Here is a 115,343-nt window from a genome sequence, read left to right as displayed (position 1 = left end):
CGCACGTCATTGGGCTGGACCTCGATCACACTTGGCGGGATCGCCCCCATGTAATCGCGGACCAGCGCGTCGAGCGACGGCTCTTCATCGGGGTTTCGTCGCAACTGTTCGCCACGAATATAGCCGTAACGCTGGGCGGTGAGCGCACGCGCATCGGCGCTCGATCGAACGATCGTCGGACGAATGAAGACCATCAAATTGGTCTTCGTCTTGCTACGCGAACGCGATTTGAACAGTTCGCCAATGATCGGGATATCGCCGAGCAGCGGGATCTTCTCGATCGTGCGGCGCTCGTTCTCGTCGATCAGCCCGCCGATCGCGAGGATTTCACCATCGTCGACGGTCAGCACCGTCTTGAACTCGCGCTTGTTGATGACGAGGTCGCTCGATCGGCTCGAGACCGGCCCGGCAACGCTCGATACCTCCTGGCGCAGGAAAAGCTTGATCGATCCTGACGAATTGACCTGCGGCTTCACGTCGAGCTGGATGCCGACATTCTGTCGCTGGACCGTCCGGAAGGCGTTGTCGAAATTGGTGCTCAGCGCCTCGCCCGTCGTCACCGGAACCTCCTGCCCGACGAGCAGCTTGGCCTCCTGGTTGTCGAGCGTCATGATCGACGGCGTCGACAATATGTTCGACGCGGTGTCCGACTGGACGGCGTTGATGATCGCCCCGAACACCGTATTCTTGCCGATATTGAGGAGTCCGCCGCCGAATCCGCCGGTGGCGTTCAGGACCGATTGAACCGCGGCATCGGTCACGCCCTGGCCGAGCGGGCTGTCATAGGTCGTCGTCGTCGTGCCGTTGTCGTTCACCGTGGTCTGGCGGCCGAGTTCGTAATTGGCGATCGCGCCGCCGACGGTGAAGATGTTGGGCACCGAGTTCGAATAATTGGTTGCGGCAAACGGCGCGTTCTTACCAGCGAGGAGGAACTGGACGCCTAGGCGGCGTGCGGCATCGTCGCCGATCTCGACGATGATCGCTTCGACCAGCACCTGCTCGCGGCGCGTGTCGAGCTGGCGGATGACCTCGCCCAACTGCCGTTGCACGTCGGCATTCGCCGCGACGATGATCGCGTTGGTTCCGGCATAGCGCGTGACGATGGCCGGGCCGCGCCGCGCGATCCCGGTCGATTGCTGGCTGCCGCCACCAGCGCTGATCTGGGCCGCTTGCGGCGCAGGCCCTGCGCCGGTGCCTTCGCCCGACTGGCTGGTGATGAAGGCCGGTGCCGCCGAGCTCTGCGTCGCCGGCTGGCCGAGCAACTGCTGGAGGACCGGTAGCAACTGTTCGGCATCGGCATGCTCGAGCCAGTAGACACGAATATCGGTGCCGTCGGCGGCGCGCTGATCAAGCTCGCGCGCCATCGCCGCGAAGCGACCGACCGCGCCGGGATCGCCGCGCAGCGCGAGTGCATTCGACGAATCGATCGCTGCCACGGTGACGGGGGGCGCTGCCCCGCTGCCGCCTGCTCCCGCCAAGCCCTGCAAAGCGGTCGCGACTTCGCGAGCCCCGGCATTTTTCAGGTAGACGATATCGCTGGTGGCATTGTCGCGGTCGATCCGGCCGATCAGCTGGCGGATGCGCGAGACATTGTCGGCAAAATCGACGACAACGAGCGAATTTGCATTCTTGTTCGCGGTCACTGACCCTTGCGGACTGACCAATGGACGCAAGGTCTCGATCGCGCCGACTGCGTCGATTGCCTTCAGGCGAAAGACCGCTGTGACAAATTGGTTGCGCTGTCCGGTTTCGTTGGTGACCCGGCTGGGCTGGCTCGCTGCGCCGTCGAGCGGCTGGATGCGATAGCCGCCCGGAATCGGGATTGCGACAAGGCCGTTGGCGCGCAACGTCGACAGGAATACCTCGAAATATTCCGATCGGCTGAGCGCGCGTTCGCTCACCACAGAAACTTTGCCCTGAACGCGGCCGTCGACGATCAAGGTCATACCGGTCACACGCGCGGCGTCGTCGACGAAAGCGCGGACATCGGCGTCGCGCATGTTGATCGTGTATTGCGCCAGCGCGACCGAGGGGGTCGCGGTTGCTAGCAGCATGGCCACTATGCCGATAAACTTACGCTTCATGGATTGCCTGACAGATTGAGGGCGACGGGGACGGTTTCGGCACCGCGTTCGACAGTGATCGAGAGGCGCGCTCCGGGAATGATCTGCCCCGAGAGCGCGGCTAGGTCGGCAGGCGATGTAATTCGCCGGCCATTGATTGCGGTGACGATGTCACCCGGGCGAAATCCCGCTGCGGCAAAGATCTTGCCATCGCCCTGCGGCGACAGGGCGAGGCCGGTGACACGCCCGCCCTCGCTACGTGGTGCCAGCGCGATGCCCGCGCGCGCTTCGGCAGCGGAAATCCCGCCGGATGATGCGGCTGGCACATCGCTCGCGGCGTTCGGCCCAGCTGCAGCATCGACGACGACTTCGGCTGGCGTCGACTGGTCGAGGAACAGCTTTTCTTTGCGGCCCCCGCGCTCGATCACGATATAATCGAAGGCTACGGCGGAAAGCCTAACGCCGGGCAAGATCTCTTCGCCGACGCCGATGCTTTTCTGGATTCCATCGGGGCCTGCAATGATTGCCGAGCCAGTCCCGGCGCTGATGTTTTCCCGCACGCCGAACAGAGCGATGTCGAGGTCGGTGACGCTGGTGACCGCGTCATCGGGCGACGCCCCGCGACCGAAGGGATCGAACCCCGCTATCAATGCGGCCTGAGCCGCGGGGGCCATCGCGCGGGCCTGGGCCGGACGCCAGTCGCCAACGGGGCCGAGCGGCGTTGCGATTGCCCAGGCCAGACGCGCGAGCTGGATGGCAATCGCTGCGAGGATAAGCGCCTTCGCCCAGAAATAGACGTCGCGCGGCAGCCATTGCCCGACGCGCGAAAGCCTTTCGATGGTCACAGTCCTCAGCATGTTATTACGAATTGCACCCCCTGGATGCAGCTTCAGTGACAGCGGGTCGTGACGTCGTGTTGACGTTTAAATGACTCAAATATTTCAACTGCCCGGACATGCTTGAGCCAATCCGGGCGAAGGCTTGGGTTACAGCTTTATCGAAGCGCTGAGTGAGACCGTCGTGCCGAGCTTGTAGCGATTGAAATAGATGATGTTGTCACCCGACTGCTGGTATTCTTGGTATTTCTGGCCGGTAATGTTGCGCGCCTCGAACTTGATTTCGAGCTCTCTGCCGAGGACATCGAAACCCTGTCTCGCCACCAAATCGAGCGTCAGGCCCGGCTTCTCCTGGATATCGGGCTGCAACGACGCCCCTCGGCTGGTCACTCGCGGACTGGCGTAGTTGATCAGGAACGTCTGTTGCGACAGGCGGTCCTCGTCCTCCAGGCCGATCTGGATATTGGCAATATGATCGGACTGCCCCGTGAGCGGCGCGCCGTCGCGGAACACGTCGGTGGCCTTGTTCGCCGAGAAAGCGAAGATCGCGAGCGGATCGGTGTCGCGCACGAGCAACTTGGACTTCGTGTAGGTATAGTTTCCGATCAGGACGAGCCGTCGCGCAGCGAACGCGGTCCCGAGCGTCTCGAGCGGAACATATTTCTGCACTTCAAGCTCGACGCCATAGAGGTTGGCGCGCGGCGCATTCGCAAAGCTCGTGATCACGGTGTTGTCGCTGAATGTCGAATAGGTTTCGATCGGATTGTCGAGCCGCTTGTAGAACCCCGCGAGCGAGATGTGCTGATCGCGCGCGAAATAATATTCGTACCGCGCCTCGGCGTTGTAGAGCTGGCTGTCGGTGAGCAGGGGGTTGCCCTGATACTGGCGATTGCTTTCAGGATCGAAGAACGTCTGAAACACGAGTTCGCGGAACTGCGGCCGGGCGATCGTCTTCGAGCCGCTCAGACGCAATTGCATCTTGGGGGCAAATTCCCACGTTACAGTCGCCGCGGGCAACCAATAGGCGCGATCGATCTTGGTGCCTGCCAAAGAGGCGGTCGGCGTATCGAACACTTGGACCGGCGTCACCGACTGGTTTGCGGATTCGTAACGAACACCCGCATTCAGGCTGAGCGCTGGGGTAAACTGGAGGTCGACCTGGCCATAGCCGGCGTTGGTGCGCAGTTTGGACAGGAAGACCGGATTGGCCTCATTGGTGTCGATGAGCGCGACGTTGAATGCGTCGATTACTGCCGGCTCTAGCAACAGGTCGGGGCGGAACAGCGAGACACCGATCGGAAAATCGCTTGGCGCGGTAAACTGGAATTCGCGCACCTCGGTGCGGCGCTGGGTATCCGAATAGGCGTAGCCGATTGTGACCGCCAGAAGGTCGGAGAACCGATAACCGATGTCGCTTCCCGCCGACCACAGATTCTCGTTGAGGTCCGAATAGCTGACTGTCGCGCTGCCATTTTGTCCATTGTTCAGGCGGTTGATGAAATACTGGCCGAGCGGATCGGTGGGGCTGTTGCTGCGATAATATTCGAAACTGAACTCGTTGGGCGCCTCGCGCTGCGAATTGGCATAGCCGCCACGGACGTCGATGCTGACACCTTTGAAATTGAATTCGCCGGTCACCTGCGAATCGATTAGTTGGCGTTCGTACCAGGCGGTATCCTGCTGCATCAGCGTCGCCGTCGGCGAGGTGGTCTGGCGCTGGCCAACGCCGAGCCGCGCCTGTTTGAGCGTGTCGCGGATGTAGAGGTTGGTCAGGCGTATCTTGTTGTCGCCCATCTCGAGACCGAGACCGAGCAGGCCGTTGACGACGATACGATCATCGGTGATGACACGCTGGAAGTTCAATTCGGTCGACGACAAATCGGCCGCGTTCGACGTCTGTTGAAGCGCATCGCGGGTGCGCCATTTGTTGCCGTAACTTGCCGAGGCGATGATTCCCAGGCGCGTGTCTCCACCCAGTTCGAACGACGTCCCGCCCGTAATCGATGCCGACACATTGGGCGGCAAGTGGCTGTTTCGCTGCACTATGACGTTGCGTCCGGTCACCAGTTGGCTGGCGATCGCCTGGCCATCGACGGTGCCCTGGCTGAGGCGCTGTCCACTTGAAAGATAATCGGCGAGCGCGGGTGGTATATCGCGATTGCCGTTATCGAACCCCGTCCAGTCGGTCTTGCTGCCATAATAGGTATAGCCGAGCTGGTTTGTCGTCTCGGAATCGATGCCGATGCCGCCACCCAAGGTAAGAAAGCTTTCCTCGGGCACCGCCTTGGTCGTGAGATTGATGACGCCGCCGCCGAATTCGCCGGGGAAGTTCACCGAATAGCTCTTCTGCACGAGCGAGGAGGCGATGATACTCGCAGGAAAAAGGTCGAGAGGGACGACGCGCTTGAGCGGTTCGGGGCTTGGCAGCGGCGAGCCGTTGAGGAGCGCCAGCGAATAGCGGTCGCCTAGCCCGCGGACATAGACGAAGCCGTTGCCTACGACACTGAGCCCCGGAACACGACCAAGTGCGCCAGCGATATCGCCTTCGCCGGTGCGAGCGATATCGGCGCTCGACAGGACCGAGACCACCTGCGTGGCAACCTGTTCGATATTGCGGCGACGCTCGCCGGTAACGACAATGCCTTGCCCGGTCATGGCACCGGGAATCGAAATGTCGGGCTGGGCATTTTGATCGTCGACTTGCTGAACGTCCGGCGTCGCTTGGTCGCTGACTACCGTCTCTTCGCGTTGGACATTATCAGATGGCGGCATGCTCGGTGCCGTTTGGGCCAGCGCAGCAGCCGGCATCACCAAAGCGGACGATGCGAGCAAAAGGCCGGTCAGCTTCCAGGACTTGGACATTGTATTTCCCTAATATCTGGCATGAAAAGGGGTGCGCCACGTGCGCACCCCCTCAATGGCTTGCGTCGCGGTTCAGTTCGTGGGGAGCGAGGTGCAAAGGCTTCCGCCGGCGCCGAAGTCCGCGGTCGAGCTGTTACAGGTCCAGCCCTGGTACCAGGTATCCGAGGCGTCCTTGACCGCACCGATGTAGCTGGTCTTGTCGAAGAAGCCTGCGCGGGTCACTTCGATCCCGTTGATTACCCGCCCGTTATACGTGCTGGCGTCGAACGGCGTGACGGCGTTCTCGGTTGCACCGTTGATGAACAGGCTCATCAGCGACGGCGTGTAATTGTCGTTGTTGTTGTTCGTGCCGGTGCCGAACAGCGCCGCGACGGCGGCATCGGTAACGCCGCTCGAGCCGATGTATTTCTGCGTGCCGCAGCCGCTGAACACGGTCGAACGGAAGATCGGCGCGCCGACTTCGTCCTTGCTGCTGTCGGCCGTAGTCGTTGCCGTCTGGCTACGGCTTACGCGCAAACAAGGGTTCGTCTGTTTGTTGACCATTACCGTGTTGAGCAGCGAATAATCGGTGCCGCCGCGCAGAAGGATCGATGCCTGGTCCGAATTGTTCGCCGACTGGTCGATGAAGGTCGCATTCGATACCGTGGTATTCTGGCGCGGATTGTCGGCATCGACCGAGTTGTCCGAATCGGCCTCGATCATCGCGTCGCCGATGCCCGGACGCTGGACGACGATGACGTACTGGAAGTTCGCCTTCGTCCCCGTATCGGTGTCGAGATTGTCATCCTCGGCCCCGACCGAAACATAATGCTTCATGTGAACATGGCCGCCGAAAAACTCTGCGCCATCGTCCGAGCTGTTGAACGACATGATGTGGTCAAGTTTCGTGCCGCTGCCGATGCCCTCGGTGGTCAGCGACTGAAGCTCGTTGTTGGACGACAGGACATAACCCGAATAGCGGATCTGGACATAGTCCAGCGTGCCACTGCTATCGGCGTTGTTGACGCCACCGTATACCGCCGGGTCAACCGCACCTTCGGTCTGCCGTTCGCACGCGAGCGTGCCCGCATTTGGTGAGCTGCCGTTCGCCAGGGGCGGGGCACCCGGGGTCGTACAGTCGGTGATCTGCGCGCGGCCCATCAAGACAATTCCGCCCCACTGACCCGATGAATTGTCGGTGTTGAGTCCCAGAACATTGTCGCGGCTGGTAAAGACGATCGGCTGCGTCGCGGTACCGACGGCGTTGATCTTGTTGCCGCGATTGACGGCAAGCCACGATACACCCGCGCCGCCGTAAATGATTACACCGGGATCGATCGTCAGTGTGACGTTCGAATCGGCTGCCGACGCGGCGGGGCCACCGTCGGTGCCGACATCGACGCGGCCGGTAAGCTGATAGAGAAGGCCGGCAATCTTGGGCAACGTAATGCTGCGGTTGATTCGCGCGGGAAGGCTGCAGACACGGTAGGTGCCGGTCGGGCCGGTGATCGTACCGGCGTCGGTCAAACCCTGAGGATCTGCTATTGTCGGGCAGCCGGTCGCCGGCGTGACCTGGGTAGGGGTTGGCGTCGGAGCAGGAGCTGGTGTCGGGGTCGGCGCAGGATAGTTGATCGTCACATTACCGCCGGTGCCGGGCGACGCAATATCGCCGGCCCCACAGGCGCTCAGGACTGTTCCCGCAACGCTCAACATGAATAGGGCACGCATTGTCTTCATCTGGGTCATGATATCTCCGCTCCGGCCGCGCCGGCGTTAGTGGGAACTAGCGATCCGGAAGCAGGGAAACGATATAACGACCATCGCCCCCTGCGCCGGTCTTGAGGGGGCACTAGGGGCGCGACATGACTCGGCGATGCAGGGAGTGAGACAATCCGATGACAGTTTGGTGCCAGCATTGTGACACATTCGTCAGACGGGATCGGGAAAGTCGAAACCCGCGTTCAGGAGAACTCCTCGCGCGTTCCGCCTAAGCCTATAAGCAGGGCTGTTTGCGGGTGGCGACTGCAAGGAAATAGAATTCCTTACGCGGAAGAGCAGATCGGAAACGTCATGGCAGGAAGCCGGGCACTCAAGGGGTTTATTGGAGTCTCGGGGCAACGTTGCGCATGATGGCCTTTTCCGCGCTAACAATCGCCAATATTGCCCTCAAATTCGATTCGCCTCATTTCCGACATGACGCCCATCCCTATCGGATTTTCGACCCTTTCTCGTGCACGTCGCCAGGCAACCTGCGCACCTTCACGGGCGACCATAGGGCACCATGACCGCACTGGGACGAGACAGGTCTGGAACGATCGGTGGCGGAGAGGGTGGGAGACTACCCTTCCAACAAGAAAGGCGCCATTTTTGGGGCAATGGCCATAATCAGGTCACGCATAATGTAGCCCTTTTTGTAGCAGGCGGCGTAGCTATCGCATCCTTTCTCGGCCCAATCAGCTCAGTGCTCAAACCTCCAGCGACAATTGGCATCTGTTATTTCTCTAATCGTCAGAGAAGATCTTCTCTGCTCGCGCTAAAGAACGCCTTCCTCCGAGGCCGAGGGGCAATCTCGGGCCTGGGTCCTTGAGCTGGGCCGACGGCGCGGCCTTGCCTTGTGTTGGGGTTCATCCGAACAGGCTGAGTTAACGCTCGCTCCTCCGTCCACCCCATACGTAACCTGCCGTATAAAATAGATGCCTTGATACCAAGGCGATTAGCCCAAACGACTACTGGCAGTCGTTCGCCGTCATGCTCAATCAATCGCGACCGTGTGGAGTTCCTAATGTTTTCGCTTCTGCTAACCCAGGCACAGTTTTGCTTATAATATCCGTCATCGTTATCAAGTCGGTCGATTTGAAAATCAGAGTTAGGCTTAGGGCCCATATCTTCGAAAAAGCTTTTGAAAACTTGCCAACGACTACAAACTCTGATGCCGCGTGCGCCGTAATTTGCATATGAACTACTTCTAGGGTCGCCACACCTAAGGAGCATCATACGCCAGGTTCCATACTCGCTAGGATACCGGGCCGACAGGCCATCAGCAGTGTGTGCAAGGTGTCCGCAGGATACGGAATTTCCCGTACGCATGTGGCGCCCCATTACTGATCGCTCCACTCCGCATGAGCATCGGCAAATCCACCAAGCTCCACCTAGATTTCTGTTGTCGTCGCGACGCAAAACGACCCACTCCCCCCAAACTTGCCCTGTCATGTCTATTAGTTGAACCATACTCTAAAATGTATGCCATTTACGGTGTTAGGACCAGTGCTTCGTGCTCATGCGAGCGGCGCGGCGCGCTCCGCCGACGAGGACAGGCAACGCCAGCCAGTGGTCGACGTAGAGCGCCTGCTTCCACGGCTTCATCCCAGCGCCCTTGATCTGGGTAATCATCTCCAGTGCGCTCATAAGGGGCACGGGTCCGGAGGACGGGCGACCTTGCATCCCCATGATCGGAGCGTTCTTCTCGCGGACCTTCGAGAAGTCGAGCACGAGCAGTTCGTCGCGGTAGACCTTCTGGTAGGTCATGATCTCCAGCAGTTCGACGGCCTCTGCCCAACCTTCGCGGCTGTCAGGCACCTCGAACCAATGGACCTTGTCGCCCTTGCCGTAGAGGTGCTTGGCGTCGCGCACGCTGGTGTGCCGGGAATTATCGAAATCGGGGTGGGCTTCATCGAGCACGACGCGCAACATCGGCATGTAATCCCAATTCGTCAGCATCATGTCGTCGTCGTAGCAACGATCAACGGATGCGCCGTGCTATAGACATTCTATTTACCGAATTGCCGCGTAAGTCTCGCTAACCGACTTAAGGGCAGCCAGCCAATCGGGCCGATGTGACAGCGCTTTGGCTTCTGCGCGACTAATCTGGTCGGGCAAAAGGATGCAGGCCCAGTTATCGGCTCGGACCGTCTCATCGAGAAATGCGCGCCACTTTGTCGGATTGTCGAAACGGCGATGAATGCGGGTATGGCAGGACCGACAAACCGACTTCAGAGCGAACGGTCGAAAATATAATTCGTTATGGCTGTGCTCTGCTTGACGCGTCTCACATAGAGAGCAGATAGAATGCCTTTCTAGCAATCCCATCCGCCAAGCGATGTTATTTTTCTGCCACACTGCGATCCTTTCAGCTCCCGTGGCACCATTGTACGATCCGGGTACCGGCCAACCCCAACGTGGCAACGGAAAACCATCTATGATGAGAGCTTCGACCTTCCGATCAAGGATTACATCAGCGGGGACTGAACTGTATGGTTCGATCACGGTCGCAGGTCGGTCGAGTTAAGGGCGGCGTGTAGCTTACTGACAGCGCCTTGCAACCAGGTGCAGATTTGGCTCGTGATTTCCCGGCTAACAGTTGCATGTAGGTTGACCGCCGGCCCCTCATTTGGCAGTTCAAAAATGCCCTCGAATTGGCCAGCTGGTGTCGCGAAGTGCCTCGCCTGAACTCTCATGCCCGTTCCGCCGACAACAGGCGGTAAACGGATGCGCGAGACACCTGCAGGCGATTGGCGATCTCCGAAGGAGTGAGGCCCTCTCCAGCAAGCGCACGCATCGCTGGCAATTTGCGGAGGGCCGTCGGTGCCCTGCCTTTATATTTGCCCTCCCGTTTGGCGCGTTCAATTCCTTCACGCTGCCTGACGAGCATCAACTCTCGCTCGAATTGCGCGAGCGCGCCGAACATCGTGATCATGAGGCGGCCCGTAGGTGACTTCGTGTCCATCTCGGCCCCGCCAAAGTCCAGAACACGTAGAGCGACACCCTTAGTCTCAAGAAGGTCGATAATCCGAAGTAGGTCGGTGGTGGAGCGAGCAAGACGGTCGAGCCTGACGACAACGAAGACGTCACCCTCTCTTGCAAAATCCAGTGCCTGATCGAGTTGCTCTCGCTCGCCGACGGAGGAAACCTGCTCTCGAAACAGACGCTCAATGCAACCAACTTGTTCGAGGGCGCTAAGTTGAGCGTCTAACCCGGCAACCTGATCGAATGTCGAAGTTCGTGCGTAGCCAATAAGCAACCGAATTTCCTAGGTTATTTCTCCTAGGTTTAGTCTAGCCGAGTGTGCCGCACGGTCTAGGACATTCAAATACTGTACACAGGTCTCGAAAATAAAATGCGGCTGATACATACTGACCTATAATCTTGTTCATCTGACCTATAATCTTGTTCATAAAAACTAACGCATCTCGGTGTCCAACATGTTCCTAGGAGCATACGAGAAAGCGTCTAATTGGATAAATTGAACCAGTGTGAGCCACATTGAGCGTCCCCGCTCCGTCCAACTAGGGGAAGGTCCCTCAAGAAGCTTCGAGAGCCAGGCAGGGACACATTAATCTCAAGCCATTGGTTTTTCGTCGGGCTTCTGCCAAGCTCCTCAAATATGGTCGAACACACAACTCATTACACGGACGGACATTCCGTCGTAACAGTGGACTTCACGGCGAGGGAGGGTGGCCGCCTCGCTACGTGTCTGCTGCAGGTGGCACCAGTAGATTTATCGCATATACCGGACGATCAGAGCCGCAGTGACGTAGTTACAACGATTGAAGAATTGGTGGGTCGAGAGGGGCATGTGCCAATTCTTGACGATCTCATTCCTCAGCGGCCACCCACACTCATCCTTGCTCCCGAGTATGCGTTGGCATCTGCGGATTGGCACCGAGTGGACCAAGCCGTTCGCCAGTCGCCAAGACCCCTTATACTTATCGCTGGCTTTGGGATGACCGCAGCCTCGGTTGTTGAAGAATGGCTCGGCGTCGACGACGGTGAGACAAAAAGGCTAGCGGCCTGGGATCAAGATGCGCGCCCGGTCACCGGAAATCGTCGGCTGAACGGTGGTTGGTGCTGGATCCACCGTCCTAACGAGGCGCCCATCTGTATCGTTTTTGTCAAAAATCACCTTGAACAATCGCATGAGGCTCTTGGGCAGCCAGATCTTCTAGAGGGAAAGGCGCTCTTAGAGGTTAGACTTTCAGACCTTCGCCTTTTCCCCCTTATTTGCGCGGATATGCTTAGGCCGCGAATGGAAAATGGGAGCATCCAGAGCCGATTAGAACGTTCACTCAGGGACGAACTACTGGACCTTCCTATCCTTGTGACAGCTTCGCTTTTGCAGAGCACCGCCTTCGATCCAAACTGGCAGACCGCCATTGGCGACGTAGCCGCGCAAATAAGTAATCAGGCTGTGGTTATAGCCGTCGCCAATCAAGCATACGGGAAACTTCACCCCGAGGAAGAGCTTGATCGCTGGCGTTCACTAAGTGGCGTCTTTGGGCGACGCACGGATCTTAACAAGGGCCACGAAGCGTTCCCGGCCGGACGCGCCGTACAAACCCCTCACTTTAATGGACTAGTACTGCGTGATAGCGGTCCCTGTGTCGTATGTGGCGATGTAGCTTGGCCACCGTACACACCTATCAGTTCGCTTGTACGTTGGCGCGCGGTTAACTGCTGCCCAATAAATGCAGGTCGGATCGAGACTGACGACACGCTACGAATGTCAACTTGTGATTTTGAATTGCACAGGTTCACGCTGCGCTACCCTCAACAGGCAGATTTCTCATCCAGTCTTGGCTCAGGCCTGCAAAAAATCAGAGCGCATTTGGAAACAGGCAATTATCCTAGCGGATCTTTGATCGCTGGAAGCATCATTTCAGGCGTCGATCGCGATCCGGACATGAACGGTGACGATTTTTTTACCGTGGCGAACGCCCTCTCTGAGGGGCTGAACACTCTCGCCTTTGTGGCAGACCTCGATGGGAGCACTTGGCAACAAGACCCAGCTGAGGCGGGCCAGATGCGGCGAGGGGAAACTAATGTGTTAGTATGGCGCGATCCGCGCCTAAGCGGACGCGCTATCATGAGAACGTTGCAGGACTGGGCTCTCAAGGGCGCTGCACACCCACCGTTGCAGGTGATTGCGCGCGGAAACCCGGACGATGTTGCGCTTGGCCCCGTCATTCCGGATCGAAAATCAGACATTAGCCAACCCCCTACCGAAGAGGGCGACTGGGCTGCAGCCCGATCCATTAGAAAAATTAGGTGCGTACCGCTGGGGACGATTGCCGCGATCTATGCAGACGGGGCTGCCACAATCGAAAATGTTAAGGCCCGTGCTTCGGATGCCCTGCGTTAAGGATAGTTTACGTCATGATTACGCTTCCCCTACACGAGCTAGGTAAACGCTGTGAGACGGTGGGCCTGCGTCGGGCCGAGCCGACGCACGACATGCCTCTACCCGATGGCGCCGCCATGTGGACAAGTAGCTATGCTACATTACTCCTTTGGCCCGTAGCCAGCGTGGAAACTCACGTATTAGAGGAGGCGGAGATTACCGGACAAGATTGGCTGGACGAAAATCTAGCCCTGAAAGAGGGAGGGTCGTTGACAGATGGCTACTTGGTTCTGGCATTGCCCAGTCCACCTTCCGAAATTGGTGTTATTCGTGAGATTGAGCAGTCGACAATGGTTTGCCGAAAGCACGTCATTTGGTTTGAAGAGCTCAATGATCTGAGTTGGAAAGGCGTTGAAAAAATCACCGTCATAGCTCTTCCCCAACCCATTATCGCGTCAGAAGACCTATCTTACCCAGATATGGATGAAGATGCGCTGGGCGTTTGGGAAATTGTACGAAAAAACGGGCCTAACGAAGCTTCAACAATTTTGGAGCTTCTGCGATGACAGCACTGGCCATCGACAAAATCGAAATTCAAGGTTTCCGGGGCCTTGCTAAACCGCTGCCGGTTGATCTGAGATCTCCCCTCACCGTTCTCTACGCTCCTAATGGTACCGGTAAAACGACAATCTGCGACGCCGCTGAGTGGGTAGTCACCGGCAAGGTTGCTCGACTATGCGTTGGACCAAGCTTCGACGAAACAATCCTACGTCCAAAGTTCGACAACTCATTTCGGACCGAGGTTACCGCACATATAAGAATAAATGGATCCGTGCATCGCGTTCGACGACGAATAGGTGAGCTATGCCTGGCTGAGGGTAATGGAAACTGGCACCCTGTAAATCTGTCTGACCTGTTGGAAAAACTTGCCCCCGAAGGAGCAGGAAAGGCTCATTACAAGCGCACAATCCACCAGAGACAAGAGTATATCCGGGGTACCCGCTTTTTATCCTCCGACACGTTAGCCATTCTATTAGACCCTGAAGCCGAGGATCGGAGGCAAGAAATATTTTCTGATTTACTCGGCACTCGACACCTGCTTGAGGCTGAGAACAAACTCGAAAAGTTAAAAACAGCTCTTAAGAAAGAAGAGCGGCGATTAGTTTCGTCGTTTGACAGCATAACCGAAGAGCTCGCCGATTTGGAACGTGCGGGATTGACTGCTCCTGAGGTGCCCGCCCGCGCCTCAATCGAAGCCGCCGAGCGTCTGTTGAATCTTCAATCCTCCGATGCTGCGTTGGAGACAAGAGTGCAGCAGGTTGTTGGCGCTATTGCAGGGCAACGTCAGCAGTACGCCCAGCGCCGCTTAAATATCGCAATGCTGCGAGTGCAAATACCTCAGATTTCCGACCTTCAAAGAAATGCTGCCGAAGCTGAGAATGGGCGCAAGGCTGCCGAGGCAACATCTGCGAAAATCCGACCTCAACTTGTCAAGCTACAGGAGGAGGCCGCCTCTATCGTAGGTCGGCGGCAAGGCCTAAGAGCTCGCGTCACTGACCTCGCTGAAGGCAGAGAGCAGTTGAAAACAGCTAGCTCAAGCGTACTCGTGCATTACGGGCGGCTTGGGGCTGAGCAACCAGGAAAGCTGTCGCTCAGCCAGTCCTTTGCACGAACCAGAGACTGGGAACTATCGGACGATGCGCGGCAGGTTAAACGTGCCGCCGTCCAAGCTCTCTCATTCGGTCTTCCCGAATACCGGAGGCGGAGAGCAGAGCTAGAGATTAAGCAAGGCGAGCTGATCACCTCTACCACCGCGCTGGAAATTGACGCTGAGTTGAAGGCTTCTCGCGGGTCGACGGTCCAGGACCAAGCAAGACTTCGGGAGCTTCGTCGCCGGTTGGAGGTGGAAGCAGAGCCAGTGCAAAGGCTCCAGATGCTTGCTCGGGAATTAGCAGCGCATGAGGCTCATGGAACGGATTGTCCCGCGTGCGGGCACGATTGGGAGACAACCGACTTACTTCGGCGAGCACTGGAGACAATCTCCGAACGTACGCCTGCTTCGTTGGAGGCGATCGAGAGGCAAATTGCTGTGCTCGAGAAAGACCTTTCCGCTCAGAACGCCTTGGAGGTAGAAGCAGCAGCGCGAGAAGAAGCGCACCAAGTGCTCACCGGTGAAATCTCCCGACTTATTTCCTCGTGCGCAGAGTTCGAGCAGAACGCCGCAAGATGGTTAACCACTCCCGTTCCGGATGAAGCTGACCATATCCTACAACGCCTTCTGATAAGTCTCGATCTAGCCGACGCTCTTCGGAGCTTAGATAAAGCGCAAGGCCTTATTGGGCGTTTTGTCAGCTTCGACACCGAGATCCCGCTAGAAGATGCAAGTGCAGCAGCGCTGACCAGCATAAGCAATCTCTTAGCCGCGTCATCTGCTTCTCTTGGCGAGCTAGAGGCATCACATAACGCGATCCTGTATCAAATCCAGGATGCGGAACAACAGATCTCAGCCGCCGACGCCGCAGCACGAGCTTATGAGACGCAAGAGGCACAGGCGCGGAATAGACTGGACGTGCTTACACAGAGCTGGAGCGCCCTAGGGATTTCGGAACCGATAAACAGAGAAACGCTGGAAAAGGTTTCTCTCCAAGATGAGGGCACCGAGGCATCTTTACTGAAAGCAGAAGTCGAAGCTGAGGCGGCGAGAGCTAGCGCGGAACTTGAAGCGAGGCTAGTCGTCGCATCGCGCAAACGTGAGAAAAGGAGCGAAGTATCGTCAGAGCTCGAACGACTGCAGGCGCAGCTACAGTCAACGAGCAACGCCTTATTGGCCTTTAGCGGTCACGCGGCAGTCGAGAGCAAGGCACGAATTTCTGGCCTTACGGCGTCCGTCAATGCTATCTTTTCACGTCTTCATTCCAATAGAGTAATCGACGAAATTAGCTTAGGAGAGGCGACGCTTTACTGGGCAGGAGGATGCGGGGCGGAACGTATCGAACCACCGGAGTTCAGCCACGGTCAACGCCAAGACCTCGCGCTAGCGTTATTTCTCGCGAGAGCTCGCAGCATCGGGGGAAGCTTTATTCTTGACGAACCCATGGCCCATTTGGACGATTTAAATCGGGTGGGTTTAATCGATGTATTTAGATCAATAGCTATCGAACAAGAGGGCTTAACTAATGTGCTCGTCACTACTGCCAGCCGCTCTCTCACTCGGCATCTCGCGGAGAAGTTCGCACGCGTAGGCGACACCTTACGGGCCGAAGGAGGCAGCGCCATGAGAGTCGTCGAGCTGGAAGGCAACACTCGCAGCGGCGTAAATATCGGACAGTAGCTGAAATCTGCAATTTTCCTTCGATGACTATTTTAGCCGTATGAAACAGTGGGTGCCCAAATTCCTAATCTGGTCGTGGCCCAATCGTCGCACGTCGAGCAGTCGTCTGTCTTCGCGGATGAAATACTTAAGGAGCCCAGTACTGGAGCATGCTCTGCAACGCGTTGCAAGGCAGAGCGTCTTCTCTATCGTCAGCTGTTGATCAAGCGCTCGTTCCAGAAGCCGGTGATTGGGGGGAGTTGACCACGAGAGATGTCAATAGCTGCCTAACCTCCGAGCGTTGAAAGCTGCTGCTTAGGCAGCCAATATCAATGCCCCAAATCAAACCAAGGAATGCGCTCGATCTCTGTAAGGGTCGCTTTTGGTGAAGTGTCACCGTAAGCTTCTCCTTCTGTTCGAGGGACGTGACCTTGAATGTAATCCCTGATCTCCGGCACCATGCGGCAGTCGCGGGCAAGCGTTTTAAAGCGATGCCTCCATCCGTGGTTTGGTCTTACTCCGCGATCCGTAACTCCCACCTCGCCACGAACCCATCGCGCAACATGCTCCCCCACCTTCTTCGACTGCCTATTCGCACTCGATCCGCCACGAGCCAGCGCCGGATCATAAAAGATGGGGCCTCGTCGAGCTCGTGTAAGCTCGGGGAAGCCTTGATCAACTAAATGCGGGTGTAGCGCGACCACACGCGCACTTCCATCTTTTGTGCCCCCGGCTTCGGGGGTGATCCGGATGGTCCATATGTCGTCTATCAGTTCTACATCTTCAGCGCGAAGCTGTGCCATTTCATCGACCCTCGATCCGGTATACGCACACAGCCACGGCAGCCATCGTCGCGCTAGTCGTCTTCCGTCGCTCAACGAGGTTCGATGCTCCGCCAGCGTTGCCTTAAGGATCGCTTTGGCTTCGCTATCTGTAAAACCATTGGGACGAAGCTTCGGCGCGCGCTTTTTACCAGCGACAGACACTCCACTTGCCACATTTTCTTGTAGCTGTCCGCTTCCGACACCCGTGGCCAGGGTTGTTTTGATCGCGGATAGATACGTCTCGCGAACGGTCTTCACATTCAGCGGCTTACCGGCTGCACCGCCTTCGGAAAGCAGATGGTCACGCCACAGGGCAACATCGCGCTTTGTCACTCGACGCGCGTCTTCGTGACCGAGGAAAACAATGAACGAACGAACTTTAGCGCGGAATGATTTTACGGTCGCGGGGCTTGGCTTCCGCTCTAACTGATACTCCTCGAACAAGGTCGAGAGTGACACCGGTGGCCCGAACGTGGCGCCGCAGTCGGCCTCTTCTCGTTCGTTACGAAGCAATTCCTCGGGGCCAAATCCACTATCGCAAACAGTTGCAGGGCGACCCTCTAAAAACTGGATCTCACGCTCTGCTACCTCAATCTGCGAGCGCGCTACCATATCGAGCAGAGTGTGCCATTTTTCGCCCTGGTGATCGAGCGACCAGCCAAGCCGGTCGCAGAGAGCCTCGCCCTGCCAGTAAACGTCTAGAGGTGCGCTATCGCTTTCGAGCCCCCGCGAGCCTTGAACCGCGCGGCGAAAGGCCTTCAGGTCTTCAAGCCGGATGCGGGCTGCAGCTATTTGCTTGGGGTCTTGCTTATTTACGCCCCGCAACCGCATTAGCCGATTCTTAAAAGCACTGAGAACTTGGACTTCAATCTCACGCTTGGTAGGCTCGTAGATCGCAGTTGCGATCTTGGCAGGCGCGACCTCTTTTCGAGCGACTGCTACGCGCGTCTCGAACGCCTCATTCGCTTTCTGCAACCGAGTTCGAGCAACTGCCAATTCGCTCGTCTTCAAGGATTTCCAGACCTCGCCACTACCACCGAAGGCGAGCCGAACGTCGTCAGGCACACTCCTACGATAATACAATCTGTCGCCTCTACGAGCGAGATATCGATGCCCCCGAACCCCCTTCATATTCTCCTCTAATGTAGCAAGCTATGTAGCAGACCATGCACCATATGTGGCGGAAAACAAGAATTTCCTAGGCCATGTGTACGATTTAGCAAGTTAGTGGCGGAGAGGGTGGGATTCGAACCCACGTTACGGTCTCCCGTAAACTGCATTTCGAGTGCAGCGCATTCGACCACTCTGCCACCTCTCCGCAGAGGCGAATGGCGCGGGGGAAATCGTCCGGCCGGTCGTCAGGAAGCGGGCCAATAGCCAATGGTTAGGGCTTTGCCAAGCCTTTGCGCAACGCACCTGCCCGGCGATGCTATTTCGCTTGAAGCCCGGCCGCGGCCGCCTACATTGAAGCCATGACCGATTTTCCCTTCGCCGGCCGCACCGAGTCGCGCGCCCTGCCCGACATGCCGCCGATTTCCACCGCGACGTTTTCGATCGGCGACGTCGTGCGCCACCGCATGTTCGATTTTCGCGGCGTCGTGTTCGATATCGATCCGGTCTTTGCCAATTCGGACGAATGGTACGATTCGATCCCCGAAGGCATTCGCCCGGCCAAGGATCAGCCGTTCTACCACCTGCTCGCCGAAAGCGCCGACGAAAGCTATGTCGCCTATGTCAGCCAGCAGAACCTGCTGCGCGATGCCGATGGCGGTCCGGTCGATCATCCCGGTATCGGGTCGCTGTTCGACCTCAGCGGGTCGGGCAATTATGCGCTCAAGGCGCGCCTACGCCACTGATCGCGGCCACTGATCGCGAGGCTGTCCGCGGCCGTCAGGCCTTGAGCCGCCAGCCCGAACGCAACAGCGCGAGGCACGTGCCCCACAGCAGCAGGTTGACCCCGACGAGCACCGCGACGCCGATCGCCAGCGGCGAATCGGCGACCCCGATAAAGCCGTAGCGAAAGCCCGATATCGCATAGAAGAACGGGTTGGCGTGGCTGATCGCGCGAAACACCGGCGACAGCGCCTCGACCGAATAGAATGTCCCCGACAGCAGCGCGAGCGGCGCGATGACGAAATTGGTCACCGCCGCGGCATGGTCGAACTTCTCGGCCCAGATCGACGCGATCACCCCCATGAAGCCGAGCATGGTAGAACCGAGCAGGCCGAAAACCGCGACCGCCCAGACATGCGTCGGCACCGCTTCGCCACCGACAAACAGCAGGACAGCGACCCACACCGCGACGCCGACCATCAGCGCGCGCACGACCGATCCGGCGACCAGCGCGAAGAGCAGCTCGCCTTCGGAAATCGGCGGCATCAGGTAATCGACGATCGTTCCCTGGATCTTGCCGACGAGCAGCGAGAAGCTGGCATTGGCAAAACTGTTCTGCATCATCGCCATGATGATCAGGCCCGGCGCGATAAATGCGGCAAAGGGAACGCCCATCACTTCGCGCCCCGAACGGCCGAGCGCGACGGTGAACACGACGAGCAACAGCATCGCCGACAGCGCCGGGGCCCAGACCGCCTGCGTCTGGACCTTCATGAAACGGCGGATTTCCTTGATCAGCAGCGCGCGGGTGCCCGACCAGTTGACCGACCGGATCGTTCGCACACCGGGTTCGGGAAAGCGCTGCGTCGCGCGCGCTGGCGATGAAAGACCTGTTTCGTTATCCATGATGGCAGCGCCTATCGGCCCAGCGCGCACGCGGCAAGTTGCAATCCGGCTCGCGAATCCCTAACTCGCCACGCAGAGACGGGCGCGCGCTGCCACCGGCATGCGCGCCATCAGCATTTATCAAGAAGGGTGCCCCGCCACATGGCTTGGACCGACGAACGTATCGACCAGCTCAAATCGCTCTGGGAAAAGGGCCTGACCGCTAGCCAGATCGCCGACGATCTCGGCGGCGTCAGCCGCAACGCGGTGATCGGCAAGGCGCATCGTCTCGGCCTCAAGTCGCGGCCATCGCCGGTCAAGGCCGCCGATGCCAAGGCGCCCGCCAAGAAGGCGGCACCCGCCAAGGCTGCGCCCGCCAAGCCCGCTCCGGCGCGCAAGCCAACCGCGGCTCCGGCTCCGCCCCCGGCCCCCGCGCCGCGTGCCGCCGAGCCCGCCGCGCCGCGTCCCGCTGCGTCGGGCGTCCAGTCGCAGCCGTTGCCCGAGGACAGCAAGTTCTCGACTCCCAAGATCGTCTCGGTCGGCCCCGGCGGCTTCTTGCGTCAGGGTCCCGGCGATCAGCAGCCGCCGATCCCGCCCGCTCCGCCGCGTCGCCGCGTGCCCGCCAAGCCGAGCGCCGAGATTGCCGACAAGACCGGCCTGCTCGATCTCAACGAGCGGATCTGCCGCTGGCCGATGGGCCATCCCGGCGAGCCCGATTTCCATTTCTGCGGCGTCGACGTCAATCCGGGCTACCCCTATTGCGTCGAACATTGCGGTCGCGCCTATCAGGCGCAGCTGCCACGCGGCACGCGCCGCCCGCCCCCGCCGCTCCCGTTCGGCGGCCCGCGCGTCCGCTAACCCGCCACGCCGATCGGGCACGCACGAATGCGCGCCCTCCCCGCGTTCGGGAGGGCGTCGCTTCCTGCCCTTCGTCGGCGCGCTGAATTCAACGCAGCACTGGCAAGTCTAGCGTTTTTTCTTACCGGCTTTGGCCTTGGCGCTGCCCGACTTCATAGCCGCGAGCCGCTGCGAGACTGCGTCTTCACGGCGAATCGCATCGATTTCCGCGAAAGCCGCCTTGTCGTCGCTCGACGCCGGCGGATCGCGGGTGAGGTCGTCCATAATCCGGGCGAAGCGCTGTTCGGCCTTGGCCACGGTCTGCTCGACCGTGTCGCACCCGGCTCCGTCGTCACGCGCAAACGAGCTTCCCCGATCGGCCGTCGCCGAGCGCAGCTGTTCCGCCATTTCCTGGCGACGCTGCGCCAAGGCTTCGCCTAGCGCCTGCAGCCGCTTGATCTCGCGCTTGGCTTGCGCCTTGGTCTCGCCTTGTCGCGCCTGCTCGCGTTCCAGGTCGATCTGGCGCGCAAAGGCTGCACGCGCGAGGTCCTCGCGGTCCTTCGACAGCGAATATTCGGCCTTCTCGCCCCATTCGGCGATGTCCTTGGCCAATTCGGCCTCGCGCTGTTCGGCCGCGTCGCGGCGGCGTTCGGCGGCGAAGCGCTGGTCGCGGGCATCGTCTTCGGCCTGCTCGACCTCGCGCACCGAATAGCGCGCCAAGCTCGCCTGGTTGCGTTGCTCGGCACCGGACAGTCCGAGTTCCAGGTTGGCGGCGAACGCATGACGCGCCCGCATGAAGATCGATGCTGGCATATTTCCTCCCCCACGCTCACCGTAAAACCGAGCTAAAGCGATGATAGTCAGGCAGTAAATAACGGTCAAGCGATCCACTCATCGCGGTCGACGGGGCAACGCGAGATCAGCGTCGCGGCGTTTGACAGTGGAAAACGCGATATTTACCTCCCCGCATTAAGGGGGGCTATGGCCGGGAATCGAACAGCAAATATGCGCACGCCGCAGCGCGCCGTGGCGCCTGCATGGCGTGGCGCGGCCTTCATTGTGCTGTTCGCCGTGCCGAGCTTTCTCGAGCTCGGCCTCGCGAACCGCAAGTTCGGCGTCTTTACCGGCGGCTTCGGTGCATCGCGCACGCTCGACACGCCGATCGAATGGGCCGCGTTCGCGCCGCTGCTGCTACTCGGCAACCTGCTGTTCGCCGCCGCGGTCGCGTGGATCGTCGTCAAGCTTCACCGCCGCCGCTGGAACGGGCTCCTGTTCGTCTTCAACCTCGGCCTGCTCGTACCAGGCATCCTCGTCGCGCTGATCGTCGCGCGCTACGAGGTGATGCGCTATATTTCCGATGCGATGAGCTTTCGCGTGATGCGCGATCTCGGCGGCGGCAGCATGACCGACGCGCTGCTCTACATCCTCGCCGGACAGGGCCTGGCGATCGCGCTGGCGGCAGCAGCCATCGTTTTTGCAGCATGGGCGATGCGCTGGGCGGCGCGGCGCGATGCCCCAGCCTCACGCCGCCTCTATCGCGTCTCGCGCCGCTGGCGGATCGCTTTTGCCGCCGGGCTCGTCGCCCTCGTTCCGCTGATGGCCATCGCCGACCGGATCGGCGACACGCGCTTCGTTGCCGAACGCTTCGTCACGCTCGCCGCCGTGCGCGGCGTGCTCGATCTCGCGACCGATTTCGACCGCGACGGCTATGGCGTCTTCGGCCTCACGCGCGACCCCGCACCGTTCGACGCCGCGCGCTATCCCTTCGCGCTCGACATTCCCGACAACGGCCGCGACGAGGACGGCATCGGCGGCGATTTCACCGCGGTCGTCGCGCCCCACCCACATGCCAGGCTCGCCTTGCCCGCGCAGCCCAAGAACCTGGTCATCGTCGTCATCGAAAGCATGCGCGGCGACGTTTTGGGAATGCGCGTCCACGGCAAGGTCGTCGCGCCCAATCTCGAGGCGCTCGCCCGCCAGGGCAGCCATTTTCCCGCCTACAGCCATGTCGGCTTCACCACCGCCTCGCTCAAGAGCCTGTTCACCGGTGAGATCGCCCCGACCCATCCGGGCGCCTCGCTGTTCCCGCTGCTCAAGCGTACCGGCTATCGCGTCGCGGTCTTTTCGGGCCAGCCCGAAAGCTTCGGCGGTATCGCCGCGGTCACCGGCATGCGCGCCGCCGCCGACCCGATGGTCGACGCGCACGTCTTGCAGGACCAGCGCGCGGGCGCGTTCGCCGCCGAAGGATCGCTGCTGGTCGACGAGAAACGCCTGCTCGCGGCCTATGACGCACGGCTCGGCAAGGCGCCGACCGACCGCCCGTTGTTCGCCTATTTCAATTTCCAGTCGCCGCACTTTCCCTATTGGCACGACGGCATGGAAAACCTCGTCGAGCCGTCGCCGCTGTCGCGCAGCGCAATCACCGACGGCACCGATCGCGCCACGCTCGCACGGACCTATTACAACGCGGTCGCCTGGTCCGATGCCGCGCTGGGTGCATTGATCACCCGGCTCAAGGCCTCGGGACAATGGGACAACACCGTCCTGCTCGTTGTCGGCGACCACGGCGAATCGCTCCTCGACGACGGCTTCCTTGGTCACGGCCACATGCTCAACGACAGCCAGACGCGGACCGTCGCGGTGACCAACGTGCGCGGCGTCGAGGGAAAATTCGCCGGCCTGTGGGATCTACGCGACCTGCTCGTCGACATCCTCTCCAACCGGCCGCCGCGCCTGCCCGAACGCCCCGTGCTTCAGCATATCGGCGATCTCGACACGCCCGCGCGGATCGGGCTGGTCGATGCGTCGGGGCGGATCGGCTACAATCCCGAACGCGGCACCTGGTCGTTCGACGGCGGCCATAGCGAGCTGACCGACGATGCGTTGAATCGGACGCAGAAGCGCCGCGCGCGTGCGCTCATCGACCTGTGGTCGAACGCGCGCTGGCAGGCGCATCGCAAAACCCCGACCAGCGCGCCAGATTGACCTTGCGGGGCCGACTCCCCGCCCCCTATAGCCGGTGTCATGGCCGACGATCTTTTCGGCGCCTTGGGGGGCGCTCCAACCGCTAAATCCGATTACGACGCATCCTCGATCGAGGTGCTCGAAGGGCTCGAGCCCGTGCGTCGCCGTCCCGGCATGTATATCGGAGGGATCGACGAGCGTGCGCTCCACCATCTCGCCGCCGAAGTCATCGACAACTCGATGGACGAGGCGGTCGCGGGCCACGCCAACCGCATCGAGATCACGCTCGAGGCGAACAACCGCCTGACCGTCGCCGACAATGGCCGCGGCATCCCGGTCGATGCGCATCCCAAATTCCCCGACAAGTCGGCGCTCGAGGTCATCATGACCACGCTCCATTCGGGCGGCAAGTTCGCCGGCAAGGCCTATGCCACATCGGGCGGCCTGCACGGCGTCGGCGTCAGCGTCGTCAACGCGCTGTCGAGCGACACCGTCGTCGAAGTCGCCCGCGACAAGACGCTCTATCGTCAGAGCTTCGCGCGCGGCCTGGCCCTCGGCCCGCTCGAAAAGGTCGGCCCGACACCCAATCGCCGCGGCACGACGATCGCCTTTACCCCCGACCTCGAAATCTTCGGCGAGGGCGCGAAGTTCAAGCCCGCGCGCCTCTACCGCATGGCGCGGTCAAAGGCCTATCTGTTCGCGGGCGTAGAGATCCGCTGGAGATGCGATCCCGATCTCATCACCGACGACACGCCTGCCGAAGGCGTGTTCCAGTTTCCCGGCGGCCTGACCGATCATCTCGCCGAACAGGTCGGCGAGCGCGCCTGTGCGACGACCGAGTTCTTTTCGGGATCGCAGGACTTCCCCGATACCGAGAGCGGCCAGTCGGGCGGCCGCGTCGAATGGGCAGTCGCCTGGCCGCTCTATTCGGACGGGTCGTATAGCTGGTATTGCAACACCGTGCCGACCCCCGACGGCGGCACGCACGAAACCGGGCTGCGCGCCGCGCTGACCAAGGGCATCCGCGCCTTTGGCGATCTTGTCGGCGCGAAGAAGTCGAAGGACATCTCGGCCGAGGACATCGTCACCGGGGCCGAGCTGATGCTCAGCGTCTTCATCCGCGACCCGCAGTTCCAGAGCCAGACCAAGGACCGCCTGACCAGCCCCGAGGCGGCACGGATGGTCGAGAACGCCATGCGCGACCATTTCGACCATTTCCTCGCCGACAACATGGACCGCGGCAAGGCGCTGCTCGGCTATGTCATGGAACGGATGGACGAGCGCCTGCGCCGCAAGCAGGAGCGCGAGGTCAAGCGCAAGACCGCGACCTCGGGCCGCAAGGTCCGCCTGCCCGGCAAGCTCACCGATTGCGCCAACGACGACAGCGCGGGCACCGAACTGTTCATCGTCGAAGGCGACAGCGCCGGCGGCAGCGCCAAGCAGGCGCGCAACCGCAAGACGCAGGCGATCCTGCCGATCCGCGGCAAGATCCTCAACGTCGCCAGCGCAACCAACGCCAAGATCATGGCCAACCAGGAAATCGCCGACCTGACGCTCGCGCTCGGTTGCGGCACGCGCAAGGACTGCGACGCCGACCAGCTGCGCTACGAACGCGTCGTCATCATGACCGACGCCGATGTCGACGGCGCGCATATCGCGACCTTGCTGATGACCTTTTTCTTCCAGGAAATGCCCGACATCGTCAAACGCGGGCACCTCTTCCTTGCCCAGCCGCCGCTCTATCGCCTCGTTGCCGGAGCCAAGAGCGCCTACGCCCGCGACGACGCGCACCGCGCCGAGCTCGAGGCGACCGAGTTCAAGGGCAAGAAGGTCGAGGTCAGCCGCTTCAAGGGTCTCGGCGAGATGAACCCGCAGCAATTGCGCGAAACGACGATGGCACCCGAAACGCGCGGCCTGATCCGCATCACGCTGCCGCAGGAATATGAGCAGCGCGCCGGGGTCAAGGACCTCGTCGACCGGCTGATGGGGACCAACCCCGCGCACCGTTTCGCCTTCATCCAGGCCAACGCCGCCAGCCTCGAAGAAGACGCGATCGACGCCTGACGCTGCTTGCCGCGGGTGCGACCGTTGCCTGCCCAGCGACGGTTGACAGACTGTCTGGACGTATTAGGCTAATAATACACGCGCCTGATATTCAAAAGGTTTTCATATGCTTCGCTCCTCCGCACGCTTCCTCGCCAGCCTCGCAATGGCGACAGGCACGGCGGCTCTCGTCACATTGCCGATGCCGGTCGCGGCACAGCAAACCGCCGGCCCGTTGACCCTGCGCGCCAACAGCATCGTCGCCCTGTTCGGCGGCAAGGCGGACATTGCCGAGGTTTTCGCGCCATCGCTGCTGGCGCAATTGCCGCCCGCAAAGCTCGTCGAGATCACCGGGCAGCTCAAGGCCGAACTCGGCGACCCCGTCGGCATCGAAAGCATTGCCGAACAGGGCGAAAACAGTGCCACCGTCCGCATTGCCTTCACCCGGGCGGTCGCGACTTTCGACATCGGCATCGAACCCAATGCGCCGCACCGGATCACGACGCTGCTGTTCAAGGGCAGTGAGACGATCGGCGACGACATGGCCAAGGTCGTTGCCGACCTGCGCGCGCTGCCCGGCCATGCATCGCTCGCGGTCGCGCGGCTTGACGAGAGCGGTCCGACCTGGCTGGTCCGCGAGCGCGGCGATCAGGCGACCGCGATCGGATCGACATTCAAGCTCTACATCCTTGCCGAACTGTCACGGCAGATCGCGGCGGGGACGCGCCATTGGGACGACGTCGTCACGCTCGACCGGCGCTCGCTGCCCTCTGGCATGTTGCAGAACTGGCCCCAGGGGTCGCCGCTGACGCTCCATACGCTCGCCGGGCTGATGATCTCGATCAGCGACAACACCGCGACCGACACGCTGCTTGCCACGCTTGGCCGCGACAATGTCGAGGCGATGATGGTTGCCGCGGGCAACGCCCACGCCGCGTCGAACCGGCCAATGCTGTCGACCTACGACATGTTCGCGCTCAAGGGCACAACCGACGAGAGTCTTGCCGAAGCCTACATGGCCGGCAACGAGGCGGCGCGGCGCGCGCTGCTGCCGCAGATCGCCCGCGTCGATCGCGCGACGATCGAGGCCGACCGCTTCAGCGGCAACCCGCGCTGGATCGACAGCATCGAATGGTTCGCCTCGCCCGAGGACCTCGTCCGCGTGATGGACTGGCTGCGTCGCAACGGCGACCAGGCGACGCGCGACATCCTCGCGATCAACGCCGGTGTCGCCGATCAGGTCGCTCAGGAATTCGCCTATGTCGGTTACAAGGGCGGCTCGGAATCGGGTGTGCTCAACACGAGCTACCTGCTGCGCGACAAGGCCGGACGCTGGTACGCCGTCTCGGCCAGCTGGAACGATCCGGCCGCGCCGCTTTCCGACGGCAAGATGTTCCTCATCGCCTCGCGCGCTATTCGCCTCGTGGCGGCGTCCGACTGACGCGCCATTCGTCGGCGAGCAGCCCCCAGATGAAGCTATCGCGCACGCCGATATGCGTCTCCCATTCGGCACGCAGACGGCCTTCGCGGGTGAACCCCAGCGTCTCGAGCAGCCGGTTCGATCCCGCATTGTCGGGGTCGGTATCGGCGATGATCCGCCGCAGGCCGAGATCGCCGAAACCATAGTCGATCACCGCCGAGACCGCCTCGCGGGCATAGCCCTGCCCCCAGGCGTCGCGGCGCATGATATAGCCGATTTCGCGAATGCCGCTCCGCCGCGGGATGAACACGACCCAGCCGAGCGCGCGATCATCGTCGGCCAGCGTGACCGCCCAGGTCGGATAGGCGTCGCTGTCGCTATTGGCGGCAACGCGGCGCCGCGTGTCGTCGACCGTCGCATCGGGGGCGCTCGACCACCAGGTCATCAGCTCGACATCGCCGAACGCATTGTGCAGGCTCTCGGCATCGTCGGGACGGAGCGCGCGCAGGCGCAACCGTTCGGTCGTCAAAATGGGCAATGTCGTCATTGCGGTCGCGCCGCGGCGATCAGTTTTGCGCCATCGAGGCGGTCAGCGGAAAGCGCGGCACCGCGATGACGAATTCCTCGCCCTCGCTGTCGGCCATGACATAGGCGCCCTGCATAGCCCCGGTCGGCGTGCCGAGCGGGCAGCCCGAAACATAGTCATAGCTTTGCCCCGGCTCGATCACCGGCTGGTCGCCGACGACGCCTTCGCCCTCGACTTCGGACACCGCGCCGCGACCGTCGACGATCGACCAGCGCCGCGACAGCAGCTGGACGGTCTCGCGACCATGGTTCTCGATGCGGATATGATAGGCCCAGAACCAGCGCCCCTGGCTCGGCAAAGACTGGTCGGCAAGGTACGACACAGCCACGCGGACGGTGCAATCGCCCGTCGTCTCGGCATAGGGGAAGAACGCTTTCATGGCCCAAGTGTCGCGGATGGCGGGCCTAGCGTCAAGCTCGGAGCAGGAGCCGCTCCATAGCCCCTCCCTTTCAGGGGAGGGGTTGGGGTGGGGAAAATCCAGTTTATGCGTCGCCTGAGGAACCACCCCATCCCCGGCCCCTGCCCTAAAGGGAAGCGGTGGCGTGGACGCGTTTGAGCCGGTCGACCAGCCGCCGGCGCGTCTCCATCACGTCGACGCGGCGTTCGGCAACGGGCGATCGCGCGAGGAAGTGGCCGGTCAACGCCAGCCCCGCGAAAATCGCCTCCCAGTCGCCCGTCCCGCCCTCGGTCAGGAACGCGGGCAAAGCGAGCAAGCGCGCCTCATACCCCACCGCGCCAGCGCGTGAGACCGCGGCGCCGCTGTTGGGGCTGACATAGGCGAGGTCGCCGCTGGCATCGGTCGCGGCGCAGCGCGACAGGTCGAGCCCGAAGCCGATCCGTTCGAGCAGAAGTAGCTCGAAACTGACCAATGCCTGCGCCCAGCCGCGCGCCGCGGGCGCCGCCTCGACCGCGTCGAGGACGCCGCCGAGCGCATCGTACAGTTCGGGATAGCGCTGACCCTCGGGCAGTGCGGCGGCAACGAGGCTCGTCGTCCAGTCGATCGCCGCGCTCGCCAGCGGCTCGGCGAGCAACGGCGCGCGGCTGTGCTCGAGCTCGACCGTCAGCTGCGCCAGCTGCTCCTCGGTCCGCGCGCGAAACTCGGCCTGGACCAGGTTGCCCGGGATCAGCACCGGCTTGAGCCGCCGCGATCGCCCGCCACGGACATAGCCCGCCAGCAACCCCGCCTCGCGCGTCAGCAAGCGCGCCACCGCACCATGCTCGCCATTGGCCAGCACCGAACAGACGATGGCAGGGGCGATCAGCCGCGGCATATTAAAACCCTCGCCCCTTCAGGGGAGAGGGATACGAAGTCTTGCTGGCGTAGCCATCTAGACGAAGTTGGGAGAGGGGGGCGTCCGGACGCCGCCCCTCTCCAAGCTGCGCTAAGCGCATGCGGCGCCAAGCTCCGCTGTCCTCTCCCCTAAGGGGCGAGGGTCCATCCTCACCCATGATAGAAATCATACACCGCTTGCGCGACGGCGGCGCTGACCCCCGGCGCCTGCTGCAGGTCGGCAAGGCTCGCATTGCGTACCGCCCGGCCCGTGCCGAAATGCATCAGCAGCGCCTTCTTGCGCGCCGGACCGATGCCGGGAACCTCGTCGAGCGGACTCGATCCCATCGCCTTGGCGCGCTTGGTCCGGTGCGCACCAATGGCAAAACGATGCGCCTCGTCGCGCAGCCGCTGGATGTAGAACAACAGCGGATCGTTGGGTGGCAGCGTGAACTCGCGCCCGCCGGGCAGAAAGAACGTCTCGCGCCCGGCATTGCGATCGGGCCCCTTGGCGACGCCGACCAGCGCGAGGTCCTCGATCCCCAGTTCGGCAAGCGCATCCTGCGCCGCCGACAGCTGTCCCTTGCCGCCGTCGATCAGGACGAGGTCGGGCCAGCTCCATTTGCCGTCGGTCTTGATCCGCTCGGGATCCTCTTCCTGCGCGCGCGCGAAGCGGCGGTGGAAGACCTCGCGCATCATCGCGAAATCGTCGCCCGGCGCGGTCTCGGCCCGCTTGATGTTGAACTTGCGATAGGCACCTTTGAGGAAACCCTCCTGCCCCGCAACGACCATCGCGCCGACCGAATTGGTCCCCTGGATATGGCTGTTGTCGTAGATCTCGATCCGCCCCGGCGGCGCATCGAGATCGAACAGTTCTGCCAGCCCGCGCAACAGCCGCGCCTGCGTCGTCGATTCGGCAAGCCGCCGGTCGAGCGCCTCGCGCGCGTTGCGCGCCGCCTGTTCGACCAGCTTGCGCCGTTCGCCGCGCTGGCCGACGCCGATCTCGACCTTGCGCCCGGCAAGCTCGGCCAGCGCCTCGGCGAGCACCTTGCAGCCTTCGGGTTCGCGATCGGTCAGGACGAGCTTGGGTGGCGGCGCGGCCTCGTAGAACTGGATCAGGAAGCTCGCCAGCACCTCTTCGAGCGGCACCTCGGCGGTGTGCGCGGGGAAGAATGTGCGGTGCCCCCAGTTCTGCCCGCCACGGATGAAGAATGCCTGGATGCAAACCTGGCCGTCTTGGTCGGCGAGCGCGAAGATGTCGAGATCGCCCAGCCCCGCCGCGTTGATCGCCTGCGTGCCCTGGATGAAGGTCAGCGCCTTGAGCCGGTCGCGATACACCGCCGCCATCTCGAAATCGAACGCCTCGGCGGCCTGCTCCATCTGGACGCCCAGCTTCGCCTGCACCTCGGTCGACTTGCCGTCGAGATAGGCGCGCGCGTCATCGACCAGCTCGGCATAGCCGGCTTCGTCGATCCGACCGACGCACGGCGCCGAACAACGCTTGATCTGGTAAAGCAGGCACGGGCGCGATCGGTTGGCGAAATAGCTGTCGGTGCAACTCCTGAGCAGGAACAGTTTCTGCAGCGCGTTGAGCGTCTGGTTGACCGACCCCGCGCTGGCAAACGGCCCGTAATACTGCCCCGTGGCGCGCCGCGCGCCGCGATGCTTCTGGATCCGCGGAAACGCGTGGTCTTCGCGCAGCAAGATATAGGGAAAGCTCTTGTCGTCGCGCAGCAGCACATTGAACGGCGGGCGATAGCGCTTGATCAGCTGCGCCTCGAGCAACAGCGCCTCGGCCTCGTTGTTGGTCGTGACGATCGTCAGGCTGCGCGTCTGCGCGACCATCCGGCTGAGCCGCTTGGGCAGGCGCGATACCTGCGTATAGGTCGTCACGCGCGATTTGAGCGCGCGCGCCTTGCCGATGTACAGAACATCGCCGCGCGCATCGAGCATCCGATAGACGCCCGGCCGCGACGGCAGCGTCTGGGCGACGTTGCGGATCGCGGCGACGCCCGCGTCAAGGTCGGGCTTGTCGGCGCCCTGCACGACATAGACCGATTTCTCTTCGTTGAATCGTTCGGCGGCACCGGGATTGTCGGGTCGGCCTGCGGGTGTGCGCGTCATCGCTCCTATCTAGGCGTTCGCGCGCCGCGGGCAAGAAAAAGGCCGGGAAAACCCGGCCCTCTCCCACAGGAGATTGTCACGCTCGAAATCGGGCGATGCTCTAGTTGAGCGACGAAATCGCCTCGTCGACCAGCGCGGTGTCACCCTTGGCGTCGAGCTTGCCTTCGATCAGCTGTGCCGCGGCGGTTGCCGCTGCCGACACCGCGGTGGCCCGAATATCGGCGATCGCCTGACGTTCGGCGACGGTGATGCGCTCCTTGGCCGACTGCTCGCGCCGCGCGATCAGCGCCTTGGCGTCGACCTCGGCCTGCGCGACGAGTGCGGCGGCTTCGGCCTGCGCGCCTTCGACGATCTTGGTCGCGTCGCCGGCGCTGGCCTGGTGACGCTTCTTCGCATCGGCGAGCAGCAGGCCCGCTTCGTTGCGCAGTGCTTCGGCCTCGTCGAGCGTCCGCCTGGTATCGGCGATCCGTGCATCGAGCCCGGCGGTGATCTTTTGCCACGCCTTGCCGACGGTGAAGGCCAGGACGATGAAGATCGTCAGCGAGACCCAGACCCACTGCTCGGCATTGAAACCGAGCAGTTCGGGGCCGTGATCGCCGACATGGCTCGCCACTTCGGTGTGACCGGCAATCGCGCCTTCGGCGACGACGTTGCTGCCGATGGCTCCGCTATGTGTGTCGGTTACGGTCATCGTCGATCCTTACGCGGCCATCGCCGATTTGACCGCTGCCTGCGCGTCGCTCTTGGCGGGCTGCAGGCCGGTCAGCTTGGTGACGATCGCTTGCGCTGCCTCGGCGGCGACCGCCTCGATCTCGCCCATCGCGGCGCCGCGCGCGGCGGCAATCCGCGTTTCGGCGTCGTCGATCATCGCATCGGTCTTGCCGCCCGCCTTGGCGAGCTTGGTTTCGACCGACTTGGCCGATTTCGCCTTCGCCGCGGTCAGCACCGCGCGGGCATCGTCGCGCGCGGCGGCGATCCCGGCGGCGTAATCCGCGGCCATCTTGTCCGATTCGGCCTTGGCCGCCTCGGCACCGAGGATGTCGCTGCGGACCTTGCCCTCACGCGTGTCGATCACCTTGCCGAGCTTCGGCAGGGTGAGCTTCACGATGCCGAAATAGAGCAACGCGAAAAAGCCGACCAGCCACACGAACTGCGGCAGGAAGACGTTGGCGAAATCGAACTGGGGCATGACCTGGACCGGTGTCTAGCTCGCGATCAGGAGAACGCGAGGGCGAGCGCGACGACGGCGGCGATCAGGCCGAGAGCTTCGGTCACGGCGAAGCCGAAGATCAGGCGTCCGCCCATCTTGGCGTCGGCTTCGGGGTTGCGAACCGCGCCGTTGAGATACTGGCCGAAGATCGAGCCGACGCCGATGGCGGCAAGGCCGGCACCGATGGCTGCAAGACCGGCGCCGATGACGCGTGCTGATTCAGGATCCATGTTCAATTCCTTTAGGTTGGATTACGAAGTTGAAAATCAGTGAAGGTTGATCGCGTCGTTCAGATAGAGCGATGCGAGGAGCGCGAAGACATAGGCCTGGACCACCGCGATCAGCACTTCGAGCGCTGCCAGCGCAACGTTGACCGCGAGCGGCAGCACGCCGAACACATAGGGCAATGCCTGGAAGCTGCCGAGCGTCACGACGAAGGTGCCGAACACCTTGAGCAGCACGTGCCCGGCGGTCATGTTGGCAAACAGTCGAATGGCGAGCGTGAACGGGCGGCTCAGGAAGCTGAGGAACTCGATGACGAAAACGAACGCGCCGAGCAGGACGCCCGACCCAGCGGGCCAGAACAGCTTGAAAAACTTGAAGCCGTGGAGCGCGAAACCGACGATGCAGACGATGCCGAAGACGATCGCCGCTAGACCCAGTGTCACCGCGATATGGCTCGTCGGGGTGAACGCGCCGACCCACGGGATCAGGCCGAGAAGGTTGCACGCGAGGACGAAGATGAAGACCGAGAAGATCAGCGGGGCAAAGCGCTTGCCCTCGGGGCCGACGGTCTCGTCGACCATGTTGCGAACGAAATCATAGAGATATTCGACCGCCGCCTGCCAGCGGCCGGGAACCAGCTGCGGGCGCATCGTGCCGACGAACATGAAGATCGCGACGACGCCGAGCGCAATCGCCATCCACAGCGAGGAGTTGGTGAACGAAAGATCGTAGCCGTTCGCCTCGATCGGGCGAAGGACCTTGATTTGAAACTGTTCCATCGGACCGGACATGGCTCAGTGTCCCCTTTTGCCGGTGGTGGGATCGGTGTCGAACTGCTGCGAGGTCTTGAGCGCGCGGCGCGTGCCGGCGATGAACCCGAGGAACAGCAGGACGATCATCGCCCAGGGCGACGTGCCGAGGCCAGCGTAATTGTCGATGCCCCAGCCGATAAAGCCCGAAACGAGCACCGCGCCGACGAATTCGATGCCGACCGCCCAGCCGCGATTCTCCGCGCGGGCTTCCTCGGAGGAATGCCCGCGTTCGGTAGCGGCCTTGGCCGCCGCGATCCGCTTGTCGAGATCACTGTCGTGGATGCGCTCGTCGGCCAAAATCCGCGTGCCCTTTGGCTAGAATTTGCTCATAAAACGATGTCGCCGGGTTGCCCGCGGCGACACAGTCCGCGCGCCCGTCAGGTCGCATGGATGGCGTCCCTTTAGAAATCGGGTCGGGGCGAGTCAACCATTGCCGACAGGCGGCGGCGCGCTGTCATGAAAAAGGGCGCCTTCGCAGATGCGAAAGCGCCCCGTTCGTTCATTGCCGCATCACAGGCAGCGGCTGTCGCGCATCGGCGGCTCGCTGCCGCGCGTGCGCCAGACGCCATCGGGCGACTGGTATTTCTCACCCGGCGCGGTCTTGGCGATCAGGTTGCAGCCGGTGGTGAAGGCGAACTGCTCGACAGTCGAGTTGGTCGCCGCCGCGCGCTGGGTATAGGCCGCCTTGCGCTTGATGTTGATGTCGTCGACCATTGCCCGGACCGCGGCGGTCGGGGTGACGACAAAGCCGAGATAACCGGTAGGCAGTTCGCCGATGACCCCCGACTGGCGCGCGCTTTCATAAGCGGGGTCGCGCTGTGCATAGGCGGCGCCAGCCGTCGCCAGCATCGCCAGCGCCACGCTTCCCGCCATCCATTTTGCATATCGATACATCAGAAAATACCTCCTTGTTCGTCGATCAGCGCCTTGGCTTCACCATCAAGCCTATACACGACTTCCTGCTTGATGTTGATATTCAGGTTGATGACGATCGGTTTGTCGGGCGCTTCAACGGTCACGCATCCCGACAGCAGCATCGCCATCGCAACTGTTCCCAGCAGTGTCGCTCTTGGCTCCAGCTTCATGTCCCTCGTTACTGTCATGGCTTATCCTCGCTTACGGGGGGCTGAACGCCCGGTTCATCCTTGGTCCCGGCCTGCCTTGCGCGCGTCGCCTCGTCCTGCATCCGCTTGAGCGCCGGGAGGTTCTGCTCGATCAGCAATTCGGGGTTATAGTAACTGCGCGCCGAAAAGATCAGCTGGCGGAACGGCGCGGTAATCTTGATATTGAATTCAAACGGAATCTTGGCGATCGCCCGCGTCAGGATGTTGCGTTTCGCGCCTTCGCCCTGGCTCAGCCCGGAAAACTTGATGTCGGTCACCATGTCGCCGTCGAGCCGGCCGTCGAGGCCGATCGACAGGTCGTCATAGCGTAGCGACTTGAGCACACCGAACGCCATGTTGGCATAGGTGCTGAGGTCCTTGTTGGTCAGCTCGCCGACATAGCGGATCGTGCCGCCGCCGGGACGCGAATCGAGCTTCCCGTGATTGACCCTGCCACCCTGCTGATCGAAACTGACCGGCAGCGTCCCGTCGAATATCCCCGTCGCAGTGATATTGTCGAATTCGAAGCGCTGGAGGAACTTGGCCGAATCAAGCCCGCTGATGTCGAAAACGAGGTCGCGCGTATGGTTCTCGCTGAAGTCGAGCACCGTCGGTCGCAACGTCAGCACCCCGCCGACGAACGGCCAGCGCGCTCCCGCGACGCCGATCCGCTGATCGGGCAGCAGGCGGTAATCGACGACGCCGTCGGTCACCTCGATGCCAGGATTGACCGACGCGACCGTCATGCTCGCCGGCGCGGTGACGAGGCCGAGCAGGTCGGTGAAATGCACCTCGGTGGTGATCCCCGCGACTGGCCCGAACGGCGCGGCGAGGTCCATGCCCGTGGTGCGGAAGGTGCCGTCGCTCGTCACCTGCGCGCCGGTCCAGCGGATCTGCCCGTGCCCGTCGACGACGCCGCGAACATTGGCGACGACGCCAAGCGCGCTCTTGAACAGCTGGGGCGGCTGCAACGGCTTGTCGAAAACCAGGTGCGAGACGCCGATATCGGCATGGCCGACGCCGCGCGACAGGCTGTGGACGATGTCGAGCGAGGCGACGTCGCGCCCGCTGAGCGGCTCGACGAGCATGCCGTTGGCGGTCACCGCATCGCCCGCGAGGACGAAGGTGACGTCGCGCACGACCATTTCCTCGAACCGTGCGCCGGTTGCGCTGCCGGCCTCGATGTCGCTGACGCGCATCGCGCCGGTCACCGTCAGGCGATTGTCGGCATAGCTCCAGTCGCCCGCGACCGAGGCGAGGTCGAGCGGGACGTTGGCGATCCGCCCCGTGCCGCCTGCGATCGTTCCACGAATCGTGCTGCCGACAAAGGCGCCGTCGAGCCGGTCGAAGCGCATCCTTACCGGCGCGGCAGGGTCGCCGATCGCGATGTCGACGCCGCTACCGGCGAAATCCTGCCCGGCCAGGCCAAAACGGAAGCGGTCGGCCTTGAGCGTCGCCGGGGCCTTGCCGATCCGTCCGCGGATCACGGCATTGGCCATCGTCGCGGCGCTCTCGACGCCGCCCGATCCGATCGCCAGCAACGGTCGACCTGCCTCGGCGCAAAGCGTGAGCTTGCCGGGTTCGGTGACGAACGACGATATCTGCAGGCGGCGATAGCTGACCGGCGTACACCCGCCCGCCAAAGCAAAGCGACCGCTGGGGGACACGCTTGCCTCGATCGGCAGCTGGACCCCGTCGATTCGCCCACCCGCCAGCGGGCCCGACAGCGTCAGCGTCGTCGACAGATGCGTCGCACCACCGCCGCCGCTGGTGAAGCGGATCGGGGTCAGCGCCACGCTCGCATCGCCTGCGCTATAGGGACGGAACAATGCCTCGCCCGAAACGCGGCCGCTGGCGCTGCTCTTCAATCGTAGCGCGCCCTCGGGCAATTCTCCGCCGGTCACGCGCAGCCGTCCGTCGAGCCGCCACTGGCCCGATTTCGGATCGATGATCAGCCCGTTGCCCTGATCGAGGAAGACGCGTGCGCCCGATGCCGCGCGGGCATTGAGGTCGGAAACGACGAGCTGTTGACGGTTGCCGTCGCGCCGCCCGAAATCGACGTGCGCGGTGACGTCGGCGTTGCTGGCGGCGCGCCGCGCGGCGAGCGACAGTTTCGCGAGGATCGGTCCGAACGGCGTCCCCTTGCCCGCGCCGTCGAGCCCGGCGATGCCGCGCATCGTCGCACCGCTCGCCCGCGCATGGTCGAGCCGGATGTCGCCGTCGAACTTGAGCGGATCCTTCGCGCCGACAACCTTGGCCGCGGCGAACCGGCCCTTGATGCCGAGGCCGCGCGCGCCGAGCCACGGCGTCGCCAGGCTTTTGCCGGCAAGGTCGAACTCGGTCGCCACCGTCTTGGGCAGGTTCGACAGCGCGATGCGACCGCCGATCGATGCCAGCCGGTTGCCGCGCAGCGCGATCGGACCGCTGGCGACATCAAACGTCGCGTCGCGCACCGCGAGTTCTTCGGAGAAATTCGCGGTCACGCCGAACTGCGGCGCGGTGACGCGCATCCGGCCCTTGTCGCAGGCCATGTCGGCGACGCGCAGCGGCCCTTTGACGCGCGGTTTCTTCTTGCTGACGGCAAGGTCGACATAGGCGGTCGTGCGCCCCAACCGGCAGCCGAACGCATGGATACCTGTCGTGAGTGCGGCGAGCTTGCCCTTGAACCCGTTCTGCAGGTTGCCGCTCCCGTCGAGCTTGAGCCCGACGGTGGACCACGGCGTTTCCAGCCGGGCGCGCGCATCGCTCAGCCTAACGCGCAGGTCGGGCAGGCCGAGCGGTTGCTTCTTGGTCGTCGTGGTAAACTTGTCGAGTTCGCCGAGCGACAGCTTGCCATCGATGAAACGCCCATAGAGCCGCACTCCGTCGGCGCGGATCTCGGCCACGCCGGGGCCACCGAACAGGTCGATATCGACCTCGACCTTGCGTGCGATGAGGTCGGGCCGCGCGGGATCACCGATGACGACATCGGTCAGCCGCTGCGTGCGGAAACTGACCTTGTCGATCGTGTAGCTTGCCCGCACGCCACGCTTGTCGAGCTCGCCCTGGACGAAGTCGCCGGCGATCGACACGCGCATCAGCCACACCGCGGCAAATGCCGCGAGGATCAGCGTCGCGACTGCGACCAGCGTCCACCAACCCCAGCCGCGCCGAACACGGCTGCGCAGCGCAGGCGCTGGCTCGTCGGTGAAGTCGGTTGCCAAAGCGCTGATAATCCTCGTCGATGCAATGACAGGTTTCGCGCGAAGCAGGCCTGTCAGGGTCTAACCACGATAGCCTATCGCTTGTTCCATGCCACTGATTTGTCGCGATCCTGATCGATCCGCGCGGCATGATGATTGAGCATGAGCGCGCGGCAGGTTAGGACATCGCCATGGCCGAGCGCGAGCACCCTGCCAATATCCCGCGGCACGACGGCGCCGGGCATCGCGCGCGACTGCGCCAACGCTTGCTCGACCAGGGCGGCGATGCGCTCGGCGACCACGAAATCGTCGAATATCTCCTCGCCACCGCGATCCCGCGCCGCGACACCAAACCGCTCGCCAAGCGCTTGCTCAAGGAATTCGGCGGCTTTGCGCAGCTGGTCGCCGCCGATCCCGCCGCGATCGCGCGCGTCGACGGCGCCGGCGAGGCTGTCGTCGCCGCGATCAAGATCGTCGAAGCATCGGCTTTGCGGCTGCTGGCGAGCGGCATCCGCAACACGCCGATCCTGTCGGGCTGGCAGGCGCTGCTCGATTACCTGCGCGCCGACATGGCGCACCGGTCGACCGAGCGCGTCCGCGTCCTCCACCTCAATGCCAAGAACCGCCTGTTGCGCGACGAGGTGATGAGCGAGGGCACAATCGACCAGTCGGCGATCTATGTCCGCGAGGTGCTGCGCCGCGCGCTCGACATCGGCAGCAGCGCGGTGATCCTCGTCCACAACCACCCGAGCGGCGATCCGCAGCCGAGCCGGCAGGACATCGCGATCACCCGCGAACTGATCGAGGCAGGGCGCAAGGTCGGCGTCGCGGTCCACGACCACATCGTCATGGCCCGCGACGGCCACGCCAGCATGCGCGCGCTGGGATTGATCTAGCGCGTACCAATCGAAGCGGGCGCGTGCGTCAGTCTTCTTCGCCGCCGCCGCTGTCGGGACGCTCGCCGCGGCGCTGCATCATCTGACGGGCACGCGCAGCGAACTGCGCCTTGAGCTCGTCCTTGGTCAGCTCGCCATTGCCGTCGGCATCGGCCTCGGCAAAGCTCGCCCTGGCGCGCGCCTCGGCCTGTGCCGGATCGCGATCGCGGCGCGGGCGAGCGGCATCGTCGCCACCATCCGCATTTTGTCCAACGCGGGCGATGCGGATCTTGGTCTGGATGTCGGCCATCATCGCGACGAATTCGTCCTGCGTCAGATAACCCTTGGCGCCGGTATCGAACCGGTCCCACGTCTCGTCGAACTGCGCGAGCATCTGGCCGCGACGATCACCGCCGTTGGCGGCAGGACCTTCGGCTCCACGCGTCATCCGCGCCTGGACCTGCGCCATGACAAAGCCGGTGAACTCGCCGAGCGACATCTCGCCATTCTTGTCGGCGTCGGCATCGGTATAGACCGCCTGCGACCGGGCGAGGTCGGCCTTGCCTTCCTCCTGCTCCATCATCGTGTTGAATTCGTCGACGCTCAGATAGCCCTTGGCGCCGACATCGTATTTGGCGAACGCGGCGGCGAGTCGCGCTTCGATCTGCTCCTTGGTCGGCGGCACCGCGGCTTGCTGAGGCGGCGTCGGTGCGTCCTGCGCGATCAGCGGGGCGCTGGCGCAAGCGGCCAGCATCAGGGCGATTGTCGTCGTCGTCTTCATCGTCACATCTCCGTTGTGCCGCCCGATGGGCCGCTGCTTGGCGCCTCCCATAGCCGCCGCGCCTGAATGCGACCATAACCGGATTGCTTGCACGCCGCATGGACGCGGCGAGCCGCCTTTGCTAACGGGCGGCGCGACGCGCGCGGGTGTCCCGTACGCCAAAATCGAACAACAAGGCTGCAACATGGTCCCCCGCTATTCCCGCCCCGCAATGTCCGCCATCTGGGAAGCCGAGGCGCGCTACGCGATCTGGTTCGAGATCGAGGCGCACGCGACCGACGCGCTCGCCGATCTCGGCGTCGTCCCCAAGGAAGCTGCCAAGGCGCTGTGGGACTGGTGGGCTACCGATCCCGTGATCGACGTCGCCGCGATCGACGCGATCGAGGCGGTGACCAAGCACGACGTAATTGCCTTCCTGACCTGGGTCTCCGACGAGGTCGGCGCGCATTCGGGCGAGAACTGGGCGCGCTTCATGCATCAGGGCATGACCAGCTCGGACGTGCTCGACACCTGTCTCGCGGTCCAGTTGAAACGCGCGCTCGAACTGCTGATCGACGACGTCGGCACGCTGCTCGTCGCGATCAAGCGCCGCGCCGAAGAGCACAAATACACCCCGACGATCGGCCGCAGCCACGGCATCCACGCCGAACCCGTCACCTTCGGGCTCAAGCTCGCCCAGGCCTATGCCGAGTTCGCCCGCCACAAGACGCGCCTCATCGCCGCACGCGACGATATCGCGACCTGCGCGATCTCGGGCGCGGTCGGCACCTTCGCCAATATCGACCCGCGCGTCGAAGCGCACGTCGCGGCCAAGCTCGGCCTCACTCCCGAGCCCGTTTCGACGCAGGTCATCCCGCGCGACCGCCACGCAATGGCCTTTGCCACGCTCGGCGTCGTCGCCGGCTCGATCGAGCGTCTCGCCACCGAGGTCCGCCATTTGCAACGCACCGAGGTGCTCGAGGCCGAGGAATATTTCTCGCCCGGGCAAAAGGGTTCTTCGGCAATGCCGCACAAGCGCAACCCGATCCTCACCGAAAACCTCACCGGCCTTGCACGCATGGTCCGCAGCGCGGTCGTCCCTGCGCTCGAGAACGTCGCTTTGTGGCACGAGCGCGACATTTCGCACAGCTCGGTCGAACGCTTCATCGGCCCCGACGCGACGATCACGCTCGACTTCGCCCTCGGCCGCCTGACGGGCGTGATCGACAAGCTGCTCGTCTACCCGGCGCGGATGAGCAAGAATCTCGACCGGATGGGCGGCCTCGTCCATTCGCAGCGCGTCCTGCTCGCGCTGACGCAGGCGGGGATGAGCCGCGAGGACGCCTATAAGGCGGTCCAGCGCAACGCGATGCAGGTGTGGGAATCGGACGGCGAGATGTCGCTGCTCGACCTGCTCAAGGGTGACAGCGACGTCACCGCGAAGCTGAGCGATGCCCAGATCGAGGAGAACTTCGATCTCGGCTACCATTTCAAGCACGTCGACACGATCTTCGACCGCGTCTTCGGGGCCTAGCCCTTCGCCGTCGCGCGCTCGACCGTGACGGGCGGACCTTACAGACTCGCCACCCTCCGAAAATTCGCATAGGCTGGCCTCAACCAGGCCCAACGACAAACGAGGTAATACGATGCAGGCTTTGCGAACGATCATCTGGGTGATGCTGGCGGTCCTCGTCGTCGTCTTCGCAATGTTCAACTGGGTCCCCGCAACGGTACGCTTCTGGCCCGGCATGGTGCTCGAAACCAAGCTCCCGGTGATCGCGATCGGTGCCTTCCTGCTCGGCTCGCTGCCGCTCTGGCTGACCCACCGCATCACCAAGTGGCGCCTCTCGCGCCAGCTCGATACCTCGCAGCGCGAGCTTGAAATCTATCGCGGCAAGGATGTTTCGCACGTTAGCGCAGCGGCGGCCGCCAAGTCGGTCGATCAGCGTCCGACCAATCTCGAGGCACCGGCCCCGGCGCCCGCACCTTCACCCACCACCGCCGACCGGGATATCGTCGACCGACCATGAGCTGCCCTGTCTATCTTGCCATCGACATGACCGATCTCGACGCGGCCAACGCGCTCGTCGCGCGCGTCCGCAACCATGTCGGCGGGCTCAAGCTCGGTCTCGAATTCTTCTGCCATAACGGCCACCATGGCGTGCACGAGATGGCCAAGCACAAACTGCCGATCTTCCTCGATCTCAAGCTGCACGACATTCCCAACACCGTCGCCAAGGCTGTCCAGGCGCTCCGCCCGCTCGAACCCGCGATCCTCACCGTCCACGCCAGCGGCGGCCGCGCGATGCTCGAAGACGCCAAGGCGGCGGCGGGGATCCATACGAAAGTCGTCGCGGTCACCGTGCTGACCAGCCTCGACGCGCGCGATCTTGCCGCGACCGGCATCGAAGGCACGCCGCACGACCAGGTCCGCCGCCTCGCCGGCATCGCGCGCCGCGCCGGGCTCGACGGCATCGTCTGCTCGGGTGCCGAGGTGAAGGCGGCAAAGAAGGAATGGCCCGACGGCTTTTTCGTCGTCCCCGGCGTGCGCCCCGCCAACAGCACGGTGGGCGACCAGAAACGCGTCGTCACCCCGGGCCAGGCAATGGCCGACGGCGCCTCGATCGTCGTTATCGGCCGTCCGATCACCAAGGCCGAAGACCCCGACCTCGCCGCGCGCGCGATCGAGGCGACGCTTTAGCCACCGGTCACTGTGCTCCGTCCAGTCGTAGTAATCGCGTCGCTGGTCGTGTCGGCGAAGCACGAGGGGATCCCCGGCCCATGGCCAATTTGACCATTCGCCCCGCGCAATCGCGCGATCTCGTCGCGCTCCGGCCGGTCATCGAACGCGCCTATCGCGGCGACAGCGCGAAACTGGGCTGGACGCACGAGGCGGACCTGCTGTCCGATCCGCGCACCGATCAGGCGACACTCGAGGCGATCGTCGACAGCCCGACTCAGGTCCTGCTGACGTTGTTCGAAGACGACACGCCGCTTGGCTGCGTCAATGTCGCCGACCAGGGCGCGGGACGCGCCTATCTCGGCCTGCTGTGCATCGAACCGGCGCGGCAAGGCGAGCACCTCGGGCGCCAACTGATCGCAGCGGCCGAAGCCCATGCGCGCGACAGCTTCGGATGCACCGCCATCGAAATGACCGTGATCGATCAACGGCCAGAGCTCATCGCTTATTATGTCCGCCGTGGTTGGCGGGTCACGGGTGAGAAGCGCGACTTCCCGATCCTGCTCGATCCGCCCTTTTTCATGGAGGTTCTGGTCAAGTCGCTGACCTGACGGCTAAGAGCTGCTCCCATGTCCGATACACTCATCAAGATCTGCGGCCTCTCGACGCCCGAAACATTGGACGCAGCGGTCGATGCGGGCGCCACCCATGTCGGCCTCGTCCATTTCGAGCCGAGCCCGCGCCACGTCTCGCTCGAGGACGCTGCAAAGCTGCGGCGGCGCGTGCCCGAAACCGTCAAGGTCGTGCTGCTGCTCGTCAATGCGCAACCCGAACCGACCGAGCGCGCCTTTCATACGGTGCGTCCCGACGTCATCCAGTTTCACGGCAACGAGACCCCTGAATGGCTCGCGCTGGTGCGGAAATATCTCGACGTCCAGATCTGGAAAGCGGTCGGCCTGCGCGACGCCGCCTCGCTCGACTGGGCGCGCAAGTTCGAAGGGATCGCCGGTCGCGTCCTGTTCGATTCGCCCGCGCAGGCCCTGCCCGGCGGCAACGGCACCGGCTTCGACTGGAATCTTCTCGCCGCCAATCCGCCGGCCACGCCCTGGGGCATCGCCGGCGGGCTTGATCCCGCCAACGTTGCCGAGGCGATCCGCGTCACCGGCGCGCCGCTCGTCGATGTCTCGTCGGGGGTCGAAAGCGCGCCCGGCGTCAAGGATGTGGACAGGATCAAGGCGTTCTGCAAAGCGGTGCGCGGCGCCTGACCTTCCGCGCCCAGGCTGAACCTGTCGGAGTCGCAGACGGCGACTTCGCCAACCCTTATATCACAATCACCCTTCGACAGGCTCAGGGTGAGCGCTATTGAAGCTCCCATGATCGACACCCCCAACTCCTACCGCACCCAGCCCGACAGCGAGGGCCATTTCGGCGCCTATGGCGGTCGCTATGTCGCCGAAACGCTGATGCCCTTGGTCCTCGAACTCGAGGCCGAGTATAATCGCGCCAAGGCCGACCCTGCGTTCAAGGCCGAGTTCGATTATCTGCTCGAACATTATGTCGGTCGCCCCAGCCCGCTTTATTATGCCGAACGGCTGACCGACGCGGTCCGCGCAGAGTGCGACGAGAGCAAAGGCGCCGAAATCTGGTTCAAGCGCGACGAGCTCAACCACACCGGCGCGCACAAGATCAACAATTGCATCGGCCAGATCCTGCTCGCGATCCGCATGGGCAAGACGCGGATCATCGCCGAGACCGGCGCGGGGCAGCACGGCGTCGCCACCGCCACCGTCGCCGCGCGTTTTGGGCTTCCTTGTATCATTTACATGGGCGCGCGCGACATGGAGCGTCAGGCGCCCAACGTGTTCCGCATGAAGCTATTGGGCGCACAGGTCATCGGCGTCGAATCGGGCGCGCGCACGCTCAAGGACGCGATGAACGAGGCGCTGCGCGACTGGGTCGCCAATGTCGACGACACATTCTACATCATCGGCACCGCGGCGGGCCCGCACCCCTATCCCGAACTCGTCCGCGATTTTCAGAGCGTGATCGGTACCGAGGCGCGCGCACAGATGTTGTCGCGCACCGAGCGCCTGCCCGACCTGCTCGTCGCCGCGATCGGCGGCGGTAGCAATGCCATCGGCCTGTTCCATCCCTTCTTGGACGACAAGGACGTCGCAATGCTCGGCGTCGAAGCGGCGGGTCACGGCCTCGACAAGCAGCACGCCGCCAGCCTCGCCGGCGGCGCGCCGGGCATCCTCCACGGCAACAAGACCTATCTGCTGCAGGACGAGGACGGCCAGATCGCCGAGGCGCACTCGATCTCGGCCGGCCTCGATTATCCCGGCATCGGCCCCGAACACGCCTGGCTCAAGGATTCGGGCCGTGTCGAATATACGTCGGTGACCGACACGCAGGCGCTGACCGCCTTCCAGTTGCTGTGCAAGACCGAAGGCATCATCCCCGCACTCGAACCCGCCCACGCGATCGCCGCCGTCGTCGAACGCGCCAAGACGATGCCACGCGACAAGATCATCCTCGCCAATTTGTGCGGTCGCGGCGACAAGGATATCTTCACCGTGGCTGAGGCCTTGGGGGTTGAGTTGTGAAGCACACTGCCAAAAAGCCCTCTCCCCTTCAGGGGGGAGGGTTGGGAGGGGGGAATGCGTGAAGCCCGCCTGACCGACCACGCTCGCGAAAATCGCAAGGCGATGACCGAGCCGGAGACACGGCTTTGGCTCGCGCTGAGAGCCAAACGCTTCTCCGCAACCAAATTCCGGCGTCAGAAGGTGATCGGCCCCTATATCGTGGATTTTGCCTCGCGCGATCCGATGCTGGTGATCGAACTCGACGGCGACAGCCATGGCTCGCAAGTGCGCTACGACACAATGCGCAGCGAATATCTCGAACAGCAAGGCTATCGTGTGATCCGCTTCACCAACGCCGATGTGGTTTCAAATTTAGAGGGTGTTTTGACAACGATAGCCTTGGCGATTGCCCCCCTCCCAACCCTCCCCCCTAAAGGGGAGAGGGCTAAAAAACCCAATATGCCCTCTCCCCTTCAGGGGGGAGGCGCGAGACTTGGCGATTTATCGCCTAGTCGCAGCGGAGGGGGGCCGTCCGAATGACCCGCCTCGCCACCACCTTCTCACCTTCCCGGCCCGCCCTCGTCGCCTTCATCACCGCGGGTGACGGCGACACTGCGGCCAATCTCGACGCGCTCGTCGCGGGCGGTGCCGATGTGATCGAACTCGGCATGCCGTTCACCGATCCGATGGCCGACGGCCCCGCGATCCAGGAGGCGAACCTGCGCAGCCTCGGCGCGGGCACGACCACCGCCGACATCTTCACCGTCGCTGAGGCGCTGGAGATCAAGTTGTGACCCGTGAGCGCATTTGCCGATCTGTCATGTTTTCGCTGACGTTTTCTCTTCTCGGCTGGCTGCTCATCGCAACGATTATGTACGCTGAAGGCAAACCGATGCAGCTTACTGCTGGGCTGTGGCCAGTTGTGGCAATCAGCGTTCTTGGGTCTTTTATCTATTCGCTTATCAAGAAAGACGGTGATCATCGATGACCCGCCTCGCCACCCCCTTCTCCCCCGACCGCCCCGCACTCGTCGCCTTCATCACCGCGGGCGACGGCGACACCGCGGCCAATCTCGACGCGCTCGTTGCGGGCGGCGCCGATGTCATCGAGCTCGGCATGCCGTTCACCGACCCGATGGCCGACGGCCCCGCGATCCAGGAAGCGAACCTGCGCAGCCTCGGCGCGGGCACGACGACCGCCGACATCTTCGCCCTTGCCGCCGCGTTTCGCGACCGCCACCCCGATACGCCGATGATCCTGATGGGTTATGCCAACCCGATGGTCCGGCGCGGCCCCGACTGGTTCGCTGCGCAGTGCCGGGACGCGGGCGTCGACGGCGTCATCTGCGTCGATATCCCCGTCGAGGAAGACGCCGCGCTCGGCCCCGCGCTGCGCGCTGCGGGCGTCGCGGTCATCCGCCTCGCCACCCCGACGACCGATGCCGCGCGCCTGCCCTTTGTGCTCGAAGGCGCCGGCGGCTTCCTCTATTACGTCTCGGTCGCCGGGATCACCGGCAAGCAGCAGGCAGCGCAGGCGAGCATCGCCGACGCTGTCGCACGCCTCAAAGCCGCCACCGACCTTCCCGTCGCGGTCGGTTTCGGCGTTCGCACGCCTGACCAGGCCGCCGAGATCGCGCGCGTCGCCGACGGCGTCGTCGTCGGCTCGGCGATCGTCGAACTCATCGCCCAGCACCGCGAAAATGCGCCGCAATATGTCGAGGCCTTTGTCGCATCGCTCCGCCGCGCTATGGACGGCGCCCGCAACACCGAGGAAATTTCCGCATGAGCTGGATCCACCGCGTTCGCAACGCCATCTCGTCGATCGCCAAGCGCGAGACGCCCGACAATCTGTGGCACAAGTGCAAGGCGTGCAATCAGATGGTGTTCTGCAAGGAGTGGGAGGAGAATCTCTTCGTCTGCCCCAAATGCGACCATCACGACCGCATCGGCGCCGACAAGCGCATCCCCATGCTGTTCGATCCCGGCAGTGCCGAAATCCTGCCAAGCCCGCGCGCGCCCGAGGACCCGCTCAAGTTCAAGGACACCAAGAAATACGTCGATCGCATCAAGGCGGCGCGCAACGCGACCGGCGAACATGACGCGCTGATCAACGTCCGCGGCACGATCGCGAAGCATCGCGCGGTCGTCGGCATCCAGGACTTCGCCTTCATGGGCGGATCGATGGGCGTCGGCGTCGGCGAAGCGTTCGTATCGGGGGTCGAGGCCGCGATCGCCGATGCCTGCCCCTATATCATCTTCACCGCCGCGGGCGGCGCGCGGATGCAGGAGGGCATTCTTTCGCTCATGCAGATGCCCAAGGCGACCGTTGCGATCGCTCGCCTGCGCCGCGCGGGCCTGCCCTATATCGTCGTGCTGACCGACCCCACTACCGGCGGCGTCACCGCAAGCTACGCGATGCTCGGCGACGTCCAGCTCGCCGAACCCGGCGCGCTGATCGGCTTCGCCGGCCAGCGCGTGATCGAGAACACGATCCGCGAAAAGCTCCCCGACGGCTTCCAGCGCGCCGAGTACCTGCTCGACCACGGGATGCTCGACATGGTCGTCGAGCGCAAGGACCTGCGCCAGCGCCTCGGCCTCCTCATCGACTACCTCACCCCCCAACGCGAGGCGGCGTAATCGCCTCCTGCGCATGGCCGATTCCGCGCGTTCGTCCGATCCCGCCGTTCAGGCGCAGCTCGACCGGTTGGAAATGCTGTCGCCGGGGCGCGACGTGCTTGGCCTGTCGCGCATAGCCGCTTTGCTCGGGCGGCTCGGCAATCCGCATCTCGCGCTGCCGCCGGTGTTTCATGTCGCGGGGACCAACGGCAAGGGATCGACCGTCGCCTTCCTGCGCGCGATGCTCGAAGCCGATGGCAAGCGCGTCCACGCCTATACCAGCCCGCATCTGGTGCGTTTCAACGAGCGGATCCGCGTTGCCGGCAGCCTGATCACCGATGCCGCGCTCGCGCCGCTGCTCGCCGAAGTGCTCGACTGCAGCGAGGATATCGCGCCAAGCTTTTTCGAAGCGACGACCGCCGCCGCCTTCCTCGCCTTTGCGCGCACCCCCGCCGACGCCTGCATCGTCGAAGTCGGGCTCGGCGGACGGCTTGATGCGACCAATGTCCTCGCCGCGCCCGCCGCGGGCGGGATCGCCGCTTTGGGGATCGACCACAAGGAGTTCCTCCTCGTCGCCGAGGACGCGACCCCCGCCGATCCGCATGCACGCATCGCGTGGGAGAAAGCGGGCATCGCCAAGCCCGGCGCGCCGCTCGTCACCCAGGCCTATCGCCCCGTGATGACCGACGCGATCGCCGCCGTCGCCGCCCGCATCCGCGCGCCGCTGTTTGCGCGCGGCAAGGCATGGGATGCGACCATCGCCGATGACGCAATCGCCTATCGCGATGCTGCGGGCGACCTCACCCTGCCGCTGCCGCGCATGGCGGGAGCGCACCAGGCCGACAACGCCGCGCTCGCGGTCGCAATGCTGCGCCACCAGGACGCGATTTCGGTCTCGGCAGAGGCAATGCGCGCAGGGATCGCCGCGGCCGACTGGCCCGGTCGCTTGCAGCCGCTGTCACCCGGTCCGTTGCGCGACCTGCTGCCCGCCGGCACCGGAATATGGCTCGACGGCGGGCACAATCCCAATGCGGCGCGCGCGCTCGCCGCATTTCTCGATGCCCGACAGGGAGATGCAACGCTCGTCCTCGGCCTGCTCGCCAACAAGGATCTCGGCGGCGTCCTCGACAGTCTCGCGTCGCACGCCTCAGGCGTCATAGCCGTGCCGGTACCCGATCACGATCACCACGCGCCGCAAGCAATCGCCGACGCCGCCCGCGCGCGCGGCCTGACCGCCACAGTCGCCGAAGACGTCGCGGCAGCGCTGGCGCAGGCCGCCCCCGACTCGCCGCCGACCGTCCTTATCGCGGGGTCGCTGTATCTGGCGGGGTCGGTCCTGGCGGCGAACCGGCAACTGCCCGATTAGCCTCCGAGCTCGGGTCGGCCGGATCGGCGACCTCGTCGCTCGTCACCGCGCCCGCCGTACCGAGCGACTGGTCGACCAGCCCCTTGTGCATCATCCACCAGAACAGCAGCACGCCGGGCAGCGCCAGCAAGGTCGTCAGCAGATAGAAGTTCACATAGCCGATACCCTCGATCAGGCCGCCCGCGGTCGTCCCCGTCACGAAGCGTCCCAGGATGCTCGCCGCCGCCGATAACAGTGCAAACTGCGTCGCGGTGAAGCTGAGGTTACACAGCGCCGAGAAATAGGCGACGACGCAGACACCGCCAATGCCGCTGGCGAAATTCTCGAACCCGATCGCCCCGGCCATGCCGAGGTTGCTGTGTCCGACCGAGGCCAGCGCGGCGAAGCTGAAGTTCGATACCGCCATCAGGATCAGACTGATCAGGACCGATTTCTTCATGCCCAGCCGCGCATAGAGGAAACCGCCGACGAACACGCCGATCAGCAACGCCCAGAAGCCGACGCCGACGTCGTAAATCGCGATCTCGTCCTTCGAATAGCCGAGGTCGACGAACAACAGGCGAAAGGTCAGGTTGGCGAGCGTATCGCCCAGCTTGTGGATCAGGACGAACACAAGGACGAGCAGCGCGCCCTTGCGTTTGAAGAACTCGGCGAGCGGGCTGACATAAGCGATGGCAGCGGCGACCGGGCCTTTCATCACCTTGGGCGCGATGCGCCGCGCCGGCTCGCCCATCACCAGCCCGGTGACGATCGCGAACAGCGCAAAGCCTGCGCAGGCGGTGTAGGCGAGCTGCCAGCCGTAACGCTGCGCAACGATCAGCGCGGTCGCGCCAGCGGCTGCCGCACCGATCCGCCAGCCATATTGGCTCATCCCCGATCCGACGCCGAGCTGGCGCGGCTCGAGCAGCTCGATGCGATAGGCGTCGATGACGATGTCGAAGGTCGCACCGGCAACGCCGACAAGGATCGCCGCGACCGCGACCGCACCGATATGTGCCTGGGGGTCGATCGAACCGAGATAGACGACGCTCGCCATCACCAGCAGACCGGTGAAGATCAGCCACGAAACCCGCTGTCCGATCCGCCCGAGCAGCGGCAGCCGGACGGCGTCGATGATCGGCGCCCACAGCCATTTGAAATTATACGCAAGGAAGGTGAGCGCGAACGCGGTGACCGTCGATTTCTCGATCCCCGCTTCGGCGAGCCGCGTCGTCAGCGTCGCCGCGATCATCGCAAACGGAAAGCCCGACGAAATACCGAGGAACAGCGCCGCCAGCGGGGCCGGCTCGGCATAGGGCCGGACGCCGTCCCACCACGTCTTCGCTTTGCCTGCATTTTCGACTGCTGCGTTCATCGTCATCCCCCGTCGCTTCGTTGCGAAGCGCTCTTGTTCAATCGCAGACTAGCGGGACCGACCGCAATTGTAAGTCGCAATCATGCGGCATGGCGCGATGTGGCGGCACTTCATCGGGATTGTCCGGTCCGTTCGCGCGCACGCCCTTCGATACGGCCCTGCGGGCCTACTCAGGACAAACGGGGAGTGATGGAGACCCACTGTCGGACACTTTTGCCCGACCCGTTTGTCCTGAGTAGCGCCGAAGGCGCGTATCGAAGGGCTGCACCGAAAGATCGCGTCGGCGAAAAGCTCGTCATGCGTGGCTCCGTCGGCTGCGCCGACCGGCCTTATTTCGCGCCCGCTGCCTCGTCGGCCTCGCCGAACAGCGTCAGGCCGGCGGGGATATTGCCGACCTTCTCGCCCGCAATGACGCGGTCGAGCGCCTTGATCGATGCGACAAGGTCGCGGTCGTTATACGGCTTGGCGAGGCAGCCCATGGCAAAGGTCCTGGCATGGTTGGGGCACGCGCCGGTGACGAAGATCACGGGGATGTTCATGTCGCGCGCCGCCTTGGCGACGTCGATCCCGTCGCCCTCGCCCGAGATGTTGACGTCGAGCACGACGAGGTCGGTCAGCCCGCCCAGTTCGGCGATCGCCGCCTCTGCGGTATCGACCGTCGCGAGGATCTCATAACCCGCGGCTTTCAGGAAATATTCGTTGTCGAAGGCGACCAGCGCCTCGTCCTCGACGATCAGCAAGCGCTTGATCCGGGGCTGACGCCGTTTGAAAATCATTGATTGCTGTCCCTGTCTGCGGCATCGGCTTCCCACAACTACATACGCAATTGTGACGCAGCCGTTCCATTGGCCCGGCCAGGCGCCCCAAAAATCAGATGCAAAAATCCGCCACGGCGAGAGCCGCTGCCCATCGACCCCCAAGCGAAAGCATCCCCGATGCCCACCGACAGACCCCGCCCGCCCTCGAATCGCCCACCCTCGAAGCGCACGCCTTCGAACCGCTCCCCCTCGAACGGATCGCCGTCGAACCGATCGGACGACGCCCCGCGCAAGAACCGCAAGCCGCAACCGCGTGGGCTGCCGCGCGGCCCGCGCATCGTTCACAAACAGGCCAAGCCCGGCGAGCCGCAGCGGATCGCGAAAATCCTCGCGCGCGCCGGCGTCGGCTCGCGCCGCGATGTCGAACGGATGATCGCAGACGGCCGCATCGCGATCCACGGCGAGGTGCTCGACACCCCCGCGACGCTTGTCACCGACCTCGCTGGAATCACCGTCGACGGCGAGCGCGTCGGAGCGATCGAACCGCCGCGGCTGTTCCTGTTCCACAAGCCGTCGGGCGTCCTCACCGCCGCGCGCGATCCCGGCGGGCGCCCGACGATCTATGATCGCCTCCCGCCCAAGGGCTGGGATCCCGCCGACAAGCTCCCCCGCCTGATGCCCGTCGGGCGGCTCGATCTCAACACCGAGGGTCTGTTGCTGCTGACCAACGACGGCGAATTGAAGCGCCATCTCGAATTGCCCGCCAACGGCGTCGAGCGCAGCTATCGTGCGCGCGCCTTCGGCATCGTCAGCCAGCAGCAGCTCGAGGGGCTGATGATGGGGATCACGATCGACGGCGTGAATTACGGCCGTATCAATGCCAATCTCGAACGCCGCACCGGGCGCAACCAGTGGGTCGAAATGACGCTGACCGAGGGCAAGAACCGCGAGGTCAGGAAAGTGCTCGAACATTTCGAGCTCAAGGTCAGCCGCCTGATCCGCACGCGCTACGGTCCCTTCACGCTCGGCGACGCGCCGCCGGGCGCGCTGACCGAAGTGCCGCCGCACGATCTCGAACGCTTCATCGGCTCGCTGACCAGGAAGGCGAAGGCCGAGACAAAGACGCCCAAGCCATGAGGATCATCTCGGGTGACTGGCGCGGGCGCGCAATCGTCGCGCCAAAAGGGGATACCACGCGTCCCAGCGCCGACCGCACACGCGAAACACTGTTCTCGATGCTGGTCAGCCGGCTCGGCAGCTTCGACGGCCTCGCGGTGGCCGATCTGTTCGCCGGATCGGGCGCGCTCGGGCTCGAGGCGCTGTCGCGCGGCGCCGCCTCGTGCCAGTTCGTCGAACAGGATCGCGACGCGCTCGCCGCGCTCGACCGCAACATTATCAAGCTGGGCGCAGGTCCGCGCTCGCGTGTCGTGCGCCAGTCGGTCCTCGCGCTGCCCGCGCAGCCGCAGCCGCTCGATCTCGTCATGATGGACCCGCCCTATACGACCGGCGCGGGCGCAGTCGCGCTCGACCGCCTGTCGCGCTTCGGCTGGTTCGGCCCGGCAAGCTGGATCGCGGTCGAGACCGCGCGCAGCGAGACGATCGATGTCGCCGGTTTCACGATCGATGCGGTCCGCGATGTCGGCCGCGCGCGCTTGCACCTCTTGCGCAGCGCCTGACCGCCACCCAACGCAAACGACAACGCGACCGGAAACCCTGGTCTCCGATCGCGTCGTTTGGTCATCGCTGGCGACGGGGCGGTCGGCCTTATTTGGTCGGCTTGTACCCGCGCGGCGCTTCGTTCTTCTGCATGCAGTTGTCGGTCACCGACGCACTGCAATACGGCAAAGTCGCGGGCGCGGGCGCGGTGGTCGATGTCATCGGTCCGGCCATCGCGTGGCCTTCGCTGCTCGCCGGATTGCCCGCTGGAGTCATCCCGGCCATGCCGGGGTGTTCGACGCGCTTGCCGGTGTTGGCGGCATTCGCCTTGTACTGCGCCATGATCTGGTTCCAGACTGCGGCGCGCTGGGCGTCGGGCATCGCCGCGACCTTCATCCGCTGATCGTTGGTCAGCACCCAATAGGCGTTCTGCTGATCGGGCTGGAGCGTCCAGTAATAGACACGGTAATCGTTGGGCCAGCCATCGAACGCGCTCTGGCGCTCGGCCGGCCAGGCATCGTACAGCGCCTGTTGCTCGGGGGTCATGACGATCGTTTCGTCGTGCATGTCCATGTCGCCCATGTCCTGCGCGATCAACGCGGCAGGTGTACACATCATGGCAGCGGCTATCATCAGATGTTTCATCGCAATTCTCCTTGCCGATTTGTTACCCCGACCCAACGAACCACTGACTTGGGCGGTTCCATTTGCGAGGTGAACCGACAAACCGGTGCGACGAAGCGCGCCTATTCTACGACGATCGCGCCCGTCATCCCGAACGTCGCGTGGAGAAAGTGCGAACATTTGAGCGTGTAGCGGCCCGGCTGGTCGATCGTCAGTGCGATCGTCACGCTGCCGTGGCCCGGCACTTCGACCGTACCGTTGTCGATCTTGGCAGCATCGGCGGGATCGACGCGCGCCGCGCGAAAGAAGTCGCGGGCGGCGAAATTATGCCCGCCCTTGGCGCTGTTGACGAGCGTCAGCGTCACCTTCTGGCGCGCGGGCACGCGGACCTGCTCGGGAGCAAAGCCGAAATTCGACAGCGTCACGCGGACATCGACGGCTTGCTGGGCACTCGCGGGTAGCGCCGCCAGGACGATCCCCGCCGCGGCGGCCAGCGACAGAACTCTGCGCGTCATGATGCGTCTCCTCATGCTCCCCGATCATCCCTCAAATGACAATATACCTCGCTGGCGAAGGTTGCCAGCGCGCTTCGCGTTCCCTACCTGTTCGCTTGTGAACACGCCCGCCAACATGCCCGCCGACCCGCCCTATCTCGCCGCGCTCAACGCGCCGCAACGCGAGGCAGTGACGACGACCGAAGGCCCCGTCCTCGTCCTCGCCGGCGCGGGCACGGGCAAGACCGCCGCGCTCACCGCGCGGCTGGCTCATATCCTGTTCAGCCGCCTCGCCTGGCCGAGCGAGATCCTCTCGGTCACCTTCACCAACAAGGCCGCGCGCGAAATGCGCGAACGCGTCGGCCGGATGGTCGGCGACGCGGTCGAGGGGATGCCGTGGCTCGGCACCTTCCACTCGATCGGTGCCAAGATGCTGCGCCGTCATGCAGAGCTTGTCGGGCTGCAGTCGAACTTCACGATCATCGACACCGACGACCAGCTGCGCCTCCTGAAACAGCTCATCGCCGCCGAGGAAATCGACGAGAAACGCTATCCCGCGCGCCTCCTCGCCGGTCTCATCGACCGCTGGAAAAACGCGGGGCTTACTCCGACCGAACTCGGCGCGGGCGACAGCGAAGCGTACGCCGACGGCAAGGGCCAGCAGCTCTACGCCGCTTACCAGGCACGCCTCAAAACGATCAACGCGTGCGATTTCGGCGACCTGCTGCTCCACCCACTCGTCATTTTGAAGACGCACCGCGAGGTGCTCGAATCCTACCAGGCGAAGTTCAAGTACATCCTCGTCGACGAGTACCAGGACACCAACTCGGTCCAGTATCTTTGGCTGCGCCTGCTCGCGCAAAAGCACCGCAATATCGCCTGTGTCGGCGACGACGATCAGTCGATCTATTCGTGGCGCGGCGCGCAGGTCGAAAATATCCTGCGCTTCGAACGCGACTTTCCCGGCGCCAAGATCGTCAAGCTCGAACAGAACTATCGCAGCACCCCGCACATCCTCGGCGCCGCCTCGGGCGTCATCGCGCACAATGGCGGCCGCCTCGGCAAGACGCTGTGGACCGAGCTCGACGCGGGCGAGAAGGTCCGCGTCATGGGCGTCTGGGACGGGCCCGAGGAAGCGCGCCGCGTCGGCGAGCTGATCGAGGACCTCCAGCGCGGCACGAAAGGCAACGCCCCCGTCAGCCTCGACACCGTCGCGATCCTCGTGCGCGCCCAGTTCCAGACGCGCGAGTTCGAGGACCGCTTCATCCAGATCGGCCTGCCCTATCGCATCGTCGGCGGCTTCCGCTTCTATGAACGCGCCGAGATCCGCGACGCGATCGCGTACCTGCGGCTGATCAACCAGCCCGCCGACGACCTCGCCTTCGACCGCATCGTCAACACGCCCAAGCGCGGCCTCGGCGACAAGGCGGTCGGGCGCATCCATGCCTACGCCCGCGCCGAGAATATCTCGCTGCTCCACGCCGCCGCGCGCCTGCTCGACAGCGACGAGCTGACGCCCCAGGCACGCAAGTCGCTCGGCCGCTTCGTCGCCGACATCGCCCGCTGGCGCGACCGCACCAACGATTTGAACCATGCGGAACTCACGCGCCTCGTCCTCGACGAGAGCGGCTATACCGCCATGCTCCAGGCCGATCGCACCGCCGAAGCCGCGGGCCGGCTCGAAAACCTCTCCGAACTCGCCCGCGCGATGGAGGAGTATGAGACGCTCGAGGCATTCCTCGAACACGTCTCGCTCGTCATGGACAACGACGCGCGCGACGACGCGGCCAAGGTCACGATCATGACGATCCACGCCGCCAAGGGGCTCGAATACCACCACGTCTTTCTCGTCGGCTGGGAAGAGGGCGTCTTCCCCTCGCAACGCGCGCTCGACGAAGGCGGCAACGCCAGCCTCGAGGAGGAACGCCGCCTCGCCTATGTCGCGATCACCCGCGCGCGCGAACAGTGCACCATCCTCCACGCCGCCAACCGCCGCATCTACGGCCAGTGGACCAGCAGCATCCCCAGCCGCTTCGTCGGCGAGCTGCCCGCCGACCATATCGAGGAGGAATCGACGATGGGCGGCGGCCCGTCGATGTGGCGCGCCAACTGGAGCGCCACCGGCGATCCCTTCGCGCATGTCGGCAGCGGCACCGGCCGAGGCCCCGGCTGGCAACGCGCGACCAACAAACCCTCTCCCCTTCAGGGGAGAGGCAGCGAGCCTTATGAGCGCAGCGAATTAGGCGCAGCGGAGAGGGGCGGTTCCGGACGCAACGCCCTCTTCACCCCCGGCCTCACCTCGGCCGCAGACCGCCGCCCCGGCCGCCCCGACCGCGCCCGCACCGGCGGCCTCTACGCGCCGAAGGAAAACCGCGGCAGCGCCGTCAGCCTCGGCAACAAGGGCCGCAGCGACGTCGCGCTAGGCCAACGCGTCTTCCACGAGAAATTCGGCTACGGCGCCATCGTCGAGATCGAAGGCAACAAGCTCGAAATCGACTTTGAACACGCCGGGCGGAAACGGGTGATGGATAGCTTTGTAAAGGTGGGGTGAGAGGCTGAACTAAGGCCGTTAGCTGCCCTTCTACTCGGTGTATGACGACAAATGTATGCCGCTAGGAGGATTGCGCCCGGATAAGTGGGAAAGAAGCGAAGAGGAGCTGAGCCGCGAGGCCTATGAGCGGACCTGCCCGAGAGTAACTGCGGAAGTGCTCCTGCAAGGAAATGCCCGTTAGACCTATCGATAACACCGCTTCTGCTGTGAGCAGCAGGCCGAGCGCAAACGCGCCCACGACCACCCTGTCTAAATTCCTACGCGGCACGGGGACTTTCTTGAGAACCCAGTCGCAGGCGAACCACGCGATTACGAGCATGATCGGCACTTCCAGGACGACCGCTGCAACCTCCCCTACCTGGGGTACAACCACCAAGACCCGCAGTATTCCCATTAGGAAGCCTGCAACGAAAACGATCAGGAAATACGTGCCACCGGCGACTAGTATCGGCGATCTCACGCGTGAGGTTCCGCACGCTTCGGCTTGTCATACCCTGCCATTATATATCCGCCGCAAATGATGGTGCCGTTCATGGGATCTCCTTCTTCCAGTCCCGTCCTTTCAGTCGGTCGCCCCTGACCAGGAACTCGCCATCGATCCTCAGGGGCAATGGTTCGCCAGAGATCGGCGGCGCATCGGATGCGGGGGCGCGCTGCACATGAATGTGCAGATGTGGTTCGGTGCTGGCGCCCGAATTGCCGACTGATCCCAGCCTCTGGCCCAGTGCAACACGCTCACCCGGATCGACCACGATACTGCCCTGCTGCATGTGCGCAAAGACGATCTGAGCATCCCCGCAGTCTAGGATAACGTGGTTGCCCAGACGGTTCACCGTGTCCTGCTGTGGAACTTGAAAATCGGGACGACTGCTTTCGGCGGCCACCACCATACCGGCACACGGGGCGTGCAAAGCAGCACCGAAAATTGCGTAGGCAGCAGGATCCTTCGGGCTGAGGCCGCGTGCACGAGTACCGAGTGCGTTGACCCCGAAGAAATCGAGCGCATATGACTGACCCCGCCACGAACGGTAGCGAGGCACCGACGTGTCGAGCGTTCGCATGTGCGCGTTCACGATCTCGCGCCCGCCACCGCTTCCGACCAGATAGCTGCCGGGTCCGAACGGATTGGCGATATCGATAGTCCTGGATGGCGGCGGCGTGCGCCCCATTATCGCAGCGGTCGCGAACCATAGCCCCACCGCAAGCAAGACTGCGCCAACGGCTGCTTCAGTCCAGCGCCACCGACCAGATGGGAGCACTTTGTCATACCGCAGCCGCCTACGCATAAAATGATAGGCGATCGCGCCCACCCATAGCAGTCCATAGAACCGTGGTAGCCACCATGGGATCACGGCCCATTGGGCAACAAGGGCGAGAGCCAGCAACAGGGCGCCGACGCCGCTTGTTTTCAACAGGAAGCCTCCGAAGCTGTCCGAAGGCAGGACCACCCAGACAAGCAGCACCAGAGGCAGGACGATCTGGAGTAGCGATACCATTGCGATCATCTCGTCCACTCCGTTATTACCGCCGCATTCGCGCCGGCGCTCTCAGTATGATCACAACTTGTACCCCATAGACGCAGCTATTTTTACCCCATTCCGGTCGGTGGCGAGGTGCGGTCGCATCGCCGGGACCAGTCAGGCGGCTAACGACCCAATTGCGGACGTTCCATTCCAAAGTTAGAAGTGCTGAGTTCGGTCATTCTACCGACAGGGAGTTTCGGATTGCGAGAAAAGCACTGCCGCGTCCCAAGAAGGCTTCAAAACGCGCGGCGCTGGCAGTGGGTAGCGGCAGCCGCATCCGTCCTATTTTTTCTGGCATGCTTTGTTGGTTGGCCGTTTGGCTATTTTTGGCCTTCAGCTATCGGTCTATTGGTTTTTATACCAAGTGCCTGGGTATTCACCACCAAATGCTACAACTGCGGTTGGCCTGCGTTTTCTGACTATGAAGCCGAAGAAAAGCTAAGGATCGACCAGAGGTTCTGGACCCGTTTCTGGGGAAAGGACTATGGCGGCGTGAATTTGCCGCTTCCATCATCGTGCACAAAATGTGATGCCAGCTTTCTTAGATACGAGATGGACGAAGTTTCTCGTTGAGCTACCAAGAGTCCGCTTTCCACCCAATTCCCGACATTACGGTCTAGCCAGCGTCGAGAATAGCGGACGATCCGCTTACGGCGATTTGGAACAGCCTCCGCGATGACCCGGTTTTGGCGCAAACCCGACGCCAGTCTTCGCGCTAACCTCTCCCAAAAAACCGCTTTCCTACAATTATCGCAATGGCGCATGGTCGTCGCATGAACCCGACTCGCCCGATCGGCCCGATCAGCCGTCGCCGTGGCGCGACGCCCCACTCTCCGCGCCCGCGCCAGGGTCACAGTGTGAAGCTGTCCCTGGACGGTGTGAACCCCATGAACTTGTCGCCTCTTCCGCCGCTTTCACCGCTCGCATCGCGCCGTCGACCGCGATCGCCTTGCGCTGCGCTGCGGGGCGATTTTCGAAAGGGGCGTATCGCGAACTACCCCAACTTCCGGCTCGCCGCGTGGCCTGATCGATTTTACAACTCTCTCCGTGCGGTTATGTCGGTTTCCCTCGATCAGCCAAAGCGCCTAGTCTCCTTGCCAACCGCAACAGGCCGCACCAGCGGTCGGCATTTAGGAGAGTTTCCCGATGGATATGAAGACCGACGAACCGCTCGGCGGCTGCCCCGTCCCCCATAACCAGGCGCGCGCGCTGCTCGGCCGGACCAACAAGGACTGGTGGCCCGAAATGCTGGCGACCGAGATCCTCAATCCCAACGGTCCGACCAATCCGATGGGCGAGGATTTCGATTACGCCGCCGCGTTCAAGGCGCTCGATTATCAGGCGGTCAAGGACGACCTCACCGCGCTGATGACCGACAGCCAGCCCTGGTGGCCCGCCGATTACGGCCATTACGGCCCGTTCTTCATCCGCATGGCGTGGCACGCCGCGGGCACGTATCGCACCGCCGATGGCCGCGGCGGCGCCAATAGCGGGCAACAGCGTTTCGCCCCGCTCGACAGCTGGCCCGACAACGGCAACCTCGACAAGGCGCGCCGCCTGCTCTGGCCGATCAAGCAGAAATACGGGCAGAACATCAGCTGGGCCGACCTGTTCATCCTCGCCGGTAACGTCGCGATCGAGAGCATGGGCGGACCGACCTTCGGCTTCGGCGGCGGCCGCGCCGACGTTTATGAGCCAGAGCGCGACATCTACTGGGGCTCCGAGGACAAATGGGTCAACGAAGACGTCCAGACGCGCATTTCTCCCGAACACGGCATGGAGGAACTCGAAGGCCCGCTCGCCGCGATCCAGATGGGCCTCATCTACGTCAATCCGGAGGGTCCTCAGGGCAATCCGCACGACGATGCCGGCATGGCGCGCGACATGAAGGAAACCTTCGCTCGCATGGCGATGGACCACGAGGAAACCGTTGCACTCACCGCCGGCGGCCACACCTTCGGCAAGTGCCACGGCAACGGCGATGCCTCGCTGCTCGGCGCGGCGCCATCGGGCGGCGATCTCGCTGCCCAGGGCTTCGGCTGGGTCAGCAGCCACGACAGCGGCGGTATCGGCGAGCACACGGTGACGAGCGGTCTCGAAGGGGCTTGGACCAACACCCCCGATACATGGACCGAGAACTATTTCCGCCTGCTGCTCGACTATGACTATGAGCTGGTGAAGAGCCCCGCGGGCGCCAACCAGTGGCAGCCGATCGACCAGAAACCCGAAGACATGGCCCCCGCCGCCTGGGACTCGTCGATCAGGGTCCCGACGATGATGACGACCGCCGACATGGCGCTGAAACGCGACCCCGAATTCCGCAAGATTTCGGAGAAGTTCCGCAACGGTCACGAAGCCTTCAAGGACGCGTTCGCTCGTGCATGGTTCAAGCTGACCCACCGCGACATGGGGCCCAAGGTCCGCTATCTCGGCCCCGAAGTCCCTGCCGAAGACCTCATCTGGCAGGACCCAGTTCCCGCCGGGACGATGCCGTCGGACAGCCTCGTGGCCGAAGTGAAGGGCAAGATCGCCGACAGCGGCCTCACCGTCAGCCAGCTGGTCAAGACCGCCTGGGCCTCGGCCTCGACCTACCGCAAGTCCGACCATCGCGGCGGCGCCAACGGCGCGCGCGTCGCGCTCGCTCCGCAAAAGGACTGGGACGTCAACGAACCGGCGATGCTCGCAAAGGTGATCGACACCCTGAACGACCTGCGCGGGTCGATGAGCCTCGCCGACGCGATCGTCCTCGGCGGCGTCGTGGCGCTCGAAAAGGCGGGCGCGAAGGACGTGCCCTTCACCGGCGGTCGCGGCGATGCCACCGCCGAACAGACCGACTGCGAGAGCTTCGACGTGATGGAGCCAGAGGCCGACGCCTTCCGCAACTATGTCGGCAAGAAAAAGCTCGCGGTGAAAGTCGAGGAAATGATGCTCGACCGCGCGTCGCTGCTCGGCCTTTCGGTGCCCGAAATGACCGTCCTGATCGGCGGCCTGCGCGTCCTCGGCGCAAACCACGGCGAGCGCGGTCACGGCCACTTCACCAAGCGCCCGGGCCAGCTGACCAACGACTTCTTCGTCAACCTCTACGACATGACGAACGTCTGGAAGGCGACCGACGACCGCGACGAGGACTATGTCGCGACCGACCGCAAGGATGGCAGCAAGAAGTGGCAAGCCACCCGCGCCGACCTCATCTTCGGCTCGAATTCAGAGCTGCGCGCGGTCGGCGAAGTCTATGCCCAGAAGGGCGGCGAGGAGAAGCTGGTCAAGGATTTCGTCAAGGCCTGGACCAAGATCATGAACGCCGACCGCTTCGATCTCGCCTGACGATCACCCCTGCCGCCGCGCGCTCGTGGCGGCAGGGGATTGGCTTATCGGCCCCCCGCGCCTACCGCGTCGCGACGAGGCACATAGGCAAGGACGAATAAGCGATGGCGCGGCTGATCCTGTTCAACAAACCCTACGGGGTCCTGTCGCAGTTCACCGATCGCGGGACCACCTCGCCGCGCCCGACCTTGTCCGATTTCATTGCGGTGCCCGGCGTCTACCCCGCGGGTCGGCTCGATCGGGATAGCGAAGGCCTGCTGCTCCTCGCCGACGACGGCAAGCTCATCACCCACATCGCCAGCCCGAAATTCAAGATGCCCAAGACCTACCTTGTCCAGGTCGAGGGCGAACCCGATGCCGCCGCACTGTCGCAACTGCGCAAGGGTATCCGCCTCAACGACGGCCTCACCCTCCCCGCCGATGCCGAGCGGGTCGATGCGCCCGACCTGTGGCCGCGCGATCCCCCGATCCGCGTCCGCCAGGCGATCCCCGACAGCTGGATCAAGCTCACCATCCGTGAAGGCAAGAACCGCCAGGTCCGCCGCATGACCGCCGCGGTCGGCTACCCGACGCTGCGCCTCGTCCGCTGGAGCGTTGGTGAATGGACGCTCGACGGTATCGAACCGGGCAAATGGCGCGAGGTCGCGGCCTGACGCACGCCTAGTCGTCGAACGCCAGGCTGCCGCAATTGACCAAGGTCGCGACGAGTGCGCACGCCGCGTCGGACTGAACCAACTTAGTTCCGTCGATCGTGTCGCCGGCACAGAGAGCCTCGGCGAGCTCAGCAACATCGCCCGCACACCGATACTCTTCGCCGTCGACGTACAGCATCAGCGCGCAGTCCTCTTGCCGCACAAAGGCAAAACGGCTCGCCGGATTGCGGATCAGCGCCGCACCTGCTCGCAACCGTTCGCCGACATCGTCCGCCGACAGTGCCTCGTCGGGTGACCAGTCGATGTCGGGATATTTGGGCGTGCTGGCATAACCGCCGAACCAGCGCGCAAAGGCCGCGCGATCGCCCATCGTTTCGGTAATCATCGCGTGCAACCGGTCGATCGCCTCGGGTGCAATCTCGCCCGGATTGGCCTGACGCCTTAAACCCGCATCGCCATAGCGATCATCGTCGCTCATCGCGGCGAGCAGGTCGTCGGCCCAGTGCCCGATCAGCTCGGCGCGCGACGGTGCGCGAAAACCGATCGAATAGGTCATGCAATCGTCGCCGACCGCAATACCGTCGTGCGCAATCCCCGGCGGCACATAGAGGATATCGCCCGGCTCGAGCAGCCATTCGTCGCTCGCCTCGAACTCGGCAAGCAGCCTCAGGTCGTCGTGTGGCTGTAGCGCGCTCGCTTCGTCGCAGCGTTGCCCGACGCGCCAGCGACGCTGCCCCAGCCCCTGGACCAGGAAGACGTCATACTGGTCGAAATGCGGCCCAACCCCGCCGCCGTCGCCGGCAACGCTGACCATCACGTCGTCGATCCGCCAGTTGGGGATGAAGCGGAACGGCTCGATCAGCGCGGCCACTTCGGGGACATGATGATCGACCGCCTGGACGAGCAAAGTCCAGCGATCCTGATCGAGCGCGGCGAAGCGTCCGGGATCGAACGGGCCGTGTTCGGCCGCGCGGGCGCCGCCGGCGCACGTCACCAGTCGCGCCTCGACCCCCGGCTCGCACGCCAGTCCCGCCAGTTCGTCGGGTTCGATCGGATTGCGCCACTCCCCCCACGGATTGCGGATCAGCAGCGGCTTTTGCTGCCACGTGTCGCGCAGGAAGCCGTCGATATCGAACTGTTCAAATGTCATGCCGGACACCCTAGCCATGTTCGTCGCCTTGCACCGCACAAAAACAACGCAAGCCAAACGCGCAGCTTTCGTGTAAGCGCGCAGCCAGACCGTCGGCACGAGCCGCCGCCGCACTGCGGCTGCGCCCGCCCCGCGCGCCCTCTTATCCCTGTCCACCGCCCTGTCGGCCTCCTCGATCCAAAGAGATTTATGCCCTTTTCCAGCCTTCCCCCGTTCCTTGCCGAAGCGCTCGCCGCGCGCGGCTACGAAGCCCCCACCGCGGTCCAGGCCGCCGTTCTCGAAGACCAGGCGTCGGGCCGTGACCTGATCGTCTCGGCGCAGACCGGTTCGGGCAAGACCGTCGCTTTCGGCCTCGCCATGGCGCCCGACCTGCTCAACGACGCCGGCACGATGCCCGCCGCCGGCGCGCCGCTCGCGCTCGCCATCGCCCCGACGCGCGAACTTGCCCTGCAGGTCAGCCGCGAGCTCGCCTGGCTCTATGCCAAGGCCGGCGCGCGTATCGCCACCTGTGTCGGCGGGATGGACGCCTCGAAGGAACGCCGCGCGCTCAGCCAGGGCGTTCACATCGTCGTCGGCACGCCGGGCCGCCTGCGCGACCATCTCGAACGCGGCGCGCTCGTCCTTACGAACCTCAAGGCGATCATCCTCGACGAGGCCGACGAGATGCTCGACATGGGCTTCCGCGACGACCTCGAGGAAATCCTGGACGCTACCCCCGACGCCCGCCGCACCTTGCTCTTCTCGGCAACGATGCCGCGCCCGATCGTCGCGCTCGCCAAGCGCTATCAGCGCGACGCACTGCGCATCTCGACCGTCGGCGACGATCGCGGCCATGGCGATATCGCCTATCAGGCGATGACCGTCGCCCCCGCCGAGATCGAGCATGCCGTCGTCAACCTGCTGCGCTTCCACGAAGCCGAGACCGCGATGCTGTTCTGCGCCACCCGCGACAATGTACGCCGCCTTCATGCAACGCTGCAGGAACGCGGCTTTGCCGTCGTCGCTTTGTCGGGCGAGCATTCGCAGTCCGAGCGCAACCAGGCGCTGCAGGCGCTGCGCGACCGCCGGGCGCGCGTCTGCGTCGCGACCGATGTCGCCTCGCGCGGCATCGATCTGCCCAGCCTCAGCCTCGTCGTCCATGTCGAGATTCCGCGCGACGCCGAAATCCTCCAGCACCGCTCGGGCCGCACCGGCCGCGCGGGCAAGAAGGGCACTGCCGTCCTCATCGTCCCCTATCCGCGCCGCAAGCGCGTCGAGGGCATGCTGCGCGGTGCCAAGATCAACGCCGAATGGATCGATCCGCCGACGCGCGAAGCGATCCAGATCCAGGACCGCGAACGCCTGATCGAGGCGCTCCTTGCGCCGGTCGAATATGACGACGAGGATCGCGTCCTCGCCCAGCGGCTGATCGCCGAACGCAGCCCCGAAGATATCGCCGCAGCGCTCGTCCACGCACACCGCGCAGCGATGCCGCAACCCGAAAAGCTGATCGAGAACACCCCCGAGGCGCACCGCGCCAAACAGGCCGAGACGCACCGTCCCGGCTTCGAGGACGTCGTCTGGTTCCGCCTCGATATCGGCCGTCGCCAGAACGCCGACCCGCGCTGGATCCTCCCGATCCTGTGCCGTCGCGGCCATATCACGCGCGATTCGATCGGTGCGATCCGCATCGGCGCCAATGAAACGCACTTCCAGGTGCCGCGCGCTGCCGCCGCCAAGTTCGCCGACGCGCTCGCCCGGACCGCCAATATCGAAGGCGAAGAGGAAAGCGGCATATTGATCGAGGCCTCGCCCGACGGTCCCGCCTATCGCGGTCGCGACAACGAGGGCGGTGGGCGCAGCGCGCGTCCGGCCCCGCCGCGCTCGGATCGCCGTCCGTCCGCCCCGCGCAGCGATCACCGCGCCGCGGCGCCGCGCGGCGAGCACCGTCCCGCGCCCCGTGCCGCCCGGCCCGAACGCGACGACCGCCCCGCCCGTACGCCTGACCGCGCACCTGACCGTGCGCCCGTTCGCGCTCCCGCCCGCTCGACCGAGCGTAGCGATCACGCCCCCACCGCAGCGCGCAAGACGATGCGCCCGGTAACCGGCGCCGACGGCAAGCCGCCCGCGCCGCAGCGTGACTATGCTGCCAAGCGGCCGTTCAAGGGCAAGGGGCCTGGTGGGAAACTGGGCGGCAAGAGCGGGGGCAAGTTCGCCGGCAAGCGCAGCGACGGCAGCGGCAAGATGTTCCGCAAGCCCAGCGGGCCCAAGCCAACGCGGTGAGCGCCCAAGACTATCCCGTCGGCCCGGCAGGATCCGAAGCAACAGGCAGCGACGGCGGCACTTCGCCGTCGCGCCTGCGCATCCTGATCGATGCCGATGCCTGCCCGGTCAAGGACGAGACGTACAAGGTCGCCTGGCGCCACGCCGTCCGCGTGACGATCGTCGCCAACGCGCACATCCGCATTCCCGATCACCCGCTGATCGACCGCGTCATCGTCAGCGACAGCTTCGACGCCGCCGACGACTGGATCGCCGAAACATGCGATGCGCGCGGCGCGACCGCGGTCATCGTCGTCACCGCCGACATCCTCCTCGCCGACCGTTGCCTCAAGGCCGGCGCGAGCGTCCTCGCCCCGACCGGCAAGCCCTTCACGGCCAACTCGATCGGCGGCGCCATCGCCACCCGCGCGATCATGGCCGACCTGCGCGCCGGCGGAGAGCAGCTCGGCGGGCCAGCGCCTTTCGCCAAGGCCGATCGCTCGCGCTATCTGCAGGCGCTCGATGCGGCGATCGTGAGCTCGCTCCGCTAAAGCGGCCAGGCATGCCAGCCAAGGATTGTATCCAGCCGAAATGGCACAAATGTGCCACCTGCGGCCCGTCGGCTTCTCGTCCCCGATTCCCAAAAAGCGCACCTTCCGCGCATTTTCAGAGCGGTGGAACGCGGCGCGGAGATCATGATAGTTGACGCTGTACGGAGGCCACTTGACCCGCGCGGAATTTTGTGGCGTCTAACTTGGATGAGAAACCTTGTAACTGCAATCTCCAGCCTTCTGATTGCATTGTGCCCCGCGGTACCCGTTGCTGCTCAATCCCCCGATCCACTGGCGACGCGGCTTGACGCAGCATTGTCCGCGGCTGCGGGTCACGACAGGTTCTACGGCACTGTGCTCTTGGCGAGGGACGGCAAGGTTCTGCTTCGCAAAGCCTACGGGCCGCGTGATCGGCAAGGCACCCCTGCCACGCCGAGGCAGCACTACAATATAGGGTCGGTCGGCAAGCTCTTCACGATGGCTCTGATTTTAAAGCAGGTTCAGAACGGGCGGTTAACACTCGACGATACGATTGCCATGCACTGGCCCGAAAGCGGCTTGCCGAACGCCGACAAGATCACCATCCGGCAACTGCTCTCCCACACCTCAGGTTACGGCAATTATTTCGACAATCCCGATTACTCGCTTGCCCAGCGGAGCACAGACGACTTCCTGAACCTGGTTCGCAGCGGAAAGGTTGAATTCGCGCCCGGCACTGGTTTCTTCTACTCGAACAGTGCCTTCTGGGTGCTCGCAAGGATCCTCGAGAAAACCGACCCACAACATCGCGATTGGCAAACGCTTTTTCGTGAGGAGATCTTTCAACCTGCGGGGATGAACACGATAGTCGCCTTGCAGCCCGACGAGGCAAGTCCGGAGCGGCCTGATGGCTTTGTGCTGCGCCCTGATGGAACCATTGATCCGTCATTGCAGGATCCCCGGCCCGGGCCGGACGGTGGTTGGTACGCGACCGCAGACGACCTGCTCGCTTTTTCAAGGGGTATAGAGCGGCACCTCTGGTTCGGTTCTGTGCTTGACCAGCTGGCCACCCGTCCCGTCGCGCACTGGGAGGATCTCGGCGCCGATGTGGGTCTGGTTTGGGAACTCTATGCTGCCGGTGACCGGCACTATGTGACGAAGGGCGGGACCACGCAAGGTGGCGGCGCTGAGCTAATCCGTTTCAGGCACGGACGTGCAAACTACACCTTGGTGCTGCTGTCCAACCTGGAGAACGCACCGCTGTTTCTGTTCAAGCCGCTGCTCGCCTATGCCAATGGTGACCCCGAGGCGCGGCTCCCAGGAGCAGACCCGCAGGTCACTCTTTATCGCGCGGCGCTTGATCACCAGCTTCCATCAACCGTCAGCGAGTACCGAAAGTGGGCGAGGGCGAACGAGCTGGAGATTGGTCCGATGCCGATGTTGATGGCCGGAATGGGCCTAAGTCAGAAAGGAAAGAGCGAGGAAGCCAAGAACCTTCTGCAACTGACCTCCGATTTGTTCCCCGATAACACCCTCGCCCGAGATTTGCTCGCGAGCGTAACCACCGGCTAATATTCTGACACAAAGCACGCACGGTGCGGGCGCGGCTCGGCTTACGGCAAGAACGCCTCTAGGCATCCTTCAATTCCCCATGGGGAGCTTCCTCAACCCTCACCCTGGGAAATTGAAGCAATCTGACGTGGTAAACGCCGATGGTCTGCTACCTCATGTCATGGGCCATACTGTTGGGGCTCTGAGGGCGAGCTAGTATCGACATCACAGTAGCTCTGGCAGAAGCTCCCACCAAAACCGGACACTCTGCTAACGACCCAGAAAGGGAAGTTTGGTCGACCTTTTCGGCAGTATTTTTAGCGGACGCTCATAACGCGCCTCGTAGGACGTTTTGCCGTTAGGGGCGGTCATAATCAGAGCGAACAGCCGAATTGCCACCGATGGGACGGAACTGTTGTCAGCACGAGATTGCTTGAAAACCAAGCCTCAGTCTCGCATGATCTGCCTTATTTCCAATGAGGAATCTTGGCCTTGAAAAAGCTTTATTTCGCGATCTTCATTGTCTCGAACTTGATGGCGGTCAGTCCGGCCATGGCTGAACAGCCCTCGGTCGTGCCGCTCGACGTAGTGGCAAGCTCGCCGCCTGTTCCAATCGAGGGTGAAGACGGTGTGCATCTTCTTTACGAAATGCGCTTTTCCAACTTTTCGCCTCGTGGAGTCGAGCTTGAGAGCATCGATGTCATCGAGGCGGGCAATGTTCTTCACCATTACGACGCCCCGGCGCTTGTCACCATGATTGGGACACCGGGGCAGGAAACAGAGGGGAGTGCGAAGCTGAAGATCGCTCCCGGCTCATTTGCCCTCGTTTACTTTGACACGATTCTGGCCAGAAAAGCCGCAATCCCTTCTGAATTGATTCATCGCGTACATATCAAAGCCTCCAAGCCTGACGTCCCAGCGAGCCGCACAATCCTTGACACACCGCCCTTGAGGGTCAGCCGGAACGCACCGATCATGCTCGGACCGCCACTGCGAGGAAGCGGTTGGGTCGCAGCGAACGCATTATCGAACACAAACGATCACCGGCGCACGGTTGTCGTGGTAAATGGCCAGGCGCGTATCGCTCAGCGCTATGCAATCGACTTTGTAAAGCTAGATGCCAAGGGTCATGCTTTTCGTGGTGACCCCAGCCAGAACGCTTCATGGGCGGGCTACGGAACTGATGTCCTTGCCGTCGCAGATGGCCGCGTGGAAGCTTTGCACGTTGGCGTCCCTGACAATAGCCCTGGGGCTGCGCCTTCCGTTCCTATCACGCTAGACACGATCGGCGGCAACAATGTCGTACTTGCACTGCCCGGCGGCGCATATGTGTTTTACGGCCATTTGTTGCCCGGCAGCATAGTCGTTCAAAAAGGTCAGCAAATCCATAAGGGGCAGGTTATCGCGAAGGTCGGGAACTCAGGTCAATCGGACGCCCCACACCTTCACATCCATGTTGCCGATGGTGCGTCCGCACTTGGAGCGGAGGGAGTTGCCTATGCGTTCGAGAACTTCGACGTTGAAGGGCACGTGCCATCGCTGGAAGTTCTTGAGAGCACAGCCGGCTGGGACGAGCGCCCTGCCAGTTCGGAGAATCGGCGGCGCGAAGAGTTACCTATAGAAAACGCGGTCATTAGCTTTGATGGCAAATCCGTGAACTGAAAACTGCGCAGCTACATCAGCGATGCGGACCGTTACTCCGCGTCAAATTAGCGGGAGTCTGACGAGCTTGAAAGTCTGCTTTTGGGGCTTTCCTAACCAATAGCCGCGAGGGAGCTAACCACCCATAATCTGACATCGCGGCCCACAAATTGTCCAGCCAAGCAGTCGGTCCGCTCTCAGGGATATTTCACGGCACCGGCTATGACGGAAGTAGGGCGCTAAACAGTCATCGGCTTGTACGAACGCCATATTACGTGAATAGAATAAGCATCCTTTTTAAAAAACCGCTTTCCTACAATTTATACAATGGCGCATGGTCGACTCATGTACCCGACCTGCCAGATCGACCCGGCCTGCCGTCGCGATGGCGCGGCGCCCCATTCTTCGGGCACGCGCCAGGGTCACAGTGTGAACCCGTCCCTGGACGGTGTGAACCCCATGAACTTGTCGCCTCTTCCGCCGCTTCCTCCGCTCGCATCGCGCCCGCGCTCGCGACGTCTCTCCCGCTGCGCTGCGGAGCGATCTTCGGCGGGGACGTATCGCGAATTTTTCGAGCTTCTGGCTCGCCGCGCAGGTGCCGCGAGAAACTTCCCCGCTGGCCCGTGATCCGTGCTAAACGCGCCTCATCACCCGCTTCCCCAATCGAGCGCGTCGGTGACTGAGGGATCCTATCGCGCCCCCGCTTGGAGGCCGGAGCCCAACATGATTCTTGATAGTGACGCAGAAATTCCCGTGACCCGTGCGATCAACGTGCGCCTCCAGGAAGACCAGGTCATCACCAAATGCGACCGCAAGGACATCGCGATCAGCGCGATCGAACCCCTGCCCGGCGGCGGCACACGCGTCGTTCTCAACAACATGGAAGACGCCACCGTGATGCATAAGGCATTCGGCCGCAACGTCATCAAGGGCGAGGTCAAGCGGACCAACTTTATCGCTCGTCGGCACGCCTGAACAATTTGGGCGACTTTGGCGAAAGATTGTGTTATGCTCTGCAGATCGCGCGTAATCCGGCCGCAAGCCGACGCGTGGCTGAGAGACTTTGAGTGCTCCCTGCTTGCTGCACGATTAAGGCTTTCTACCCTGCTTCACGCATTCCCGAAACGACACGACCTGCATCGCGCCTCCGCGCCGATCGTCGCGCGTCGTTCGCCGAATGCCCTTCACATGTGCGCCGCCCCGACCTGATCGCGGCTGCGCCATATCATTCCCCGCAAAGCCGATGCTACGAGCCGGACGGCCTGCGGGGGACTTCTTAATCCGGTTCGACTGATACCCAAGGAAATTGATATGCCCGTAGGCACAGTAAAGTTTTTCAACAGCGACAAGGGCTATGGCTTCATCGCCCCCGAAGACGGTTCGGGCGATGCGTTCGTCCACATCTCGGCGGTCCAGGCCGCTGGCATGCAGACGCTCGAGAACAACCAGCGCATCGAATATGAGCTGACCGAAGAGCGCGGCCGCACCGCCGCGACCGACCTCAAAGCGGTCTGATATTTCGGCCAAGGGCGCGGGTCGGCGGCGGTTCATTCCGCCCCGGTCCGCGCCTTTACCTTGCCGACTTTACCTCGTTGGCGAAACTTACTATCCTGATATCCCGCTCGATTCTCGGGTCGGGATACTCACAAACATCCTGGCGGAGATTTGGAATTGGCCGATAATCTGGCATTCTACCGGCAGCGCGCAGAAGCAGATCGCCGCGCCGCCGAAGCGACGACTCTCGAAAATGTACGTGAACGCTGCCTGCGCTCGATGAGCCATTGGGAAGCGATGGCCGAACGCGCCGAAAAATACGAAGAACAGCGCGAAATCCGCGAAGCCGCGAGCCGCGCTCGCGTCGAAGCCGCGAAGCTCGCTGCCGCCGAAACCGCCGCGGCATAGCGCCTGGGCGTTCGGCGCCCTACCATCCCACGCTGGTGTTGCGGTCGATCAGATCGCGGTGATCGCTTGCCCGCTTTTGAGCCGTTCGCCATTGGTGACGATGATCTTGTCGCCGAGCTTGGCGACGCCGAACATCTTCTTGGCGAATGCCACCGGCACGCCGATACAGCCGTGCGTCGCATAGCCCCAGTCGACTTCGCTGCCGTGGATGCTGATGCCGTCGTTGGTCATCCGCAGCATGTACGGCATCGGCGCCGAATTATACAGGTTGCTGACGTGATCGGCATCCTTCTGGGTGATCGGATAGACGCCCGTCGGGGTCGGCTTTTCGTCGGCGCCGAACAGTATCACCGCCGCGCCGATCTCGTAACCGCCCTGGAACACCGATAGCGTCTCCGCCTTCAGGTCGACCGTGATGACGATCTGTCCCGGCGGTACGCCTTCATCGTCCCAGACATAGTCGCCATGGCGAAACGGTCCGTCGATCTGGAGCACGCGTTTGACGACATAGGAATCGCTGGCGGCGGGCTGCAAATTGCCCTGCCCCGCCTTGTCCGTGGCATCGCTCTTTCGATCCTTGGCCGTGACCGCTGCAGCATCTGCATTGGCCGTCGCGACGCTTGACTCGCCCGGATTGGCCTGCTGCGACGCGAGGTTCGTCTGCGCATCACGTGAACAGCCCGACATCAACACCGCCGACACCGACAATGCCGCCAACAGCACCACGCGCGGCGTGCGCGTTATTGGCATTGGGTTCGCCTGCCTGCTGATCACTATGACTGTCCTCGTTGGTGCGCGTTAAACTCTTGTTAGCCAATCCGCACGCGCTTGGCCAACTGCTTGGCGATGCCGTCCCGATTGGAGACGCGACTAGCAGCGAAGGTAAACATCCCTTGGGCGGCCGTCGGTAATTTCGGTTGGCCTCGCCAATGTCGCCTTATACAGCGCGGCAATGCCCTCACTCTCCGCCCCGTCGGACGTCCCCGACCTCGACCGCCATCCATTCCGGATCGCCAACTTTCGGCGTTACTGGGTCGCGCGGCTGGCGGGCACACTTGCGCAGTCGGCGCTCGTCCTGATCATCGGCTGGCAGGTTTACGGAATTGCGCGCGCCGAAATGTCGGTTCGTGAAAGCGCTTTCCTGCTCGGCATGATCGGGCTCGTCCAGTTCGTCCCGTTATTCTTCCTGACGCCGGTAACCGGCTGGGTCGCCGACCGCTTCGACCGCCGAAGGATCGGCCAAGTGACGATTTTCATCCAGCTTTGCTGCGCGAGCGTCCTCGGACTGCTGACATGGCGGGGCGATCTCGGCCTCGTCGCGCTGTTCGGGGTCGCTTTCTTCCTCGGCATCGCGCGCGCATTTTCAGGCCCTGCTTTCAGTGCGCTGGCACCCAATCTGGTCCCCCGCAAAGTCCTCCCCACCGCAATCGCAGTGTCGTCCATCGCCTGGCAGGCGGGTATGATCGCCGGACCGAGCATTGGCGGCGCAATGTATGCGATCCATCCCGATGCCGCCTATGGCTTATGCACCACGCTGTTCCTCATCGCGCTGGTCGGGGTGATATCGATCCGTCCGGTCGCCCAACCTGCGATGCTACGTGATCGCAAACCGCTTCAGCAGATGATCGACGGGTTGAGCTATGTCCGCAAGAACCGCCTCGTGCTGGCGACGATTACGCTCGACCTGTTCGCCGTCATGCTCGCCGGTGCCACCGCGTTGCTGCCCGTTTTTGCACGCGACATATTGCACGTCGGCGCTGCCGGTCTCGGCATTCTCGCCTCGTCGATGGGCGCGGGCGCTGCGGTTACCGCGATCTGGTTTTCGATCCGGCCGATGCACCGCAATGTCGGGGTCAAGATGCTCGCTGCGGTCTTCATATTCGGCAGCGCGATTATCGTATTTGGCCTGTCGCAATACCTCTGGCTCAGCGTTGCGGCGCTCGTCGTCGCCGGCGGAGCCGACATGGTCAGCGTCTACGTTCGCCAGTCGCTGATCCAGCTTCACACCCCCGACGCGATGCGCGGACGCGTCAGTTCGGTCTCGCTGCTGACGATATCAGCGTCGAACGAGCTCGGCGAAACCGAGAGCGGATTGCTCGCATCGCTCCTCGGCCCGGTCGCCGCGGTCGTCGCCGGGGGCATTGGGGCGATCGTCATCACGATCGCCTGGGCGCGGCTCTTTCCCGAGCTCAGGCTTGCGAAATCGTTCGACCCTCCCGACATGGACGATGAACCGACAGTCAAGGAAGGCCCGCCATGAAAGCAGCGAACATTCTCGAAACGATCGGCAACACGCCGCATGTCCGTATCCAGCGACTGTTCGGCGATGCCGAGGTTTGGATCAAGTCGGAACGTTCAAACCCCGGTGGGTCGATCAAGGATCGCATCGCGTTGGCGATGGTCGAAGCGGCCGAGGCCGACGGCTCGCTCAAGCCCGGCGGGACGATCATAGAACCGACCAGCGGGAATACCGGCGTCGGCCTCGCGATGGTTGCCGCGGTCAAAGGCTACAAAATCGTTCTCGTCATGCCAGAGAGCATGTCGATCGAGCGGCGTCGCCTGATGCTCGCGTACGGCGCGACCTTCGACCTGACGCCCAAGGAAAAGGGCATGAAGGGCGCAATCGAACGCGCGACCCAGCTGGTCGCCGCGACCGACGGCGCCTGGATGCCGCAGCAGTTCGAAAATCCCGCCAACGTCTCGGTCCATGCGCGCACAACCGCGCAGGAAATCCTCGCCGATTTCAAGGACACTCCAATCGACATATTGATCACCGGAGTTGGCACTGGCGGCCATATTACCGGCTGTGCCGAGGCGCTCAAGAAACACTGGCCCGATCTTCAGGTGTTCGCCGTCGAGCCAGACGCGTCGCCGGTCATTTCGGGCGGCGATCCGGGCCCGCACGCTATCCAGGGGATCGGCGCCGGATTCATCCCGGGCAATCTCCATACCGATGCCATCGACGGTGCGATTCAGGTCGATGCTGCCAGCGCCAAGGACATGGCGCGCCGCTCCGCCGCCGAAGAGGGCATGCTGGTGGGCATCTCGTCGGGCGCAACCTTGGCAGCTATAGCGAAGAAAATCGCTGAGACCGGTCCCAATAAACGTATTCTGGGATTCAACTACGACACCGGCGAACGCTATTTGTCGGTGCCCGATTTCCTCCCAGAGGAATGATCCGCTAAAGCGGCTCCATGATCGAATTCGACACCAACCGACCCGCCTATGTGGGTTCTGCCAGGCTGCCGTCTGGCGAACGTCGTCTGGCGAGCGCGATCGGTGTGCTGATCGCGGCTGCAGTGTTGATCCTGCCGCTCCTCCTGGGCACTTTTGCGCCTCCCGCTCTCTCCTCGGATTCTTCAAACGCTCAGTCGCGAGCAGCGGCATCGCGCAGTCTGGCGCCGCCGCCCGAAGCACCGCCGCCGGTCGAACCACTAGTGCTCAAACCCATTGCCGTGGACGATGCGCGCGCGGTCAACGATCGCGTTCCCTTTGTTGCGGGACCGATCGTCGCTGCCAGGCCGTTCAAATTTGCCGGCAACGATATCCAGCTCGATCGTGCACGTGACTGCCTTGCCGCCGCGATGATCTACGAAGCGGGCGACGATAGCGATGGCCAGCGCGCGGTCGGTCAAGTTGTCCTTAATCGCGTCCGCCACCCCGCATTCCCCAAGACGGTGTGCGGGGTCGTCTTCCAGGGCAGCGATCGGCAGACTGGGTGCCAGTTCACCTTCACCTGCGATGGAGCGCTCAATCGCCGTTACAGCGACGCCGCCTGGGATCGGGCGCGCGCGATGGCGCAACTCGAGCTCGGCGGGTTAGTCGACAAGCGCGTGGGCCTTGCAACGCATTACCATACCGACTGGGTCGTACCGTACTGGAGCGATACGCTCGACAAACTTGCCGCAGTCGAAACGCATCTCTTCTTCCGCTGGAAAGGCGGCTGGGGCACGCCAGCGGCGTTCCGGTCGCGCGTTAATCCTGACGAACCCGTGGTTGCCAAGCTTGCCGCCTATTCGCCCGCGCACAACCCGGGAGCGGCACTGGCCGCGCTCGATTCGATCGAGACGCTTGATCAGGCGGTCGCCGCGGCGGCACCTGCGACGACGGCCAAGGTGTTCGATAATACCGTCTTCATCGGAGCACCCGCCAGTGCGACGCCCGCAAGTCTCAAGGCTCTCGCCCTCACCCAATGCGGCGATCGCGATTATTGCAAGCTGTTCGGCTGGACCGACAAAACGCTTGTGCCGACGAATGGCGAACTGTCCGCGGCCGCGCGCAAATCGATGGCGTTCAGCTATTTGCGCGACAAGAAAAGCGGCTTCGAACGCGCGCTGTTCGATTGCGCCGCATTCCCCAGCCTTCCCAAGAACGCCTGCATGAAATCCTAACGGACGTTGCGACCGCGACTGCGGCGATGGCGCAAATTGACCCAGAACGACTTGACCAGCCCGCGTCTGGCGAGCGGTTCGAACATCTCGTCGGCGGATTCGGGATCGAGCATCTCGCGATCGGCGACGAACTTTTCGAATCCTTCGGGCTCGTCCATCGTAATCGGCTTGAGACATCGCCCTTCATCGGCAAAGCGCGCAATCGTCGCCCGCATCGAGTCGGTCTCGGCCAAGGTGTCGGCGATTACGTCGCAATCGGTGCCCAGATGTTCGGCCAGCAAGCCGACACGGATGGACCGGATCGCGGCTCGTGCAGCCGCTTCGTCATCGACCTGCGACGCCTCGATCAGGACATCGCATTCGCTGTCGAGGCCAAGCGATCGGTTATTCATGTTCGACGAGCCAATCCGCAGGACGCGATCGTCGACGATCATCACCTTGGCATGGACATAGATCGCTGTGCCGCCCTTGGTCAGCGGATAAAAAATGCGAAAACGATCGTCTGGGTCGCTCTTGCCGATCATCCTGCACAGCCGCACGCGCGTTCCGTCCATTGCAACCTGCTCGATCCAGCCATCGGCGGTCAGCGGTTGAACCATGACGATCTCGAGATCGGGTTTTTGCTCGAGCCGCGCCACGACCGCCGCAGCGATCTTGGGCGATGTGAAATACTGGTTTTCGGCGTAGACGAAGCGCTCGGCCGAGCAGATCATGTCGAGATAGAGTTGCTCGATTTCGCGGATCTCGACCTGGTCCTCATACGCCGCACGCGTCCGCGCGACTGCCACATCGGCATCGCGAAAGTGCGGCTCGACTTCGTCAACCCAGCAGTCACTGCGACCGGTGACCGCATGCATCGTCTCGCCCGTCGCGACTTTCCAACGTTCGCGGCAGAGTTCGTCGAGCGCCTCCGCCGCCTCGCCATTGAGCAATGTCGTGGCATCGTGCCAAGGCTCATAGGCCTTGCCGCTGGGCTCGACACGGCGCGGATCGTCGTCTTCGTGATCGCGGGTGTCCCAGCGGTCGCTGGTCATGTCGATCCCTCCGCATACTGCGAGGCAATTGTCGATCACGACGATCTTCTGGTGATGGCTGCACCCAGGCGGATGCTTGGCATCGAACTTGAACCGGATCGGCTTGGTGATCGCCCAGCGAAACAGCATCCACAAATGCGATCCGCGCAATAGCGACTTCCACGCACCGAAATCCCATTTGAGGATGCGGATCTCAAGATCGGGCCGCTGCTTGGCGAGTTGGAGCATGAAATGCCCCAGATCCATGCTCTCGTCGTCGTCGGGATCGAGATCGATTCGCGTGTCGAAATCCCAGCCGACGATCATGATCCGTTTTTCCGCAGCAAGCATCGCCTTGCGCAAGATACGGAAATAATCGCACGCATCGACGATCACCGCGACCTTGTCGGCGCGGGCCACTTTCCAGCTATTGCTGCCAGGTTGGGCAAGCGCACGGGACGACGGGCGAACAGATGCAGTGACGGCCATCCCGCGCGGCTAGCAGCTAGCTAGAGGCTTGGCGAGAATGGTTTTCCCGCCTTCCGCACTTGGCATCAGGCATAGGCCGACGCGAACTGCTCCGGACTCAGCGCCATTACCGCATCGCTGCCGCCTTCGATCTTGCGGCGCAAGGCGCCGGCATCGGGCATGATCCGCTCGGCAAAATAGCGCGCGGTGGCGAGCTTGGTTTCATAGAACGCCGCATCCTCGGCGCCTTCGGCCAGCTTCGCCTGTGCCACCGTCGCCATGCGGAGCCACATCAGGCCGAGCGCGACGATCCCCATGATGTGCATGTAGCTGTGCGCGCCTGCACCGACATTGTTGGGGTTCTGCATGCCGTTCTGCATGAACCACATCGTCGCCGCCTTGAGCTGGCCATTGGCCTTGTCGAGTGCATCGGCAAAAGCAGTGAGCGCCTCGTCCTTCTTCGCCTCGGCGATCTCGTCGTCGACCAGCTTGAAAAATGCCTGGACCGCACGGCCACCATTCTGCGCCAGCTTGCGACCGACAAGGTCCATCGCCTGGATGCCGTTGGTGCCTTCATAGATCATCGCGATCCGGGCATCGCGAACATATTGCTCCATGCCCCATTCGGCGATGTAGCCATGGCCACCGAAGACCTGCTGCGCGTTGGTCGCGATGTCATAGCCCTTGTCGGTGCCATAGCCCTTGATCACCGGGGTCAACAGGCTGATCAGGTCGTCGGCCATCTGGCGGTCACCCTCGTCTTCGGCCTTGTGGCTCAGATCGACCTGGAGCGCGCCCCAGATAATCAGTGCGCGCAGTCCCTCGATCACCGCCTTGCCTTCCATCAGCATGCGGCGGACGTCGGGATGGACGAACAGGTGGTCGGCCTTTGCCTCGGGATCCTGCGGCCCGGTCAGCGCGCGCCCCTGACGGCGATCGCCGGCATAGGCGACCGCATTCTGATAGGCGACCTCGGCAATGCCGAGTCCTTGCAGGCCGACGCCAAGCCGCGCCGCGTTCATCATCACGAACATCGCGGCGAGACCCTTGTTCTCCTCGCCGACCATATAGCCCGTCGCGCCGTCATAGTTCATCACGCAGGTCGAATTGGCGTGGATGCCCATCTTGTGCTCGATCGATCCGCACGAAGCGGCGTTTCGCTCGCCAAGCGATCCGTCATCGCCGACCATGAACTTGGGCACGATGAACAGGCTAATCCCCTTGACGCTGTCGGGCGCGTCGGGGGTCTTGGCAAGGACGAGGTGGATGATGTTGTCGGTGAGGTCATGCTCGCCCGACGATATGAAGATCTTCGTGCCGGTGATCTTGTAGCTGCCGTCGCCCTGCGGCTCTGCCTTGGTACGGATCAGGCCGAGATCGGTGCCGCATTGCGGCTCGGTGAGGTTCATCGTCCCGCCCCATTCGCCGGAGATCATCTTGGGCGTGAACTTTTCCTTCAGCCCCTGCGAACCCTTGGCGAGGATCGCGGAGACCGCGCCGTGCGTCAGGCCGGGATACATGGCGAACGCCATGTTCGCGCTCGTCATATATTCCTCGAACGCCATTGCCAGGACATGCGGCATGCCTTGTCCGCCAAATTCCTCGGGCGCCGACAGCGTGCCCCAGCCTGCTTCGCGATACTTGTCATATGCCGCCTTGAAGCCCTCAGGCGTCGTCACGCTGCCATCGTCGTGGCGCTTGCAACCCTGCAGGTCGCCAAGCTGGTTGAGCGGAAAGAGCACCTCTTCGACAAACTTGGCGCCTTCACCCAGAATGGCGTCGATCATGTCACCGCTCGCGTTCTCGAACCCCGGCAGATTGGCGAAACGATCGATGCCGATAACATCGTTGAGGATGAAGCGCGTATCTTTGACGGGCGCGGAATAGCTGGGCATTAACTTCCTTTCGATGCGCTTTTGCGGCGCTTGATGCTGGTAGGCGGCATTTCCCCGCGATCGGCTTTCTTGACCATTTCGACAAACAGTTTGAGTTCGTCGATCGCGCTGTCGATATCCTCGCGCTGACCTTTCAGCAGGTCGATCCGCGCCTGGCATTTCTCGATTGTTACACGGCGCTGGACCGCGCGGCCATCGCCGACATCGTAGAGATCGATCATCTCCTTGATATCGGCCAGGCTGAATCCGACGCGCTTGGCACGCAATATCCACGCAAGCCGTGCGCGATCGCGCTTCGAATAGACGCGCGTCAGCCCCTTGCGCGTCGGCGCGATCAGGCCCTCGTCTTCATAAAACCGCAGCGCGCGACCGGTGACGTCGAATTCGCTCGACAAGTCGCCGATCGAATAGGTTTGGCGGCCATGGACGTCGGGCGTGTCGAGATGCGCATGGCCGTGAGAACTCGTCATGGGCAAGATTTCTACATGCCGTTTACGTGAACGTCAAGTCAACCACAGAGCAGTTCGCCTTCAGCGACACCCTTGGCGGCGTGGCGTGCGCGCACGCGCCGCGCGTCCTGGCGCGACCAGCCTGATCGCAGGACCGATAGTCCGGCAAAGGTAGCGCGCGCCGAACATAGCGCGGCGCACTGCGGCGGGACCTTGCCCGACAGCCGGATTCCTTCGCCGTCATAATGTGCGTCGATGGCGCAATTGGGAACGCCGTCGAAGACAAAGCGAAGCGTGTCCGCGCTCTCCGAAACCCGCCCTCTGCCTTGGCACGAAAGCCCTGTGCCAAGGTCGGCGATCATACCGAAAACATAGTCGTTCGCTGCGGGACCGGGCGCGATACACAGTTCGTGCAGACCGTTTTCATGGCGCCTTGCGTAAGAACCGACCGGATTGAGAGCATCGCTGTCGGCGATCACGCCCGCGTCGCGCGCCGCGGTTTCGAGCGACGATTCGCTTGGCCGCGACATCGGTGCCTCGCCGTCACGGCAACCAACGAGCGCGAGCGCAAGTATCAGCGCAGCGCAGGGCCAGAGGGTGTTTCGGCAAAGGGCTGTCATGCGGGCTTCCTATCGCATCTCCACGCCGCGCACCAAGCGGCAACAGAAAAGGTAGATTGGGGGCAGACATATTGGGGCACCATCCCTATATGGCCCGCAAGGGCGAAGTCCGCTTCGCCGCCGTTGATCGACCCCAGCCAGAAGGCCGCCCGTGCTGATCACAACCGACCCATTCGACGACGACAAGCTGCGCGAAGAGTGCGGCGTATTCGGCATTGCCAATGTCGATACCGCCTCGGCGGTTGTCGCCCTTGGCCTTCATGCGTTGCAGCATCGCGGGCAGGAAGCCGCCGGCATCACCAGCTATGACGGCGACCATTTTCATTCGCACCGGGCGATGGGTCATGTCGCGGGCAATTTCGATCGCGACGAGATCATCCGCGCGCTGCGCGGCCATTCGGCAATCGGCCATGTCCGCTATTCGACCACTGGCGAGACTGCACTGCGCAACGTCCAGCCTCTGTTCGCCGACCTGTCCTCGGGCGGCTTTGCGGTCGCCCACAACGGCAATATTTCCAACGCCGAAAAACTGCGCAAGGACCTTGTCCGCCGCGGTTCGATCTTCCAGTCGACGAGCGACACCGAGACCGTTATCCACCTGGTCGCGACCTCGCTCTATTCGACGCTGATCGATCGCTTCATCGATGCGCTCAAACAGCTCGAGGGCGCCTATTCATTCGTCTGCCTGACGTCCGAAGGGATGATCGCGGCGCGCGATCCGCTCGGCATTCGACCGCTCGTCATGGGCATGCTCGACGATGCCGTCATCTTCGCATCCGAATCGGTCGCACTCGACGTTGTCGGCGCCGAGTTCATCCGCTCGGTCGAACCGGGCGAGATCATCATTGTCCGCGACGGGAAAATCCGCTCGGTCAAGCCGTTCGCCGCCACCCCGCCGCGTTTCTGCATCTTCGAGCACGTCTATTTCTCGCGCCCCGATTCGATCGTTGACGGGTCCTCGGTTTATTCGGTGCGCAAGGCGATAGGGGCTGAACTCGCGCGTGAGAACGGCATCGCCGCCGACCTTGTCATTCCGGTGCCCGACAGCGGCGTACCCGCGGCGATTGGCTATGCCCAGGAATCGGGCATCCCGTTCGAACTGGGCATCATCCGTTCGCATTATGTCGGCCGGACCTTCATCCAGCCGAGCGACAAGGTTCGCCATCTCGGCGTCAAGCTCAAGCACAACGCCAACAAGGCGCTGATCGAAGGCAAGAGCGTCATCCTGATCGACGATTCAATCGTCCGCGGCACGACCAGCATGAAGATCGTGCAGATGATGCGCGACGCCGGCGCGACCGAGGTGCACATGCGGATCGCCAGTCCGCCGACACGCAACAGCTGCTTTTACGGCGTCGACACGCCGCGGCGCGAAAACCTGCTCGCCTCATCGAAGGACGTCGACCAGATGTGTGCGCATATCGGCGCCGACAGCCTCGCCTTCGTCAGCATCGACGGATTGTACCGTGCGCTGGGCGAGGCCGCTCGCGACGATAAGGTGCCGCAATATTGCGATGCCTGTTTCAGTGGCGATTATCCAACCCCGCTGACCGATCATGCCAAGGGCAGCGATTCGGATCAGCTGCAATTGCTCGGCGAGCATCTCGTCTGATGGCGGGCGAGGACAAGGTTGCGCTGGTCACCGGGGCCAGCCGCGGGATCGGTGCGGCGACCGCCCAGGCCCTCGCGGGAAAGGGCATTCACGTCATTCTCGTGGCGCGGACCGCAAAGGACATGGAGGCGGTCGAAGAGGCGATCCATGCCGCCGGCGGCCATGCGACGATCGCGCCGCTCGACCTCACCGACGGAGAGAGCATCGCCAGGCTGGCAAAAGCCGTCAGGGAGCGCTGGGGCCATCTTGATATCCTGATCCTCAACGCCGCGACGCTCGGCACGCTGACCCCAGTCACGACGATCGATGGCAAGGAACTCAACCGCGTCTTCACGCTCAACGTCCTCGCGCAGCAGGCGTTGATCGCTGCGTTCGATCCGTTGCTGCGAAAGTCCGACGGCGGACGGCTGGTGGCGATCACCTCAAGCGTCGGCCAGTCGCCGCGCGCCTTCTGGGGCGCCTATGGCGCGTCGAAGGCGGCGCTCGACACGCTCGTCACCTGTTATGGCGCCGAGACATGCAACATTTCGAAAATCCGCACTGCGATCGTCGATCCCGGCGCTACGCGCACGACGATGCGCGCGCGCGCCTATCCCGGCGAGAATCCGGCCGATCTCAAATCGCCCGAAGTCGTCGCCGATGCGATCGTCGCCCTGATCGACCGCGGCTTCGACAGCACCGAGCGCCTCGAACTGGGCAGCTGATCAGGCTGATTTGGTCAGCGTAACCTGCGCGACCCAGATGCCGCCACCGCGGAATCCGCCTTCACAGTACATCAGATAATAGCGCCACAAGTCACGGAACTGTTTGTCAAAACCGGCCGGCAGGCGCTTCTCTTCTACAGCCAGGTCGAACCGTTCGCGCCACTGCTTCAGCGTCTCGGCATAATCGCCACCGAAGTGCGTCTCGTCGCTCCAGACGAGGCCGCGCGCTTCGGCGAGCGCGCGGAAACGCTCGGTCGACAGCAGCATCCCGCCAGGGAAGATATAGGTCTGGATGAAATCGGCGCTGGCGGCGTAATCGGCGAAAATCGCATCGTCGATAGCGATATACTGGATCGCCGCGCGGCCGCCGGGCCTCAGGCAGCGCGCGATACAGTCGAGATATTGCGGCCAGTATTCCTGCCCCACCGCCTCGACCATCTCGACGCTGGCGATGCCGTCGAACTGCCCCGTCATCGCGCGATAATCGACCAGTTCGAACCGCAGCGGCTTGCCGCCCGCGAGATAGCGCTGCTCGGCCCAGGCGCGCTGTTCCTCGGACAAAGTGATCGCGGTCGTTGCGACGCCGTTTTCCGCGAAGCGATTGGCGAGATAGCCCCAGCCGCAGCCGATCTCGAGCAATCGGTCGCCCGGTTCGAGCGCCAGCCGGTCGGCGATCGCCTCGATCTTGCGGCGCTGCGCGCTCTCGAGCGACTCGTCGCCGGCGAAGATCGCGCTCGAATAGCTCATCGTCTCGTCGAGCCACGCGGCGTAAAAATCATTGCCGAGGTCGTAATGCGCCGCGATGTTGCGCTTCGCGCCGCGCGCCGAATTGCCGTTGAAACGATGGATCAGCCGCTTGGCGATCCGCCAGATGCCCTTGGCGCGCGCGACCCCGCCGAGGCTGCGCGCATTGCGCATGAACAGGTCGAAGATCGCGACCGGATCGGGCGAAGTCCATTCGCCGCGCGTCCAGGCGACGTACCAGCCGACCGATCCCGAATTGGCGAGGCGGACGAGCGCCATCCAGCTGGAAATCTCGCAGACGGCATAGGGACCGTCGCCGCGGCCGCCGACGATCCGCGTGCTACCATCTGGCAGGCGCCCCTCGATCGTGCCGTGGTTCAGGCCCTTGTCGATACCCTCGATGACGCGTTCGAAGACGCGGGCGCGGCCGCGCGCCCACAGGCGCGCCCAGAGCCGTCCCGCGACGAGCCCGCGATCGCCAGCGACGAGGTGCGCGCCGCGCTTTGCATCGTGCTGATCGTTCACGATGCGGCCTTCATCTGGGCATAAGCGGCCAGCGCGCGCTCGCGCGCGGCGCGATGTTCGACCCGCTTGGCGGGATAATCGCGCGGCGCGCAACCCGCTTCGTGCGGATCGTGGATGGCATCGTCGTCGAGCGCCGCCAGCTCGGGCACCCATTGGCGGATATAATCGCCGGCGGCGAATTTCCAGGATTGTGACAGCGGGGCCATGATGCGGACGAACATGTTCGAATCGATACCCGTGCCCGCGACCCATTGCCAGTTCACCGCGTTGTTCGCGTAATCGGCATCGACGAGACAGTCCCAGAACCAGCGTTCGCCGCGCCGCCAGTCGATCAGCAGGTGTTTGACGAGGAAACTCGCCGCGATCATCCGCACGCGGTTGTGCATCCAGCCGGTCGTCCACAATTGCCGCATACCCGCATCGACGATCGGATAGCCGGTGCGGCCCTGCGTCCACGCAGCAAAATCGGCATCGGCGGTCTTGCCCGTCCGCCATTTCATCGGGTCGAAGCGGTCGCGTGCGTTCCTGCTCGCATAGTCGCCGAACTGCAGGATCACGTTCTGCGCATAATCGCGCCAGGCAACTTCCTTGAGGAAGGTGTTCACGCCGGTCTTGCCGCGCCCTGCTGCAGCGATGCGATGCCAGACATAGGCTGGCGAGATTTCGCCCCAATGGAGATGCGGCGACAGGCGCGAACTGCCCTCCTGCGACGGCAGGTTGCGTGCCTCGTCATAATCGGCCGCCTCGTCGATGAAATCGGCGACACGCGTCCGCGCGCCCGCTTCGCCGGGCGTCCAGTCTTCGCCGAAACCCGTCGCCCAGTCTGGCTTGGTCGGTAGCAGGTCCCAGTCGGCCAGATCGTCCGAGCCTGGCCACGACGTCGGCACGGGGATCTCGCGCGGAGCGTTGTGCGGCTCGGCAGGAGGCATACGCTCGCCCAGCGCTTTCCAGAACGGCGTGTAGATCTTGTACGGTTCGCCCGCCCCCGTCGTGACACTGCCCGGCGGGGCAAGGTAATTGCCGTCGTGGAGGACGAGGTCGATGCGGTCGGCGATGGCGGCTTCGGCATCGCGCCACCACGGCTCGTAATGGTGCAGCGCGTGAACGCGGCGCGCACCGACGTCTTTGGCCAGCTTCGCGATCTGTTCCACCGCGTTGCCGCGTCGCAGGATCACCCGCGAACCCTTGGCGCGCAGGTCGCCATCGAGGCTGAAAAGGCTATGATGCAGCCACCAGCGCGCCGCCCCGCCAATCGCATGATCGCCCGGCGCATCGTCATCGAGGACGTAGACCGGCACGACCAGTCCATCGGCACAGGCCGCAAGGAGCGCAGCCTGATCGGACAGCCGCAGGTCGCGGCGAAACCAAAGGATGACAGGGTCGCTCATAACATCTCTCGCCTCCCCTTAGCGGGAAGAGAAGCGGTGACTCATCATTCGGTGCGCGGTTCTTTCTCGACCATCCATGTCTGGCCCTTCGACACGAGCGCCTGGAGGTCGGGCGTCTTGCCTTCGCTGAGTTCGCGGTTCTGCGCGACAACGGCGCTTTCGAAAGTCGGGTGCGGATCATCGTAGAGCACGCCCAGCGCCATCGGGAACGGGCCGAAGCGCATTTCGACGAGCATGTGCGCAACCGCGCGGTTCTTGACGTCGTGGACGATCACGCCCGCGCCTTGCCAGTCGCCGTCGACGACATCGACGACCTTCAACTGCAGCGCCTCGCGGTCGAGCGCGATGCCCTTGGCGCCCTTTTCGAACAGCATCGGTTCGCCATCGGTCAGCCAGAGCTGGTGCGAACTCGCATTCTTCTTGTCGGTGAACTCGGCGAACACGTCGGCGTTGTAGACGATGCAGTTCTGGAAAATCTCGATGAACGCCGCGCCCTTGTGCGCGTGCGCGGCCTTGAGGACATCGGGCAGCTGTTTCGACACGTCATAGGCGCGGGCGACGAAGCGGCCGCCCGAGCCGAGGGCGAAAGCGCACGGGCGCGCGGGATGATCGACCGAACCGAACGGGGTCGAGGGCGAGCGCGTGCCTTCGCGGCTGGTCGGCGAATATTGCCCCTTGGTGAGACCGTAAATCTCGTTGTTGAAGAGCAGGATCTGCGTGTCGAGATTGCGCCGCAGGACGTGCATCGTGTGGTTGCCGCCGATCGACAGGCCGTCGCCGTCGCCGGTGACGAGCCAGACGTCGAGTTCGGGATTGGCGAGCTTGATCCCCGTGGCGAACGCCGGAGCGCGGCCGTGGATCGTGTGGAAGCCGTAGGTTTCCATGTAATAGGGAAAGCGGCTCGAACAGCCGATGCCGCTGACGAACACGGTGTTGGCAGGCGTGCCGCCGATTTCGGGCATCGTGCGCTGGACAGCCTTGAGGATCGCATAGTCGCCGCAGCCGGGGCACCAGCGCACCTCCTGGTCGGTTTCCCAGTCCTTGGGCGCGGTTACGATCGGGGTCATGTCGTTCATGCTGCGGTTCCAAAAGTCACAGGTTCACGTTCGGCGGTGTTTCCGTTCGACGTGACCTTCCGATCAATACCAATCATGCCAAGGCCTTTTCGATCGCCGCTTCGATTTCGGCGATCATGAACGGCTGGCCCGACACCTTGTTGAGCGGTTTCGCATCGACAAGATACTGGTCGCGGAGGAGCGTCTTCAACTGACCCGTGTTCATCTCGGGAACGATGATATGCTCGAACGACCGCAATAGGACAGCCATATTTTTCGGCAGAGGCCAGATGTGGCGGATGTGGATATGGCTGACGTCGAGACCCTTGGCGCGCGCGCGGCGGACCGCCTGGAGAATCGGACCGTAGGTCGAGCCCCAGCCGACGATCGCCAGCCTGCCGCCGGCTTCACCGACCTCGATGTCCTGATCAGGCACATCGACGCCGAGAATCTTGTCGCGCCGAATTTCGGTCATGCGCGCGTGGTTTTCCGGAGCGTAATCGATGTTGCCGGTGCCTTCGGCCTTTTCGATGCCGCCGATGCGGTGCATCAATCCCGGCGTGCCGGGGATCGCCCACGGACGCGCCAGTTTTTCGTCGCGGGCATAGGGCATGAACGCCTCGCCCTCGCCCGGCGCGTCGGTCATGAAGCTGACCGGGAACGGCGCATAGCCCGCCATGTCGGGGACCTTCCACGGTTCGGCGGCATTGGCGATATAGCCGTCGGTGAGCAGCATCACCGGGGTCATGTAGGTCGTCGCGATACGCACCGCCTCGATCGCGCAATCGAATGCGTCGGCAGGGCTGCGCGCTGCGATCACCGGCAACGGCGCATCGCCATTGCGGCCATAGACCGCCTGGTAGAGGTCGCTCTGCTCGGTCTTGGTCGGCAGGCCGGTCGACGGCCCGCCGCGCTGCGAATTGACGATGACGAGCGGCAGTTCGGTCATGATCGCGAGGCCCATCGCCTCGGTCTTCAAGGCGATGCCCGGACCCGACGAACTGGTGATGCCGAGCTGTCCGGCATAGCTCGCGCCGATCGAAGCGCAGATCGCGGCGATCTCGTCCTCGGCCTGGAAGGTCGTGACGCCGAATTCCTTGAGCCGTGCGAGATGGTGGAGGATCGCCGACGCGGGCGTGATCGGATAGCCGCCGAAGAACAGCTTGAGCCCGGCGAGCTGCGCGCCCGCGACGAGGCCGAGCGAAATCGATTCGGCGCCGGTGACGGTGCGATAGAGACCCGGTTCGGTCGGCGCAGCGGCGATCGAGACCTTTTGCATCGGCCCCGCAAGCTCGGCGGTCTCGCCATAGGCATGACCCGCGTTCAATGCGGCGATGTTGGCCTCGGCAATGTCGGGCAGCTTGGCGAACTTGGCCTTGAGCCAGTCGACGATCGGCTGGCGATCGCGGTCGAACATCCACAGCGCGAGGCCGAGCGTCCACATGTTCTTGCAGCGCAGCGCCTCTTTCTTGCCGAGGCCGAAGGGCTTGACCGCTTCCAAGGTCAGCGCGCTGATATCGAGCTTCATCAGCTGCCATTTGGCCAGGCTGCCGTCGTCGAGCGGATTCGCGTCGTATTTCGCCTTGGCGAGGTTGCGGTCGCCGAACTCGCCTTCGTCGGCGATGATCAGCCCGCCCGGCTTCAACGCATCGACATTGGTCTTGAGCGCGGCGGGGTTCATCGCGACGAGCACGTCGGGGGCGTCGCCCGCGGTCTCGATCGCGGTCGAGCCGAAATTGATCTGGAACGCCGAAACGCCGAACAGCGTCCCCTGAGGCGCCCGGATCTCCGCTGGGAAATCGGGGAAGGTTGCAAGGTCGTTGCCCGCCAGCGCGGTCGACAAGGTGAATTGCCCACCGGTCAGCTGCATGCCGTCGCCGCTGTCGCCGGCGAAGCGGACGACAACCGCCTCGGCGGGCGGATGCGCGGTCGCTTCAGCCTTGGTAATCGTGTGCGCGGCGCTCGCCATGCGTCATCCTGTCATTGGGGTGGTCAATCGCCGGCGACCCTAGGCGGCGGCGGGTGCGCGCTCAAACCCTTTTTGAACGCCGCCCGCTTTCCCGGAGGTGGGAAGACAAGTTCCGCTTTGCAACCGATCGTGGCGGTGGCAGTTAGAGGCCATGACCGAAATCCATTCCGACGCCCGCCCCGATGTCCGCGCCTATCTCGAGGTGATCAACGCACCCGAGACGCCCAAGGTCTATCAGTTCGAACCGCCGCACGCCCGCGAGCTGATGAAAATGGCCAAGGCGATGGCCGACGTCGAACGCGGCGAGATTGCGCGGGTTGCGGACCTGTCCTGCCCCGGTCCCGCCGGCGACATCGGGTTGCGAGTGTACGACGCGCGCGCCGAGGCAGGCCCTTCGCCCGTCATCTGTTTCTTCCATGGCGGCGGCTTCGTCATCGGCGATCTCGAGACGCACGATTCGTTCTGCGCCGAAATGGCGCGCGTGATGCAGCTTCCCGTCGTCGCGGTCGATTATCGCCTCGCCCCCGAAGCGCCCTTCCCTGCCGCGCCCGACGATTGCGAAGCCGCGACGCGCTGGATTGCCGATAATGGCGCCGCGCTCGGCCTCGACATCGACGGGCTGATCACCTGCGGCGACAGCGCCGGCGGCAATCTTGCGATCGTCGTGACCCAGCAGCTGCGCGACACACCCGCCAGCCAGAAGGTCGTCGCGCAATTCCCGATCTATCCCGTCGTCGACGAAGCGCCCGCCTATCAGAGCTTCAAGGACTTTTCCGAAGGCCATTTGCTCAGCGCCGATTCGATGCGCTGGTTCGACAACCATTACGCACCGACCAAAGGCGATCCGCGCAACGCGTGCCTGGGCGCGGGCCATCACGACACGCCGCCGACTTTGGTCATGACCGCGGGGCTCGATCCGCTGCGCGACCAGGGCCGCGCCTATGCCGCCGCGCTGGTCGCCGAAGGCGCGACGGTCGCGCATTACGACGCGGTCGGCAACATCCACGGCTTCATCACGCTGCGCAAGGCGCTGCCGTCGTCGGACGGCGACCTCGCGCAGGCATTCCGCCTGCTCAAGGCGCTGCTCCCCGCCAATGGCTGAACGTGGACCGCCGCCGATGACGAAACGCGAAACGCTTGCCTATCGCCCCGGTGTCGGGGTGATGCTGGTCAATGACGAGGGCAAGGTGTTCGTCGGCCAGCGCATCGATAACCGTGCCGAGGCCTGGCAGATGCCGCAGGGCGGCGTCGACAAGGGCGAGGACTGGCTCGACGCCGCGTGGCGCGAACTCGAGGAGGAAACCGGCATCGCCAGGGCCAAGGTCGACCTCGTCGCCGAGGCGAGCGAGGAATTCGTCTACGAACTGCCCGACGAGCTGATCGGCGTGTTGTGGAAGGGCAGGTATCGCGGCCAGAAACAGCGCTGGTACCTGATGCGTTTCACCGGCGACGACAGCGACATCGACATCGCCACCGAGCACGCCGAGTTTCGCGAATATGCGTGGAAATCACCGCACGATCTCGCCGATCTCATCGTCCCGTTCAAGCGCGCGCTGTATCAGCGCATCGTTGACGAGTTCAGCCCGCTGATCTGATTTCCAGGGCCCGCGCGAAGACCGCCTCGAACATTTCCGCGGTCAGTCGCCCCGTGTTCGTGTTGTAGCGCGAGCAGTGATAGCTATCGATCAGGACGCGGCCGTCGGGCAGGCGATGTTCGGCGAGATGGCCGAACTTGTACGCGGCCTGCCGCTCGCCGAGATTTCGGATCACGGTCGAATGCGCGATCTGGCCGAGCGCGATCATGACGCGGGCGGTCGGCAGCATCGCGAGCTGCTGCGTGTAGAACCGGCGGCAATTGTGCACTTCGGCAGGCAGCGGCTTGTTCTGCGGCGGCAGGCATTTGACCGCGTTGATGATGATCGCGCCGCCGAGCCGCAGCCCGTCGTCGATGCGGCTGTCGTAGCAACCGTTCGACAGGCCAAACTTGCCGAGCGTCGCAAACAGCAGGTCGCCGGCATAGTCGCCGGTAAACGGCCTGCCGGTGCGATGCGCGCCGTGCTTGCCCGGCGCGAGGCCAACGATCGCGAGCCACGCGGCGGGATCGCCGAATGCTGGCACCGGCGCATTCCACCAGTCGGGATATTCGCAAGCGACCTCTTCGCGAAATTCAGCCAGTCGCGGGCACAGCGCGCAATCGCGCGGCGGCTCACCCTCGGGCAGCGGCGACAGGTCGGCGGGGGCCAGACGGGTGAGGGCGATATCTACGGGGGTTGGCAGCGGCATCGCAGCGGGACTAGGGCGCAAGCATGAGCGAGGCAAGCCAGACCTACCTGATCGCGCTGGGCTCGAACCGGCGCCATGCGCAGTACGGAGCGCCGCCAAGGGTGGTCACCGCCGCCATCGGACAGCTGGACGCGATCGGTACCGTCATCGCGCAATCGTCGATCATCGCCTCCGCCCCGCTGGGTCCGTCGCGCGGACGATATGCCAATGCGGTCGTCGTGTTGTACAGCGCGCTCGCGCCGCTCGCGCTGCTCGACCGACTGCAGCGAATCGAGCGCGATTTCGGGCGGCGGCGCACACGGCGATGGGGCGCGCGCGTGATCGACCTCGATATTCTGCTGTGGTCGGGCGGATTGTTCGCCGCGCCGCGGCTGACGATCCCGCATCCCGCGCTTCGCACGCGGCGTTTCGTCCTCGACCCCGGAACACAGGTCGCTGCCGACTGGCGCGATCCGGTCAGCGGACACAGCATCCGCCAACTGGCAAAGCGACTTTCCAGCCCCAAGCCGCTTGACCCCGGGCCGACCCCTTTCTAGGTGCACATCGCGGTGGGGCCCTTAGCTCAGTCGGTAGAGCAACTGACTTTTAATCAGTAGGTCGCTGGTTCGAACCCAGCAGGGCTCACCACCGTATTCAAGCCAGCAGCAATCGCCGGATCAGCAGCGCGGCGCTGCGCGCGGTCATCGAGTCGCGATCGTGCGGCGGCGACAGCTCGACCGCGTCGGCCAGCGGGAGCGGGCGACCGAGTTCGGCGGTGACGCGCATGACTTCGCCGACGAGATGCTCGATCACCGAAAGCGGCACGCCGCGCGGCGCAGGGGCGCTGACGCCGGGCGCCTGGTAATGCGGCAGGACGTCGATATCGATCGTCAGATAGACGAGGTCGTTGCGACCGATCAGGTCGCGGATCGCGTCGTCGGCGGCGCGAGCGTCGGCAATCAGCGCATGATCGCTGACGGTCGTCACGCCCCAGTCGCGCGCCTTGTCGCGCAGTGCAGCGGTGTTCGATTCCTCGGCGAGGCCAAGCACCAGATAGTCGAAGGCATCGCCCGCCAGCGCGCGGATCTGCGCGAAGGGCGTGCCCGACGAACCGCCGCTCTCCCCGACCGCACGGATATCGAGATGCGCGTCGAGATTGACGATGCCGATGCGCTTGCCCGGATAGGCCTTGGCGAGACCCGAGTAACTGGCGAAGGCTGTCTCGTGCCCGCCACCGAGCACGATTACGCGCTCATGCCGGCTCAGCGCGCTGGCAATGCGATCGGCGAGTGCCGCCTGCCCCATCTCGAGATCGTCGTCTTCGACGACCATCGTGCCAAGGTCGCTGAAGCCGCCCTGCCCTATCCGTGCTCCGTCCGGCGCCGCCATGTTGGCGAGCGCGCTGCGCAGCGCGGCGGGGCCTTTTGATGCACCGGGACGGCCCTTGTTGCGCGCGACGCCGGCCTCGCAGGCGAAGCCGATCAGCGCCCGAGGGGCATCGTCGCGGACGAGCTGGTGAAGCCGCAGCGCATCGGACCCGTCTTCGGGATCGGAGCGGCCCGACCACGGCGCGGCGGGAAGGAAGCTGATCGACATCGGCGCTAATTCTGCGGCAAAATGCCAGGCAGATCGAGCCCGTTTTCACGCGCGCAGTCGATCGCCTCTTGGTAACCGGCATCGGCGTGACGCATGACGCCGGTCGCGGGATCGTTCCATAGCACATTGGCGATGCGGCGATCGGCATCCTCGGTCCCGTCACAGCAGATCACCATGCCGCTGTGCTGCGAAAAGCCCATGCCGACGCCGCCGCCATGGTGGATCGAGACCCACGTCGCGCCGCTGGCGGTGTTGAGCAGGGCATTGAGCAGCGGCCAGTCGCTGACCGCATCCGATCCGTCCTTCATCGCCTCGGTCTCGCGATTGGGCGAGGCGACCGAGCCGCTGTCGAGATGGTCGCGCCCGATGACGACTGGCGCCGACAGCTCGCCGTTGCGGACCATCTCGTTGAAGGCGAGGCCGAGCTTGTCGCGCACCCCCAGTCCAACCCAGCAGATCCTCGCGGGCAGGCCCTGGAAGGCGATCCGCTCGCGCGCCATGTCGAGCCATTTGTGCAGGTGCGGATCGTCGGGGATCAGCTCCTTCACCTTGGCGTCGGTCTTGTAGATGTCTTGCGCGTCGCCCGACAGCGCGCACCAGCGGAACGGGCCGATGCCGCGACAGAACAGCGGGCGGATATAGGCGGGGACGAAGCCGGGAAAGGCGAAGGCGTCGGTGAGACCTTCGTCGAACGCGACCTGGCGGATGTTGTTGCCGTAATCGACCGTCGGGACGCCGGCCTTATGGAAATCGACCATCGCGGCAACGTGGATTTTCATCGATTGGCGAGCGGCCTTTTCGACCGATTTGGGATCGCTTTCCTGTTTCGCGCGCCACTCGCCGACGCTCCAGCCGATCGGCAGGTAGCCGTGGACGGGATCGTGCGCACTGGTCTGGTCGGTAACGATGTCGGGGCGGACGCCGCGCGCGAACAGGTCGGGGACGATCTCGGCGGCATTGCCGATCAGCGCGACCGATTTGGCCTGCCCGGTCGCGGTCCAGCGGTCGATCAGCGCCAGCGCCTCGTCGATGTCGTGTGTTTTTTCGTCGACATAGCCCGTGCGGAGGCGGAAATCGGCGCGCGTCTCGTCGCATTCTATCGCGAGGCAGCACGCGCCCGCCATGACTGCGGCAAGCGGCTGCGCCCCGCCCATCCCGCCAAGTCCCGCGGTCAGCACCCAGCGGCCGGTGAGGTCGCCGTCATAATGCTGGCGCCCCGCCTCGACGAAGGTTTCGTAGGTGCCCTGAACGATGCCCTGCGTGCCGATGTAGATCCACGACCCCGCGGTCATCTGGCCGTACATCGCCAGGCCCTTCTTATCGAGCTCGTTGAAATGGTCCCACGTCGCCCAGTGCGGCACGAGGTTCGAATTGGCGATCAGTACGCGCGGTGCATCCTTGTGCGTATGGAAGATGCCGACGGGCTTGCCCGACTGGACGAGCAGCGTCTGGTCGTCGTCGAGCCGCTTCAGGCTATCGACGATCTGGTCGAACGCCTGCCAGTTGCGTGCGGCGCGGCCGATACCGCCATAGACGACAAGTTCGTCGGGATTTTCGGCAACGTCGGGATGCAGGTTGTTCATCAGCATGCGAAGCGGCGCCTCGGTCAGCCAGCTCTTCGCATTGAGCGTCGTGCCGGTCGGCGCCTTGACGGTGCGGCTATTGTGTCGGCGGTCAGCCACGGATCAGCTCCTCGAGTTCGGGAAAGGCGGTTTGGGCCGCATCGGTCAGCGCGCGGCCCTGGGCGAGCCGCGCCGACGTTTCGAGACATGGCGCGAGGAAACGGTCCTGCGTCAGCGGCGCGACATCTTCGTGGAAGCGCGCGCAGACGCGCGCCAGCGCCGGGCTCGTTTCGAGCGGGGCGCGGAAACGGATCCCCTCGGCTGCGCAGAAAATCTCGATGCCGAGGATGCGGAACAGGTTGTCGGCCATCGGCCCGAGCCGCCGCGCGCCGTGGGCGGCCATGCTGACATGGTCTTCCTGGTTGGCGCTCGTCGGGGTCGAATCGGTCGAGCACGGATTGGCCAGGTGCTTGTTCTCGCTCATCAGCGCGGCGCTCGTCACCTCGGCGATCATCATCCCCGAATTGAGCCCGGGGTCGGCTGCGAGGAAGGGCGGCAGGTCGAAGCTGAGCGTCGGATCGACGAGCAAGGCGATGCGCCGCTGCGATATCGATCCGATCTCGGCCAGCGCGAGCGCGATCATGTCGGCGGCAAAGGCGACCGGCTCGGCGTGGAAATTGCCGCCCGAAACGATGCTGTCGGCAAGCACGAGCGGATTGTCGGTCGCGGCATTGGCCTCGCGGCGCAGCGTCAACGCCGCCTGTGCGAGGACGTCGATCGCCGCCCCGGTCACCTGCGGCTGGCAGCGCATGCAATAGGGATCCTGGACGCGGGTGTCGTCGTCGCGGTGCGAATCGCGGATCGCACTCCCCTCGAGCAGCGCGCGGATTGTCGCCGCCGCGCAGATCTGCCCCGGATGGCCGCGCAGTTCGTGAATCTCGGCAGTCAGCGGCGCGGTCGACGCCATCGCCGCGTCGATCGATAGCGCCGACGACAGTAGCGACACGCGCGCCGCGTGCCAGGCGTTGAACAGGCCGACGAGCGCGTGCGCGGTCGAAAACTGCGTCCCGTTGATCAGCGCGAGGCCTTCCTTGGGGCCGAGGGTGACCGGAGCGAGGCCCGCCCTGGCGAGCGCCTTGCCGCCGGGCATCGTCACCCCATCGAACACCGCCTCGCCCTCGCCCATCATCACCGCCGCCATATGCGCGAGCGGGGCGAGATCGCCCGAGGCACCGACCGAGCCTTGCGCCGGCACCACGGGCGTCACATCCTTCGCCAGCATCGCCTCGATCAGATCGACCGTCGCGGGACGGATGCCCGAAGCACCACGGCCCAATGAGATAAGCTTCAATGCCATCATCAGCCGCGTTATCGCACGCGGCGTCGAGGCGCCCACCCCCGAGCAATGCGACAAGATCAAATTGCGCTGGAGCGTTGCGGTGTCGGCCGCGGCAATGCGGATCGAGGCGAGCTTACCGAAGCCCGTATTGACGCCATAGACCGTCTCGTCCCCTGCGATCACCGCGTCGATCCGCCTGGCCGAGACCGCGATCCGATCGCGCGCTGCCGCATCGAGCGTGACCGGCAGCTCCTCGCGCCAGATACGTTCGAGGCTGGCCAGATCGACCGAACCGGGGGAAAGCGTCAGCATAAGCGTCCTTCGAAAACACGTTGGTAGAGCGGCGCGTCGCCGATGCGATAGCTCAGCTCGGCGGGGTCGGTAACATCCCAGATCGCGAGATCGGCACGCATTCCGACCGCAATCGTGCCGCGGTCGCTCAGGCCCAGCGCTTGCGCGGCATGTTCGGTGACACCGCGCAGGCATTCCTCAGGGGTCAGGCCGAACAGGACCGCGCCCATGTTCATCGCAAGCAGGATCGAGCTCATCGGCGCCGAACCGGGATTGCCGTCGGTAGCCAGCGCCATCGGCACGCCCGCCGCGCGCAGCTTCTCGACCGGCGGCAACTGCGTTTCCTTGAGCATGTAGAAAGCTCCGGGCAGCAGCACCGCAACCATGTCGCTCGCCGCCATCGCCGCGATGCCATCGTCGCCGACATATTCGAGATGATCGGCCGACAATGCCCCATAACGCGCGGCGAGCGCCGCTCCGCCCTGATCAGAGAGCTGCTCGGCGTGGAGCTTGACCGGCAGGCCAAGCTCGCGGGCGACGTCGAATACGCGCGCCATCTGCGTCGCACTGAAGCCGACATTTTCGCAAAAGCCGTCGACTGCATCGACCAGGCCTTCGGCGGCGGCTTTTTTCAACGTCGGCAGGCAGGTTTCTTCGAGATACGCGTCGGCGCCGATCTCCTTGGGGAAAGCGTGCGCGCCGAGGAAGGTCGTCGATACGCGGATCGCGCGATGCTGTTCGATGTCGCGGGCGACGCGCAGCATGCGAAGCTCGGTATCGCGGTCGAGGCCATAGCCCGACTTGATCTCGACCGTCGTCACGCCTTCGGCGATCAGGCGGTCGATCCGTTTGAGGGCGCCGGCGAGAAGCTCCTCCGCCGACGCCGCGCGCGTCGCTGCGACGGTCGAGAATATCCCGCCGCCTGCGCGCATGATCGTTTCGTATGTCGCGCCCTGCTGTCGCAGTTCAAACTCGCGCGCGCGCGATCCGGCGTAGACCAGGTGGGTATGACAATCGATCAGCCCGGGCGTGACGAGACGACCGGCGAGGGAATGGCGTGATGCTTCGGCAAATGTGGCGGGGATGTCGTCGGGATTTCCGACAAACGCGATCTGCCCGTCGGCAACCGCGATCGTCGCAATCCAGGAATATTCGACAGCATTGCCCCGATTGATCGGAGCAATCAGTGCATCGGTCAGAAGCAGCATGGACAAGCAGTCACTCTCCGCAGTCGGATGGGATGGCCCCGAGCGCGTAGCATCGGAGACCCGCCGACGAAAGTGGTGGCCCGCGTTTCCAGGGCGTCATACGATCAGGACGGCTAGACCCTGCCGCTGAAGGTCCGCCCGTTTCCGATCAGCGTGCCGATAATGTTCGACCCCGATATGTTCGAATTTCCAGTGAGAACATTCCGCCCGATATAGGTGCCGCGCGGAAACGACATCGTCGTCGACACCTGTGACAGCGTGCAATCGGCATAGATGACGTTGGTCGTCCAAGGCAGCACCGCCTGATGGGTCAGGTGGAAGTCGCAACGGTCGAAGCGGACATTGATATTGTCGGGCAAGTCGCCGATCGGGCGGTCGGGGTTCTCGCCGCCATAGACCTTGCCGGTGGGCGATAGCGCGGGATCGTCGAGAAAGCGGCATTGGGTGAACTGCGTTGCGCGCGCCGGGTCGCGATCACCAATAGCGTGAACGAACGCGCCGACAAAAATGCATTGCGCGAAACGAAAGCGCGGCTTGTTGGGCCAGGCCGACCAATTGGTGGTGCCGATGAAGCTGCAACGGGTGAACCGCGCATCTTCGCTGTCGCCGCTGTCGGCGACCAGCCCCGCGCCAGTGTTATTGGCAACTTCACATTTGTCGAAAACAAGGTCGCGCACGCGCTTGCCGCCCTCGGCCTCGATATCGATGCCCGATCCCGGCGCGCTGGCGATGCCGCCCTTGCCGGTGTGATTGAATTGCGAAGACCGGATCGTGAAACCGCGACCGCCAACGATGCTCAACCCCTGGCGGCCATTATATTCGCTGCGAACATTGTCGAGCGTGGTCCGCGCGCCGTTGCTCCGGACAGCATCAACTCCGTCGATCATCAGGCCGTCCTGGGCATGATGATGCGCATAGATGTTGGACAGCCGTTCCCAGCCGCGATTGTTCTTCAATATGATGCCGGTCGCGGGAATCTGATATCCGGTATCGCCCCATGGTCCGCCGAGTGCGTGCGCGCGCAGGTTACCATCGAGTTCGATATCGCTGATCGTTATATCGCCCAGACATCCCTCGATATGGATCATCGCCCGATAGGGCGATGAAAGTTCGGTGCCATCTAGGAAGGGCATGGTGTGCGACGTCTTGCGCCCGCTCGCGCGATCGAATGTGCCGTAACGCAAGCCCGGTGCGCACTGCAGCTTAGCGCCGTTGCCGCGAATGACGAGCGAACCGCGCAAATCGCGCAGTTCAATTAGCGGCGCGGGCTCGTACGCATACCCTGTCTTGGCGCCGGCGGGTCGCGGTCGCTGGGCACCGACGATATAGGTCGTCTTGCGCAGCATGATCATGCCACCGCCGCGTTGCTCAACGGCGTCCGACAGAGCGGCGAACGCCGCCGTATCGTTGGTTTTGCCGTCGCCTTTTGCGCCGAACATTTCGGGTGTCAGCGCGCGCCCTGGCTGGGCGCGGGCGGGGACGAACGCGGCGAGAGCCAGTGCGGCACCCGACGAGGCGAGCAAATGTCGGCGGTCGATGTTCATCTGCCTGTCCTAGCCTGACCTATCTTGCGCGCCGATGAAGCAGATACGCAAGTGCCGTACATATGGTGCGCGACAGCGCTTGCGTTCTTGCATATCGGGGACGGCGTCTTTATCCGCCAGCGCGATTATCGTTTTGCCGGATCACGCTTATTATGAAAATTCTCGTCACAGGAGCCGCCGGTTTTATCGGCTCGCAAGTCGCGGGCCAGCTCGCCCGGCGTGGCGATCATGTCATCGGCATCGACAACCTCAACGATTATTATTCGGTCCAGCTCAAGCGCGACCGGATCGCGCACCTCAAGCGACACAATGGCAACGCGTTCGAATTTCTCGAGATCGACTTTGCCGACAATGCTGCGCTCGTCGCCGCACTGGCGGAGCACGATTTCGATGCGATCTGCCACCTCGGCGCGCAGGCCGGGGTGCGCTATTCGATTGAAAACCCGCACAGCTATGTCCAGTCGAACCTGGTCGGCCATCTCAACATGCTCGAAGTGGCACGCGATCGAAAGATCCCGATGACCTATGCATCGTCGTCGTCGGTCTATGGCGGCAACACGCAATTGCCGTTTCGCGTCGAGGACCGCGTCGATCGGCCGTTGGCGCTCTATGCCGCGACCAAGAAGGCCGACGAGCTGATGAGCGAGGCCTATGCCAACCTCTATCGAATCCCGCTGACGGGCCTGCGCTTCTTTACCGTCTATGGGCCGTGGGGCCGACCCGACATGGCGATGTGGCTGTTCACCAAGGCGATCTTCGCCGGTAAACCGATCAAGGTTTTCAACAACGGCGACATGCGCCGCGATTTTACCTATATCGACGACATCGTCGCCGGGATCGTGGCGTGTCTCGATCATCCCCCGCTCGACGATGGCGGCCCGCATGCGGGCGGCAGCATCAACCCGCACCGCATCTACAATATCGGCAATAATCGCTCCGAGCAGCTGATGGATCTGATCGGCCTGATCGAGACTGCCTGCGGCAAGGAAGCGATCAAGGAGATGCATCCGCTCCAGCCGGGCGACGTCAAGGACACGTTCGCCGACATCTCGGCAATCAGCACCGACCTGGGCTTCGAGCCCAAGACGACGATCGCGCAGGGCGTACCGCGCTTCGTATCGTGGTATCGCGACTATCACGGCGTCTGACGTGGCCAGGGCAATCCAACCGAATGATCAAGGAATAGACATGCGCATTGTCGTTATTGGACTCGGCTATGTCGGCCTTCCACTGGCGGTCGCGCTCGCGCGGCATTTCGACATCTGGGGTCTCGACATCGACACGCGCCGGATCGACGAACTGCGTGGCGGCCACGACCGCACCGGAGAGGTCGATAATGACAAGCTGTCCGCGAGCAGCCTCCAATTGACCAGCGATGCCGATGCCTGCCCCGCTGCCGACGTCTATATCGTGACCGTACCGACCCCGATCGACGGCGACAACAACCCCGATTTGCGTCCCGTCGAGGGCGCGACGCGGATGATCGCCAAAATGATCGCAGGCGAAAATCGCAAGCCCGTGATTGTCTACGAAAGCACGGTCTATCCCGGCGTCACCGAAGACATCTGCGGACCGTTGCTCGAAGCGCAGTCGGGACTGACGAGAGGCGAAGACTTTTTCCTCGGCTATTCGCCCGAGCGGATCAATCCCGGCGACCGCGAACACACCGTCGATCGCATTACCAAGGTGATCGCCGGCGAGAACGCGGAAATTACCGAACGTCTCGCCGACATTTACGGACGCGTCACGAGCGGCGGCGTCTATCGCGCCGCGTCGATCAAGGCGGCCGAGGCGGCCAAGGTCATCGAAAACACGCAGCGCGACATCAACATCGCCTTCATGAATGAGCTGGCGCGGATCTTTGACCGCATGGACCTGTCGATCTGGGACGTGCTCGATGCCGCCGGAACGAAGTGGAACTTCCTCCCCTTCCAGCCCGGCCTCGTTGGCGGCCACTGCATCGGCGTCGACCCGTTCTATCTCAGCCACCGCGCCCAACAGCTCGGCTATGATCCGAAACTGATCCTGGCGGGACGCACGATGAACGATTCGATGGCGCATTGGATCGCCGACCGGATCGACAGCGGAATTAGGCGCAAGCACGCGCGCATCCTGTTCCTCGGTGTGACCTTCAAGGAAAATGTTCCTGATCTGCGCAATTCCAAGGCCGCCGATCTTGCCCGGAACCTGGCAGCGCACGGTCATGAGGTTGTCATCCACGACCCGCTGGCCGATCCGCAGGAAGCGGAGAATGAGCTGGGGGTCGGGATATTCTCCGAACTGCCCCAAGGCCCCTTCGACTGCGTCGTCGGCGCTGTGCCGCACGAGGCTTTCGCTCCGGTCAATCCCGCCGCGCTTGGCGCGCTGCTCACGCCCGGTGGACTGGTTGCCGATATCAAGCGCATGTGGCACGCGGACGAGGTTACCGACCGTGACCTGCGGTACTGGACGCTGTAAGCAGGCGATTCAACGTCCTACGTTCGTCATGACAATAGAGAAAAGATTGCCAATCGGACGATTGGCTTGCTAAGTTTTGAGCATTGCGACGCCGCGTATCGACGGCACGTAAATTTGTTCGTTTCAGGAGTCGCCAAGCCAGTGTTCGATTTCTCCCGCCTCGGCCTGTCGGTCGTGTTCGCCAGCCTGTTTTTGCTGCTCGTCGGCTGTTCGTCGCCTCGCGGCGATATTCCGGTCAATCCAGCAAGTTTCGGCGTGGCCGATCCCACCCCAGTCGTTCAGACCGACACCGATTATCGCATCAACGCGCTCGACAAGTTCAAGATGACGGTGTTCCGCGTTCCCGACCTGACGGGTGATTACCAGGTCGAATTGTCGGGAATCGTCAATCTGCCGCTGATCGGTTCGATCGCGGCGGCTGGCATGACCAGCGACCAGCTCACGACGCGGATCGAAAATGCGTACGCCGCCCGTTATATTCGCGATCCCCGGGTGACGATCCAGCTGACCGAGATCAAGCAGCAGCAGGTCCTGGTCGGCGGCTCGGTCAAGCAGCCCGGCCTCTATGAAGTCATCGGCGCGTCGAGCCTGCTGCAACTCGTTTCGCGCGCGTCGGGCCCTGATGAATACGCCAACAGCAGCCGCGTCGTGGTCTTCCGGACGATCGACGGTCAGCGCAACGTCGCGGCATTCAACTACAAGCGGATTGCAGCCGGGCTCGACCCCAATCCGACGATCTATCCCGGCGACGAGGTCCTGATGGACGGATCCGCGCTGAAGCGCACGCTCCACGATGCTTTATCGATCGTGCCGTTGCTTGGCATATTCCAGATCGCTACCGGTTTTTGACGAGGGTCTCTGTCGAGATACCGACTGCGGTGTCCAACAAAACCCTTCCTGATTTCGAGGTTATGTAATGAACGAAGCAGCGGCGACAGGTGCGATGAGGCCGATCAACGGCCCCGAACAGAACGCCGCCTTTTACCAGGGCGGCGACGATAGCGGCACGCCGATGATCGCATTGCAGATGCTTGCGACGGCCAAACGTCATATGTGGATCATTGCCGGTTTTGGCCTGGCAGGGCTTCTGTTGGGCCTCGCTCTCGCGTTGGTTACGCCACCCCAGTACGAAGCGACCGCCCGCCTTCAGGTCAATCCGGAGCCAACCAAGGTGCTCGACAAAGGCGATGTGCGGCAGTCCGTTCAGCGCGATATCACCACCGACCAGACCGCCTTGGGCCTGCTCGAGGCGCGATCGCTGGCCGAGCGCGTCGTGCGCGACCTCAATCTAGCCGGCGATAGCGAATTCGTCGATCAGTCGCTGCCGCGCGATACGCGTCTCAAGATCGCTGCCGCGGTCGTCAGTGGCAATCTGGAAGTCGCGCCCGTCCGGCAAAGCCGCCTCGTCGACCTTCATTTCACTTATGGACAGCCGGCCAAGGCTGCCCAGATCGTCAACGCAGTGGCGGACAATTTCATCCAGGCCAATCTCGACCGCCGTCTCGAACAGACCGCGTTCGTCCGCAAGTTCCTAGAGGGCCAGTTGCAGACGATTCGTGACCGACTTGAATCGTCGGAGAAGTACCTGCTCGCATTCGAGCGCGAGAAGGGCATCGTAACGATCCAGGGAAACAGTGCCGACGGCACGCTGACCTCGCAATCGATCAGCAACGTCGAGCTCAAATCACTCGCTGAAACACTGGCCGAGGCACAGCAGCGCAGGATCGCCGCCGAACAGAAGCTGCGCAACATGTCGCGTGCACCTGTAAGCGACAGCGCGGTAACAGACCTGCGCGGCGAGTTGGCCAAGCTGCGGACGCAGGAGGGCGAACTGGCCAAGACATTCCTGCCTGGCTACCCCGAACTGGGATCGGTCCGCGATCGCATTGCCGCAACCGAAAAAGAAATAGCCAAGACCCAAGCAACCCAGGGCGGCGAACGTACGTCGACCTATCGCGCCGAATATCTTACCGCGCTTGGCGAAGAGCAGGAACTCGAACGCCGACTCGATGCGGTCAAGGCATCGATGCTGCGCGAACGCGGCGAAGGCGCACAATACACCATCCTGTCGCGCGACGTCGATACCAACCGCGAACTGTATGACGCCCTCCTGCAACGCTACAAGGAAGTCGGCGTCGCGGGCAGCGTCGGCGACAATGAAGTCGCCGTTGTCGATCGTGCCCAGGTCCCGGGCAGCCCCGTGTGGCCGATCATTCCGCTCAACCTTGTCGTCGGGCTGGCACTCGGACTGATCGCCGGTTTTGTCGGAAGCTTCGGGTACGATCTCCTCCACGAGCGCATTTCGGGTCCTCGAGACGTCGAAAGCCGATTGGGATTGAAAGCCTTGGGCACCGTTCCGCTGGTCAACGACGACACGCCAATCGCAAAACTGCTCAACGATCCGAAGTCTCCGATTACCGAAGCCTATCTCAACATCGCCAACGTCCTGCGCCTGGCAACAAGCCATGGCATACCCAGGACGCTGGTCGTTACCAGCACCCTGCCCGAAGAAGGCAAATCTTCGACCTCTTATGGGCTGGCACGCAGCTTTGTCAGAGCGGGTAAGCGCGTCCTGCTGGTCGATGCGGATTTGCGGCGTCCCACCTTCCGCGTCGAAGGTTCGCACAAGAGCGTCGCCGGCTTGTCGAACCTGCTGACCGGAACTGCGACGATCGACCAAGCTATCGTCGCGGGCGATCATGGCGTTTCGCTCATCCTGACGGGCGGTGCCCCGCCCAATCCATCGGAACTGTTTTCGGGCGAGCGCATTCGCGAGCTGGTCAGCGAACTTGCCGAGCGCTTCGATGTCGTCGTGTTCGACGCCCCGCCCCTGCTCTCGCTGGTCGACGCACCCGCGCTGGCATCGATGTGCGAAGCGACCATCTTGATTGTTCAGGCGAACAAGATCCGCGTTCCGCACGTGCAGAATTCGCTCGCCGCGCTGCGTAAGGTCGGCGCCTATGTCGTCGGCGCCGTGGTCACCAAATATGACGTGTCGGAAGACAGCTACAGCTACAATTACGGCTACGGTGACAGCTATGGCTATGGCTATGGTGCAGAAAAGGATTCGGCTTCGCATGCTGACTCGGCCCGCTGGATCAACTCGCGCCGCCAGGATCAGTAATGGACCAGCCCTTATCCGGCGCCCGTTCGTCGTCTGTCCTAATTCGCCGGATATTCGTTAGCTGTTTCGCCGTCGTCCTGATTGCGCTGGTGGCGCGCAACATGCTGGTCCAGATCGCCGTCAACAGCCACGTTTCCTTGGGGCTGAGCAAGCTGGTCTGGCCGTCCGAGGGCGCCCTCGATCTCCTCGACGAGAACCTTGTCGTGCAGGACATCGACTGGAAGAAGCACGACCCCAATACAGTTTTTGCCGTCGCCAGCGAGGCACACAGGCTCGATCCTCTCGACAACTGGCCGTTCATGCTTGCGGGATCGATGTTCGAACGGATCGGGGATACCGAGAAGGCGATTACCCTGTTCGAACGATCGGTTCGGCTTGATCCGCGTTCGCCGGCTCCCCGGCTTCACCTGATTAAGAACCTCATCGAGGCGCGTCGCGCCAACGACGCGGTAACCCAGATCGTTCGACTCGCGCGCCTACGTCCCGATCAGGACAAGCTTCTCCTAAAGGCCCTCGTCGTCCTTTTGGTGCGCGATCCGGAACATAAGCTGATTTCAAGGCTCAATGCTTACCCCGATGTTCGCAAGAGGTTTTTGGCGCAAGCTAGCCAGGTCGCCGAAGCCGAGCCCTTCATGACGGAGCTGCTCAACCAGCCCGGGGTGGACAAGCAGATTCGCTGGGACCAAATTGATCGACTGGCGCAACGCGGTAGCATCGAGACCGCCTATGCAATTTGGCGGCGCTCGCCGGACGCACAAAAGTCGGGCAACGTTTTTGATCCCCATTTTCAAGGCCGGCCGGGTCCGGCAGCATTTCGTTGGCAGCTCATCAACAACAGCGGGGTGGTTGCGGAATTCACACACGAGAATGCGGCCGGCCCGGTCGCGCTCGACGTCGAAGTGTTTTCCGATACGATTGTCGAGGCAACTCAACAGACGGTTCGGATGGCGCCGGGGTCTCACCGCCTGACAATTGTCGGCAAGGCAATCGACGTTCCCGAAATCGGAGGGACGATGCGCTGGGATGTGAGCTGTGCGGGTGACGATCGACCGTTAGCCCGGATAGTTTTCGCGATGACCGCAAAGCCCGCGACGAAACAAACCAGTTTCTCGATACCCGCGAGCGGTTGTGCGTTTCAGAACATTACCTTGAGCGGCATTCCTGAAGTCGGTTCGCAACCCTTCCGTATGCGCTTTTCCCGCATCGCCATCGATTAGGATTGTCCGCCTTGTTAAATACAAAGCATCTGAAGACCGCGCTCCTGCCTGCCTACCTTGTGCTGTGCCTGCTGCTCGGCGGCGCCAGTGCGGCGGGGTTCGTCGGCAATGCGGTGTTGCAAGTGATCGCGGTCGCGATTCTCGCCAGACTGTTTTGGACCCCTAAATCCGTCGAACACTCGGCCAATGCACCGCTTGACGCACGTCTCCTGTATGTGGCGTTCGCGCTGGCCGTCGCGTGGGTGTTGATCAGTTGGATTCCACTCCCCCCCGTTATCTGGCATGCCTTGCCCGGTCGCGGTTCGGTCGAAGAAAGCGACGCGTTGCTGGCAATGACCGACAATTGGCGTTCGATCAGCATTCAGCCGACGGAGGCGCTGGTTTCTATATTCGCCTTATTGCCGCCTTTCGCGGTTTTGGCGCTGACGTTGCGCGCGAGCGAACGATCGCGCGAAGCGACGCTCTGGAGTATTATCGGCTTTGCCGTGCTGAGTTCACTGGTCGGTCTCATCCAGCTCTCGCAGGGAATGTCAGGACCTGCCTATTTCTATGCAATCACCAACTACGGCACTTCGGTCGGCTTTTTCGCCAACAGCAACCATCTCGCGACGCTGTTCCTGATCGCCCTCGTTCTGTCGGCCGAAATGCCTTTTGGTCAACGTGCTGACCGGCGCGGCAACGGTCTCGCTTGGCAGGTTCTGCGCGCGGTAGTTTTCCTGTTTTTCGTCATCAACCTGATCCTCAACAAGTCGGTCGCGGGCTATGGATTGAGTATTGCGGCGGTGGCCTACTGGTTGTTGCGTAACGATCGAGTTCGTACGGCAATCCGGCTTTCCTTGCCTCGATTGATGGCTTTGTCCGCGATCGTTGCTGGAGCGGTTTTGGCCAGCATCTGGCTGTTGTCGAACCGACTGGCGGGTTTGGCGTTCGATCCGCTCAAGGGAGAAGAACGCGTCGATTACGTGCGCAATACGTGGCACATGATCGTCGATTCCTTTCCCGTCGGATACGGGCTGGGTAGCTTTCGCTGGAGCTATGCAGGCATCGAACCGATCGACCGCGTGACGACGGTTTTCGTCAATCATGCGCATAACGATTATCTCGAACTGTTATCCGATTTCGGGCTCGTCGGCCTGGCGTTGCTGGCAATTTTCGGATTGTGGTTCGTCCGCCGGATCCGCTGGCTGGCGACAACGCGCGTAACCTACCCGCAATATTGCTTGGCCGCCGCGATGGGAATTGTCCTCGTCGCCGCGCATAGCATCGTCGATTATCCGATCCGAACGGCTGCGATCGCGACGATCTTCGCATTTCTGGCTGCTTGCATCGCCCGTCCCGTAGTCCCGGTCGATGAGACACGCCACCGATCGCGCCGCCGACGCGCCTAATCGGTCACTGCGAACCGAGATTCAGTGCGTCGGAGCCATATCCGCCAGTGCAACGCGATAGGCATCGAAGACGCGTTGCTCGGCAAATTCTGCCTCGACCTTGAGCCGCGCCGCGCTGGCCATTGCTATCCATTGTCCATCGTCGAGCTTCAGCAGCTTTTCCATCGCCGCGGCGAGCGAAACGGGATCGCGCGCCGCACAGAGAAAGCCGTTGACCCCGTCATCGACGATTTCGCGGCACCCCGGAACATCGGTCGCGATGACCGGTCGCGCCAAAGCGCACGCTTCAAGCAATACGCGCGATGTGCCTTCGCGATACGAAGGCAGGACCACAGCGTCGGCGGTGGCAATCATTGCGCGCACGTCCTCGACTGGCGGGTGATAGTCGATCAGCCCTTCGGCTACCCACGCGTCGACTTCGCTGCGCGTGATCGCCGTGCGGTTGGCGACGTCGAGAAATCCCAGGAGTCCGAAACGAGCTCTAAGTCCGCGCGCCTTTAACAGGCGGGCCGCTGCGACGAATTCGCGCACGCCCTTGTCGCCGAGCAACCGCGCAATCATGAGGAAATGGCCTTTTTCGCGCAAGTCCGGCTCGGCTGTCGCAAAGCGGGCAAGGTCAATGCCAGAGCCGGGCAGAAGGCAAGTCTGTCGCTCGCGGACCATTGATCGTTCGACGAACAGGTCGCGATCGGTTGCGTTCTGGAAAAATACCGTCCTCGCCCGCGCTAGTCCGAACCGGTAGAGGCCACTGACGACTTTGGTTAGCATGTTATCGCGGATGAAGGCGGTGCCCAGACCCGAAATATTGGCGATTGCGGGTATGCCCAGACTTCGTGCTGCCAGCCCGCCATAAATATTGGGCTTGATCGTCCAACCGAGAAAGGCATCGGGGCGGACCGTCCGCATGATATCGCGATAAGCAAGAAAGGTGCGTAAGTCGGCTATCGATGAGAGCCCCTTGGCATCGATCGGCATCGGAACGAACCGGATGCCGAGGCGTGCCAGCTGAGCCTCGCTATCGCGGTCGTTCGGCGCGCAAACCACGATCGTCCACCCGTCGGATTGCAGCGCGGCAATCAGCCCCATCCGGAAATTGACAATATTCCATGCGATATTGGCCGATAAAAGGAGTGTATTACGGGAAGCCGGCACGGGATCAAGTTCCCGATAAGACAGAATAATATGGCACCCAGGCGCCGGCATTGTCGGCAAAGTTAAGCCAGATGAGCTGGATCGTTACGCAATAGGCGACGACCGCCATGATCATCAGTCCCGACCTGCGCAGTGGAATGTTCAACGCTTGCGGCAAATAGCCGAAAACATAGATCTGAATCGGAGAAAACAACAGGCCGAGGCGATCGACGACGGTAGACGACGGGCTCAACGGCAGGATCACCGCGAGGCCGATCGAGGCCATGCTGATCAACATCCATATCTTCTTTTCGAGCAGTGAGACCGGCAACCGGTCCTTCACATAGAGAAACACGATCGCAGGGCCGACATTCATCAAGATCCGGACTAGAGCTCCGCTGGATGCATATCCGGCGTCGATATAGCCGTCCTGGACTTGCTCAAATCGCTCGGTCCCACTCAGCAGGAAATATCCGGCGACTGCCAGAATGAACATGATGACGATCGTCCAGGGAAGATTACGAACATATGCAACGGCAAGAAACGGGACCATGATCAGAGCGCTGACATGGAACGCGGTCGCCATAACGAGATAGACGAAGGCCACCCCGCTGCGCTTGTCGATCAGTGCGTTGATGGCGAACAGGATAAACCCGATCGCCGCTGCCTGCCGGACGTAGCCCATGCCGACCACGATCAGAAGATACGGCACGGCTGCAGTTATCGCCAGCCAGGGATGTTGCGTCCGCCTCGCCAAGCGAAGCACGCCGAGTGAGAGAATTCCGGAACAAATGAAGTTCATGACGCCGATACCCAGCCCGAGGCGCGTCATTACCCATGTCGTCATTCCGAAACCGACATCGGTTTCGAACAGCGCTTCGAGGAAGTTGTCTTCGCGGACCCGATCAATCATATTGATATACGCAAACCAATCCCCGCCGACTTGGTAGCGCAGGCCCGAAATCAGGTTATAAAACACCCAGAACACGACCATCAGGAAGCCGCCGATGAACACGGTGTTCGACTGTGCGCGACTGGTGCCACCTCGTGTGCTGGCCTCTTGTCTGCGCAATCCGACCAGCGCCAAAAATGCGGGCAGCGCCAACAAGAGCCAATAGATCAGCATAGGCCAAGGAATCCCGGGCGGACGGTAAAGGGTTGAAATCGTCTCGCGGCGCGGCAAGCGATAGGGCAAGCCCCATCGCTACTCAAGTCCGTACTGGTCCCTAGATGTAGCGCTGTGCGGGAGTCGGAACTGCCCGCGGCGATTGAAAAACGTTGCCTGGAATGGACGGCGGTAGCGGTCGCGACATTGCCAATATCGCAGCTCGACGCTATCGATCGCAAACTAGGTCCGCCCGCTCGCCGACATCGCATTTTGCTTTAGAACTACAGTGATGAGGTCGATCATGTGCGGAATCGCCGGTTTGATTGCTCCGCGTCCGATCTTTGCGGAAACCGGTTGGGCAATGGCCGATGCGCTCGCCCATCGTGGCCCCGATGATCGCGGCCTCTGGACCAGCGACGACGGGCACGTTGCCCTGGGCCACCGGCGGTTAGCGATCCTCGACCTATCAAGCGCCGGCCATCAGCCGATGACCTCGTTCGACGAACGCTATGTCACCGTTTATAACGGCGAGATCTATAATTTCCGCTCACTTCGCCGAGACCTCGAAACCGCTGGCGCCGCGCCCGCGTGGCGCGGCCATTCGGATACCGAGGTCCTGCTCGCGGCGATCGCGCATTGGGGATTTGCCGACACGCTCGCCCGCCTCGAAGGCATGTTCGCGATCGCGCTGTGGGACAAGGCCGAACGCCGCCTGTCGCTGGCGCGCGACCGCTTCGGCGAAAAGCCGTTGTATTATGGTTGGACCGCTGCCGGTTTTGCGTTCGGCTCGGAGCTCAAGGCGCTCACCGTATTGCCCGGGTTTGACAACCCGATCGATCCCGCTGCACTGCGTGTCATGCTGGGGCGCGGCTATATCCCGGCTCCGCTCAGCATCTACCGTGGAATCTTCAAGCTCGAGCCCGGAACGTGGATGTCGATCACGACCGACGCCGCTCAATCTCACCGCCGGTCCGCCCCGACACTCGAGAGCTCTGACGGCCTCACCATCCAGCGCTATTATGATCATGCGGACGTCGTCGCCGCAGGCGCTGCGCAGCCATTTTCGAGCTATGACGCCGCGAAGCAAGCGGTCGGCGACAGCCTGGCCGGGGCAATCGAGAAGCAGCTCGTCGCCGATGTCGGCGTCGGCGCCTTCCTATCGGGCGGCATCGATTCCTCGCTAATCACCGCACTCGCTGCGAGAGCGTCCGATACGCCGGTCAAGACATTCACGCTTGGATTTCGCGAAGCCGATTTCGACGAGGCGGGCTATGCCAGACGCGTCGCGGCGCACCTCGGCACCGATCATTACGAACATTATGTCGGGGCAGAAGACGCGCTCGCGGTCATTCCCTCGCTGGCGCAGATCTATGACGAGCCGTTCGCCGACAGTTCGCAAATCCCGACGCACCTGGTATCCCATATCGCGCGCGCGCATGTCACCGTCGCGCTGTCTGGCGACGCGGGCGACGAACTGTTCGGGGGTTACAACCGTCACCGCTATTTCCCATCGCTGTGGCGCAAATTCGCTCCCCTCCCCTTGCCAGTACGCCAGGCCGGCAATGCAATCGGCGGCCCCGCCCTCGCCGGCCTGTGGGTCGCCGCAGCGCGGGTGCGCGGCGCGCGGCGTCCCCGCCAACTCGGCGAACGGTTGCGGACCGCGCTCGCGATCTTTGCCCGCTCGCGCGATTTCGACGGAATGGTCGGCCTGTTCCTCGACCACTGGTCTCTCGGCGAGGATCCGGTCGCTGCCGACTATGATCGATCGTCGATCCCGCCGCTCGCGATCGATCCGGCGTTGCGCCACCTGCCGCTCGAAACGGGCATGATGGCGCTCGATGCATCGAGCTATCTGCCCGGCGACATCCTGTGCAAGGTCGACCGCGCGGCGATGGCGGTCAGTCTTGAAACGCGTGTGCCGTTCCTCGATCCGCACGTTGCGGCCGCCGCCGCACGCATGCCCGCAGCGATGCAGTTCGATCGCCGCGGCGGAAAGCGCGTCCTGCGCGACCTGCTTGGCGAACACGTCCCGCGCGACCTGTTCGAGCGGCCCAAGGCGGGCTTCGCGATACCCGTCGGCGAATGGCTACGCGGGCCGTTGCGCTATTGGGCAGAGGATCTTCTGTCGGTTGCCGCGCTGGGCGAATGCGGCCTGCTCAATCCCGCGCCGATCCGCCAACGCTGGCAGCGCCACCTCTCAGGCCATAGCGATGCGACAGAGGCCTTGTGGCCGGTGCTGATGTTCCAGGCGTGGAACCGCGCACGCTGAAGCCTCAGGCTTCAACCGAATAGATCAGACCTTCCCACGCAACGATGACGCGTTCGGTGCTGAATTCGGCGACGGATGCCGGTGCGGCATCCCCCAGCCTGACCCGCAGAACTGCATCTCCCATCAGCCGCCGAAGCCCATCGGCAAAAGCAGCTATACGGTCCGGCCCGCCAACGAGGATCCCGTTTACCCCATCGACTACAAGCGCGTTGGTTCCTGGGCAGTCGGCAAATCCGACCACCGGCAGGCCGTGCGCGAACGCTTCGGCAGTAACGAGGCCAAAGCTTTCGTACGACGATGGCAAGGCGAACATCTGAGCCGCAGCATATTCGCTTGCGACATCCGACACCGCGCCGGCCAGATCGATCCGGTGCGACATGCCGAGATCGGCGATCTGTCGTTCGAGCGCCGGGCGCAAATCGCCTTCGCCGACGATCCGCAAGTCCCAGTCGGGAAACTCGCTCGCCAGTTGCGCGAACGCAGCAATCAACGTTCGCTGATCCTTCTGTTCGGCAAGGCGGCCGACGGTCAGTACGCGCTTGCGCACAGCGCCGCGCGTATCCGCCATCGCGCCGGGCGACGCGCTGACCGGATTGGGAATCACGCGCATCCGCCGCGCCACTGCGGGTGGGTAGGTGTCGCGCGCGGTCGGAGAAACAGCCGTCATCGCCGCGAACCAGGGCGCCGCGACCCGCAACAGCGCGCCTTCCAGCGGGCGCGTTCGAAAATGATCGTAGACGATATGATCGCTGGCGATCAGCGGCGTTTTCGTCCCCACCAGCGCCGCGACCATGGGAATATAGATCGAGTGCATGAAGCCGACAGCGACATCGGGGGCGAAGCTTTTGATCGCACTGCGCAAGCGCGGCAACCGAGTCAGCGTTTCGCGCAGCCCCGTCGGCTTGTGGGTTTCGCCGACCCCCAACCGGACTCGCTCGATCGCCGGATCGAGCGCATAAAAGTCAGGGGTTTCTGCCCGATCATAGCTGACGATGACGACGCTATGACCACGCGCGGCCAAGCCGTTGGCGACATCGGCCAAGACACGTTCGGCGCCGCCGCCCTGCGCACCCATGGCCTTGATCGCAAAGGCGATACGCCGGCGCTCGCGAGCATCCCTCGGCGAACCGCCCAGCCGATCGGCACACGGATCGGGCACGCCTCGCCTATCCTTGCTTGCGAAAAGCCATGCAGCGCATGTCCGAAGTCCGCGTACGATATGCAGCGTAAGCCTGCTCGTCATAGCCGCCGCGGAACAACAGATAGTCGTGCGTCATGACGGGTTCGAGCCCTGCTTTGGCAAGGATTGCGGCGATCTTGTCCCATTCGATGTGATCGTCGGGCCAGACGTGTATATCGCCTTCATTGGCGTGGCGGGGATCGAACAGCCGCCAGATCTTGTGGACGTAATTCGACGGCACGAACCACTTCTTCCAGTCATAGGGCTTCGCACGGGCATAGAACTCGTCGAGCACCGGATCGCCCTGCCAGTACCGCTCATGCTGTTCGTGATCGAGATAGACCACCCCTCCGGGTGCGACGACGCGACCGAATTCGGCAATTGCGCCGAGATAGTCGGGAACGTGGTGGAGGACCGAATAGGTCGCAATGAAATCGACGCTGCCGTCGTCCAGCTCGGCCAGGTCCTCGCCATTAAGTTGCAAGACCGACAGCTGGCTGGAGCTAAATCGCTTTTGCACCAGTTCGAGAAATTTGGGCGAAACGTCGGCGGCAGTGACGGCGAAACCGAGCGCTAGAAGGTGGCGCGTCAAATTGCCCGAACCACAGCCGAAATCGAGCGCAGTTGGCCGGGTAGCCGAACTGGTCATCAGCCCCTTGGCCTCGCCCAGCGCGGCGGCCAGGCGCGCCTGCTCGATCGGATTGAAGATTTCGCCATGGCGCGCGTCGTATTGTTCGGCAATGCGGTCGTGCACCGCAATGTTGCTGTCGATATGCTGGCGCTGCTTGTCCATAGTCGTGCCGTCGTCCCTGTTGGTAATCCCGATAATCGCGGCAGTCCTAACGCTATCGCTGCCCGCTGCCCAGTGGCTTGCGCCCCAGCAACTGATCGTAAAGTGCGGCCTGGTCACGATCGGCTGTCTTGGGGTCGAGCATCGCCATCGCGCGGTCGCGCACTGCATCGCCGTAACGCCGCGCCATATCGGGATTGTCGAGCAGCCGTTCGATCGCATCGGCGAGTTTTTCGATGTTGAGATATTCGACCAATTCGCCGGTCTTGCCGGTTTCGACAATCTCGCCGTGCCAGTCGATATCGTAGGCGACGAGCGGGGCCCCACCCAGCGCTGCTTCTCCGAGCGCGCGGCCAGTCAGCGGCGAGACCACCATCGATACGTGAGCCACGACGCGAGCAATCCATTGCTGGTCGCGATTGCCCGCGAACACGATCCGATCGGCAATTTCCAATCGGTTCGCAAGCTCTTCGAGATCATCGCGTCCGACCCCGTCACCGACCAGGATGGCGGTCACTGGCCGGCCGCGCTGTTTCAGCAGGGCGACAGCCGAAACGACATGATCAACCAGCTTGAGCGGTTCAAGCCGTGACAGAACGGCCAATGTATCATGTCCCGTAATGCCAAATTCGGCCAACGCCTCGGCCCCTCCCGTACGGCTTTCGGGCACACTGAAATGATCTTCATGCAGTGCATTGCCGAGCCTGAATATCGCGATACGGTCGTCCTTTACACCACAGTCGGTGACGAATTCACCGTTGTTGGCGTTCTGAACGATGATTTGGTCGGCGCGACGCAGAACAAAGCGCTCGACCGCCTCTTCGACCGCAACCTTGCGGAAGATTCGCGGCATCAATGGCCGGCCGGTCACTTTCCGGACGGCGCCGGGATTGCCCCACACGCCGACCATCAGCGGCAACCGCCGCAGGCGAGACATCAGCCATGCGCACAAGCCGTTATAATGCGGGTCCTCGGAACGGACGATGTCGATCCGTTCCCGCCCGATCAACCGCCACAGGACCACGAACAGGTCAATCTGGGCCAGAAGAAAATTGATATTCTGAAAGCGCCGAAGCGCAGCGAAACGGCCTATTCGCCCTTCGATCATCGTATGACTTGGCGCCAGCTCGTAGAATTGGGGGCGACCGAACCGCTCGGCCATCGTTTCGTCGACCAGGAGCGACGCGACCGGATGACAGGTCCAGATATGGTTGAAGTAGCCGTTCAAGCCCTTTCCGGTAACCAGAATTTCGATTTTGCGGTGTATCAAAATCTCATACGTATAGGCAGAGTCGAAAACCAGCATCCGCGGACCGAACACTGCGGCACCGGGGTCATTATCGGTCGGAAAATTGGCCATGTCTGATTAACAACCTGATTGTCAAAAACGGGATTTGTGCGAATCGCGGCGATCGCCAGGACCAATACGAGCCGTTAAAGCATTTCATCGAGATGATCGGCCAGTTTTCGTGCCGGCTTCAGCAATTCTTGCTTCATCCGCGCGATATCCCCAACCACACTGACCGCTGGCTTGTCCGCATTGGTTTCGAAGACCGGCGTGCGGCCGACTGCTTGGCCGATCATTTCGGCAATCTCGCGGAGCGACAGAACATCTGGTCCGCCGACGTTGAAGGTGGCGGAGCCGTCGATGGAAAGCGCCGCGATCACCGCTTTCGCCGCATCGGTCGCATGGACCGGGTTGATCCTCAGTCCGTCCTCTCCGTCGATCGTGATCGGTCGCCCCTCGCGGACATTGTCGACCAGCCGCGGGATCAGCATCGAACGTTTCTGGCCGGACCCGTAAGCGAAAAATATGCGCAACACCGCGACATTCATAAAGGCAGCGTAATTGTGCGCCAATATCTCGCCGATGATCTTGGTCGAAGGGTAAAATCCTAACGAACCACTGGCCGGAATCACCACGTCCTCGCGCATCGCGTCATTGGACAGGCCGTAGACGCCCCCGCTCGATGCCGAGACAAAGTGCGTCGCACCGGCGCGCCGGGCATAATCGAGCAAGATCAGCAACGCGCGAACATTGACGTCGAAAATGGCCAGCGCCTTGTCGGGAAAGTCTCGAAAATCGGGCGACTGCGACAGGACGATCACGCCATCGATCTGCCCGGGAAGGCCCGATGTGTCGAATTCGGTCGTCAGGTCGATTTTATGCACGACTGCATTGCCTGGCAGATCGACAACATCGCCGCGGGCGAGGACGTGAACCTCTTCGTATTGGCCCGATAACGCAAGCAGGTGGCTCCCGACCAATCCGGTGGCCCCGGCTATGATAATCCGCTTCACAACAAGCTCCTCAAACTCCTTGGTTCGAACATCGAACGGTTCAGAATTCCGGTGGCAAAGGCCCCTAACAAGACCAGCGCTGCGACGCCGATCTTGATCATGAACGCCCTAGCGGTCAACGCGCCTAGGTCTACGAGCGGCAGGGCGGCCGTGATGCCTACGATAAGCAGGCAATAGACCAGCTTCCTCCCCTCGAGGGCAATGGGATGGAGCCGCTGGTTCCAAACCAGATAATAAAGTGCCAGCAAGCCGTAAGTGATGAGCGTGGCAAGTGCCGCGCCCATCGCCCCGTATTGCCGGATTAGCCATAGATTTAAGACAAAGTTGATAAGCGCGGCGAGACACGTCCCTATTGTCCCCAAAGTGGTTCGCTTGCTTAGGATTATCCCAAGCGACGATACAGGTATCGTTCCGTACAACACCATGCCTGACGCCATGACCGGCAACATGATCGCGGCGGGCCAGAAATCGGCCGGGGTAAAGAGCATCAGTGCCTCGCGGGAAAAAAGGGCTATGCCCAAACCTACGAAACTCAAGACGAAGAACCATAGCGCGAAAACCTTGCCATATAATGTGCTATGTTCGGGATCATCGCGAAACAGACGGATAGCGAACGGTGTCCACGCTTGCGCAAATGCCGCGATCACAAAGCTTACGATCGTGGCATATTTAGCCGCTACACTGAAAAGGCCAAGTTCCAATGACGAGCTTAAATCGGCAATCATCCAACGATCTATTGATGTATAAATCCAGTGAGCGACGCTGCCGAAAGTCAGTGGGAAACCAAAGGCAAACAGACTCCGCGTAAGCGGCAGATGCAATTTCCAGCCGAGATCGCGGTGAATCAGCCACAGACCCAAGGGGACAGCCATCGTCGTACCAAAAACCACCCCTAAAAATAGCCCGGGTAATCCAGCATCGAACCTGATCACGAGCACGAGCGCTAACGCAGTGCCCAGAACATTTTTGGCGAAGGCCAGCAGGGCGAACCGCAGCGGTGTGAACTGCATACGCAGCACGTCGAGGCAATATTGCAGGAGCTGGTCGGGAATGACATTGGCAATCGCGAGGACCAACAACAATTGAGAAATGCCATAGCCGGCCAAGGTTGCCTTAGCGAATAATACGCACACCGCGATCGCCAACGTGACGACCGCGATGCTAGAAACGAAAATCTGGGCCAACCCGGTCGAAACTATGACGGCCGTTCCAACGTCGTCTGAAAAATCATCGAAATAAAAGCGTTGCACAGCCTGGTTAACGCCAAGATTGGCGAAATATCCGAGCAGAGTAGCCGATACGCTAAGCAACGCCCATAAGCCAAAATCAGCCACCGAAAAATGGTGGGCGTAGAAAGGAAAAGCAGCAAACGCGATAAATTTAAAGATGAATTCGCTTGAGCCGTATATCGCTATGTCTTTGCCGAGC

At 63.0% G+C, this 115,343-nt stretch carries 96 protein-coding genes, 2 tRNA genes and 2 pseudogenes (2 of these 100 only partly in view); 49 read left to right on the top strand and 51 right to left on the bottom strand.

Annotation, left to right across the window (positions count from 1 at the left end; genetic code table 11):
• The 6 genes from gspD to FSZ31_RS06420 all read right to left on the bottom strand — a co-directional run.
• Window positions 1–2,084: the 5' portion of a type II secretion system secretin GspD gene (gene gspD, locus FSZ31_RS06445; RefSeq protein ID WP_147122373.1), read on the bottom strand. It extends 85 nt beyond the left edge of the window; only the first 2,084 of its 2,169 coding nucleotides appear in the window; it begins with the start codon at window positions 2,082–2,084; the stop codon falls past the left edge of the window.
• The gene (locus tag FSZ31_RS06440) at window positions 2,081–2,908 is read right to left on the bottom strand and encodes a type II secretion system protein N (protein WP_236643683.1); all 828 of its coding nucleotides are present in this window, start codon (window positions 2,906–2,908) and stop codon (window positions 2,081–2,083) included. The genes gspD and FSZ31_RS06440 overlap by 4 nt, the downstream gene beginning before the upstream one ends.
• Before the next feature lie 141 nt (window positions 2,909–3,049).
• On the bottom strand, window positions 3,050–5,761 hold the full coding sequence (locus FSZ31_RS06435; RefSeq protein ID WP_147122370.1) for a TonB-dependent receptor domain-containing protein: 2,712 nt from the start codon (window positions 5,759–5,761) through the stop codon (window positions 3,050–3,052).
• A 72-nt stretch (window positions 5,762–5,833) separates the two neighbouring features.
• Window positions 5,834–7,486, bottom strand: a complete 1,653-nt coding sequence (locus FSZ31_RS06430) for a hypothetical protein (protein WP_408021641.1) — start codon at window positions 7,484–7,486, stop codon at window positions 5,834–5,836.
• A 1,509-nt stretch (window positions 7,487–8,995) separates the two neighbouring features.
• A complete protein-coding gene (locus FSZ31_RS06425; RefSeq protein ID WP_147122368.1) occupies window positions 8,996–9,460 on the bottom strand; it encodes a hypothetical protein in 465 nt (154 codons plus the stop codon).
• A 730-nt stretch (window positions 9,461–10,190) separates the two neighbouring features.
• A complete protein-coding gene (locus tag FSZ31_RS06420) occupies window positions 10,191–10,757 on the bottom strand; it encodes a recombinase family protein (RefSeq protein WP_147122366.1) in 567 nt (188 codons plus the stop codon).
• A gap of 702 nt (window positions 10,758–11,459) precedes the next feature.
• On the opposite strand from FSZ31_RS06420, the gene FSZ31_RS06415 reads away from it, so the two are divergent.
• From FSZ31_RS06415 to FSZ31_RS06405, 3 genes are read left to right on the top strand one after another with little or no spacing between them, the layout of a single operon-like run.
• Window positions 11,460–12,875, top strand: coding sequence for an ABC-three component system protein (locus FSZ31_RS06415; RefSeq protein ID WP_147122364.1), 1,416 nt, complete (start codon window positions 11,460–11,462; stop codon window positions 12,873–12,875).
• A gap of 14 nt (window positions 12,876–12,889) precedes the next feature.
• Window positions 12,890–13,420 (top strand): ABC-three component system middle component 1, encoded by a 531-nt coding sequence (locus FSZ31_RS06410; RefSeq protein ID WP_147122362.1) that lies wholly within the window; start codon window positions 12,890–12,892, stop codon window positions 13,418–13,420.
• Window positions 13,417–16,185: an AAA family ATPase gene (locus FSZ31_RS06405; RefSeq protein ID WP_147122360.1), complete on the top strand. Its 2,769-nt coding sequence runs from the start codon at window positions 13,417–13,419 to the stop codon at window positions 16,183–16,185. The genes FSZ31_RS06410 and FSZ31_RS06405 overlap by 4 nt, the downstream gene beginning before the upstream one ends.
• 308 nt (window positions 16,186–16,493) lie before the next feature.
• Here FSZ31_RS06405 and FSZ31_RS06400 read toward each other — a convergent pair whose 3' ends face one another.
• Window positions 16,494–18,119, bottom strand: a complete 1,626-nt coding sequence (locus FSZ31_RS06400) for a DUF6538 domain-containing protein (RefSeq protein WP_147122358.1) — start codon at window positions 18,117–18,119, stop codon at window positions 16,494–16,496.
• A gap of 97 nt (window positions 18,120–18,216) precedes the next feature.
• Window positions 18,217–18,306 (bottom strand) — tRNA-Ser (locus FSZ31_RS06395).
• Window positions 18,307–18,460: 154 nt separating this feature from the next.
• Between FSZ31_RS06395 and hspQ the strand changes: the two genes are divergently transcribed.
• Entirely contained in the window at window positions 18,461–18,844 is a 384-nt protein-coding gene (hspQ, locus tag FSZ31_RS06390) for a heat shock protein HspQ (protein WP_147122356.1), read from the top strand.
• A gap of 34 nt (window positions 18,845–18,878) precedes the next feature.
• Here hspQ and FSZ31_RS06385 read toward each other — a convergent pair whose 3' ends face one another.
• Window positions 18,879–19,727: an ABC transporter permease gene (locus FSZ31_RS06385; protein ID WP_147122354.1), complete on the bottom strand. Its 849-nt coding sequence runs from the start codon at window positions 19,725–19,727 to the stop codon at window positions 18,879–18,881.
• A gap of 141 nt (window positions 19,728–19,868) precedes the next feature.
• Between FSZ31_RS06385 and FSZ31_RS06380 the strand changes: the two genes are divergently transcribed.
• The gene (locus tag FSZ31_RS06380; protein WP_147122352.1) at window positions 19,869–20,564 is read left to right on the top strand and encodes a GcrA family cell cycle regulator; all 696 of its coding nucleotides are present in this window, start codon (window positions 19,869–19,871) and stop codon (window positions 20,562–20,564) included.
• Between the two features lie 108 nt (window positions 20,565–20,672).
• Here FSZ31_RS06380 and FSZ31_RS06375 read toward each other — a convergent pair whose 3' ends face one another.
• A complete protein-coding gene (locus FSZ31_RS06375; protein ID WP_147122349.1) occupies window positions 20,673–21,356 on the bottom strand; it encodes a PspA/IM30 family protein in 684 nt (227 codons plus the stop codon).
• A 192-nt stretch (window positions 21,357–21,548) separates the two neighbouring features.
• On the opposite strand from FSZ31_RS06375, the gene FSZ31_RS06370 reads away from it, so the two are divergent.
• The 3 genes from FSZ31_RS06370 (at window position 21,549) to FSZ31_RS06360 (ending at window position 26,991) form a co-directional block, all read left to right on the top strand.
• Window positions 21,549–23,528, top strand: coding sequence for a sulfatase-like hydrolase/transferase (locus FSZ31_RS06370; RefSeq protein ID WP_161595966.1), 1,980 nt, complete (start codon window positions 21,549–21,551; stop codon window positions 23,526–23,528).
• Window positions 23,529–23,567: 39 nt separating this feature from the next.
• On the top strand, window positions 23,568–25,571 hold the full coding sequence (gene parE, locus FSZ31_RS06365; RefSeq protein ID WP_147122344.1) for a DNA topoisomerase IV subunit B: 2,004 nt from the start codon (window positions 23,568–23,570) through the stop codon (window positions 25,569–25,571).
• A 106-nt stretch (window positions 25,572–25,677) separates the two neighbouring features.
• A complete protein-coding gene (locus FSZ31_RS06360; RefSeq protein WP_147122342.1) occupies window positions 25,678–26,991 on the top strand; it encodes a serine hydrolase in 1,314 nt (437 codons plus the stop codon).
• Here FSZ31_RS06360 and FSZ31_RS06355 read toward each other — a convergent pair.
• From FSZ31_RS06355 to FSZ31_RS06300, 12 genes are all read right to left on the bottom strand, one after another.
• Window positions 26,963–27,517, bottom strand: coding sequence for a GNAT family N-acetyltransferase (locus tag FSZ31_RS06355; RefSeq protein WP_147122340.1), 555 nt, complete (start codon window positions 27,515–27,517; stop codon window positions 26,963–26,965). The genes FSZ31_RS06360 and FSZ31_RS06355 overlap by 29 nt on opposite strands.
• 19 nt (window positions 27,518–27,536) lie before the next feature.
• Window positions 27,537–27,935: a Co2+/Mg2+ efflux protein ApaG gene (gene apaG / locus FSZ31_RS06350; RefSeq protein ID WP_147122337.1), complete on the bottom strand. Its 399-nt coding sequence runs from the start codon at window positions 27,933–27,935 to the stop codon at window positions 27,537–27,539.
• A gap of 145 nt (window positions 27,936–28,080) precedes the next feature.
• The gene (recO, locus tag FSZ31_RS06345) at window positions 28,081–28,827 is read right to left on the bottom strand and encodes a DNA repair protein RecO (protein ID WP_147122335.1); all 747 of its coding nucleotides are present in this window, start codon (window positions 28,825–28,827) and stop codon (window positions 28,081–28,083) included.
• A 170-nt stretch (window positions 28,828–28,997) separates the two neighbouring features.
• Window positions 28,998–30,950 (bottom strand): excinuclease ABC subunit UvrC, encoded by a 1,953-nt coding sequence (gene uvrC, locus FSZ31_RS06340; RefSeq protein ID WP_147122333.1) that lies wholly within the window; start codon window positions 30,948–30,950, stop codon window positions 28,998–29,000.
• Between the two features lie 100 nt (window positions 30,951–31,050).
• On the bottom strand, window positions 31,051–31,641 hold the full coding sequence (locus tag FSZ31_RS06335; RefSeq protein ID WP_147122331.1) for a F0F1 ATP synthase subunit B family protein: 591 nt from the start codon (window positions 31,639–31,641) through the stop codon (window positions 31,051–31,053).
• Between the two features lie 9 nt (window positions 31,642–31,650).
• On the bottom strand, window positions 31,651–32,139 hold the full coding sequence (locus FSZ31_RS06330; protein WP_147122329.1) for a F0F1 ATP synthase subunit B family protein: 489 nt from the start codon (window positions 32,137–32,139) through the stop codon (window positions 31,651–31,653).
• 26 nt (window positions 32,140–32,165) lie between these two features.
• On the bottom strand, window positions 32,166–32,390 hold the full coding sequence (locus tag FSZ31_RS06325) for a F0F1 ATP synthase subunit C (protein ID WP_147122327.1): 225 nt from the start codon (window positions 32,388–32,390) through the stop codon (window positions 32,166–32,168).
• Window positions 32,391–32,426: 36 nt separating this feature from the next.
• Window positions 32,427–33,176 (bottom strand): F0F1 ATP synthase subunit A, encoded by a 750-nt coding sequence (locus tag FSZ31_RS06320; RefSeq protein WP_236643682.1) that lies wholly within the window; start codon window positions 33,174–33,176, stop codon window positions 32,427–32,429.
• 3 nt (window positions 33,177–33,179) lie between these two features.
• Window positions 33,180–33,494, bottom strand: coding sequence for an AtpZ/AtpI family protein (locus FSZ31_RS06315; RefSeq protein ID WP_201739126.1), 315 nt, complete (start codon window positions 33,492–33,494; stop codon window positions 33,180–33,182).
• Window positions 33,495–33,707: 213 nt separating this feature from the next.
• Window positions 33,708–34,091, bottom strand: coding sequence for a YdbL family protein (locus FSZ31_RS06310; RefSeq protein WP_147122323.1), 384 nt, complete (start codon window positions 34,089–34,091; stop codon window positions 33,708–33,710).
• A complete protein-coding gene (locus FSZ31_RS06305; protein WP_236643681.1) occupies window positions 34,091–34,282 on the bottom strand; it encodes a YnbE family lipoprotein in 192 nt (63 codons plus the stop codon). Before FSZ31_RS06305 ends, FSZ31_RS06310 begins: the two co-directional genes overlap by 1 nt.
• Window positions 34,283–34,296: 14 nt before the next feature.
• Complete coding sequence (locus FSZ31_RS06300) at window positions 34,297–37,503, bottom strand: intermembrane phospholipid transport protein YdbH family protein (protein WP_147122321.1); 3,207 nt, start codon at window positions 37,501–37,503, stop codon at window positions 34,297–34,299.
• Window positions 37,504–37,673: 170 nt separating this feature from the next.
• Here FSZ31_RS06300 and radC point away from each other — a divergent pair, with 170 nt between their 5' ends.
• Window positions 37,674–38,378: a RadC family protein gene (gene radC, locus FSZ31_RS06295; protein ID WP_147122319.1), complete on the top strand. Its 705-nt coding sequence runs from the start codon at window positions 37,674–37,676 to the stop codon at window positions 38,376–38,378.
• A gap of 28 nt (window positions 38,379–38,406) precedes the next feature.
• Here the strand turns inward: radC and FSZ31_RS06290 are convergent, their stop codons facing one another.
• On the bottom strand, window positions 38,407–39,138 hold the full coding sequence (locus tag FSZ31_RS06290) for an EF-hand domain-containing protein (protein WP_161595965.1): 732 nt from the start codon (window positions 39,136–39,138) through the stop codon (window positions 38,407–38,409).
• A gap of 184 nt (window positions 39,139–39,322) precedes the next feature.
• Between FSZ31_RS06290 and purB the strand changes: the two genes are divergently transcribed.
• From purB to FSZ31_RS06235, 12 genes and pseudogenes are all read left to right on the top strand, one after another.
• A complete protein-coding gene (gene purB / locus FSZ31_RS06285; protein ID WP_147122315.1) occupies window positions 39,323–40,651 on the top strand; it encodes an adenylosuccinate lyase in 1,329 nt (442 codons plus the stop codon).
• Between the two features lie 112 nt (window positions 40,652–40,763).
• The gene (locus FSZ31_RS06280) at window positions 40,764–41,147 is read left to right on the top strand and encodes a LapA family protein (RefSeq protein ID WP_147122313.1); all 384 of its coding nucleotides are present in this window, start codon (window positions 40,764–40,766) and stop codon (window positions 41,145–41,147) included.
• The gene (gene pyrF, locus FSZ31_RS06275) at window positions 41,144–41,818 is read left to right on the top strand and encodes an orotidine-5'-phosphate decarboxylase (RefSeq protein WP_147122311.1); all 675 of its coding nucleotides are present in this window, start codon (window positions 41,144–41,146) and stop codon (window positions 41,816–41,818) included. The genes FSZ31_RS06280 and pyrF overlap by 4 nt, the downstream gene beginning before the upstream one ends.
• Before the next feature lie 80 nt (window positions 41,819–41,898).
• Window positions 41,899–42,408 carry a GNAT family N-acetyltransferase gene (locus FSZ31_RS06270; RefSeq protein ID WP_147122309.1) on the top strand — a complete coding sequence of 170 codons (510 nt, stop codon included), beginning with the start codon at window positions 41,899–41,901 and terminating at the stop codon, window positions 42,406–42,408.
• An 18-nt stretch (window positions 42,409–42,426) separates the two neighbouring features.
• Complete coding sequence (locus FSZ31_RS06265) at window positions 42,427–43,062, top strand: phosphoribosylanthranilate isomerase (protein ID WP_147122307.1); 636 nt, start codon at window positions 42,427–42,429, stop codon at window positions 43,060–43,062.
• Between the two features lie 108 nt (window positions 43,063–43,170).
• The gene (gene trpB / locus FSZ31_RS06260; protein ID WP_147122305.1) at window positions 43,171–44,403 is read left to right on the top strand and encodes a tryptophan synthase subunit beta; all 1,233 of its coding nucleotides are present in this window, start codon (window positions 43,171–43,173) and stop codon (window positions 44,401–44,403) included.
• Between the two features lie 54 nt (window positions 44,404–44,457).
• On the top strand, window positions 44,458–44,922 hold the full coding sequence (locus FSZ31_RS06255) for an endonuclease domain-containing protein (RefSeq protein WP_147122303.1): 465 nt from the start codon (window positions 44,458–44,460) through the stop codon (window positions 44,920–44,922).
• Window positions 44,919–45,152, top strand: a pseudogene (locus FSZ31_RS06250) (tryptophan synthase subunit alpha); the annotation flags it as partial. The gene FSZ31_RS06255 and the pseudogene FSZ31_RS06250, both read left to right, overlap by 4 nt.
• A 20-nt stretch (window positions 45,153–45,172) precedes the next feature.
• The gene (locus tag FSZ31_RS12820; RefSeq protein WP_161595964.1) at window positions 45,173–45,370 is read left to right on the top strand and encodes a hypothetical protein; all 198 of its coding nucleotides are present in this window, start codon (window positions 45,173–45,175) and stop codon (window positions 45,368–45,370) included.
• On the top strand, window positions 45,367–46,167 hold the full coding sequence (gene trpA / locus FSZ31_RS06245; protein ID WP_147122301.1) for a tryptophan synthase subunit alpha: 801 nt from the start codon (window positions 45,367–45,369) through the stop codon (window positions 46,165–46,167). Before FSZ31_RS12820 ends, trpA begins: the two co-directional genes overlap by 4 nt.
• The gene (gene accD / locus FSZ31_RS06240) at window positions 46,164–47,018 is read left to right on the top strand and encodes an acetyl-CoA carboxylase, carboxyltransferase subunit beta (protein ID WP_147122300.1); all 855 of its coding nucleotides are present in this window, start codon (window positions 46,164–46,166) and stop codon (window positions 47,016–47,018) included. The genes trpA and accD overlap by 4 nt, the downstream gene beginning before the upstream one ends.
• Before the next feature lie 13 nt (window positions 47,019–47,031).
• The gene (locus FSZ31_RS06235; RefSeq protein WP_147122298.1) at window positions 47,032–48,363 is read left to right on the top strand and encodes a bifunctional folylpolyglutamate synthase/dihydrofolate synthase; all 1,332 of its coding nucleotides are present in this window, start codon (window positions 47,032–47,034) and stop codon (window positions 48,361–48,363) included.
• Here the strand turns inward: FSZ31_RS06235 and FSZ31_RS06230 are convergent.
• Window positions 48,299–49,723 (bottom strand): AmpG family muropeptide MFS transporter, encoded by a 1,425-nt coding sequence (locus FSZ31_RS06230; protein WP_147122295.1) that lies wholly within the window; start codon window positions 49,721–49,723, stop codon window positions 48,299–48,301. The genes FSZ31_RS06235 and FSZ31_RS06230 overlap by 65 nt on opposite strands.
• Before the next feature lie 323 nt (window positions 49,724–50,046).
• Window positions 50,047–50,493 carry a response regulator gene (locus tag FSZ31_RS06225; protein ID WP_147122293.1) on the bottom strand — a complete coding sequence of 149 codons (447 nt, stop codon included), beginning with the start codon at window positions 50,491–50,493 and terminating at the stop codon, window positions 50,047–50,049.
• Between the two features lie 159 nt (window positions 50,494–50,652).
• On the opposite strand from FSZ31_RS06225, the gene FSZ31_RS06220 reads away from it, so the two are divergent.
• Together FSZ31_RS06220 and rsmD are read left to right on the top strand one after the other, a co-directional pair.
• Window positions 50,653–51,612: a pseudouridine synthase gene (locus FSZ31_RS06220; RefSeq protein WP_147122291.1), complete on the top strand. Its 960-nt coding sequence runs from the start codon at window positions 50,653–50,655 to the stop codon at window positions 51,610–51,612.
• The gene (gene rsmD, locus FSZ31_RS06215; RefSeq protein WP_147122289.1) at window positions 51,609–52,151 is read left to right on the top strand and encodes a 16S rRNA (guanine(966)-N(2))-methyltransferase RsmD; all 543 of its coding nucleotides are present in this window, start codon (window positions 51,609–51,611) and stop codon (window positions 52,149–52,151) included. The genes FSZ31_RS06220 and rsmD overlap by 4 nt, the downstream gene beginning before the upstream one ends.
• An 88-nt stretch (window positions 52,152–52,239) precedes the next feature.
• Here the strand turns inward: rsmD and FSZ31_RS06210 are convergent, their stop codons facing one another.
• Window positions 52,240–52,776 carry a hypothetical protein gene (locus FSZ31_RS06210; protein WP_147122287.1) on the bottom strand — a complete coding sequence of 179 codons (537 nt, stop codon included), beginning with the start codon at window positions 52,774–52,776 and terminating at the stop codon, window positions 52,240–52,242.
• Between the two features lie 101 nt (window positions 52,777–52,877).
• Complete coding sequence (locus FSZ31_RS06205; RefSeq protein ID WP_161595963.1) at window positions 52,878–53,270, bottom strand: cupredoxin domain-containing protein; 393 nt, start codon at window positions 53,268–53,270, stop codon at window positions 52,878–52,880.
• A 115-nt stretch (window positions 53,271–53,385) separates the two neighbouring features.
• Here FSZ31_RS06205 and FSZ31_RS06200 point away from each other — a divergent pair, with 115 nt between their 5' ends.
• Window positions 53,386–55,800, top strand: coding sequence for an ATP-dependent helicase (locus tag FSZ31_RS06200; protein WP_408021645.1), 2,415 nt, complete (start codon window positions 53,386–53,388; stop codon window positions 55,798–55,800).
• Between the two features lie 530 nt (window positions 55,801–56,330).
• Here FSZ31_RS06200 and FSZ31_RS06195 read toward each other — a convergent pair.
• Window positions 56,331–57,305: a M23 family metallopeptidase gene (locus FSZ31_RS06195; RefSeq protein WP_236643707.1), complete on the bottom strand. Its 975-nt coding sequence runs from the start codon at window positions 57,303–57,305 to the stop codon at window positions 56,331–56,333.
• A 1,164-nt stretch (window positions 57,306–58,469) separates the two neighbouring features.
• Between FSZ31_RS06195 and katG the strand changes: the two genes are divergently transcribed.
• Together katG and FSZ31_RS06185 are read left to right on the top strand one after the other, a co-directional pair.
• Window positions 58,470–60,647 (top strand): catalase/peroxidase HPI, encoded by a 2,178-nt coding sequence (katG, locus tag FSZ31_RS06190; protein ID WP_147122279.1) that lies wholly within the window; start codon window positions 58,470–58,472, stop codon window positions 60,645–60,647.
• Between the two features lie 104 nt (window positions 60,648–60,751).
• Complete coding sequence (locus tag FSZ31_RS06185) at window positions 60,752–61,300, top strand: pseudouridine synthase (protein WP_147122277.1); 549 nt, start codon at window positions 60,752–60,754, stop codon at window positions 61,298–61,300.
• Between the two features lie 7 nt (window positions 61,301–61,307).
• Here FSZ31_RS06185 and FSZ31_RS06180 read toward each other — a convergent pair whose 3' ends face one another.
• Complete coding sequence (locus tag FSZ31_RS06180; RefSeq protein ID WP_147122275.1) at window positions 61,308–62,450, bottom strand: ribosomal protein uL16 3-hydroxylase; 1,143 nt, start codon at window positions 62,448–62,450, stop codon at window positions 61,308–61,310.
• Between the two features lie 189 nt (window positions 62,451–62,639).
• Between FSZ31_RS06180 and FSZ31_RS06175 the strand changes: the two are divergent.
• The 7 genes and pseudogenes from FSZ31_RS06175 to FSZ31_RS06145 form a co-directional block, all read left to right on the top strand.
• A pseudogene (locus FSZ31_RS06175) lies at window positions 62,640–64,403 on the top strand (DEAD/DEAH box helicase); the annotation flags it as partial.
• Between the two features lie 383 nt (window positions 64,404–64,786).
• The gene (locus tag FSZ31_RS06170; RefSeq protein WP_147122598.1) at window positions 64,787–65,242 is read left to right on the top strand and encodes a YaiI/YqxD family protein; all 456 of its coding nucleotides are present in this window, start codon (window positions 64,787–64,789) and stop codon (window positions 65,240–65,242) included.
• A 207-nt stretch (window positions 65,243–65,449) separates the two neighbouring features.
• Window positions 65,450–66,793, top strand: coding sequence for a serine hydrolase domain-containing protein (locus FSZ31_RS06165; protein WP_161595962.1), 1,344 nt, complete (start codon window positions 65,450–65,452; stop codon window positions 66,791–66,793).
• 471 nt (window positions 66,794–67,264) lie between these two features.
• The gene (locus FSZ31_RS06160) at window positions 67,265–68,434 is read left to right on the top strand and encodes a M23 family metallopeptidase (RefSeq protein WP_147122269.1); all 1,170 of its coding nucleotides are present in this window, start codon (window positions 67,265–67,267) and stop codon (window positions 68,432–68,434) included.
• Window positions 68,435–69,136: 702 nt separating this feature from the next.
• A complete protein-coding gene (locus FSZ31_RS06155) occupies window positions 69,137–69,388 on the top strand; it encodes a hypothetical protein (RefSeq protein ID WP_236643680.1) in 252 nt (83 codons plus the stop codon).
• 336 nt (window positions 69,389–69,724) lie between these two features.
• Window positions 69,725–69,928, top strand: a complete 204-nt coding sequence (locus FSZ31_RS06150; RefSeq protein WP_147122267.1) for a cold-shock protein — start codon at window positions 69,725–69,727, stop codon at window positions 69,926–69,928.
• 156 nt (window positions 69,929–70,084) lie between these two features.
• A complete protein-coding gene (locus tag FSZ31_RS06145) occupies window positions 70,085–70,315 on the top strand; it encodes a hypothetical protein (RefSeq protein ID WP_236643679.1) in 231 nt (76 codons plus the stop codon).
• 48 nt (window positions 70,316–70,363) lie between these two features.
• Here the strand turns inward: FSZ31_RS06145 and FSZ31_RS06140 are convergent, their stop codons facing one another.
• Window positions 70,364–71,065: a L,D-transpeptidase family protein gene (locus FSZ31_RS06140; protein ID WP_236643678.1), complete on the bottom strand. Its 702-nt coding sequence runs from the start codon at window positions 71,063–71,065 to the stop codon at window positions 70,364–70,366.
• Between the two features lie 202 nt (window positions 71,066–71,267).
• Between FSZ31_RS06140 and FSZ31_RS06135 the strand changes: the two genes are divergently transcribed.
• The 3 genes from FSZ31_RS06135 to FSZ31_RS06125 are packed head-to-tail and all read left to right on the top strand — an operon-like array spanning window position 71,268 to window position 74,706.
• Window positions 71,268–72,575, top strand: coding sequence for an MFS transporter (locus FSZ31_RS06135; protein ID WP_147122265.1), 1,308 nt, complete (start codon window positions 71,268–71,270; stop codon window positions 72,573–72,575).
• Complete coding sequence (gene cysK, locus FSZ31_RS06130; RefSeq protein ID WP_147122263.1) at window positions 72,572–73,492, top strand: cysteine synthase A; 921 nt, start codon at window positions 72,572–72,574, stop codon at window positions 73,490–73,492. The genes FSZ31_RS06135 and cysK overlap by 4 nt, the downstream gene beginning before the upstream one ends.
• 17 nt (window positions 73,493–73,509) lie before the next feature.
• Window positions 73,510–74,706: a cell wall hydrolase gene (locus tag FSZ31_RS06125; RefSeq protein WP_147122261.1), complete on the top strand. Its 1,197-nt coding sequence runs from the start codon at window positions 73,510–73,512 to the stop codon at window positions 74,704–74,706.
• Here the strand turns inward: FSZ31_RS06125 and FSZ31_RS06120 are convergent.
• The 4 genes from FSZ31_RS06120 to FSZ31_RS06105 all read right to left on the bottom strand — a co-directional run bounded on the left by FSZ31_RS06120 (window position 74,703) and on the right by FSZ31_RS06105 (window position 79,061).
• Window positions 74,703–76,208: a phospholipase D-like domain-containing protein gene (locus tag FSZ31_RS06120; protein ID WP_147122259.1), complete on the bottom strand. Its 1,506-nt coding sequence runs from the start codon at window positions 76,206–76,208 to the stop codon at window positions 74,703–74,705. The two genes, FSZ31_RS06125 and FSZ31_RS06120, sit on opposite strands and share 4 nt — an antisense overlap.
• Window positions 76,209–76,273: 65 nt before the next feature.
• Entirely contained in the window at window positions 76,274–78,082 is a 1,809-nt protein-coding gene (locus FSZ31_RS06115; protein ID WP_147122257.1) for an acyl-CoA dehydrogenase C-terminal domain-containing protein, read from the bottom strand.
• Entirely contained in the window at window positions 78,082–78,552 is a 471-nt protein-coding gene (locus tag FSZ31_RS06110) for a MerR family transcriptional regulator (RefSeq protein WP_147122256.1), read from the bottom strand. The genes FSZ31_RS06115 and FSZ31_RS06110 overlap by 1 nt, the downstream gene beginning before the upstream one ends.
• A 38-nt stretch (window positions 78,553–78,590) precedes the next feature.
• Entirely contained in the window at window positions 78,591–79,061 is a 471-nt protein-coding gene (locus tag FSZ31_RS06105) for a hypothetical protein (protein ID WP_147122254.1), read from the bottom strand.
• A 244-nt stretch (window positions 79,062–79,305) separates the two neighbouring features.
• Here FSZ31_RS06105 and purF point away from each other — a divergent pair, with 244 nt between their 5' ends.
• Both purF and FSZ31_RS06095 read left to right on the top strand, forming a co-directional pair.
• Window positions 79,306–80,763, top strand: coding sequence for an amidophosphoribosyltransferase (gene purF, locus FSZ31_RS06100; protein ID WP_147122594.1), 1,458 nt, complete (start codon window positions 79,306–79,308; stop codon window positions 80,761–80,763).
• Window positions 80,763–81,467, top strand: a complete 705-nt coding sequence (locus FSZ31_RS06095) for an SDR family NAD(P)-dependent oxidoreductase (protein ID WP_147122252.1) — start codon at window positions 80,763–80,765, stop codon at window positions 81,465–81,467. The genes purF and FSZ31_RS06095 overlap by 1 nt, the downstream gene beginning before the upstream one ends.
• On the opposite strand, the gene FSZ31_RS06090 is transcribed toward FSZ31_RS06095, so the two are convergent.
• From FSZ31_RS06090 to FSZ31_RS06075, 4 genes are all read right to left on the bottom strand, one after another.
• The gene (locus tag FSZ31_RS06090; RefSeq protein WP_201739125.1) at window positions 81,468–82,736 is read right to left on the bottom strand and encodes a class I SAM-dependent methyltransferase; all 1,269 of its coding nucleotides are present in this window, start codon (window positions 82,734–82,736) and stop codon (window positions 81,468–81,470) included.
• Complete coding sequence (locus FSZ31_RS06085) at window positions 82,733–84,124, bottom strand: cryptochrome/photolyase family protein (protein ID WP_147122250.1); 1,392 nt, start codon at window positions 84,122–84,124, stop codon at window positions 82,733–82,735. The genes FSZ31_RS06090 and FSZ31_RS06085 overlap by 4 nt, the downstream gene beginning before the upstream one ends.
• 44 nt (window positions 84,125–84,168) lie before the next feature.
• Window positions 84,169–85,200, bottom strand: a complete 1,032-nt coding sequence (locus FSZ31_RS06080; RefSeq protein ID WP_147122248.1) for a 2-oxoacid:ferredoxin oxidoreductase subunit beta — start codon at window positions 85,198–85,200, stop codon at window positions 84,169–84,171.
• 73 nt (window positions 85,201–85,273) lie between these two features.
• The gene (locus FSZ31_RS06075; protein WP_147122246.1) at window positions 85,274–87,148 is read right to left on the bottom strand and encodes a 2-oxoacid:acceptor oxidoreductase subunit alpha; all 1,875 of its coding nucleotides are present in this window, start codon (window positions 87,146–87,148) and stop codon (window positions 85,274–85,276) included.
• A gap of 151 nt (window positions 87,149–87,299) precedes the next feature.
• On the opposite strand from FSZ31_RS06075, the gene FSZ31_RS06070 reads away from it, so the two are divergent.
• Window positions 87,300–88,250: an alpha/beta hydrolase gene (locus tag FSZ31_RS06070; protein ID WP_147122244.1), complete on the top strand. Its 951-nt coding sequence runs from the start codon at window positions 87,300–87,302 to the stop codon at window positions 88,248–88,250.
• 16 nt (window positions 88,251–88,266) lie between these two features.
• Entirely contained in the window at window positions 88,267–88,743 is a 477-nt protein-coding gene (locus FSZ31_RS06065) for an RNA pyrophosphohydrolase (RefSeq protein ID WP_147122590.1), read from the top strand.
• On the opposite strand, the gene FSZ31_RS06060 is transcribed toward FSZ31_RS06065, so the two are convergent.
• On the bottom strand, window positions 88,727–89,431 hold the full coding sequence (locus FSZ31_RS06060; RefSeq protein ID WP_147122242.1) for a uracil-DNA glycosylase: 705 nt from the start codon (window positions 89,429–89,431) through the stop codon (window positions 88,727–88,729). The genes FSZ31_RS06065 and FSZ31_RS06060 overlap by 17 nt on opposite strands.
• A gap of 23 nt (window positions 89,432–89,454) precedes the next feature.
• On the opposite strand from FSZ31_RS06060, the gene folK reads away from it, so the two are divergent.
• Both folK and FSZ31_RS06050 read left to right on the top strand, forming a co-directional pair.
• Window positions 89,455–89,967 (top strand): 2-amino-4-hydroxy-6-hydroxymethyldihydropteridine diphosphokinase, encoded by a 513-nt coding sequence (gene folK, locus FSZ31_RS06055; protein ID WP_147122240.1) that lies wholly within the window; start codon window positions 89,455–89,457, stop codon window positions 89,965–89,967.
• Window positions 89,968–89,982: 15 nt separating this feature from the next.
• A tRNA-Lys gene (locus tag FSZ31_RS06050) sits at window positions 89,983–90,058 on the top strand.
• Window positions 90,059–90,064: 6 nt separating this feature from the next.
• Here FSZ31_RS06050 and hutG read toward each other — a convergent pair.
• The 5 genes from hutG to FSZ31_RS06025 form a co-directional block, all read right to left on the bottom strand.
• Complete coding sequence (hutG, locus tag FSZ31_RS06045; RefSeq protein ID WP_147122238.1) at window positions 90,065–91,006, bottom strand: formimidoylglutamase; 942 nt, start codon at window positions 91,004–91,006, stop codon at window positions 90,065–90,067.
• 5 nt (window positions 91,007–91,011) lie between these two features.
• Window positions 91,012–92,688, bottom strand: a complete 1,677-nt coding sequence (hutU, locus tag FSZ31_RS06040) for a urocanate hydratase (RefSeq protein WP_147122236.1) — start codon at window positions 92,686–92,688, stop codon at window positions 91,012–91,014.
• Window positions 92,681–94,219 carry a histidine ammonia-lyase gene (hutH, locus tag FSZ31_RS06035; protein WP_147122234.1) on the bottom strand — a complete coding sequence of 513 codons (1,539 nt, stop codon included), beginning with the start codon at window positions 94,217–94,219 and terminating at the stop codon, window positions 92,681–92,683. The genes hutU and hutH overlap by 8 nt, the downstream gene beginning before the upstream one ends.
• Window positions 94,213–95,406 (bottom strand): imidazolonepropionase, encoded by a 1,194-nt coding sequence (gene hutI, locus FSZ31_RS06030; protein ID WP_147122232.1) that lies wholly within the window; start codon window positions 95,404–95,406, stop codon window positions 94,213–94,215. The genes hutH and hutI overlap by 7 nt, the downstream gene beginning before the upstream one ends.
• 113 nt (window positions 95,407–95,519) lie before the next feature.
• Window positions 95,520–96,950 carry a right-handed parallel beta-helix repeat-containing protein gene (locus FSZ31_RS06025; protein ID WP_147122230.1) on the bottom strand — a complete coding sequence of 477 codons (1,431 nt, stop codon included), beginning with the start codon at window positions 96,948–96,950 and terminating at the stop codon, window positions 95,520–95,522.
• Window positions 96,951–97,102: 152 nt separating this feature from the next.
• Between FSZ31_RS06025 and FSZ31_RS06020 the strand changes: the two genes are divergently transcribed.
• From FSZ31_RS06020 to FSZ31_RS05995, 6 genes are all read left to right on the top strand, one after another.
• Window positions 97,103–98,098 (top strand): GDP-mannose 4,6-dehydratase, encoded by a 996-nt coding sequence (locus FSZ31_RS06020; RefSeq protein WP_147122228.1) that lies wholly within the window; start codon window positions 97,103–97,105, stop codon window positions 98,096–98,098.
• Between the two features lie 40 nt (window positions 98,099–98,138).
• A complete protein-coding gene (locus FSZ31_RS06015; protein ID WP_147122226.1) occupies window positions 98,139–99,407 on the top strand; it encodes a nucleotide sugar dehydrogenase in 1,269 nt (422 codons plus the stop codon).
• A 141-nt stretch (window positions 99,408–99,548) separates the two neighbouring features.
• Entirely contained in the window at window positions 99,549–100,256 is a 708-nt protein-coding gene (locus tag FSZ31_RS06010) for a polysaccharide biosynthesis/export family protein (protein ID WP_147122224.1), read from the top strand.
• Window positions 100,257–100,323: 67 nt separating this feature from the next.
• The gene (locus FSZ31_RS06005; RefSeq protein WP_147122222.1) at window positions 100,324–102,531 is read left to right on the top strand and encodes a GumC family protein; all 2,208 of its coding nucleotides are present in this window, start codon (window positions 100,324–100,326) and stop codon (window positions 102,529–102,531) included.
• Complete coding sequence (locus FSZ31_RS06000) at window positions 102,531–103,748, top strand: tetratricopeptide repeat protein (protein ID WP_147122220.1); 1,218 nt, start codon at window positions 102,531–102,533, stop codon at window positions 103,746–103,748. The genes FSZ31_RS06005 and FSZ31_RS06000 overlap by 1 nt, the downstream gene beginning before the upstream one ends.
• An 11-nt stretch (window positions 103,749–103,759) precedes the next feature.
• Window positions 103,760–105,136 carry an O-antigen ligase family protein gene (locus FSZ31_RS05995; RefSeq protein WP_147122218.1) on the top strand — a complete coding sequence of 459 codons (1,377 nt, stop codon included), beginning with the start codon at window positions 103,760–103,762 and terminating at the stop codon, window positions 105,134–105,136.
• A 21-nt stretch (window positions 105,137–105,157) separates the two neighbouring features.
• Here the strand turns inward: FSZ31_RS05995 and FSZ31_RS05990 are convergent, their stop codons facing one another.
• Together FSZ31_RS05990 and FSZ31_RS05985 are read right to left on the bottom strand one after the other, a co-directional pair.
• Window positions 105,158–106,339: a glycosyltransferase family 4 protein gene (locus FSZ31_RS05990; protein ID WP_147122216.1), complete on the bottom strand. Its 1,182-nt coding sequence runs from the start codon at window positions 106,337–106,339 to the stop codon at window positions 105,158–105,160.
• The gene (locus FSZ31_RS05985; RefSeq protein ID WP_147122214.1) at window positions 106,293–107,393 is read right to left on the bottom strand and encodes an EpsG family protein; all 1,101 of its coding nucleotides are present in this window, start codon (window positions 107,391–107,393) and stop codon (window positions 106,293–106,295) included. Before FSZ31_RS05985 ends, FSZ31_RS05990 begins: the two co-directional genes overlap by 47 nt.
• Window positions 107,394–107,664: 271 nt before the next feature.
• On the opposite strand from FSZ31_RS05985, the gene asnB reads away from it, so the two are divergent.
• A complete protein-coding gene (gene asnB, locus FSZ31_RS05980) occupies window positions 107,665–109,644 on the top strand; it encodes an asparagine synthase (glutamine-hydrolyzing) (protein WP_328592390.1) in 1,980 nt (659 codons plus the stop codon).
• 4 nt (window positions 109,645–109,648) lie between these two features.
• Here asnB and FSZ31_RS05975 read toward each other — a convergent pair whose 3' ends face one another.
• From FSZ31_RS05975 to FSZ31_RS05955, 5 genes are all read right to left on the bottom strand, one after another.
• A complete protein-coding gene (locus FSZ31_RS05975) occupies window positions 109,649–110,803 on the bottom strand; it encodes a glycosyltransferase family 4 protein (protein WP_161595961.1) in 1,155 nt (384 codons plus the stop codon).
• A 7-nt stretch (window positions 110,804–110,810) separates the two neighbouring features.
• Window positions 110,811–111,617 (bottom strand): class I SAM-dependent methyltransferase, encoded by an 807-nt coding sequence (locus FSZ31_RS05970; RefSeq protein WP_161595960.1) that lies wholly within the window; start codon window positions 111,615–111,617, stop codon window positions 110,811–110,813.
• 52 nt (window positions 111,618–111,669) lie between these two features.
• Window positions 111,670–112,974 carry a glycosyltransferase gene (locus FSZ31_RS05965; RefSeq protein WP_147122208.1) on the bottom strand — a complete coding sequence of 435 codons (1,305 nt, stop codon included), beginning with the start codon at window positions 112,972–112,974 and terminating at the stop codon, window positions 111,670–111,672.
• Window positions 112,975–113,048: 74 nt separating this feature from the next.
• Complete coding sequence (locus FSZ31_RS05960; protein WP_147122206.1) at window positions 113,049–113,915, bottom strand: NAD-dependent epimerase/dehydratase family protein; 867 nt, start codon at window positions 113,913–113,915, stop codon at window positions 113,049–113,051.
• Window positions 113,912–115,343, bottom strand: partial view of an oligosaccharide flippase family protein gene (locus tag FSZ31_RS05955; RefSeq protein WP_147122204.1) — the 3' portion only. 17 nt of this gene lie beyond the right edge of the window; only the last 1,432 of its 1,449 coding nucleotides appear in the window; its start codon lies beyond the right edge, outside the window — the gene reads right to left on this strand; the stop codon is at window positions 113,912–113,914. The genes FSZ31_RS05960 and FSZ31_RS05955 overlap by 4 nt, the downstream gene beginning before the upstream one ends.

The organism is Flavisphingopyxis soli, from assembly GCF_007995095.1.
Taxonomy (GTDB): Bacteria; Pseudomonadota; Alphaproteobacteria; order Sphingomonadales; family Sphingomonadaceae; genus Flavisphingopyxis; species Flavisphingopyxis soli.
The sequence above is the reverse complement of the archived record's forward strand: the minus strand, read 5'-3'. Positions and strand labels throughout refer to the sequence as shown.

Bases quoted from the DNA above. Each gene is read 5' to 3' on its own strand.
- pyrF (WP_147122311.1), top strand. From the start codon at position 41,144: ATGAGCTGCCCTGTCTATCTTGCCATCGACATGACCGATCTCGACGCG.
- FSZ31_RS06330 (WP_147122329.1), bottom strand. From the start codon at position 32,139: ATGCCCCAGTTCGATTTCGCCAACGTCTTCCTGCCGCAGTTCGTGTGG.
- FSZ31_RS06310 (WP_147122323.1), bottom strand. From the start codon at position 34,091: ATGTATCGATATGCAAAATGGATGGCGGGAAGCGTGGCGCTGGCGATG.
- apaG (WP_147122337.1), bottom strand. From the start codon at position 27,935: ATGAAAGCGTTCTTCCCCTATGCCGAGACGACGGGCGATTGCACCGTC.
- FSZ31_RS06155 (WP_236643680.1), top strand. From the start codon at position 69,137: ATGATTCTTGATAGTGACGCAGAAATTCCCGTGACCCGTGCGATCAAC.
- trpB (WP_147122305.1), top strand. From the start codon at position 43,171: ATGATCGACACCCCCAACTCCTACCGCACCCAGCCCGACAGCGAGGGC.
- FSZ31_RS06020 (WP_147122228.1), top strand. From the start codon at position 97,103: ATGAAAATTCTCGTCACAGGAGCCGCCGGTTTTATCGGCTCGCAAGTC.
- FSZ31_RS06185 (WP_147122277.1), top strand. From the start codon at position 60,752: ATGGCGCGGCTGATCCTGTTCAACAAACCCTACGGGGTCCTGTCGCAG.
- FSZ31_RS05965 (WP_147122208.1), bottom strand. From the start codon at position 112,974: ATGGCCAATTTTCCGACCGATAATGACCCCGGTGCCGCAGTGTTCGGT.
- purB (WP_147122315.1), top strand. From the start codon at position 39,323: ATGGTCCCCCGCTATTCCCGCCCCGCAATGTCCGCCATCTGGGAAGCC.
- FSZ31_RS06360 (WP_147122342.1), top strand. From the start codon at position 25,678: ATGCTTCGCTCCTCCGCACGCTTCCTCGCCAGCCTCGCAATGGCGACA.
- FSZ31_RS06405 (WP_147122360.1), top strand. From the start codon at position 13,417: ATGACAGCACTGGCCATCGACAAAATCGAAATTCAAGGTTTCCGGGGC.
- FSZ31_RS06385 (WP_147122354.1), bottom strand. From the start codon at position 19,727: ATGGATAACGAAACAGGTCTTTCATCGCCAGCGCGCGCGACGCAGCGC.
- FSZ31_RS06110 (WP_147122256.1), bottom strand. From the start codon at position 78,552: ATGACGAGTTCTCACGGCCATGCGCATCTCGACACGCCCGACGTCCAT.
- FSZ31_RS06065 (WP_147122590.1), top strand. From the start codon at position 88,267: ATGACGAAACGCGAAACGCTTGCCTATCGCCCCGGTGTCGGGGTGATG.
- FSZ31_RS06080 (WP_147122248.1), bottom strand. From the start codon at position 85,200: ATGAACGACATGACCCCGATCGTAACCGCGCCCAAGGACTGGGAAACC.
- FSZ31_RS06195 (WP_236643707.1), bottom strand. From the start codon at position 57,305: ATGATCGCAATGGTATCGCTACTCCAGATCGTCCTGCCTCTGGTGCTG.
- FSZ31_RS06120 (WP_147122259.1), bottom strand. From the start codon at position 76,208: ATGGCCGTCACTGCATCTGTTCGCCCGTCGTCCCGTGCGCTTGCCCAA.
- FSZ31_RS06415 (WP_147122364.1), top strand. From the start codon at position 11,460: ATGACCGCAGCCTCGGTTGTTGAAGAATGGCTCGGCGTCGACGACGGT.
- FSZ31_RS06015 (WP_147122226.1), top strand. From the start codon at position 98,139: ATGCGCATTGTCGTTATTGGACTCGGCTATGTCGGCCTTCCACTGGCG.
- FSZ31_RS06375 (WP_147122349.1), bottom strand. From the start codon at position 21,356: ATGCCAGCATCGATCTTCATGCGGGCGCGTCATGCGTTCGCCGCCAAC.
- asnB (WP_328592390.1), top strand. From the start codon at position 107,665: ATGAGGTCGATCATGTGCGGAATCGCCGGTTTGATTGCTCCGCGTCCG.
- FSZ31_RS06210 (WP_147122287.1), bottom strand. From the start codon at position 52,776: ATGAAACATCTGATGATAGCCGCTGCCATGATGTGTACACCTGCCGCG.
- cysK (WP_147122263.1), top strand. From the start codon at position 72,572: ATGAAAGCAGCGAACATTCTCGAAACGATCGGCAACACGCCGCATGTC.
- FSZ31_RS06410 (WP_147122362.1), top strand. From the start codon at position 12,890: ATGATTACGCTTCCCCTACACGAGCTAGGTAAACGCTGTGAGACGGTG.
- FSZ31_RS06140 (WP_236643678.1), bottom strand. From the start codon at position 71,065: ATGCCAATAACGCGCACGCCGCGCGTGGTGCTGTTGGCGGCATTGTCG.
- FSZ31_RS06150 (WP_147122267.1), top strand. From the start codon at position 69,725: ATGCCCGTAGGCACAGTAAAGTTTTTCAACAGCGACAAGGGCTATGGC.
- FSZ31_RS06105 (WP_147122254.1), bottom strand. From the start codon at position 79,061: ATGTCGCGGCCAAGCGAATCGTCGCTCGAAACCGCGGCGCGCGACGCG.
- FSZ31_RS06075 (WP_147122246.1), bottom strand. From the start codon at position 87,148: ATGGCGAGCGCCGCGCACACGATTACCAAGGCTGAAGCGACCGCGCAT.
- FSZ31_RS06370 (WP_161595966.1), top strand. From the start codon at position 21,549: ATGCGCACGCCGCAGCGCGCCGTGGCGCCTGCATGGCGTGGCGCGGCC.
- FSZ31_RS06025 (WP_147122230.1), bottom strand. From the start codon at position 96,950: ATGAACATCGACCGCCGACATTTGCTCGCCTCGTCGGGTGCCGCACTG.
- FSZ31_RS06095 (WP_147122252.1), top strand. From the start codon at position 80,763: ATGGCGGGCGAGGACAAGGTTGCGCTGGTCACCGGGGCCAGCCGCGGG.
- FSZ31_RS06220 (WP_147122291.1), top strand. From the start codon at position 50,653: ATGCCCACCGACAGACCCCGCCCGCCCTCGAATCGCCCACCCTCGAAG.
- FSZ31_RS06085 (WP_147122250.1), bottom strand. From the start codon at position 84,124: ATGAGCGACCCTGTCATCCTTTGGTTTCGCCGCGACCTGCGGCTGTCC.
- FSZ31_RS06265 (WP_147122307.1), top strand. From the start codon at position 42,427: ATGTCCGATACACTCATCAAGATCTGCGGCCTCTCGACGCCCGAAACA.
- hutG (WP_147122238.1), bottom strand. From the start codon at position 91,006: ATGTCGATCAGCTTCCTTCCCGCCGCGCCGTGGTCGGGCCGCTCCGAT.
- FSZ31_RS06125 (WP_147122261.1), top strand. From the start codon at position 73,510: ATGATCGAATTCGACACCAACCGACCCGCCTATGTGGGTTCTGCCAGG.
- FSZ31_RS06070 (WP_147122244.1), top strand. From the start codon at position 87,300: ATGACCGAAATCCATTCCGACGCCCGCCCCGATGTCCGCGCCTATCTC.
- FSZ31_RS06165 (WP_161595962.1), top strand. From the start codon at position 65,450: ATGAGAAACCTTGTAACTGCAATCTCCAGCCTTCTGATTGCATTGTGC.
- FSZ31_RS06060 (WP_147122242.1), bottom strand. From the start codon at position 89,431: ATGCCGCTGCCAACCCCCGTAGATATCGCCCTCACCCGTCTGGCCCCC.
- FSZ31_RS06000 (WP_147122220.1), top strand. From the start codon at position 102,531: ATGGACCAGCCCTTATCCGGCGCCCGTTCGTCGTCTGTCCTAATTCGC.
- rsmD (WP_147122289.1), top strand. From the start codon at position 51,609: ATGAGGATCATCTCGGGTGACTGGCGCGGGCGCGCAATCGTCGCGCCA.
- FSZ31_RS06335 (WP_147122331.1), bottom strand. From the start codon at position 31,641: ATGACCGTAACCGACACACATAGCGGAGCCATCGGCAGCAACGTCGTC.
- FSZ31_RS06355 (WP_147122340.1), bottom strand. From the start codon at position 27,517: ATGACGACATTGCCCATTTTGACGACCGAACGGTTGCGCCTGCGCGCG.
- FSZ31_RS06425 (WP_147122368.1), bottom strand. From the start codon at position 9,460: ATGATGCTGACGAATTGGGATTACATGCCGATGTTGCGCGTCGTGCTC.
- hspQ (WP_147122356.1), top strand. From the start codon at position 18,461: ATGACCGATTTTCCCTTCGCCGGCCGCACCGAGTCGCGCGCCCTGCCC.
- FSZ31_RS05985 (WP_147122214.1), bottom strand. From the start codon at position 107,393: ATGCTGATCTATTGGCTCTTGTTGGCGCTGCCCGCATTTTTGGCGCTG.
- FSZ31_RS06305 (WP_236643681.1), bottom strand. From the start codon at position 34,282: ATGAAGCTGGAGCCAAGAGCGACACTGCTGGGAACAGTTGCGATGGCG.
- hutH (WP_147122234.1), bottom strand. From the start codon at position 94,219: ATGCTGACGCTTTCCCCCGGTTCGGTCGATCTGGCCAGCCTCGAACGT.
- FSZ31_RS06225 (WP_147122293.1), bottom strand. From the start codon at position 50,493: ATGATTTTCAAACGGCGTCAGCCCCGGATCAAGCGCTTGCTGATCGTC.
- uvrC (WP_147122333.1), bottom strand. From the start codon at position 30,950: ATGACGCGCACACCCGCAGGCCGACCCGACAATCCCGGTGCCGCCGAA.
- folK (WP_147122240.1), top strand. From the start codon at position 89,455: ATGAGCGAGGCAAGCCAGACCTACCTGATCGCGCTGGGCTCGAACCGG.
- FSZ31_RS06270 (WP_147122309.1), top strand. From the start codon at position 41,899: ATGGCCAATTTGACCATTCGCCCCGCGCAATCGCGCGATCTCGTCGCG.
- FSZ31_RS06380 (WP_147122352.1), top strand. From the start codon at position 19,869: ATGGCTTGGACCGACGAACGTATCGACCAGCTCAAATCGCTCTGGGAA.
- FSZ31_RS06325 (WP_147122327.1), bottom strand. From the start codon at position 32,390: ATGGATCCTGAATCAGCACGCGTCATCGGCGCCGGTCTTGCAGCCATC.
- FSZ31_RS06205 (WP_161595963.1), bottom strand. From the start codon at position 53,270: ATGACGCGCAGAGTTCTGTCGCTGGCCGCCGCGGCGGGGATCGTCCTG.
- hutI (WP_147122232.1), bottom strand. From the start codon at position 95,406: ATGCTGCTTCTGACCGATGCACTGATTGCTCCGATCAATCGGGGCAAT.
- FSZ31_RS06180 (WP_147122275.1), bottom strand. From the start codon at position 62,450: ATGACATTTGAACAGTTCGATATCGACGGCTTCCTGCGCGACACGTGG.
- FSZ31_RS06135 (WP_147122265.1), top strand. From the start codon at position 71,268: ATGCCCTCACTCTCCGCCCCGTCGGACGTCCCCGACCTCGACCGCCAT.
- FSZ31_RS05990 (WP_147122216.1), bottom strand. From the start codon at position 106,339: ATGCCGGCGCCTGGGTGCCATATTATTCTGTCTTATCGGGAACTTGAT.
- FSZ31_RS06115 (WP_147122257.1), bottom strand. From the start codon at position 78,082: ATGCCCAGCTATTCCGCGCCCGTCAAAGATACGCGCTTCATCCTCAAC.
- FSZ31_RS05970 (WP_161595960.1), bottom strand. From the start codon at position 111,617: ATGGACAAGCAGCGCCAGCATATCGACAGCAACATTGCGGTGCACGAC.
- FSZ31_RS06255 (WP_147122303.1), top strand. From the start codon at position 44,458: ATGCGTGAAGCCCGCCTGACCGACCACGCTCGCGAAAATCGCAAGGCG.
- parE (WP_147122344.1), top strand. From the start codon at position 23,568: ATGGCCGACGATCTTTTCGGCGCCTTGGGGGGCGCTCCAACCGCTAAA.
- FSZ31_RS06235 (WP_147122298.1), top strand. From the start codon at position 47,032: ATGGCCGATTCCGCGCGTTCGTCCGATCCCGCCGTTCAGGCGCAGCTC.
- FSZ31_RS06005 (WP_147122222.1), top strand. From the start codon at position 100,324: ATGAACGAAGCAGCGGCGACAGGTGCGATGAGGCCGATCAACGGCCCC.
- accD (WP_147122300.1), top strand. From the start codon at position 46,164: ATGAGCTGGATCCACCGCGTTCGCAACGCCATCTCGTCGATCGCCAAG.
- FSZ31_RS06435 (WP_147122370.1), bottom strand. From the start codon at position 5,761: ATGTCCAAGTCCTGGAAGCTGACCGGCCTTTTGCTCGCATCGTCCGCT.
- FSZ31_RS06290 (WP_161595965.1), bottom strand. From the start codon at position 39,138: ATGAAGACGACGACGACAATCGCCCTGATGCTGGCCGCTTGCGCCAGC.
- trpA (WP_147122301.1), top strand. From the start codon at position 45,367: ATGACCCGCCTCGCCACCCCCTTCTCCCCCGACCGCCCCGCACTCGTC.
- FSZ31_RS06400 (WP_147122358.1), bottom strand. From the start codon at position 18,119: ATGAAGGGGGTTCGGGGGCATCGATATCTCGCTCGTAGAGGCGACAGA.
- FSZ31_RS06430 (WP_408021641.1), bottom strand. From the start codon at position 7,486: ATGACCCAGATGAAGACAATGCGTGCCCTATTCATGTTGAGCGTTGCG.
- radC (WP_147122319.1), top strand. From the start codon at position 37,674: ATGGCCGAGCGCGAGCACCCTGCCAATATCCCGCGGCACGACGGCGCC.
- FSZ31_RS06200 (WP_408021645.1), top strand. From the start codon at position 53,386: ATGCCCGCCGACCCGCCCTATCTCGCCGCGCTCAACGCGCCGCAACGC.
- FSZ31_RS06320 (WP_236643682.1), bottom strand. From the start codon at position 33,176: ATGTCCGGTCCGATGGAACAGTTTCAAATCAAGGTCCTTCGCCCGATC.
- recO (WP_147122335.1), bottom strand. From the start codon at position 28,827: ATGCCGCGGCTGATCGCCCCTGCCATCGTCTGTTCGGTGCTGGCCAAT.
- FSZ31_RS06280 (WP_147122313.1), top strand. From the start codon at position 40,764: ATGCAGGCTTTGCGAACGATCATCTGGGTGATGCTGGCGGTCCTCGTC.
- FSZ31_RS06230 (WP_147122295.1), bottom strand. From the start codon at position 49,723: ATGACGATGAACGCAGCAGTCGAAAATGCAGGCAAAGCGAAGACGTGG.
- katG (WP_147122279.1), top strand. From the start codon at position 58,470: ATGGATATGAAGACCGACGAACCGCTCGGCGGCTGCCCCGTCCCCCAT.